The 115343-nt window shown below is 43.3% G+C and carries 90 protein-coding genes, 1 tRNA gene, 2 pseudogenes and 1 riboswitch (1 of these 94 running past the window's edge); of the genes and pseudogenes, 32 read left to right on the top strand and 61 right to left on the bottom strand.

The window, feature by feature from the left end; genetic code table 11:
- From JMX96_RS08770 to pilG, 3 genes are all read right to left on the bottom strand, one after another.
- Nucleotides 1–114, bottom strand: the 5' end (the start) of a protein-coding gene (locus JMX96_RS08770) for a chemotaxis protein CheW (protein WP_160022438.1). 417 nt of this gene lie to the left of the window's left edge; the window shows 114 of its 531 coding nt (coding positions 1–114); the start codon lies at nucleotides 112–114; the stop codon falls past the left edge of the window.
- A gap of 3 nt (nucleotides 115–117) precedes the next feature.
- Entirely contained in the window at nucleotides 118–480 is a 363-nt protein-coding gene (locus JMX96_RS08765; RefSeq protein ID WP_057761573.1) for a response regulator, read from the bottom strand.
- 179 nt (nucleotides 481–659) lie between these two features.
- Nucleotides 660–1037, bottom strand: coding sequence for a twitching motility response regulator PilG (pilG, locus tag JMX96_RS08760; RefSeq protein WP_102091826.1), 378 nt, complete (start codon nucleotides 1035–1037; stop codon nucleotides 660–662).
- A gap of 684 nt (nucleotides 1038–1721) precedes the next feature.
- Here pilG and JMX96_RS08755 point away from each other — a divergent pair.
- The 7 genes from JMX96_RS08755 (at nucleotide 1722) to JMX96_RS08725 (ending at nucleotide 10218) form a co-directional block, all read left to right on the top strand.
- Nucleotides 1722–2945, top strand: coding sequence for an efflux RND transporter periplasmic adaptor subunit (locus JMX96_RS08755; protein WP_201568702.1), 1224 nt, complete (start codon nucleotides 1722–1724; stop codon nucleotides 2943–2945).
- A 260-nt stretch (nucleotides 2946–3205) separates the two neighbouring features.
- The gene (locus JMX96_RS08750; protein ID WP_057761578.1) at nucleotides 3206–3928 is read left to right on the top strand and encodes a response regulator transcription factor; all 723 of its coding nucleotides are present in this window, start codon (nucleotides 3206–3208) and stop codon (nucleotides 3926–3928) included.
- Between the two features lie 85 nt (nucleotides 3929–4013).
- Nucleotides 4014–6161, top strand: a complete 2148-nt coding sequence (locus JMX96_RS08745; protein ID WP_201568701.1) for a sensor histidine kinase — start codon at nucleotides 4014–4016, stop codon at nucleotides 6159–6161.
- A gap of 256 nt (nucleotides 6162–6417) precedes the next feature.
- Nucleotides 6418–7188: a methionine ABC transporter ATP-binding protein gene (locus tag JMX96_RS08740; protein ID WP_201568700.1), complete on the top strand. Its 771-nt coding sequence runs from the start codon at nucleotides 6418–6420 to the stop codon at nucleotides 7186–7188.
- 49 nt (nucleotides 7189–7237) lie between these two features.
- Entirely contained in the window at nucleotides 7238–7894 is a 657-nt protein-coding gene (locus tag JMX96_RS08735; RefSeq protein ID WP_370587210.1) for a methionine ABC transporter permease, read from the top strand.
- Nucleotides 7895–8064: 170 nt separating this feature from the next.
- Nucleotides 8065–9042 carry a MetQ/NlpA family ABC transporter substrate-binding protein gene (locus tag JMX96_RS08730; protein ID WP_201568699.1) on the top strand — a complete coding sequence of 326 codons (978 nt, stop codon included), beginning with the start codon at nucleotides 8065–8067 and terminating at the stop codon, nucleotides 9040–9042.
- Nucleotides 9043–9369: 327 nt separating this feature from the next.
- The gene (locus tag JMX96_RS08725; protein WP_102091823.1) at nucleotides 9370–10218 is read left to right on the top strand and encodes an aldo/keto reductase; all 849 of its coding nucleotides are present in this window, start codon (nucleotides 9370–9372) and stop codon (nucleotides 10216–10218) included.
- 100 nt (nucleotides 10219–10318) lie between these two features.
- On the opposite strand, the gene ccmE is transcribed toward JMX96_RS08725, so the two are convergent.
- The 5 genes from ccmE to ccmA form a co-directional block, all read right to left on the bottom strand.
- Nucleotides 10319–10819 (bottom strand): cytochrome c maturation protein CcmE, encoded by a 501-nt coding sequence (gene ccmE / locus JMX96_RS08720; protein ID WP_101206027.1) that lies wholly within the window; start codon nucleotides 10817–10819, stop codon nucleotides 10319–10321.
- A 243-nt stretch (nucleotides 10820–11062) separates the two neighbouring features.
- Nucleotides 11063–11284: a heme exporter protein CcmD gene (ccmD, locus tag JMX96_RS08715; RefSeq protein WP_057761592.1), complete on the bottom strand. Its 222-nt coding sequence runs from the start codon at nucleotides 11282–11284 to the stop codon at nucleotides 11063–11065.
- Between the two features lie 16 nt (nucleotides 11285–11300).
- Nucleotides 11301–12089 carry a heme ABC transporter permease CcmC gene (gene ccmC / locus JMX96_RS08710; RefSeq protein ID WP_057761594.1) on the bottom strand — a complete coding sequence of 263 codons (789 nt, stop codon included), beginning with the start codon at nucleotides 12087–12089 and terminating at the stop codon, nucleotides 11301–11303.
- Nucleotides 12090–12361: 272 nt separating this feature from the next.
- Nucleotides 12362–13069: a heme exporter protein CcmB gene (locus tag JMX96_RS08705; RefSeq protein ID WP_227677017.1), complete on the bottom strand. Its 708-nt coding sequence runs from the start codon at nucleotides 13067–13069 to the stop codon at nucleotides 12362–12364.
- Between the two features lie 84 nt (nucleotides 13070–13153).
- Nucleotides 13154–13783 (bottom strand): heme ABC exporter ATP-binding protein CcmA, encoded by a 630-nt coding sequence (ccmA, locus tag JMX96_RS08700; RefSeq protein ID WP_201568698.1) that lies wholly within the window; start codon nucleotides 13781–13783, stop codon nucleotides 13154–13156.
- Nucleotides 13784–13945: 162 nt separating this feature from the next.
- Here ccmA and JMX96_RS08695 point away from each other — a divergent pair, with 162 nt between their 5' ends.
- The 3 genes from JMX96_RS08695 (at nucleotide 13946) to JMX96_RS08685 (ending at nucleotide 16976) form a co-directional block, all read left to right on the top strand.
- The gene (locus tag JMX96_RS08695; RefSeq protein ID WP_201568697.1) at nucleotides 13946–15055 is read left to right on the top strand and encodes a hypothetical protein; all 1110 of its coding nucleotides are present in this window, start codon (nucleotides 13946–13948) and stop codon (nucleotides 15053–15055) included.
- Between the two features lie 30 nt (nucleotides 15056–15085).
- Nucleotides 15086–15916 carry a YbjN domain-containing protein gene (locus tag JMX96_RS08690; protein ID WP_201568696.1) on the top strand — a complete coding sequence of 277 codons (831 nt, stop codon included), beginning with the start codon at nucleotides 15086–15088 and terminating at the stop codon, nucleotides 15914–15916.
- Between the two features lie 145 nt (nucleotides 15917–16061).
- The gene (locus JMX96_RS08685; RefSeq protein WP_201568695.1) at nucleotides 16062–16976 is read left to right on the top strand and encodes a histone deacetylase; all 915 of its coding nucleotides are present in this window, start codon (nucleotides 16062–16064) and stop codon (nucleotides 16974–16976) included.
- A gap of 204 nt (nucleotides 16977–17180) precedes the next feature.
- Here the strand turns inward: JMX96_RS08685 and JMX96_RS08680 are convergent, their stop codons facing one another.
- Nucleotides 17181–17963 carry a sulfite exporter TauE/SafE family protein gene (locus tag JMX96_RS08680; protein ID WP_201568694.1) on the bottom strand — a complete coding sequence of 261 codons (783 nt, stop codon included), beginning with the start codon at nucleotides 17961–17963 and terminating at the stop codon, nucleotides 17181–17183.
- Nucleotides 17964–18020: 57 nt separating this feature from the next.
- Entirely contained in the window at nucleotides 18021–19400 is a 1380-nt protein-coding gene (coaBC, locus tag JMX96_RS08675) for a bifunctional phosphopantothenoylcysteine decarboxylase/phosphopantothenate--cysteine ligase CoaBC (protein WP_201568693.1), read from the bottom strand.
- 128 nt (nucleotides 19401–19528) lie between these two features.
- On the opposite strand from coaBC, the gene radC reads away from it, so the two are divergent.
- From radC to JMX96_RS08660, 3 genes are all read left to right on the top strand, one after another.
- Nucleotides 19529–20212, top strand: coding sequence for a RadC family protein (radC, locus tag JMX96_RS08670; protein WP_102094064.1), 684 nt, complete (start codon nucleotides 19529–19531; stop codon nucleotides 20210–20212).
- A gap of 349 nt (nucleotides 20213–20561) precedes the next feature.
- Nucleotides 20562–23492, top strand: coding sequence for an acyl-CoA dehydrogenase (locus tag JMX96_RS08665; RefSeq protein WP_201568692.1), 2931 nt, complete (start codon nucleotides 20562–20564; stop codon nucleotides 23490–23492).
- A 525-nt stretch (nucleotides 23493–24017) separates the two neighbouring features.
- The gene (locus JMX96_RS08660; protein ID WP_201568691.1) at nucleotides 24018–25394 is read left to right on the top strand and encodes a dicarboxylate/amino acid:cation symporter; all 1377 of its coding nucleotides are present in this window, start codon (nucleotides 24018–24020) and stop codon (nucleotides 25392–25394) included.
- 118 nt (nucleotides 25395–25512) lie between these two features.
- Here JMX96_RS08660 and JMX96_RS08655 read toward each other — a convergent pair whose 3' ends face one another.
- A complete protein-coding gene (locus tag JMX96_RS08655) occupies nucleotides 25513–26268 on the bottom strand; it encodes a TSUP family transporter (protein ID WP_057761611.1) in 756 nt (251 codons plus the stop codon).
- 464 nt (nucleotides 26269–26732) lie between these two features.
- Here JMX96_RS08655 and nhaA point away from each other — a divergent pair, with 464 nt between their 5' ends.
- The 3 genes from nhaA (at nucleotide 26733) to JMX96_RS08640 (ending at nucleotide 30214) form a co-directional block, all read left to right on the top strand.
- A complete protein-coding gene (gene nhaA, locus JMX96_RS08650) occupies nucleotides 26733–27935 on the top strand; it encodes a Na+/H+ antiporter NhaA (RefSeq protein ID WP_102091810.1) in 1203 nt (400 codons plus the stop codon).
- A gap of 225 nt (nucleotides 27936–28160) precedes the next feature.
- Nucleotides 28161–28763, top strand: a complete 603-nt coding sequence (locus JMX96_RS08645; protein ID WP_201568690.1) for a DUF2799 domain-containing protein — start codon at nucleotides 28161–28163, stop codon at nucleotides 28761–28763.
- Between the two features lie 77 nt (nucleotides 28764–28840).
- On the top strand, nucleotides 28841–30214 hold the full coding sequence (locus tag JMX96_RS08640) for an oxygenase MpaB family protein (protein WP_201568689.1): 1374 nt from the start codon (nucleotides 28841–28843) through the stop codon (nucleotides 30212–30214).
- A gap of 132 nt (nucleotides 30215–30346) precedes the next feature.
- On the opposite strand, the gene JMX96_RS08635 is transcribed toward JMX96_RS08640, so the two are convergent.
- Nucleotides 30347–31081 carry an NUDIX hydrolase gene (locus JMX96_RS08635; protein ID WP_201568688.1) on the bottom strand — a complete coding sequence of 245 codons (735 nt, stop codon included), beginning with the start codon at nucleotides 31079–31081 and terminating at the stop codon, nucleotides 30347–30349.
- A 543-nt stretch (nucleotides 31082–31624) separates the two neighbouring features.
- On the opposite strand from JMX96_RS08635, the gene JMX96_RS08630 reads away from it, so the two are divergent.
- Nucleotides 31625–32188 (top strand): NUDIX hydrolase, encoded by a 564-nt coding sequence (locus tag JMX96_RS08630; RefSeq protein ID WP_102091805.1) that lies wholly within the window; start codon nucleotides 31625–31627, stop codon nucleotides 32186–32188.
- A gap of 82 nt (nucleotides 32189–32270) precedes the next feature.
- Here JMX96_RS08630 and JMX96_RS08625 read toward each other — a convergent pair whose 3' ends face one another.
- Nucleotides 32271–35351 carry an insulinase family protein gene (locus tag JMX96_RS08625; protein ID WP_201568687.1) on the bottom strand — a complete coding sequence of 1027 codons (3081 nt, stop codon included), beginning with the start codon at nucleotides 35349–35351 and terminating at the stop codon, nucleotides 32271–32273.
- Between the two features lie 291 nt (nucleotides 35352–35642).
- On the opposite strand from JMX96_RS08625, the gene JMX96_RS08620 reads away from it, so the two are divergent.
- On the top strand, nucleotides 35643–36104 hold the full coding sequence (locus JMX96_RS08620; protein WP_201568686.1) for a universal stress protein: 462 nt from the start codon (nucleotides 35643–35645) through the stop codon (nucleotides 36102–36104).
- Nucleotides 36105–36203: 99 nt separating this feature from the next.
- Entirely contained in the window at nucleotides 36204–36665 is a 462-nt protein-coding gene (locus JMX96_RS08615; protein ID WP_057761630.1) for a universal stress protein, read from the top strand.
- 120 nt (nucleotides 36666–36785) lie between these two features.
- Here the strand turns inward: JMX96_RS08615 and JMX96_RS08610 are convergent, their stop codons facing one another.
- A complete protein-coding gene (locus JMX96_RS08610) occupies nucleotides 36786–37721 on the bottom strand; it encodes a LysR substrate-binding domain-containing protein (protein ID WP_201568685.1) in 936 nt (311 codons plus the stop codon).
- Between the two features lie 220 nt (nucleotides 37722–37941).
- On the opposite strand from JMX96_RS08610, the gene JMX96_RS08605 reads away from it, so the two are divergent.
- Nucleotides 37942–39066 carry a YeiH family protein gene (locus JMX96_RS08605; RefSeq protein ID WP_201568684.1) on the top strand — a complete coding sequence of 375 codons (1125 nt, stop codon included), beginning with the start codon at nucleotides 37942–37944 and terminating at the stop codon, nucleotides 39064–39066.
- A gap of 240 nt (nucleotides 39067–39306) precedes the next feature.
- Here the strand turns inward: JMX96_RS08605 and JMX96_RS08600 are convergent, their stop codons facing one another.
- Together JMX96_RS08600 and JMX96_RS08595 are read right to left on the bottom strand one after the other, a co-directional pair.
- Nucleotides 39307–39516, bottom strand: a complete 210-nt coding sequence (locus JMX96_RS08600; RefSeq protein ID WP_045453470.1) for a cold-shock protein — start codon at nucleotides 39514–39516, stop codon at nucleotides 39307–39309.
- A 243-nt stretch (nucleotides 39517–39759) separates the two neighbouring features.
- Complete coding sequence (locus JMX96_RS08595) at nucleotides 39760–40182, bottom strand: YbaN family protein (protein WP_201568683.1); 423 nt, start codon at nucleotides 40180–40182, stop codon at nucleotides 39760–39762.
- A 421-nt stretch (nucleotides 40183–40603) separates the two neighbouring features.
- Nucleotides 40604–40720, top strand: a riboswitch (TPP riboswitch).
- A 176-nt stretch (nucleotides 40721–40896) separates the two neighbouring features.
- On the opposite strand from JMX96_RS08595, the gene JMX96_RS08590 reads away from it, so the two are divergent.
- On the top strand, nucleotides 40897–41793 hold the full coding sequence (locus JMX96_RS08590; protein WP_201568682.1) for an ABC transporter substrate-binding protein: 897 nt from the start codon (nucleotides 40897–40899) through the stop codon (nucleotides 41791–41793).
- Between the two features lie 92 nt (nucleotides 41794–41885).
- On the opposite strand, the gene JMX96_RS08585 is transcribed toward JMX96_RS08590, so the two are convergent.
- From JMX96_RS08585 to JMX96_RS08565, 5 genes and pseudogenes are all read right to left on the bottom strand, one after another.
- Nucleotides 41886–43181 carry a VWA domain-containing protein gene (locus JMX96_RS08585; protein ID WP_201568681.1) on the bottom strand — a complete coding sequence of 432 codons (1296 nt, stop codon included), beginning with the start codon at nucleotides 43179–43181 and terminating at the stop codon, nucleotides 41886–41888.
- A 123-nt stretch (nucleotides 43182–43304) separates the two neighbouring features.
- Entirely contained in the window at nucleotides 43305–43760 is a 456-nt protein-coding gene (locus tag JMX96_RS08580) for a hypothetical protein (RefSeq protein ID WP_201568680.1), read from the bottom strand.
- A 103-nt stretch (nucleotides 43761–43863) separates the two neighbouring features.
- Nucleotides 43864–43986 (bottom strand): annotated as a pseudogene (locus tag JMX96_RS08575) (hypothetical protein); the annotation flags it as partial.
- Between the two features lie 43 nt (nucleotides 43987–44029).
- A complete protein-coding gene (locus JMX96_RS08570; RefSeq protein ID WP_201568678.1) occupies nucleotides 44030–44704 on the bottom strand; it encodes an NYN domain-containing protein in 675 nt (224 codons plus the stop codon).
- Between the two features lie 189 nt (nucleotides 44705–44893).
- Nucleotides 44894–47863, bottom strand: coding sequence for a valine--tRNA ligase (locus tag JMX96_RS08565; protein ID WP_201568677.1), 2970 nt, complete (start codon nucleotides 47861–47863; stop codon nucleotides 44894–44896).
- Nucleotides 47864–48123: 260 nt separating this feature from the next.
- Here JMX96_RS08565 and JMX96_RS08560 point away from each other — a divergent pair, with 260 nt between their 5' ends.
- Entirely contained in the window at nucleotides 48124–49266 is a 1143-nt protein-coding gene (locus tag JMX96_RS08560; protein ID WP_227676993.1) for a formate/nitrite transporter family protein, read from the top strand.
- Between the two features lie 189 nt (nucleotides 49267–49455).
- Here the strand turns inward: JMX96_RS08560 and JMX96_RS08555 are convergent, their stop codons facing one another.
- From JMX96_RS08555 to JMX96_RS08530, 6 genes are all read right to left on the bottom strand, one after another.
- A complete protein-coding gene (locus JMX96_RS08555; RefSeq protein WP_201568676.1) occupies nucleotides 49456–50379 on the bottom strand; it encodes a bile acid:sodium symporter family protein in 924 nt (307 codons plus the stop codon).
- 306 nt (nucleotides 50380–50685) lie between these two features.
- Complete coding sequence (locus JMX96_RS08550) at nucleotides 50686–51192, bottom strand: YbjQ family protein (RefSeq protein WP_201568675.1); 507 nt, start codon at nucleotides 51190–51192, stop codon at nucleotides 50686–50688.
- A gap of 93 nt (nucleotides 51193–51285) precedes the next feature.
- The gene (locus tag JMX96_RS08545; RefSeq protein WP_227676992.1) at nucleotides 51286–51726 is read right to left on the bottom strand and encodes a YbjQ family protein; all 441 of its coding nucleotides are present in this window, start codon (nucleotides 51724–51726) and stop codon (nucleotides 51286–51288) included.
- A 108-nt stretch (nucleotides 51727–51834) separates the two neighbouring features.
- The gene (locus JMX96_RS08540; RefSeq protein WP_201568674.1) at nucleotides 51835–52392 is read right to left on the bottom strand and encodes a YecA family protein; all 558 of its coding nucleotides are present in this window, start codon (nucleotides 52390–52392) and stop codon (nucleotides 51835–51837) included.
- A 271-nt stretch (nucleotides 52393–52663) separates the two neighbouring features.
- Entirely contained in the window at nucleotides 52664–52900 is a 237-nt protein-coding gene (locus JMX96_RS08535) for a PA3496 family putative envelope integrity protein (RefSeq protein WP_057761656.1), read from the bottom strand.
- A 186-nt stretch (nucleotides 52901–53086) separates the two neighbouring features.
- On the bottom strand, nucleotides 53087–54550 hold the full coding sequence (locus tag JMX96_RS08530; protein WP_201568673.1) for a hypothetical protein: 1464 nt from the start codon (nucleotides 54548–54550) through the stop codon (nucleotides 53087–53089).
- A 448-nt stretch (nucleotides 54551–54998) separates the two neighbouring features.
- Between JMX96_RS08530 and serB the strand changes: the two genes are divergently transcribed.
- The 6 genes from serB to hemJ all read left to right on the top strand — a co-directional run bounded on the left by serB (nucleotide 54999) and on the right by hemJ (nucleotide 60773).
- Nucleotides 54999–56189: a phosphoserine phosphatase SerB gene (gene serB / locus JMX96_RS08525; protein WP_201568672.1), complete on the top strand. Its 1191-nt coding sequence runs from the start codon at nucleotides 54999–55001 to the stop codon at nucleotides 56187–56189.
- A gap of 316 nt (nucleotides 56190–56505) precedes the next feature.
- Entirely contained in the window at nucleotides 56506–57501 is a 996-nt protein-coding gene (locus tag JMX96_RS08520; RefSeq protein WP_201568671.1) for a DUF368 domain-containing protein, read from the top strand.
- Nucleotides 57502–57783: 282 nt separating this feature from the next.
- Nucleotides 57784–58176 carry an AciT family ciprofloxacin tolerance protein gene (gene aciT / locus JMX96_RS08515; protein WP_227676991.1) on the top strand — a complete coding sequence of 131 codons (393 nt, stop codon included), beginning with the start codon at nucleotides 57784–57786 and terminating at the stop codon, nucleotides 58174–58176.
- Nucleotides 58177–58382: 206 nt separating this feature from the next.
- Nucleotides 58383–58889, top strand: a complete 507-nt coding sequence (locus JMX96_RS08510) for an SCP2 sterol-binding domain-containing protein (RefSeq protein WP_165597886.1) — start codon at nucleotides 58383–58385, stop codon at nucleotides 58887–58889.
- 245 nt (nucleotides 58890–59134) lie between these two features.
- The gene (gene bioB, locus JMX96_RS08505) at nucleotides 59135–60298 is read left to right on the top strand and encodes a biotin synthase BioB (RefSeq protein WP_201568670.1); all 1164 of its coding nucleotides are present in this window, start codon (nucleotides 59135–59137) and stop codon (nucleotides 60296–60298) included.
- A gap of 40 nt (nucleotides 60299–60338) precedes the next feature.
- Entirely contained in the window at nucleotides 60339–60773 is a 435-nt protein-coding gene (hemJ, locus tag JMX96_RS08500; RefSeq protein WP_057762639.1) for a protoporphyrinogen oxidase HemJ, read from the top strand.
- A 112-nt stretch (nucleotides 60774–60885) separates the two neighbouring features.
- Here the strand turns inward: hemJ and JMX96_RS08495 are convergent, their stop codons facing one another.
- The 6 genes from JMX96_RS08495 to JMX96_RS08470 form a co-directional block, all read right to left on the bottom strand.
- Nucleotides 60886–61524: a hypothetical protein gene (locus JMX96_RS08495; protein WP_201568669.1), complete on the bottom strand. Its 639-nt coding sequence runs from the start codon at nucleotides 61522–61524 to the stop codon at nucleotides 60886–60888.
- A 263-nt stretch (nucleotides 61525–61787) separates the two neighbouring features.
- Nucleotides 61788–62279 (bottom strand): hypothetical protein, encoded by a 492-nt coding sequence (locus JMX96_RS08490; protein ID WP_201568668.1) that lies wholly within the window; start codon nucleotides 62277–62279, stop codon nucleotides 61788–61790.
- Nucleotides 62280–62397: 118 nt separating this feature from the next.
- The gene (gene rph, locus JMX96_RS08485; RefSeq protein WP_201568667.1) at nucleotides 62398–63114 is read right to left on the bottom strand and encodes a ribonuclease PH; all 717 of its coding nucleotides are present in this window, start codon (nucleotides 63112–63114) and stop codon (nucleotides 62398–62400) included.
- A gap of 181 nt (nucleotides 63115–63295) precedes the next feature.
- The gene (locus JMX96_RS08480; RefSeq protein ID WP_201568666.1) at nucleotides 63296–65095 is read right to left on the bottom strand and encodes an AMP-binding protein; all 1800 of its coding nucleotides are present in this window, start codon (nucleotides 65093–65095) and stop codon (nucleotides 63296–63298) included.
- A 509-nt stretch (nucleotides 65096–65604) separates the two neighbouring features.
- Nucleotides 65605–67332 (bottom strand): AMP-binding protein, encoded by a 1728-nt coding sequence (locus JMX96_RS08475; RefSeq protein WP_201568665.1) that lies wholly within the window; start codon nucleotides 67330–67332, stop codon nucleotides 65605–65607.
- A 353-nt stretch (nucleotides 67333–67685) separates the two neighbouring features.
- A complete protein-coding gene (locus JMX96_RS08470) occupies nucleotides 67686–69473 on the bottom strand; it encodes a vWA domain-containing protein (protein WP_201568664.1) in 1788 nt (595 codons plus the stop codon).
- Between the two features lie 457 nt (nucleotides 69474–69930).
- Between JMX96_RS08470 and parC the strand changes: the two genes are divergently transcribed.
- Nucleotides 69931–72237, top strand: coding sequence for a DNA topoisomerase IV subunit A (gene parC, locus JMX96_RS08465; RefSeq protein WP_201568663.1), 2307 nt, complete (start codon nucleotides 69931–69933; stop codon nucleotides 72235–72237).
- A gap of 147 nt (nucleotides 72238–72384) precedes the next feature.
- On the opposite strand, the gene JMX96_RS08460 is transcribed toward parC, so the two are convergent.
- The 4 genes from JMX96_RS08460 to JMX96_RS08445 all read right to left on the bottom strand — a co-directional run bounded on the left by JMX96_RS08460 (nucleotide 72385) and on the right by JMX96_RS08445 (nucleotide 75255).
- Nucleotides 72385–72864: a BLUF domain-containing protein gene (locus JMX96_RS08460; RefSeq protein WP_201568662.1), complete on the bottom strand. Its 480-nt coding sequence runs from the start codon at nucleotides 72862–72864 to the stop codon at nucleotides 72385–72387.
- A 107-nt stretch (nucleotides 72865–72971) separates the two neighbouring features.
- Nucleotides 72972–73451: a BLUF domain-containing protein gene (locus JMX96_RS08455; protein WP_201568661.1), complete on the bottom strand. Its 480-nt coding sequence runs from the start codon at nucleotides 73449–73451 to the stop codon at nucleotides 72972–72974.
- A gap of 371 nt (nucleotides 73452–73822) precedes the next feature.
- On the bottom strand, nucleotides 73823–74296 hold the full coding sequence (locus JMX96_RS08450) for a BLUF domain-containing protein (RefSeq protein ID WP_201568660.1): 474 nt from the start codon (nucleotides 74294–74296) through the stop codon (nucleotides 73823–73825).
- Nucleotides 74297–74748: 452 nt separating this feature from the next.
- The gene (locus JMX96_RS08445) at nucleotides 74749–75255 is read right to left on the bottom strand and encodes a hypothetical protein (RefSeq protein ID WP_201568659.1); all 507 of its coding nucleotides are present in this window, start codon (nucleotides 75253–75255) and stop codon (nucleotides 74749–74751) included.
- A 299-nt stretch (nucleotides 75256–75554) separates the two neighbouring features.
- Here JMX96_RS08445 and JMX96_RS08440 point away from each other — a divergent pair, with 299 nt between their 5' ends.
- Nucleotides 75555–76385, top strand: a complete 831-nt coding sequence (locus JMX96_RS08440; protein ID WP_082624645.1) for an HAD family hydrolase — start codon at nucleotides 75555–75557, stop codon at nucleotides 76383–76385.
- A gap of 119 nt (nucleotides 76386–76504) precedes the next feature.
- Here the strand turns inward: JMX96_RS08440 and JMX96_RS08435 are convergent, their stop codons facing one another.
- Together JMX96_RS08435 and JMX96_RS08430 are read right to left on the bottom strand one after the other, a co-directional pair.
- Complete coding sequence (locus JMX96_RS08435) at nucleotides 76505–78124, bottom strand: AbgT family transporter (protein WP_201568658.1); 1620 nt, start codon at nucleotides 78122–78124, stop codon at nucleotides 76505–76507.
- 455 nt (nucleotides 78125–78579) lie between these two features.
- The gene (locus JMX96_RS08430; RefSeq protein ID WP_201568657.1) at nucleotides 78580–79407 is read right to left on the bottom strand and encodes a 3-oxoacyl-ACP reductase; all 828 of its coding nucleotides are present in this window, start codon (nucleotides 79405–79407) and stop codon (nucleotides 78580–78582) included.
- 375 nt (nucleotides 79408–79782) lie between these two features.
- On the opposite strand from JMX96_RS08430, the gene JMX96_RS08425 reads away from it, so the two are divergent.
- Nucleotides 79783–80916, top strand: coding sequence for an ABC transporter substrate-binding protein (locus JMX96_RS08425; protein ID WP_201568656.1), 1134 nt, complete (start codon nucleotides 79783–79785; stop codon nucleotides 80914–80916).
- Between the two features lie 80 nt (nucleotides 80917–80996).
- On the opposite strand, the gene JMX96_RS08420 is transcribed toward JMX96_RS08425, so the two are convergent.
- From JMX96_RS08420 to pilM, 11 genes are all read right to left on the bottom strand, one after another.
- Nucleotides 80997–82208 (bottom strand): FUSC family protein, encoded by a 1212-nt coding sequence (locus JMX96_RS08420; RefSeq protein ID WP_201568655.1) that lies wholly within the window; start codon nucleotides 82206–82208, stop codon nucleotides 80997–80999.
- Between the two features lie 289 nt (nucleotides 82209–82497).
- Nucleotides 82498–83919 carry a glutamate synthase subunit beta gene (locus JMX96_RS08415; RefSeq protein WP_201568654.1) on the bottom strand — a complete coding sequence of 474 codons (1422 nt, stop codon included), beginning with the start codon at nucleotides 83917–83919 and terminating at the stop codon, nucleotides 82498–82500.
- 231 nt (nucleotides 83920–84150) lie between these two features.
- Entirely contained in the window at nucleotides 84151–88614 is a 4464-nt protein-coding gene (gene gltB, locus JMX96_RS08410; RefSeq protein ID WP_201568653.1) for a glutamate synthase large subunit, read from the bottom strand.
- Between the two features lie 864 nt (nucleotides 88615–89478).
- Nucleotides 89479–90567, bottom strand: coding sequence for a hypothetical protein (locus JMX96_RS08405; RefSeq protein WP_201568652.1), 1089 nt, complete (start codon nucleotides 90565–90567; stop codon nucleotides 89479–89481).
- 130 nt (nucleotides 90568–90697) lie between these two features.
- Nucleotides 90698–91804 carry a 3-dehydroquinate synthase gene (gene aroB / locus JMX96_RS08400; protein WP_201568651.1) on the bottom strand — a complete coding sequence of 369 codons (1107 nt, stop codon included), beginning with the start codon at nucleotides 91802–91804 and terminating at the stop codon, nucleotides 90698–90700.
- A gap of 75 nt (nucleotides 91805–91879) precedes the next feature.
- On the bottom strand, nucleotides 91880–92440 hold the full coding sequence (aroK, locus tag JMX96_RS08395; protein WP_201549312.1) for a shikimate kinase AroK: 561 nt from the start codon (nucleotides 92438–92440) through the stop codon (nucleotides 91880–91882).
- 205 nt (nucleotides 92441–92645) lie between these two features.
- Nucleotides 92646–94997, bottom strand: a complete 2352-nt coding sequence (gene pilQ, locus JMX96_RS08390) for a type IV pilus secretin PilQ (RefSeq protein ID WP_201568650.1) — start codon at nucleotides 94995–94997, stop codon at nucleotides 92646–92648.
- A 27-nt stretch (nucleotides 94998–95024) separates the two neighbouring features.
- Entirely contained in the window at nucleotides 95025–95558 is a 534-nt protein-coding gene (locus tag JMX96_RS08385; protein ID WP_102090382.1) for a pilus assembly protein PilP, read from the bottom strand.
- Nucleotides 95558–96277, bottom strand: coding sequence for a type 4a pilus biogenesis protein PilO (locus tag JMX96_RS08380; protein WP_201568649.1), 720 nt, complete (start codon nucleotides 96275–96277; stop codon nucleotides 95558–95560). The genes JMX96_RS08385 and JMX96_RS08380 overlap by 1 nt, the downstream gene beginning before the upstream one ends.
- Complete coding sequence (locus JMX96_RS08375; RefSeq protein ID WP_201568648.1) at nucleotides 96274–96927, bottom strand: PilN domain-containing protein; 654 nt, start codon at nucleotides 96925–96927, stop codon at nucleotides 96274–96276. The genes JMX96_RS08380 and JMX96_RS08375 overlap by 4 nt, the downstream gene beginning before the upstream one ends.
- On the bottom strand, nucleotides 96927–97982 hold the full coding sequence (gene pilM / locus JMX96_RS08370; protein ID WP_101204296.1) for a type IV pilus assembly protein PilM: 1056 nt from the start codon (nucleotides 97980–97982) through the stop codon (nucleotides 96927–96929). The genes JMX96_RS08375 and pilM overlap by 1 nt, the downstream gene beginning before the upstream one ends.
- A gap of 193 nt (nucleotides 97983–98175) precedes the next feature.
- On the opposite strand from pilM, the gene JMX96_RS08365 reads away from it, so the two are divergent.
- Entirely contained in the window at nucleotides 98176–100812 is a 2637-nt protein-coding gene (locus tag JMX96_RS08365) for a penicillin-binding protein 1A (protein ID WP_201568647.1), read from the top strand.
- A gap of 159 nt (nucleotides 100813–100971) precedes the next feature.
- Here the strand turns inward: JMX96_RS08365 and JMX96_RS08360 are convergent, their stop codons facing one another.
- The 11 genes and pseudogenes from JMX96_RS08360 to tuf all read right to left on the bottom strand — a co-directional run.
- A complete protein-coding gene (locus JMX96_RS08360; protein ID WP_201568646.1) occupies nucleotides 100972–101496 on the bottom strand; it encodes a DUF6586 family protein in 525 nt (174 codons plus the stop codon).
- Nucleotides 101497–101662: 166 nt separating this feature from the next.
- Nucleotides 101663–105880, bottom strand: coding sequence for a DNA-directed RNA polymerase subunit beta' (gene rpoC, locus JMX96_RS08355; protein WP_201568645.1), 4218 nt, complete (start codon nucleotides 105878–105880; stop codon nucleotides 101663–101665).
- A 151-nt stretch (nucleotides 105881–106031) separates the two neighbouring features.
- Nucleotides 106032–110150, bottom strand: coding sequence for a DNA-directed RNA polymerase subunit beta (gene rpoB / locus JMX96_RS08350; protein WP_201568644.1), 4119 nt, complete (start codon nucleotides 110148–110150; stop codon nucleotides 106032–106034).
- 764 nt (nucleotides 110151–110914) lie between these two features.
- Nucleotides 110915–111286 carry a 50S ribosomal protein L7/L12 gene (gene rplL, locus JMX96_RS08345; RefSeq protein WP_057761722.1) on the bottom strand — a complete coding sequence of 124 codons (372 nt, stop codon included), beginning with the start codon at nucleotides 111284–111286 and terminating at the stop codon, nucleotides 110915–110917.
- 120 nt (nucleotides 111287–111406) lie between these two features.
- Entirely contained in the window at nucleotides 111407–111934 is a 528-nt protein-coding gene (gene rplJ, locus JMX96_RS08340; protein WP_057761724.1) for a 50S ribosomal protein L10, read from the bottom strand.
- A 457-nt stretch (nucleotides 111935–112391) separates the two neighbouring features.
- On the bottom strand, nucleotides 112392–113093 hold the full coding sequence (gene rplA / locus JMX96_RS08335) for a 50S ribosomal protein L1 (RefSeq protein ID WP_057761725.1): 702 nt from the start codon (nucleotides 113091–113093) through the stop codon (nucleotides 112392–112394).
- Nucleotides 113093–113524 carry a 50S ribosomal protein L11 gene (gene rplK, locus JMX96_RS08330; protein WP_057761727.1) on the bottom strand — a complete coding sequence of 144 codons (432 nt, stop codon included), beginning with the start codon at nucleotides 113522–113524 and terminating at the stop codon, nucleotides 113093–113095. The genes rplA and rplK overlap by 1 nt, the downstream gene beginning before the upstream one ends.
- 90 nt (nucleotides 113525–113614) lie before the next feature.
- The gene (nusG, locus tag JMX96_RS08325; RefSeq protein ID WP_057761729.1) at nucleotides 113615–114145 is read right to left on the bottom strand and encodes a transcription termination/antitermination protein NusG; all 531 of its coding nucleotides are present in this window, start codon (nucleotides 114143–114145) and stop codon (nucleotides 113615–113617) included.
- Between the two features lie 71 nt (nucleotides 114146–114216).
- Entirely contained in the window at nucleotides 114217–114702 is a 486-nt protein-coding gene (gene secE / locus JMX96_RS08320) for a preprotein translocase subunit SecE (RefSeq protein WP_201568637.1), read from the bottom strand.
- Between the two features lie 51 nt (nucleotides 114703–114753).
- Nucleotides 114754–114829, bottom strand: a tRNA-Trp gene (locus JMX96_RS08315).
- Nucleotides 114830–115158: 329 nt separating this feature from the next.
- Nucleotides 115159–115343: pseudogene (gene tuf, locus JMX96_RS08310) on the bottom strand (elongation factor Tu); the annotation flags it as partial.

Genomic DNA, 115343 nt, shown 5'->3' with positions numbered 1-115343 from the left:
AATTTCAAATACCACACCTTGCCAATCAAACTCTTGGCCACCGCGGCGACCGCTTTTGCGCGCGCGTGCCAAATCTGCTAAACGCAGAAGCTCGATAAATCCTCTAGAAGCCACAAGTTACTCCATCACTTTGCGAATCATATTGACCAATCCACTTTCATCAACTGGCTTGTTCATATATTCTTTGGCGCCTTGACGCTTGCCCCAAACTCTATCTGTCTCTTGGTTTTTAGTACTAATCATAATGACAGGGATATGAGCAGTGGTTTTACCGCGGGTGATCTTACGCGTGGCTTGAAAACCATTCATTTCAGGCATGACCACATCCATCAAAATCACATCTGGTAAATGTTCAGCTGCCATCTGGCAACCCTGCTCACCATTGGTCGCTTCCAACACTTGGAAGTTGTTTTTGGCAAGCATATCGCGAAATTTCGCCATTTCTGATGGCGAGTCGTCAATGACTAAAACGGTAGTCATAGGAGGTTCCTTTATGTTCTAAAATATCTGTGAAGATATATTGATATATGGTTCAGATAAAACGATTAAAAATAGCACTTGTAAATCGACTGGTAGCCATTCTTTAATCATGATTACTCAGTATTAAATAATCTGGAGCGATAATATCAATCACTCCCTGTAAGTCTATATTTATTCGATTAACGGTACTGATTAATAGCATCAAAAAGCTCATCTTTACTAAATGGCTTAGTCAGATACTCATCAGAGCCCACAATACGACCACGTGCCTTATCAAATAGACCATCTTTAGATGACAACATGATTACAGGTTTATCAGCATAATCGGGGTTGTTTTTTATCAGCGCACAAGTCTGATATCCATCTAGACGTGGCATCATAATGTCAACAAAAATAATATCTGGATTGTTATCTACAATCTTTGCTAACGCATCAAAACCATCGATAGCGGTCACTACTTCACAGCCCGCTTTTTGTAATAAAGTTTCTGCAGTACGGCGAATGGTTTTTGAATCATCAATTACCATTACTTTTAAACCTTCAAAATTATTTTCCATTCTCATTGTCCTGTAAACGACTATTTGTTCGTAACGCTATCTAACAATACAAAATTTGCTTGGCTATTTTAAACTTTTATATCATCTATTGTCAGATCGATATAAGTACCTACATTTGCATTGTCTGCGTTGAAATTTGTGATAACAGCGAATCTTCTACAATTGATGCCTACTGATTAATCGCAGTATCAATATAGCGTACTATACGCACTTTATTATTAATCTTACAAAATCCAGCGTTATTTAAGTACCTTAGATAAAATAACTTACCCTTCAAATATCTAATAAGAAAGTCAAATTTAAAAATTATTCTAATTAACAATAAATCCACTTTTTGATATATAAATAAATCGGAGTTTAGATAGCAGGCATCGTTATTATAATTTTGTATTGTATATAACTGGCAATGATATTACTGGATAATTTTCATTTGTAATAAAAATGTATCAATGCAATTTATAGTGTTTGTTTTAGCACAGTTGTTATGGCTTTTCCAGTAATTAGTAAAATTATGTTCGAACTCATTGGTATCACAAATAGCTGTTCTTATTTATTAAAGGTATAACTTCAACTTTTCCTAGGTATTTTAATTATCAGCTTTCTAAGTTTAGTAAATATCTTACAGTCGTTCCACCACATTGCAATTCACTATATAATGATATGACGATTACAATGGTGACTGCTATGACAGCTTCTAGATATTTAAGAAAAAGCCTCTATTTATTCAGCGTACTATTTATCGCTGCTTGTCAGCCGTCACCTATAAATGAATCAGCTGTTACTGACACTGAAGAAGAGACCGCTGACACGCCACTTATCATCACAAGTGACAGTGTCACAATGACACCAGAACATATCTTGAGTATCAAACCTTCAAGATATCAGCCCAGTCTCGGACTACAAGGTAATATCGAACCTATCAAGCAGACCACATTTGTTGCAGTACATCCGATTCGTATAGAAAAAATACTGGTTAATGAAGGTCAATGGGTTGAAAAAGGCACGCCATTGCTTGTCTTTAGGCGTGTGGGTACGGCTAGCAAAACTGAAGATTTAAAGAAGCCTGAACAAGGTAATGTAGAATCAAACGATGTTAACAAAACCAATCCAGAAAATACGAAAAACTCTGATGCTAACTCCGCACAAGCTGCGCCAGACACAGACATTGCTGTTGTAAGAAAAACTGATAGTGACAAAACGTTAGAAGCAAACTCTGCGATAGATACTGATAGCAAGAATTCTATTAATCAAAATGCAAACGTTAATACTTCTAAACAAGATACGCAGTATAATTCGATTACCATTCATGCCAGCTTTTCAGGGCGGGTAGAAAACTTGTCTGCTAGTGCAGGACAACAGCTAGCGGCGCGCGCGTCTCTACTACAGATCAGTGACGAGACCAAGCTGCATTTTATGGCTACTCTACCTATACAAGCAAAACCACAGCTCTCAGTTGGCCAAACGGTCAATTTTACCGCCGAAGGTATCTCAGACAAGTTTACGGGACAGGTCAGCAAACTGGTATCGACCAGTCAGCCCAAAAAGCTCTTGGTCTATGTTAATGTCATCGACAACGAAGTAAGTCGTGATAAGTTACTGCCAAATATGAAAGTCACAGGGCGCGTCAATTATGGTCAAATAGATGTTGGCACTATCGTACCTAAGCGCGCTCTACATGACGTCGACCTAACAGAGTTGCAAACTTCTCCTTATATGCCGCTACAACCATTGACTGCAAATGTTTGGATAATCGGACAAGATCAGCGTTTAACGCGCCAACCTATTGAAGTAGTTGAATACGATCCTACTACGCAGCAGTATTTGATAGCAGGTGTGAGCAATGATAGCTTGATTTGTTTGGCTGACTTACCTGTTGATTCTAAAGGTAAAAAAGTCATTGTGTCATAATAGCTTATGCTGACAGTTACATTGCGTAGAAACATTAACAAAGCTTCTCTTGTTTTGTAACAGCATAATTAGGCAATATGGCCCTATTATATATAGCATTATCCGAGTATTAAAATACGACTCACATTTAATTATGCGCTATTCTGTATATTTGAAAACGTAGAGGCTTAATAGTTTAACTATTTATCATTACCAACAACTTATTATTACCAGAAACGTTATACTTTTTATAAATCACAATAACAATTAGAGGACATCCTATGAGTAAGCAGATTTTATTGATTGAAGACGATCCAGATTTAGCTGAGCTGATCAGCGATTATTTGACCATGAACTATTATGATGTGCATCATGCTGGACTTGGTCAAGAAGGTCTCGACTTATTAGACACCAAAGAGCGCGATATTGACTTGGTTGTATTGGATCTTATGCTACCTGATATGGACGGTATGCAAGTGTGTCAAAAGATTCGTGGCAACAAAAACAACATGACCAATAAAGTACCTATTATCATGCTGACCGCAAAAGGCGATACAACCGATCGCGTGTTGGGATTGGAGATGGGTGCTGACGATTATATCGCCAAGCCTTTTGAGCCACGTGAGCTTTTAGCTCGTATCCGTGCGGTTATTCGTCGTCATGAGCAACCAAATCAAGCCGATAGCCAATCAGACAGCCTCACCTTTGGCCGTTTGAGTGTGTTCCCTGATAGTCATGAAGTCACTATCGATGACCAACCAGTACGTCTAACCACGCATCAGTTTCAGTTGTTACACTACTTTGCCACTCATTCTGGCAAGGTGTTAAATCGTGAGCAACTCTGGCAAGCGATGCCAAATGATGACAGCTCAGACAATATTGACCGTGCGATTGATGTACATATCTCGCGCCTACGTGCTTTGATTGAAGACAATCCACGCCAGCCAAAACGTATTATTACCGTACGCGGCGTCGGCTATCAATTTGCCACTGATCAGGTGTAATTGTAAAGGATACCTAATTAGCTGACTCATGGTGTAAACTCTATACCATGAGTCAGTACAAGCGTTTAATAACAGAGATCGTTTAATGCAGCAATTGGGTTTTCGTTCCGTATTTGCCAAACTATTTGCCAGCGTTATGCTGGCACTTACTTTATTTGCTGTGGCAATGGTGCTGTTGACCCAACTTGTTCATGACAAAGACGCTGGTATTCGCTCAGAGATATTAGCCACACAGATTCTGGGGCAAATCGATCCATTCTTGCATGAATTGAATATTTCTATCAGCAAAGACAATCGTTTGCAGTCGCGTTTCATGCTGGCTGTCGTTAAGAAAAGCTTTGATATTTTTGATGAATCACTGCAAGCAAAAATGGGATTGTATGACAGCGAAGGTCGGCTACTCATGCAAACCGATAACAGTGACCTACCCCTAGAGCTTCCCCCTACCCCGTCTTTGTTCTCGCGCGTTTTTCCATCACTTGCAGACACGTCACCTACCAAGCAAGCTCAAGTGTATAGCAGTACGGGTTATACCTTACTGTACGAATCACGTCTAACACCTAAAAAACCTGTCCTTTCTGCAGCCTTGAACTTATTCACTGGTACGTTACTACTGCTACTCATTATGGCAGGTGTACTATGGTTGATTGCCCGGACGATGACATGGCGGATTGACCAGTTGAGCCAACAAATGACTCAATTGGGTGATGGTGATTTTACGGTGCGAGTGAATGCACGTGGTAATGACGAAATCGCTGCACTAGCACGCGGATTCAACCAAGCGGCACAAAAAATTGAACACTTAATTGATGCCAATAACTTGCTATTAGCACATGCCTCTCATGAGCTACGTACACCGATTACGCGTATCCGTCTACAGATTGAAATGATGGATATGTTGGCTGGTGCGCTACCAACTGATACCAAAGCAAAATTCGATAAACGGGCACAAGCGATCAATAGAGACTTGTCAGGTCTTAATGACTTAGTAGAAAGTATCTTATTGGTTAGCCGTCTGGATGCGGGACATGCTTTACAGCAAGTTGAAAACCTCGATTTATACGATTTGGTAAATCAAGAACGTCAGCACTATCCTGAAGCCACGCTGATTGGTGAGCACATCGTGATAGATGGTCAATCATCAATGTTGACTCATTTGATTCGTAACTTACTTACCAACGCTATGCTACATGGCAAGCCACCCGTTACGGTATTGCTATACGGTGTTCAGAGCATAGAAGAAGCCGGAACTGTGCCCGACTATCTATTACAAACAGTGCTATGCAGCAGCTTTGTCGATTACAACAGTTTAGACTTTGACGATTATGAAGAAAACGCTGATGCCAAGGTAATTGAACACCAAACCGCTAAACACGAAGCTACTAGTTCGATTGATAAAAATAAATCCGAAACGACTGACTCAGTAGCAGAGCTACCAACGCCGACTATCTACAAAAACGGTGAGGATATAGCTGCTCGCAATGAGAACAACGAGAGCAACGAGAGCAATGATGAAGTCAGTATTGATAACGGCCTTTCAGATGAAAGCTTGATAGACAGTGCTAGCAAACCCCAACCTACTACTAGTGAATCATCACTACTTGCTGACTATTACAGCTTTACCAGTGAGTTAACTGACAGAATTAAGAAAGTTATTTGGAAAGCTGTCCCAGATTCTACTGAACCTGCTAGCGATGCTAATAGTATTAATAATACTGACAACGCTGGCTTGATTGAAGTAGCTAAAACAAACTCTATAAGCAACGTAGAAAGCGAGAATACTGACACTCTCATCGAGAATAGTGCTCAAAAATCAGATAAATCTACTACTGATACCGCTACTAAAAATAACGGCTCAAATAATACGAAAGATGACGCCAAATCTAATAGCTCAAACAATGAGAGCTCAGGTGCAGTCGTGCGTAAAGAGGGCTTATTTGCTAAGCATATGAAAAAAGCCAAAACTGAACCCGAACGTCCTTTGCCGAAATATGCCGTGCTGGCTGTAATCGACGAAGGCACTGGTATCCCTGAAGGCAAGCGAGAAGAAGTCTTTAGCCCATTTGTACGTTTACAGCAGAAAAACAAAGGCTCTGGATTAGGGTTATCGTTAGTCTCACAAATCGTTACCGCTCATCAAGGACGAATTATTACAGATACCCTAAATGGTCATACTAGATTTTTGGTGACTATCCCCATTCATCATGACCCTCATTACAACTATCACGAGTAATCAATCCCCATCGTTATATAGATAGCTATCACGCTGTCGCCTTCACACTTGCCATTTTAACTGCTTATTCTTAATAGCTATTAATCATAAGCCGGACACGTATGTGCATATCCAAAGTGCCTGATAATATGCTATATTACCGCCCCTTATTATACGGTTATTGACTTTTGTCGTTTTGACAAGCTTCTTACATATTAAAAGAGGCCTGATGACGTGTTTTTAACCATTAAAAAATTTATTAAATTTTGAGCCCTCCATGAATGACATGATTGTCTTAAACGATGTGACCAAAAGTTTTTTAAGCGACCGATCAATCAAAGACAAAGACGGCAAACCACATTGGTTTACCGCTGTTGAGCCGACATCTCTGACTATCAAACAAGGCGAAATCTTTGGTCTAATGGGTTATTCAGGTGCAGGTAAATCTACCTTATTGCGCCTAATCAACATGCTTGAGCGTCCAGATTCGGGGCAAGTCATGATAGATGGTACTGACCTGACCACGCTGTCTGCCAGTGAGCTGCGTATTGCTCGTCATAATATCGGCATGATTTTTCAGCAGTTTAATCTGATGTCTAATCAAACGGTTTTTGACAACGTGGCATTTAACTTAAAAATCTCGGGTTATCCAAGTCGCGACATTCATAAGCGCGTTATGGATTGTCTTGCGATTGTCGATCTAACCGATCGTGCTGGTCACTATCCTGCGCAGCTATCAGGCGGACAAAAACAGCGTGTGGGTATTGCCCGCGCGATTGCCCCTAGTCCAAAAGTATTGTTGGCCGATGAGCCAACCAGTGCGCTTGACCCTGCAACGACCCGTAGTTTGCTGACTTGTCTGCGCGATATCAATGAGCAGCTTGGCGTGACTATCGTCATCGTGACCCATGAGATGAGTGTTATTCGTAGACTTTGTGATCGCGCAGCGTTATTGCATCAAGGACAACTATTAGAAGTTGCGGATGTGCGAGACGGTCTGATTCAAGCAACCACCCCGATTGGCAAAGGCCTAGTCGTCGAGGACTAATGAGGCAGGAGAAATAGATATGTTAACTGGTACTGAATTATCCGCCTCTATAGACAAATTACTTGTGTTACGCAAAGAGATCGTGAGCGCGTTTATTGATACGTTTGTGATGCTCGGTATTTCAACCACGGTCGCAATCGTCATCGGTGGACTGTTTGGCGTATTCTTGTTTTTGTCTAGTGATCGACAGTTTTTGCAAAACAAGACATTGTACGGTGTGCTTGGCGGGATTACCAACTTTATGCGTGCTTTCCCTTTCGTGATTTTGATGATTGCGATGAGTCCGTTTACCAAGGCCATCGTTGGTACGGGTATCGGACCGATCGCTGCATCACTGGTACTTGCTATCGCTGGTTCGTTTTATTTTGCGCGCTTGGTCGAGCAAAATTTACGCGAAGTGCCGCGCGGTATTATCGAAGCAACTGAATCGATGGGGGCCAGGCCTTTTACCATTATTAAAGTATTACTTAACGAAGCCCGCTCAGGTTTAGTATTGTCAGTCACTATTCTTTGTATCAGCTTGCTCTCTTATTCAGCAGCCGCTGGTATGATTGGTGGTGGCGGTTTGGGTGATTTGGCCATTCGTTATGGCTATTATCGCTATCAAACCGAGGTAATGATTTTTATCGTGATCGTACTATCTATCATGGTCGTCTCGATTCAAGCCTCTGGTAACTGGCTCGCCAATCGTTTAGACAAACGTTAAACCGCTTTAGAGAATACTTGACTTTACGAGCGACTAGGTTTATTTTTGGCAACACTCAACCCTTATCTCAGCTCTTACAACAAAAGCAGCATTACTATTTATAATGTTGCTTTTTTAATGTTCAGACGATAAACGTTTTACTCAATCCCATTCATTATTAAGGACATATTATGAAATTAACAGATATTAGCCGTCAGTTAGCTACCGCATTTGCCGCTGTTGGTGTATCAGGCCTAGTCTTAGTCGGTTGCAGCAACTCATCAGCGCCAGAAGCGACTAAAGAGCCAGTAACCGAAGGTGCCACTGCAGAAACTGCCGCTAGCGATATCGATCCTGACCATACCAAAATCGTTATCGGTACGACTGAAGGCGATTTTGCTGATATGGTTCGTAACCAAGTAAAGAGCACGCTTGAAGCTCAAGGTTATGAAGTTGAGTTGATTGCTTTTACTGACTATGTCCGTCCTAACCTTGCATTGGCTGAAGGCGATTTGGATATCAACATCTTCCAGCACAAGCCTTATCTTGATAATTTCAAAAAAGAAAACAATCTTGATCTAGTAGAAGCATTCCAAGTACCAACGGCTCCGCTTGGTATCTACTCAGGTAAAAAGACTAGCCTTGATGATGCATTTAAAGGTATGAGTGTCTCTGCACCAAACGATCCTAGTAACTTTGCACGTGCTTTGGTTATGATGAACGACCTTGGCTGGATCAAATTGAAAGACAACATTGATCCATTGACAGCATCAAAAGCAGATATCGCTGATAACAGCAAGTACGATATCGAAATCGTTGAACTAGAAGCTGCTCAATTACCACGCGCACGTGATGAAGTTGACTTCGCAGTTATCAACGGTAACTACGCTACTGACTCTGGTATCAAATTGACCGAAGCATTGTTCCAAGAGCCAAGCTTTGCTTATGTAAACTGGTCAGCGATCAAATCTGCTGATACTGGTAAGAAATGGGTTGAAGATGTGACCAACGCTTATAACTCAGAAGCTTTCAAAAAGTATGCTCATGAAACGTTCCCTGGCTACAAGTACCCAAAAATCTGGGGTACTGATCATAGCGCACATACGGACACTGCTGCTAAAACTGAAAGCGCTGACGCTCCAGAAACTGCAGAAGCTGCTGCTCAATAAGACTTTAAATCAAAAGTACCTAGTTTTTTAGGTGTTATGATTAATAGAAACGCCCATTGCTTACAGTGATGGGCGTTTTTTTGTCTTTAATTTTGGGAGTGCTGTCTTCCAATACAGTTATCAAAAGACTAACTGTGCATTAAATAACTATCAAAAATCACGTTACAGCCTGTTTGCCCTTTGTAGGAAACCGTCACTCACTCTTCCACTTGTCCTTGGTTTTTCCTATAGTGGACAGGCTCAATAGTGATTTACTCGTTAGACCATACTATTGATGACATTTGAAACTAATGAAAATTATAAGATACACATAACAAGGATAATAATATGAGCGCTAAAAACTATAATATTCGTACCGCTGGCCAAGCAAATATCCCAATCCTAGGCCTAGGTACTTGGCAGTCAACTGGGCAAGATTGCGTAGATGTGGTCAAAAAAGCGTTAGAAATGGGTTATGAGCATATCGATACCGCTCAAGCTTATGGTAACGAAAAAGAAGTTGGCGAAGGCATCAGGCAATCAGGCGTGGCTCGTGATAAGTTCTTTTTGACTACCAAGATTTTTCCAGATGATATGAAGTTTGAACCGGAAAAACTGGTCGCAGCAGCCAAGCGTTCTTTGGAAGATTTGGGTACAGATTATGTCGATCTGTTGCTGTTGCACTGGCCTGATGACCGCGTGCCGTTATCTGAGACCATTCCTGCGCTGTGTGAACTCCAAAAGCAAGGCTTAACGCGTCATATTGGTGTTTCAAACTTCAATATTGCTAATATCATCGAAGCCAAGAAATATGCTGATGTGCCTATCGTCGTCAACCAAGTAGAGTTTCATCCGTTCATTAAACAAAACACATTGCAGACCTTCTTAAATAATCATCATATTCTACTAGAAGCCTACTCGCCATTAGCGCGTGGTGATGTATTTGATAACGAAGTAATTAAAGAGATTGCAGATAAGCACAATGTAACGCCAGCGCAGATTTCATTGGCATGGATCTTATCAGACAAGCATCGTGTGGCCATTCCAAAAACGTCTAATCCTGATCACTTGCAAGGCAATCTAGATGCCATTAAAGTTGAGTTAAGTGCAGATGAGTTAGAAAAAATCGGTAACCTAGCCAGCTCTGACGGTCGTAAAATTGAACATCCTGACTATAGCCCAGTATGGGATGACTAACAGGGTTAATAAGTACGATTAGCTGATTAGCTAAACCAAGCTCAATAAAAAGCCACCGATAATCGGTGGCTTTTTTATATGGTATGAAAGCTCAAAATCATTACTGTTGTAGCGTTTCGGTCTCATGAATCTTCTCAGCAGGATTATACTGTTCAGAAGAAGGTATCGCTCCACTGCGATTATTTTCTTTCATAGATTTGGCAACTTCTGGTGGCATATAGTTTTCGTCATGCTTGGCCAATACTTCCCCAGCGACGAAAGTATCGCCTTGCATTTTACCCGTGGCCACGACACCTGAGTTTTCAGCAAATAAATCTGGCAGAATACCTTGGTAAGTTACTGGCACGGTTGACTGAAAATCAGTAATCGCAAACTCAACATTTAATGGATTGTCTGCTGCACGCTGCACACTACCGGCAACCACCATACCACCAGCACGAATACGTTTGTCTTGAGGCGCTTCACCTTGGGCAATCGCAGTTGCATCAAAGTAGTAGTCAGTTTGCTGCCCGATGGCATAGATAACCAACATAACTGCTACTGCCGCACCTGCCAGCGTAAACATAACCCACGTCAGTTTTTTCCGACGAACTGCATTCATACCACTACCTCATTAATGAGTCACTGTTTTATAAATCATAATCAATCTATAAAGCAGAAAAATTTGAAGAAACCACCATTAGAAAAACGTTCTAAAAATGTCTTTCTAATCGTACTCTTCTAATCGCTATATGGTAGCATTTTTCGGCCGAATCAATAAGCCTCATCATTGCCTATAAGGTCATATTTTTGTCAGTGTAAGGATACGGCTTCTTACGCTAAAACCCTGATATTAAGATGATTTTTATTCCGCCTGTTTGGTTACAGGCGTTGAGGTTTTGGTGGTTCGCTGTGCTTGACGCGCTTGCTGGATAGTCAGCTGTTTGATAAGTGACTGTCGTTGTTTGCGGCTATAGATAATAAACGCCAACATCACGCCAATCGTTATCGCCCAGCACGACCACACAAAAACCCCATGCTTACCCATGGCGAAAAACTCAGATACGCTATAAAAGTAAGGCTGCATAGTATTTTCCTAGCCGTTATTTGTGTTGACCACGAATGTATTCTTTAACCCACGCTTTGCCTTGATCACGGTATAGAATCAGCGTGTTAGTACGATAAATCGCTAATGTCGCAACCAGTAAATAACTGCCGATAATCATCAGTAGCAAGGGCATCCACATATCTGCCGACATCTTCGGTGCGGCGGTCAAGCTAAAGGTCGCGCCTTGATGCAAGGTATTCCACCACTCTACTGAGTACTTGATAATAGGCAGGTTCACTGCGCCCACGATAGATAAAATAGCAGCCGCTTTACCGCGATTGGCTGTATGTTCAAACGCAGCAAACAGTGCCATCACGCCCGCGTACAAAAACGCCAATATCAACATTGACGTAAGGCGTGCGTCCCACACCCAGTAAGTACCCCATGTTGGCTTTGCCCAGATAGAGCCTGTAAGCAAACTGATGACACACAGCAAAAACCCCATTGGGGCAAGTGCCTGCGCGACCAGACTGGCTGTTTTAATTTTCCATACCAAATAAATTACCCCCAAGACCGCAAGGGAAAAGTAGATAGAAATGGCAAGACTGGCAGCAGGAACATGGATAAAAATAATGCGATAGCTATTCCCTTGAAGATAATCAGGCGGCGCAAATGCAAGGCCCCATACGCTACCAATGAGCAAACAGAGACTGGCCAATATCGCTAACCACTTAACCCAAGGGCTAAAGATACGAAAAAACTGCTTGGTACCCACAGTGGTCAAGAAACCCTGCCAAATGCGCTGCCACAAGCTAGGGGATGAGACGTTATTCAGGTTGGGCATGGGAAGAAACCTATTACACAGCTTACTGGCGATAAAGGATGCGGTCTACCAAAGCACCACTATCAACTCACCTGCTGGCGTTAAACACTGGATAGAATCTACAAAGAGCTGTTTACGTATTCAATTGACTATTATAGCAAAATTGCCAGTTTTCACCACGATGTTAATACATGTGATGCAGATAGCTAAATTTCGATGACTGGATTTAGATGGCTAGGGTTAGATAACCAAATTTCGACAACTGGACTTTAGGATTACAACAAGCAAATCGTTTAATTGAGCCATGACATTCTTAAAGTTGTAGCAATCACCCAAGGCATAACTAAGACAGAAACAATACTTCCTGCTAGTAATAAGGCTAGAATAGGCAAACCATTCAGCCCAGAGGCAAATAAATCAACCGCACCTGTAGCAAAAATCAATACTGGCAACTGCATCGGTAAAGCAATCAAAGGCACCAATACTGCCCCATTCTTTAGTGACAAGGTCAAGCTACTGGCAATCGCGGATAGCATCAAAAGCATTGGGCTACCTGTCACGATAGAAGCCATCAATATCCATGCTTCAAACCAACTGAGCTGAAACAACGGCACGGCAAGCAAGCTAAGCGCTGCCACAATACCACTGCTAAAAATCCAATGAATGACTAGTCTAATCAATACCCATAGCGGTAATGACGCTTTGGCCACGACCAATTGCGCAAGCGTACCATTATCAAGCGCAGGCTTGAATAATCCATCAACGCCCATTACCAGTGACAGCAATGCAGCAATCCACACTGCTGATACACCCAGACGCTGCAATAGCGCAGGCTCACTACCGACTGCCAACGGAAACAAAGTAATAATCACTAAGAACAGTACTAACGGATACAACCATTGTACCGCTCCTTGCTGCTTGACTTGCCATTCACGTCGCCATAGCTGCAGGAAGCCGATACTGCGAGGCACTGCGACAATAGCATTTGTACTTTTATTCATGGCTGCTACTGATCCTACTTGTATTGGACTGTCTGTCATTATTTGTCCTTGCACGTATACTGATGGTACTGATAGCAATCAAACTTATACCATATAATCTGACAAATCGAGCACCTGATTGGCGACACCGACTGCCTGATGACTGGTCATTAGTATCGACCCACCAGCCTGTGCAAATTCGCATAACCGCTCTTCCATACGTGCCACCATATCAACATCCAGCGCCGTGAAAGGCTCATCAAGTAACCAGAGCGGTGTCACGTCAGGAGTTAACAAGTACAATCGTGCCAGCGTGATGCGCCGCGTTTGCCCAGCGGACAGGTGACTTGAGCTGATCGTTTCAAACCCTTGTAGACCAACCCATGTGAGCGCATCATCAATATCAGTAGCGCTTGGCGTAATGCCATATAAGTTCAGTAGAAACGTCAGGTTTTGTGCTACTGTCAAATTCGGATGAATGCCCAACTGGTGCGAGACATATAAAGGCTGAACTGGCAGACTCGATTGGCCTTGATAAGTAACTTCACCTGACAAAACAGGTAGCAATCCAGCTAACTGCATGAGTAACGTGGTCTTTCCCGTCCCATTTGCCCCGATTAGATGGCAAATACTGCCCGCAGATAGCTGCAACGCAACGCCTTCGCACAGCGGTATCTCACCGCGCTGAACCGTCAGCTCCTCAAGTGCAAGTAAAGGCGTATCCAAAACCGTCATCAAAACCTCTGGTTATTTATCAAGCAGCAGTCAATATTCATCACAAACACAGGCAATGTTCGTGGCATAATACCCTATGCTCGCTACAAACACACAGTATAACAAATTGTCGATTACTCTGACTTCAAAAAGTACGACCTCAAAAAAATACGACTTTAAAATATGACTTCAAAACCTATGCCGACTTCACAAGATAGCCAAAAACCTAATACTGCTGCAGAAACTAAAAATGACAACGCAGACACTAACTTGTCAAAACAGCCATCAGCCAGCCACTTGACAGTAGATAATTTGATCGATGCTCAAGTTAACTTTATGCAGCAGTGGTTGCACAATCAAGCTGAGCCGCTAGCGATGGAAGCTTGGCAGTGGTTTGGCGCGCAGACTTTAAGCAAATATATCACCTGTGACCATTTACAGCAGCTGATGAAAGACTGGCTGTTAAATCAGCAGATGACTGAGGTAATGCGTACCGATATCCGTGATATTTTGCACACCATCATTTATCACCCAGTCAATGACAACGTGCCTTTGTCTGAGCTGGTCGATGATACCCAAGTTGAAACGCTGGCCAACTATATCGGTAGTCACGAGCAGCAGCGTAACATGTTGATTCATACGCTGGTCGGTAACGAAACCTTTGCAGATTTATTGACCCAAACACTCTATCACGCTATCAACGACTTTATGGAAAGCACGCTCGATAAAGCAGGTGGCGTTGGTAAATTGATGAAGCTTGGGCGCAGCTCTTTCGAAAAGGCGACCAACAGAAACCTCGATGAAAAACTGCAAACGTACCTGCATCGCAATATCAAAGATTTGACGCGCAAAGCCGAAGCCAATGCCCAAGAACACTTGTCAAACGAAGAGGTAGCACGTCTGATGGTTATGGGCTGGGATCGTATCAAAGACCAACCGATCAGTGAGCTACAAACCTATTTAAGCGACGAGCCCGGTAATAGTAGCATTGACCATATCGAAGCCAGTATCCAACAAAGCTATAATCGCCTGCGACTGTCACCATATCTGCACAGCTTAGTCTCGGCAAGCATTGACACTTGGTATGCCAATCATCAGTCTGACACGATGGCGACCATTGCGGCGAGTTTGCACATTGACGAAGCGGCCATGAAGCAATGTAGCACTACACTACTGCCTATCGTGTACGATGCTCTTGAGACGCCTTGGTTGACGGCCCATATTCGTGAAATGCTAGCAGCGTTCTATGCACAGCCTGCTATCAAAGAAGGCTTGGCATTCACTCACGATTAATTTATAACTCTTACTTGTCAGCATACTATTATGAGTCAACGCAATAAACTCAGCTTATGGCAAAAGATCAAACGGTTACTGACTGCTGCCGCACCGCAGTCAGTCGTCGATGCTGCAAGCGAGCAAAGGCCTGCATCACTTGCTGACAGCGAGGTTAATAATACAAAAAATATATCAGCTGATATTTCTGATATCTCTCATGAGTTAGAGGCGAAACAGGGCAGCGAACAGGATAGCAATCAAGCGAAAGCACAAGCACAAGCACATACATCTCAACTCAAAACCGATAACTTAAAAGCCAATAGCGCAAATGCAGAACCTGAAGACCAGAGTGACACGCCTATCGTCGACTGTCTAAAGCAATACTTCAATGACAAACAGTGGCACTACACGCATTATCGACCCAAAACCAACGATAGCCAAAAGTCGCATCATTTATCCTTGAGAATGCGTCATAAGCAAATAAATTGTGGCTATCTGTTCCGGGTGCAAGAAAAAAACAAACTGTTGGCCATCTACGGCATCTTGCCATTTTTGATACCAGAAAGTCATCAAAGTGCTGCGATGCTACTTATCACCCAAATTAACTATGACATGCTAGTCGGTAATCTAGAGATGGATGTCAATGATGGTGAGATACGCTACAAAAATGCTATCGATGTCGAAGCGGTTGGTATAGATAATGAGATTATTGAGCATTTATTACAAAGCGTGGTTGCGATGACTACGGTCGCCAACGAGCTATTTGGCAACTTGGTTAATAATCAAGACCCTGCTGAAGACATGCAAACGCTACTTGTCGAGCTACGTCAACAGTCAGACGCGCGCACGTTCTTTTTACCGACTCAGTTTGTTCAATAGCTCAGTTCATTCGATAACTCAGTTTGTTCAACAGCTCAGTTCATTCGATAAACTGGTTTTTCAATCAAGCCATAATCTACGATAGCTGATACTTATCCCTTTATTCTTCTATCCAAACAACCATCCATACTAAGCTAGAAACCTTATGCTAAAAATTGCCTACTCTGACGTCTTTCGCTATTCCGTGCCCGAAAAGCACCGCTTCCCCATGCAAAAGTATATTATGATTCCTGAGCGTCTACTGACAGAAGGAACGATCAGCCAAGATAATTTCTTTGCCCCTGCTCGCTTAAGCGAAGATGAAATTTTGACCACACATACCGCAGAATACTGGTATCAGCTTAAAACTCAAACACTGCCGCGCAAGGCTGCTCGTGCGATCGGATTTGAGATGACGCCGCAGTTGGTGGAGCGCGGTCGTTATATTGCCCATGCAACGTATGAGTGCGCGCTATATGCTCAGCAATATGGCGTGGCTATGAATGTTGCAGGCGGCACCCATCACTCTTTTGCTGGTCATGGAGAAGGGTTTTGCGTATTTAATGATGTTTGTATCGCTAGCAATTTACTACTAAATCGTGGACAGGCAAAGAAAATTTTAGTGATCGATTTGGATGTTCATCAAGGCAATGGCAACGCCAGCATCATGGCAGATGAGCCACGCGTTTTTGTCTTTAGCATGCATGGTGCAAAGAACTACCCGTTTCGTAAGCAAGTATCAGACTTAGATATTGAGCTAGACAATGATACTGGCGATGCTGAGTATTTACAGATATTAGAAGATACGCTGCCACGCTTAATCGCTGAGGTTGCGCCCGATATGATTTTTTATCAGTCTGCAGTCGACGTGCTCGCTACCGATAAGCTCGGCAAACTTGGTTTGACACAAGCAGGATGTAAGGCGCGTGATGAATACGTTCTGCAGCAAGCAAAAACCGCCAATATCCCTGTCGCTATCGTGATGGGTGGCGGCTACTCAGAAGATATCGAAGACGTGGTCGAAGCTCATTGTAATACCTTTCGTTTGGCACAGCAGATATTTTTTGAAGCATTGGTCTAGGACGTGTCCTCAATTCGAACGAGTGTCCTTTAAATGGGCCAAAAATAGCTAAATCTTGTCAAACAGCGTCAAATAGTTGGGCAATATCTCGATATTATCTGCACTATTTTCCTTGTTTGACAGCAATTTATCTTATTTTTCTCACCATTTTTGAAATGAGGACACGCCCTAATAAGATATCGCTGAAAAGGCTTATATCTTTAGCTATAACAAAGCGGTAATACCTTGCCAACCGACACGTATTCCAAGCACGATTAAGATTAATAAAATAAGCTGACGAAAACGCGCTTGCGGCAAATAGCGACGCAAACGGATTCCAACTAGCAGTGTGACTATAGACAGCACACTCAAAAAAGTAATCAGCTGCCATTCACCACTGCTCAGTGCCATGATAGGCTCACGCAACACGATAATTTGGGCAATCTTTCCTAAGAAATAGCACATGTTACCGACTTTGGCGATGGTGTTTTTATCGTCACTAGCAGACAATAAATACATCATCAGTATGGTCGACATCGCATTGGTCGAGCCGCCGATGACGCCTGCACCAAAGCCAACGGCAATCAATATAGGCTTGGTGTTTGGTAAACGGATTTGTTTGCCGAGTAAACTACTCACAACGTAGAAGGCAATGACCGCGGCCAACAATAAGAGAATATAAGCGCTATCGACCCATAGCAAGAGTTTCGCACCTAAAATGCTGCCTAGTAAGCTGGTAAGCGCAAGCAACCAATAGCGTCTGCCGTAGTAGATAAAGTTTTGCCAAATAGTGCGTTCACCGCCTACTAGCCAGGTCATCACATTAACGACTAGCGAGGGGAAAATCACTAACACAATGGCGTGTTGCAATGGGTACATACTAGCAAGCGCAGTGGTCGTTACTAGCGTTGCGCCAAGTCCGCTAATACCATGTAACAGTGAAGCAAGCGCAAAAATGATCGTCAGCACTAGCATCTGAGTGCTATCGTTACCAGCTATATTCATCATATCGGTCACACCATTTTAGGCTCAGCATCCATATCTACACGCTTTGAAACTGTGGCTTTAGCCATTTTGACGTTGATTGATTACTTGACCGATAATACCTGCTAACTGCTCAGCAATTTTATCTTTACTGGTCTTCTCAAGTGTTACCGCGTCACGCTCATAGCGCTCAGAGAAAAACACCTGCATGGCATTGTCATCACTAGCAAAACCGATATCTGTACGTGAGACATCATTGCAAGCAATCATATCTAAATCTTTTGCGACCAACTTACCACGGGCATAACGCTCAACATCTTGCGTCTCTGCTGCAAAACCAACGACAAATAGCTCTGGATGCGCAAGAGAAATCGTCGCTAAAATATCAGGGTTTTTAACCAAACTGAGCGTCATGGCATCTTGTGTCTTTTTAATTTTTTGCGGTGCAGCTTCTTCCGTACGATAATCTGCCACGGCTGCCGTCGCGATAAAGATATCTGCTTTTATGAATTGGTGTTCAGTATAAGCCTGCGGTAGTTCATGCTCATCACCGCAACCACAATCGCCATGATGGTGTTCGTGAGAATGGTTATGAGAGTGATCGTGCTCATGAGAATGGTCATGCTCATCTTCAAAATCTAGTTGAAGCTCGCTATGCGTACCTTCCACACATTGCTGCGACGCTATTAGCATATCTTCGGCAGACAGCACATCGATTCGTGTGACATTAAGCGGCGTGGCCAATGCCACTTTACCACCAGCGATTAAGACAACGTCTGCACCAGCAGCCACGCAGGCGCGCGCCAATGCAAAGCCCATTTTTCCTGAAGAGTGATTAGACAAATAACGCACAGGGTCAATCGCTTCTACCGTTGGACCTGCGGTAATGACTACTCTTTTGCCTGCTAGCAATTGCGGCGTTGTATTCATTGCTATGAACAGCAATACCTCATCTAATAATTGCTCAGGCTCAGGCAATCGTCCTGCTCCGACATCACCGCACGCTTGCTCACCACTAGCTGGCTGGATAATCTGATAATTCATATCGCGCAATGTTTGCACGTTTAAGTTGACTGCTGGATGCGCCCACATCTGCTGATTCATGGCAGGCGCAATAATGACAGGCGCAGTAGTGGCCAGACACACTGTAGTCAATAGATCATCAGCCATACCCATGGCCAGACGCGCAAGAGTATTGGCTGAAGCAGGTGCAATCACGATTAAGTCGGCCCACTTAGCCAGCTCAATATGTCCCATGCCTGCCTCGGCTTGCTCATCGAGCAACGAGACATGCACCTCGTTACCCGTCAACGCTTGTAGCGTCAGCGGTGTGATAAATGCTTGTGCGCCTGTCGTCATAATAACGCGCACATCAAAGCCTGCCTTAACTAACAAGCGGGCAAATATAGCAGATTTATAAGCGGCGATACCGCCAGTAATAGCGAGCACAATATTGGACATAAGCGTGGCATCAACAAAAAAGTGAAAAGATAAAATTGCGCTTATAGTAACAATTATGAGATAAATTAGGTAAGATTTTCCGTATCTATCTCAGATAACGAGTATCAACCCATTTTCAAGGAGTGACAATGGCGATCAAAGACTGGCATGAGGATGACAGGCCACGCGAAAAACTTTTAAAATTTGGTGCAGCTCATTTGTCTGATGCCGAGATACTGGCCATATTTTTGCGCACGGGTACTCAGTCTCAATCAGCGATTGAATTAGCGCGGCATTTGATTGATCAGTTTGGTAGCTTAGCCGAGCTATTAGCCGCCCCTCAAAAGACGGTTCTTGCCTGCCATGGTATTGGCCCTGCAAAGTACGCTCAAATATTAGCCTCACTTGAGATGGGTACGCGCTATCTGGATAGTCAGCTCAAAACTGGGCAAGCACTTGGCCGCTCACAAGCAGTCAAAGACTATATCAGTACCCAGTTACGCGGCGAGCACCGTGAAGTATTTGCAGTACTCTGTCTGGATAATGCCCTCAACCTTTTAAACTTTGAGATATTATTTACTGGTGGTATCTCATCATGTTCCGTCTGCATCAAGCACGTACTGCGGCATGCACTAAGCCACGCTGCTAGCCAACTTATCATCGCTCACAATCATCCTCATACCGATGCCAAGCCATCGACCGCTGATAACTTACTGACCTATGAGCTAAAAAAAGCCTGTGACCTGTTAGATATCTCGCTTGTCGATCATATTATCGTCGGACGTAACGACACTTTGTCTTATGCCGAGAGTTGCCTTGCCCCTTTCGGTTAGCTCTTTGGCTAATTTTCGATAATGGCTAGCTATGTAATCCATGTGTCTGTTTGGAAAACCTGCAGACAATTATGTTTGATACATATCATCGACAGAGCGTAGCATTTTGGCTCTTGATAGTTATCGACAACTGTTTCATATTAGTAGCCATTCTTGTCATTTATTTGTCAATTACTTACTAGACCGTTAATACTAGTACTTAAGAGACTTAGAACCGAGCATTTAAAGATTAACAAATCATTCGACATATTTATAAGACAGTAAGTGGCAAGACGAAAAATAATTATAGTTAGCTTATTCACTTACGTACTTTTCGCATTTCTTATTCAGCGCTTTAAAGGAGATAGTCATGGCAATTGGCTTGTTTATTTTGGCAGTCATCATTCAGTTAGCCGTGGTCTTGGCCATCTTTTTGTTGTCCTTATCACGGGTCACCGGTAGCATCGTCGCCCTGATTACGGTTATCATTACCGCAATTATCAGCCCATGGTCGCTCATTTTGGGTATACCAATGGCACTACTGTGCTTGGTCTTACTCGTTGCACCGCTTCGCCAATCGTTAATCACTAAGCCTGTCTATAAGGCGCTGGGCGGTGCGATGCCGAGTATGAGTGATACAGAGCGTGAAGCGCTTGATGCGGGTACTAGCTGGTGGGAAAAAGAGCTGTTCATGGGTGCGCCGAACTGGGATACCTTTGCCAATTATCCTTATCCTCAGCTTTCAGAAGCAGAGCAGAGTTTCATCGATAATGAAGTAGAAACCTTATGTGCCATGCTTGATGAATGGCAAATCCAGCATAAAGATAAAGATTTATCTCCTGAGGCATGGCAATTCATCAAAAGTAATGGCTTCTTAGGTTTAATCATTCCAAAAGAATTTGGTGGCTTAGAATTTAGCTCTTATGCCCAAAGTCGTGTAATGAGTAAAATCGCTTCGCGCTCGCCGACTGCCGCTGTGACTTGTATGGTTCCCAACTCGCTCGGCCCTGGTGAGCTATTGATGCACTATGGTACAGACGAGCAAAAGCAGCGCTGGTTGCCAGGTCTTGCAAAAGGTGACGAAGTACCTTGCTTTGGTTTAACGGGACCCGAAGCTGGCTCTGATGCAGGCGCGATTCCTGATACAGGTGTGGTCTGTTACGGTATGCACGAAGGCGAGCAAGTGCTTGGCTTACGCATGAACTTCTCTAAGCGCTGGATTACCCTAGCACCTGTCGCCACTGTCGTTGGGTTAGCATTTAAAATGCATGATCCTGAAGGTCTGCTTGGTAATCCTGAAAAAACCGATTACGGTATTACTTGTGCCCTCGTACCAGCTAATCACGAAGGTGTGGTAACAGGACCACGTCATAATCCAATCGGCTCACCATTTATGAATGGTACAGTCGATGGCAAAGACGTCTTTATCCCATTAGATTACATCATCGGTGGTGTCGAGAACGCTGGTCGTGGCTGGCGTATGCTGATGGAATGCTTAGGCGTTGGACGTGGTATCTCTTTACCTGCTTTGTCGACATCAGCCAGTGAAATGACGTATCTGTCTGTTGGTGCGTTCGCAAAAGTTCGCGAACAGTTCAAGATATCAGTAGGTAAATTTGAAGGTGTACAAGACGCCACTAGCCGTATGGCGAGTAACACTTATATGTTAGAAGCATTCCGTCACTTAGTTACTTGCGGATTAAACCAAGGTGGCACGCCATCTGTCATGACTGCCATGGCCAAATACTATGCGACTGAAACCATGCGTAGCGTCGTCAACGACGGTATGGATGTGGTCGGTGGTCGTGCTGTGCAAATGGGTCCGCGTAACTTCTTAGCGACACCTTATCAGGCGATTCCTGTCTCCATCACTGTCGAAGGCGCCAACATTCTAACGCGCTCGCTCATGATTTTTGGTCAAGGTGCGATGCGTTGCCATCCTTATTTATTCGATGAGCTTCAGTTACTACAAAGCGAAGACAAAGCTGCTGCTACTGAAAAATTTGATACCCTTTTCTTCAAACATTTAGGTTATACGTTTAACCGTGGTGCAAAAGCTTTTGTCGCAGGTTATATCGGTGGCAGCGATAAGGCCCCGAGTTTTGCCGATAGCTTTACCCGTCCCTATTACAAACATATTAACCGCTTAAGTGCGAGCTTTGCCTTGACTGCTGATATGGCGTTAGGACTACTAGCAGGGGATTTAAAACGTAAAGAGATGCTCTCTGGTCGTTTAGCAGACACCCATAGTCATTTATTTATTGCGACTGCTATTTTGCAGTTCTATGAGCATGGTAGTAAATCAGAGTCTGAGCGCTTACATGCTGAAGTTGCGCTACAAAACAGTTTGTACACGATTCAAGAAGCCTTTGTGTCTTTCTTTGCCAACTTCCCGAATCGTATGGCAGCCAATGTGGTTAGCTTTGTGACTTTCCCAAGTGGACGTATCTTTACCCCAGCAAGCGATGAGCTAAAACGCCAGTTGGGTGATACTTTCATGGATGATTTCGCAGCCAACCCGTTCCGCGATTATCTGAAAACCATGGTTTATTACAACACAGATGCAGACGATGTGACTGGTCGTATGGAGCATGCTTATCAGACGTTGGTCGAAATCGAACCATTGTGGCAGAAGTTCAAAAAGGCAGAGCATCAAGACAGCTTTGAAGGTCTAACCTTTGAAGACCATGTGGTACACGCCAGTCAAAATGGCGGCATTACCGAAGAAGAAGCCGAAGTGCTGATTCAATATAACGCCATGCGTTTTGATTCGTTATTGACCGATACGTTTGACGAGCATCTATCGGAAGCGCTAGAACGTGACAATCCGCATGCGCTTGAAAATGCAGTTCATCAACTGACTGATTACGCACAGCTAAAAAGACAAGCTCAGAGTAAAAACGGTATCGCTGTGGATACCGATGCAGCTGCCGTTGATGAGCTAGCCACTAACGAACCAGCTATTAAAGATCTAGACAGTACTGCAAATACAGACAATCATACTGGTGATGCCAATCCTAATCATGGTTATGAAAGTGATGGCGATGTAGAGTTGGTCAGTGAGCAAGATACTATCAAAGAAGTAAATGCGCAGACAGATTTTGAAGAGTCAGAGCCTGAAGTAGAAGCACTCGATCATCGCCATCGTGATGCTGAATCACATCTTAACGAGCGTATGGGCAATAATCACAATCGTCATATTGCACCACCTGATGAGATAAATACGGAAGCAAGTGATGATGATCTCAAACCTTTAGAACGCCAATCACCCTTATCACGTGAAGAAGACGATAAGGTTTAATGGTCTATGCTGTTTTTAATATTGCTATTAGAAACTGAGTATTATTAGATTTTATAGTAAAACTTTCACTTTTTATTAGCCAGACTATCTATAAACGATAGTCTGGCTTTTTTTTGGTCTATTGGAAATTCTGAGCTTAATTAATCATATGAGTCTTATTCTTTTCTTTGCATTTCGATAACTTGAAATCAATGGTTCAATATCAATAGTTTGACATATTCGCTTACCCTAAAAACTCTTTCATGAATATTTTGTTTCATATGGGAAACAAACCGTTTAGAATAAATATTGACTATATTACGGGCACATAGTTGTAACGAGGAATGTACATTTAGAATAAAATCAGAAAAAAATCTTGCAGTGCCCTTAGCTATTCTTTTATATTGTCCACGAAAATGTGACATCGAGCGACAATCACGGGAACTTAATAGTCATAACAAGCTTTGTAGTAAGGCTGATAAGTACAATTATGTTGGCTAATGAACACTTACTATAAAGCTGTTATGCACACAAAGGATATGAATTATGTGGAAGAATTTGGGACTGACGGGCAAGATCATTGTTGCCATGGTGCTCGGTATTGGACTGGGCCTATTTCTAAACTACTCAGGATTGAACGGCGAAGGTAGCTTTGTTAATACTTACATCACCAATGGCTTCCTTGCCATTGTTGGTAAACTATTTGTCAACTCGCTAAAAATGTTGGTCGTACCTTTGGTGCTTATCTCACTGATTTGCGGTGTATGCGGTATTGGTGATATTCGCCTACTTGGACGTATTGGTACCAAAACGTTCATTATTTATATGATAACCACTGCACTCGCTATTGCGACGGCAATTGGTCTTGGCTCGCTATTCGGTATCGGTAAAGGCATGAATATCGCATCCGAAGCCGAGTTTGAAGCTGCGTCAGCGCCACCTCTACTTGATGTGTTCTCTAACATTATCCCATCGAACCCCATCAGCGCGATGGCAAATGGCGATATGTTATCGATCATCTTCTTTGCTATTTTGATCGGTGTCAGTATCTTGATGGTAGGTAAACCTGCCAAAGGCTTAGTGCAGAGCCTAGAGCTGATCAACGAAGTTATCTTAAAGATGGTCACGATCATCATGAACCTTGCACCATATGGTGTATTTGCGCTATTGACCAAAGCAATGGCAGAGCTAGGTTTAGACTTGATTTGGTCACTACTGGGTTATGTCGCGGTATTGGTCGGTTCATTGGCCTTCCATTTCTTTATCACCATGATGATTGTACTAAAAGTGTCTTCAGGCTTGTCTATCAAGACGTTCTTGGCAAAAATGCGTGAAGTACAGATCTTTGCTTTTAGTACCTCAAGCTCAAACGCGACGATTCCTATTACCTTGCGTACGGTTACCAAGCGTATGGGTGTAAACAACTCAGTTGCCTCGTTCACTGTTCCTTTTGGTGCTACCATCAATATGGATGGTACGGCCATTATGCAGGGTACTGCGACCATCTTTATTGCCAACATTTACGGCATTGATTTGGGCGTGACCGAATATTTAACCGTCATCTTGATGTCAGTACTGGCGTCTGTTGGTACGGCTGGTGTGCCTGGTGTTGGTCTAATCATGCTGTCTATGGTATTTGCTCAAGTGGGTCTACCAATCGAAGGTATCGGCCTAATCTTGGGTGTGGATCGTATCCTTGATATGTTACGTACTGCTGTAAACGTAGGTGGTGATGCTGCTGTTACTACTATCGTGGCAAAATCAGAAGGCAAAATGGATCTGGCTATTTACAACGATCCTAACGCTGGTGCAAAAGATGTATTTGATGGTCATATTGATGAAGACAATGAGCGTGAATTCTCTGAAGTCTTTAGTGATGGCATCATGGGTAGTGAATACGATGATGTTGATCGTCGCCGCTAACCCATGCTTGCTAGATAGAAGTGCATAAAATAAAAAACCTCAGTCAAGTTGGCTGAGGTTTTTTTATGATCAATAACCAGTAAATAATAATGATTGATACGGTTCTATCAACAACTAATTAGCCAAACACATACTTGGTCAACATCGCCAGACAGACCAATACAATTACTGGACGAATCAATTTGCTACCGCCTTTAACCACCATATGTGAGCCGAAATAGGCACCGATGGTTTGTCCAACCATCATCGCTAGCCCCACTTTCCACAGTACGTTACCACCCAAAATAAAGAAGATTAACGAGCCAATATTGGTCGATAAGTTCAATACTTTTGCCGCACCTGTTGCTTCGATAATTTGACGACCACGTAATGCCACATTGCCAAGCGCAAAAAACATACCAGTACCTGGACCAATATAACCATCATAAAAACCAATCAACGGTGCCACGACTTTTTGCCATTTGCCCTCTGAGATACGCGGTGCAGCCTCTACCTCACCCAACCTAGGGGCAAATAACGTATAGATACCGATAGCCGCGATCAAAAATGGAATGACCTTTTCAAGCAAGTCAGGTGGTGACATCTGTACAGCGATGGTACCGATAACGGAACCAATAAAAGCGGCGATGATAGCTACTTTAATGCGTTGCGGTTTGACCACCCCTTTTCTAATCATAGTAATAGACGCCGCTAGTGCGCCTGATGCCGCTTGCAGTTTATTGGTACCGAGCGTTAATACTGGTGGGATGTTGGCCAGTAGCATGGCAGGGATAGTCAATAACCCGCCGCCGCCAGCGATAGCATCAATAAATCCTGCCAATGCGGCCACCGCAGTAAGCATTAAAATAATCTCTAACGAGAAAGTTAAGTCCATGACACTGACCTGCAAAATATGATAAGAAGAGAAAAGGAGTTTTGAGATAAGGCTAAAATGTCGTTATCGATAAGCTGACAGCTTACCAGTGCTAGCAAAAGAAATAATGACACATCGCACAGCGCTGCTCATTATAAAGATAAAACCGTAAAAAAAGCCAAAAACGTAACAAAGTCTGCTAAATTTGTCTAATAACGTTCCGAATATGCTCAGTCAAATAGCGACTTATTAAAAAGATGTAACGACTTACAACTATTGTGCTCGTCAAATCCTCTTTATAATATTGCTATTGTGAATATAAAAAAGTAGACCGTTGGCACTGGCTCAACGTATTTTGTTGTCTATATTGATAAGAGTATGAGAAACTGTTTCTGTCTATTTGCTACCTCAAAATTATAGGTAGCGCAGACATTGATGGATATTTGAGGTTATTTAGTAAATTGTATTTAGCGAATGAGGATGATATGGCAATACGAAGGATTAAAGCATTTTTTGAATTTGAGGCAGCAGGCGGTATCGTCTTAGCATTGGCTGCCATTGCTGCAATGATCATTGCCAACTCCCCTCTTAATGTTTGGTATGAAGGTTTTATTCATGCACCAGTCGCCATTCAGATTGGTGAGTTTGCGATTGCAAAAGATGCTCATCATTGGATCAACGATGGTCTGATGGCGGTTTTCTTTTTCTTGGTTGGATTAGAGCTTAAGCGTGAAGTACTCATCGGTGAGCTGTCCAACGTCAAGCAGATAATACTGCCAGCAGGGGCTGCACTTGGCGGTATGATTATGCCAGCGATTGTCTATCTGCTTTTTAACTACAATGAGCCTGAGTTTTGGAAAGGTTGGGCCATTCCTGCTGCGACAGATATTGCTTTTGCACTCGGTATTTTGAGTCTCTTAGGTAATCGTGTACCTAACTCTTTAAAGGTCTTTTTGGTCTCTATTGCTATCTTTGATGACATTGGTGCGATTCTGATTATCGCTTTGTTTTATACCAGTGAGCTGTCGTTAGAATCATTGGCAGTAGCTGGTTTATGTTTGCCGTTCTTATATGTTCTTAATCGCCGTAACGTCACTAACATTACTCCCTATCTACTCATCGGTCTGATCATGTGGATTGCCGTACTCAAGTCTGGTATCCATGCAACATTGGCAGGTGTGGTATTAGCACTGTTCATCCCGATGTTCGACCGCACTGATCCTGAGCACTCTCCACTTGAAGAGCTAGAACATGATCTGCACAATACCGTCGCCTTTGGTATTTTGCCAATCTTTGCTTTTGCCAACTCAGGCATCTCGCTCGAAGGCGCAGGTTTTGCTGAGCTATTCCACTCAGTGCCGCTAGGTATTGCCGCTGGTTTGTTTATTGGTAAGCAATTAGGCGTCATGTTCATGTGCTGGTTAATCTTTAAACTTGGTATCTCAACCATGCCAAAAGGTATGGACTATAAGCAAATCTACGGTGCAGCTCTATTGTGCGGTGTTGGTTTTACCATGAGTTTATTCATCGGTGGCTTGGCGTTCGCTGGCGACACCACTATGTTTGATGAACGCTTAGGTATTATTATGGGTTCAATCGTCTCTGGTATTGCCGGTTATATCATGCTGAAAATGAGCTTGAAAGACAATGCTAGCGGTACATCGGTCGACTTGACTCGCCCGCATTAATGATTGATGAATGCTGTGAGATGTAGAGCAGTTTATAGTGGTACCGCTTAATATTAATGCCACTTATAAACTGCTCTATTTTATTTGTATGTACGTTATCGAGATATTTACAAGTGACTTAGCAATTAATGACAAGTCTGCATAATGTAGTTGATTGCTAGCATCATTTATTTGTGTTCATAGTTATTATCGTTATGATAGTTATCACAGCTATCGGAGCTAACCATGTACCGACCTATACACCGCGTTGTACGTCAACTGGCATTAGGGTTATCTGTGTTCGGTAGTATTTATCTGCTAGCAGGCTGTGCAACACTCTCTAAGCAAGAATGTCTCGTAGGTGACTGGCAAGCTATCGGCTATAACGATGGCGTGGCAGGTTATCATTCAGACCGCTTAGCATCTCATACAAAAGCCTGTGCCAAAGCCAGCGTCGTACCTGACTACCAGGCATGGGAGCGCGGTCGTAAACTTGGTCTGCAACAGTACTGCACCATCAATAACGCCTATAACATTGGCAGACGTGGTCGTCAATTAAACAACGTTTGCCCGATCACTATGGCCAACACATTGCAAGTGGCTAATCAAAAAGGGCTAGATTATTACGCCTTAGACAGTCAGTTGGACAAAGACAATCGCCTCTTAGATACTTATCAATCAGAATTCAATAAGCTAGAAAATGGTGACATGCTCGACTTTGCTAATGAAAAAGAAGCCCGTGCACGGCTGCTATCTCTATCTGATGAGATTCGTGATACCAAACGCCGTATCCGAACAACACAGCAGCAATTAGATTCATTGAACCAATCCAGTAATTTTTACGAATGACTGGGATGCGAAGCTATTGCAACGCAAGTTTTACGTTCTAAGGCATGTCCTCACTCTGAAAATGGTACTTGATAACTATGGATAAGAAAATCATCAATACGGCAAGTACACCAACTGACAAACCTGACTTTCAGTCATCGAATGCTCAATCATCGAACACTTATCAGCGTCATGGACGTACCACTGCTATCGATGACCATAGTGATTTGCAGGTTTTAAAACGCATTAAACGTTATTTATTACCAAAAGACTTTACGATCTCGCCTGCTCTACTTGATGAGATCGTGGCAGGTTACGATATTGGCGATCCGCTTGCAGACGCGTTAGCTGCACAGAGCATAAAGTTTGCGAAGCCCTTACAGCATACTATTCTTGGCGATAGTCCAAACAATAAACTTACGAACAACGACCTTGTAAACAATCCATCATTTAGCGCGCTTACTGAACAATTTAGCAGCCATCCTGACTGGTTCGACCCAAAGCTTGCCCAGATAGGTGCGGTTGCCTATCGGCGCTATCCACTAATGCTCATTTGGCTATTGCGTAACGTTGCTCTAATGGCAGGCTATAGCATTCCTGCCTTATCACTGCCGCTCATTCAGACAGGTGCACTGATGCACGATGCGCTACCTCGATTGATGCGTACTTATGCTTATATCTTGGCCGTGTCTGAACACCCCTCATCTAATATGAGCACACGCAATCAAAACAAACCTATTGATCAAGTATTGGCCATTGGCTCTGAGGGCTGGCGACAATCGATCCAAGTACGTCAAATACATACTTTGGTACGGCAAAACTTACTCAAAGGTAAAGGCTATGCGGCTACAGGCGTGATACCAAACGCTGAGCAACATCATAACCCTGACGGCAGTTGGAATACCGACTATTGGGGCATCCCTATCAATCAAACCGATATGATTGCCACCCATTTGCAGTTCTCGTTACTAATTATGCGCGGTCTAAGATTGCTAGGCGCACGTATTAGTACGGAAGAAGCCGAAGGTATCCTGCATCTATGGAATCTTGCCAGTTATTGGATGGGGGTTGATCTAGATCGTTTACCAAAAGATGAGGCCGCGTGTTGGGAATGGCTCTATACCTATCTATCGATACAGCAGCTAGACTTTAAGATGGGACAGCCACTGGCAAAAGCATTGCATGATTTACCGCGTCAGCTGATGGGTGAAGATAATCGCCGTGGACGTTTTGTTGAAATGGTCAACGCGAGTGTCACTCGGACTTTGGTCGGTGATGATATAGGCGATGGGCTGGACTTACCAAAATCGAAGATACGCTTTGGCGTGTTGTCTTCGGTACCGATTCTTTTTGCGCTCGATACTGCACGGCAGCATAACGCGTCCGTAGCTCATAAGTTAGAAGCATTCCGTGCCAAGCGCCAAGACAATATGAACTGGTGGCTTAAAAAGAACGATGATTATTATAAGTAGATGATTATAGTCATTCCACTATAAAAACATTACTGCGTTAACCTCGTTTGAAGTATCACATATACATCTACACTCGGTTGCCTTGTACTACTTTTAAATTGCATCGACTATATTATAAGTAGATGACATTTATCAGCGTTTGTTTTCTACGCGGTAATACCATTCGAGCTGTCGATCAAACCCTGTTTCTAATAGGTTGGCAATTACCCGTCCTGTTAGCCCCCACACTGTCTCACCATCGACCTGCCAGCTCGGCGTCAGTATGGTAGCCATTTGCTCTTGCATTTTATACTCAATTTCATACTCTACCGTTGGTTGAGTGACTAACGACTCTAAGTCTGCCCAAAAGATACGTGATATTTCACCCGCTTCAGGTACGAGCACCAAGCCAGGAGCAATGAGTGCCACGATTGGGCGTACGCTCATACCACTTTTTGAAGTTTGGATCGGTAGCTGACCAAGCAACTGGACTTTATTAGGTGGTAGTGCTGTTTCTTCGCAGGCTTCACGCAATGCGGTAACGACATTATTGCCATCGCCTCGATCATGTTTACCACCCACACAAGACACTTCACCCGCATGACTGTTCATGTGGGCGGCGCGGCGTGTTAATAATAGTTTAGGTCTGCGCTCATGAGTAATAGCGACCAGTATTGATGCATCGGCAATCGGTGTCTGATATAAGCTGTCTAACACACGGCTACTATGAGAGGCGTTATGTGCCTCGTACATTGCCGGACTTGTCAGCGCATTTAAAGTCTCATGTTGCACTCGTTCGGCTAATTGACGAAGCGTCGGATGACGAATAAAAGTAGGTACAGCAACTGACAGGTTATCGAAGCTTACAGCCTCCGGTGGGAGTAACATTATAATTGCCCTATATTTTTATCGTTGCTAAGCGGTATCAACAGCATCTTTCTTATTTTCTATTATTAAAATCGCGACTAATAAATAAAACCAACAATCTTTTTATTTGTCTCGGTCACTCTTTTTGTTAGCGGCTTTGATATCAATAATTACTGAACACTCACTAGACTAGCGCAATATAATAGTGGCTGCATGCTATTTATGTGACTGATTCATTGCTTATCAATGCTCAATAACAGCCCTATTAACTAATAATAGTCAGCCTATCTGTGAAATGATGCGTTACTGTTATCGTGATTCTGTCCGTCGATAATATGTGCTATCTTAAGACGATAGCTGCTCTTTAGAATAATATCTTATATAAGTCAGGTACGTTTAAGTTAGGTTTATCGTCAGGTTCACTCAGTTTACTGCTTGTGGTACTTGTCTCACCGTCCTTGTATCTAACTTATCTCGAAACGATGACAGCAGCACTTCAAAATGTAGGTCTTATAACCTATAAAAAACATCATACACAATAACTTTTATAACAAGGTAGTTGATATGCGCTATTGCCTCCAATGCGGTCATGAAGCAGAACGAAAAATCCCACCTACGGACAATATGCCGCGTTTGGTATGCCCCAATTGCCACTATATCCACTACGAAAACCCAAAAGTTATCTGTGGCTCGCTGGTGGTACATGAAAATAGAGTACTACTCTGCCGCCGTGCCATTGAGCCACAATATGGGCTATGGACGATACCTGCAGGTTTTATGGAAAATGGCGAGACCATGGCTGAAGGCGCAGCACGCGAGAGCTACGAAGAAGCTGATGCCATCGTACTGAATCCGCATCTATACTGCATTTATGACTTACCAGATATTGGACAGATCTACTCTATCTATCTGGCCGATCTAAAAGATGGCGCGTATGGTATTGGCTCAGAAAGTCTCGACTGTGCACTGTTTAGCGAAGAAGATATCCCATGGGATACACTGGCGTTTGAAGCCATTCGCCGTACTTTAAAAAGCTACTTTGCTGATCGTAAGCAGTATAACGAGTTGTCAGAATTTCCGATTCATCAAGATAAAATTGGCAAAGATTTGAGTATCAAGCGATATTAGTCGATTACCTAACCGCAAAAAGCCAAGCATGATGCTTGGCTTTTTTGTGCTTAACTTTTAATCAAGAACAAACCTAATTGTCTTAGCTCTTTATTCTACAAACCTCAAAGCCAAGACCTTTGACTGCCTCTTCTTTATCGTAAGGCGCTAGCACTGCACGTACATGCTTTTGCCCTTGCAGATATTGCTTGGCAACGCGCTGCAAGTCAGCGACCGTCACGGCCAATATTGACGCACGCATTTTGCGCTGCCAGTCAACACCACGATGATGCAGATTTGCAAAGCAGGCTTTGATTGCTTCGCCTGCAGGAGAGCCCGGCTTATCCATACCTGAGATAATACCTAAGATAGCTTCTTCCAATTGCTCATCGGTCTGTGGCTCGTCCAATAACCACTCGATACTGGCGTCGAAGTGAGCAAAGGTCTCAGCACATTGCGGATCACGATAGCTAAAGAATTTAAAGGCACAAGCGTTGGCATCGTAACCTGCGCCGCCGCCATAGGCACCGCCGCGCTCACGAATAGCACTGTGCAAATAGCCGTTACGTAAGTAAGGCGCTAATACCATTAGTGCAGCGGTATCAGGGTGGTCAGCAGCAGGTACAGTATAAGCACTGGCATTGTGATAGACGTTGGTTGGTACTAGCCATGCTAAATCTGCAACATCTAACACGTCGTTTTTAACATCGTCGCCATTCTCTAACGTCTTACCCGCATCAGTCGCACCATTTAACGCAGTATCTAGTTGCAGGTTTGCAAATTCGCTTGGGATATTTGCTACTGCGTTCGTTAAATCATTAGAAGCGGTCGTCGCTTGGCTGTCTTTCCAGCTATCAACGATTAAGCTACTCAAGCGTTCGGTTTGCTCTGCTTCACAGATAATAACGGCATGCTTAGGCAAGCTGATGAGACGTTGATGTAAATCCATCAAGCTGGTAGCCAATTGATCCCACTGGGCATCATCTGTACTAGCATGTGCTAAGAAATCTTTAAGCGCGTTCAATGCTGGTAGACCGCTGCGCACATATTCCAACTGCGCTTGGCGACTCATACCGCGACTGGCTGTTTGCATGGCATAAGAGTGACCAGATCCTGCTAGATTTGACTGCCAACCTGCTTGACGCTGCTGCAAGATTTCTTTGATACGGTCATGCTCAGAGAAGATACTGTGCTCCATGACTTCTTTGAGCAAATCAATCGCTTCAGGCTTACGGTTAAGCGCACGCGTTGCCACGACAAAGTAGCTGCTAATCGCTTGGCTATCATCGACGTTGGTACGCTGACTAATACGAGCGGTCACACCAGAAGAGTGCGCGGCCTGCTTGGCCTGCATCTCATGAGCGCTGAGCGAGTCCGTACCTAGCTCAGACAATAGACTTAAATAGATAGGCAGCAATGGATGATTGATTACATCATTGACTGGTAGCTCATCTGCGCTCGCATTACCAATTGCTTCAGTTAGTGGGACAATCACTTGATAGTAATAAATACCATTAGTGCCCGCTTCATACTCAAATAGCGTGCTGTCTTGCCCGCTCAAACGTACCTGCTTTTGCGTGCCTTGTTTAAAGCTGATATCCGTTGGTACGTCTTCTAGACCTACTTTTGGTAATAAGCTTAAATCATCTGGCGCAGCTTGACGTGCAGCCAAATCTAAGGCTTGTTGCTTCAAAATAGCCTTATCATCAGCAGTCAAATCCATCGCGATAGTATCTAAACGAGTCTGTTCAGCTGCGGCAAGACGGGCGGTCTTTTCACTATCCGGTGTCAGGGTAACGCGGACACGATGCTGATTGTCCAATAGATGCGTCTTGATTAAATTCGGTAGCCACTGCGGATCGACGACTTGCTCACGTAGCCACTGCAAATGTTCGTCTACTTCCCAAACATCGATAGGGTTGCCGTCATGAATAGCGGTACTAAAGCCCTCCAGCATGAGGTTCAGACCATAAGGGATGCTATCGCCGCCGATATGGCGCTGATCAATCTCGATTTGGTGCAAAATAGTTTCGATCGTCTCGTCGTCGACTGGTGAATTGGCCACTTCGGTCAGCAAGTCGATAATACCCTGCTCTACCGCTTCGGCGTGCTCAGGGTTGGAGCCGCGCAGTCCCGTATAAAAGACCATTTCGTAATGACTGTCATCAAGTCCCAATAGCGGACTTGGTGCTTTACCCAGTGGATGGCTATCAAGATAAGCGCGCAATGGCGAGCCTGCATGCTCAATCAGCACACCCTCTAACAGACGTAATGCCAAGCGCTGCTTGGGATCAGTAATCGATGGTAGCAACCAAGCAACCACATGATGCGTCTGATCTGGGCCGGCTTCGTCAGCAGTATAAGTATCAACCGCGCTAACGGGTGCAGACAAACGCTGCTCAGGACGCGATACATGCTTTTTACCTGCTTCAAACTGAATCAAGGCATCTTCGTGTATCTTCGCTTGCGTCTCAGCAACAGGGATATTACCAAAACTCATAATGACACTGTTTGACGGATGATAATGGCTCTGGTGAAACTCGGTCAACTCAGTGTGCGTCAAGTCAGGAATATCGGCAGGATCGCCGCCTGAATTATAATGATAGGTCGTCGTTGGGAACAGATGATGAGCAACCGTATGATATAGCTGATCAATCTCGCCACTCATCGCACCTTTCATTTCATTAAAAACGATACCCTTAAACTGCGGCTTATCATTTTCGTCAAGCTCCACGCGAATGCCTTCTTGGGCAAAATCGAGCGGATGGATATTTGGGAAAAACGACGCATCCAGATACACAGCAAGCAAGTTAAAGTAGTCGTTTTTGTTTTGAGTCGCGTACGGATAGGCCGTCCAATCGGCTGCAGTCATCGCATTCATAAACGTATTTAACGAGCGTTTAATCATTGAAAAGAACGGATCACGTACTGGGAACTTGTTCGAGCCACATAACGCCACGTGCTCTAAGACATGCGCCTCGCCTTTTGAGTCCATTGGCTGGGTGCGAAAACCGACCAAAAACGCATTTTCATCACTTGGGTGTGCCAGATGATAATGCATCGCTCCTGTTTTTACATGCTGACTGATCAGCACATCCATCGATAGCGCCTCAATATGGCGATGCTCAATCAGCTCAAATGCTGGATGCAGCGTTAAATCAGCAGTAAATGGCGTGTCCGTCATAGTTATCCTTATCGCTTATTATGCGTATAGTGCCCTGACTGTCAGGGAAAATAGAGTAATAAATTGGCTAAAAAAGAGTTGGCTTAGCGCTATTAGTGGGGCTGCGACATGGATAAGTCAAGGCAGCAGCTATGCAATAATCCACCACATAATCTACGCGACTATCAACTTTAGCCATTGAAGCCTTATAGTTACAAATCAATCAATATCCACAATTTTATTATGGATTTATCACTTAACAAAGATGATTTGCACTGCTACTATAAAGTTAACTATTAATAGGAGTACCTTATGAGCTACCAACACGTTTTATTGGTCACTGACTTACTATCCGATGCGGACAAAGTGGCGCTAAAAACCAAGCGTATCCTCGCAGGCTCTCCTGAAGCCCGACTGTCCGTTTTGCATATAGTCAAAGATGACATGGTGCGCTTCGGTTATGAGCTGATGCCTTCCTCTAGCCTATCAGGTGATGTCGATAGTGAAAAGTGGCAAGAAGCTCGAGCGAAATTAGCGCAATTTTTGGCACGTAATGAGCTAGAAGCGATCAACTCTGAGGTCACCGCAGCCATCTCTAATAGCAAAGGTATCATTAATTACTGCCGTGAAAAAGACGTCGACTTACTTATCATTGGACGCCATGAGCGTCATGGTATCGCTGCTTGGTTAGTAGGAGCAACTGCCGATAGTATCTTGCCAAATGTCCCTTGCGACAGCTTAGTGGTGAAGCTTGATCAGCCTGTCTTGGAATAATTGGCATTGCTCCAATCCGCTGCTAAAGACGACAAGCTTTACTTAACAGCGCCCTAGAGTAGTGCTATAGTAAATACTATCTGACATGAGGAAGACGCTATGAGTTACGAACATATTTTACTGGTCACCGACTTACTCTCTGATGCAGATATAGTCGCCCAAAAGGCCAAGCGCATCGTTGAAAACCGTCCAGGCTCTAAGCTATCTGTTTTGCATATTGTCAAAGACACCATGGTTGGCTTTGGCTATGAGCTGGTGCCTGCCTCTAGCCTATACGATGAGATTGATGATGAACGCTGCCAAGAAGCGCGCGCAAAACTGGCGCAATTCCTTGAACGCAATCAGCTAAATGCAGCAACGTCGGAAGTCACAACTGCCATCTCTAGCAGTGAAGGTATCGTCAGCTACTGTCATAAACACGATGTCGATCTATTGGTCATCGGTCGTCATAAGCGTACTGGTATCGCTGCATGGATCAGTGGCGCGACAGCAGATAATATCTTGCCTAATGTACCTTGCGATAGCTTTGTGGTGCGACTGGACAAGCCTGTTTCAGCATAAAAATATGCTTCGATTGTCTTATATTATCTATGGCATATCCTAAACAAAAAAGCGCAGCGTAACTTTTAACGCTGCGCTTTTTTATGGCTAATAGATTTTAGGTTCATCCAGACTCATCGTTTAACCTTGTTGAATAATATCAATAAAGGTTTGCCAAATAGGACTTTGGTGTCGAGCTTTGTGCCAGACTAGCCACCATGTCCTTGATAAATCAATTCCCGCCACGTTCACTTGTACCAACTCCCCTGTCGAGAGTTCCGTCTCAATCACATGCTGCGATAGACAACCAAGACCAATATCTGCACTCACCATGTGCTTAATGGCCTCAGACTGATGTATCGCCTTGACCACTTCTGCATTGGGTAGATACTTAAGCAGTTGCTCATCGATAATTTGCCGTGTGCCTGACCCTGCTTCACGTACCAGTAGCGGCAACTGCGCTAACTGATTAATACTCAGCTGATAACAGTCCTCATCTTGGCTATAGGTAGCCACATTCTTTAACCACTTGCTATCACGCTTGGCAAATATCATCAGCGTATCAGTACGCCATTCACGCTGCTCAATAACTTTCATATCTACCGGACGCGGCACCCCTTCTACCAGCGCGATATCGATATTTAGTTGCTCAACCTCGCTAACTACCTCTTGAGTATTGGCAATATACATATCGACGTTGGCATCGGGTAGCGCTTCATATAGCTTGCCAAGCAATGACGGCAGCACGTAGTTGCCGATAGTAGTACTGGCACCGATATGAATCTGTCCTGCTTGATATTGATGATAATGCTCAAGCGTGAGCGACTGACCCAAAATCGCCTGTGCCTGTATATAAATAGGATGGGCATTAGGGTGTTGATTGAGCCGACGACCGACGCGCTCAAATAGCGGCATCTGTAGTCTAGACTCCAGCTCTGTAAGCGCGCTACTGACTGCTGATTGCGATAAGTGCAGCTCCTCACTAGCGCGACTGGTGCTACCTGTCTGATAAATACTGACAAAAACAGCAAGCTGCTTAAGCGTAATCTTTGGCACTGTCTGCACAGATTTTTTCATGTTATCGATGTTGCCTTATGTCAGTTTTTGCGCTGTTTTATCCGTGACGTTTGTCTTTTTTGATGCTTATGCGCGGTATACCTATTTCTAACATAAGCTTTAACCTAAAAAATCGATAGCTTATATCTTATTAATCTGTTTTTATTATAAATTCAGCGGGCATATACTGTCTATTCATAAGCTTATGCTTATCTTAATATAAGTAATAGGATGCCGCGTCATGCACACACTCGTCCAATCAGTCAGCAACTCCGTTCATAACTATACCCCTAATCACCGTCACTTGGCGGGATTGGTAGTCGTTCTGATTGGTAGTTTGTTTTGCTTATGGTTGGACAGCAGTTTAGATGTATGGTCAAACGGACGTATCATTGGTTTGTCATCTTTAACGCTAGCGATATTGCTAGGCATGATCTTGGGCAATACTATCTATCCCAAATTCACTGAACGTTTAAACGGCGGTGTTTGCTTTGCAAAGGGTCAGATACTGCGACTTGCGATTATGTTTTATGGGTTTAAGCTAACCATGACACAAGTTGCGAGCGTCGGTATGCCAGCGATTATGACTGACGCACTGGTACTGACGTCAACCTTTTTGCTGACCTATTGGTTAGGTACTAGATGGCTAAAAGTCGATAAAGAAACGGTTATTTTGATTGGCTCAGGCGCGAGTATTTGCGGTGCTGCTGCCGTCATTGCTGCAGAGCCAGTCGTCAACGCGCAAGCTCACAAGGTCACTATCGCCGTGGCAACCGTGGTAGTTTTTGGCACTATCGCGATGCTACTATATCCTTTTTTATATCATCTCGGTTGGTTACAACCTTGGTTAAGCGCCCAGCAGTACGGCATGTACACTGGCTCAACCGTTCATGAAGTGGCGCAAGTCGTAGTCGCGGGCAATGCAATCAATACCAAGATTGGTGACACCGCAGTCGTGACCAAGATGATACGCGTTATGATGCTCGCGCCTTTCCTGCTTGTGTTATCGTTTGCGCTAACCAAAGATCGCACCGTAGATAATGACACTATAGAAGATAAAAGCAGTAAAAACGAGACAGCGTCATTTATGACTCGTGTTAAACAAGTCAAAGTGCCATGGTTCGCATTTATCTTTATCGGTATTGTGTTGATACATACATGGGTGCCGATGTCTGAGAGCATCGTACGCAGTATGGTGATGCTAGATGATGTGTTACTGACGATGGCCATGTTTGCATTAGGTTTGACTACGCATCTAAGCGCGATCAAGCAAGCTGGCGTTAGACCGCTTATCTTGGGTGCTATTATGTTTGGTTGGTTAATACTGGGCGGTGGTCTGATCAATATCGGCATTAGCTTTATATAATAAGCTAAATGTCCATTCTTAACTGCTGATGTGATTGCATAATATAAAAGGCCTCCGACTACAAATAGTCGGAGGCCTTTTTGCATTGGTCGCGGTCTAATATGATTAATTAAAACCTTTCAAATAAAACTTCTACTCGCTTAAGTACTCATATCTTAAATATTAAATCGCAGACGAAAAAAAACGAACCCGAAGGTTCGCTTTTCTACATCTATTCATCTATCTGTCTATAAAGACAAATTAGATAGCAACGATGTTATGTGCTTGTGGGCCTTTTTGGCCTTGAGTTACAGTGAACTCAACTTCTTGGCCTTCAGCCAAAGTTTTGAAACCTGAACCAGTGATTTCGCTGTAATGAGCAAAAACGTCTGCGCCAGTTTCTGGAGCGATAAAACCAAAGCCTTTAGCTTCGTTGAACCACTTAACTGTACCTTTTTGAACGTCTGACATAGTATAATCCTACTTTTAAATTTATTAATGGTCTAGTGACCGGTAACGCTTGCAAATAGCTACTGAACGATAAATATTAAAACGAAGGATTATAACTAATACTACGAGGTAATGATTTGGTGCAGAACTGCTCTTAAGCTTGGGCGTATTATAAGGGGTACATCCCAGTATCGCAAGTCTTATCTCATGTTTCGTGTAACCAGAGCCGTTTATTGACCGATTTTGGCGCAAATTGCAACGGATTTAAGCATTTGGTAAACGGAACAAATATATCGCTACCCCACTACAGACAGCGGCTACCGCCCATGCCATCCACATCATATCGGCAGGCAAACGATAAAATAACATAATTGTTGATGCTGCCATCATAACCGTCGCTAAACACTTGGCATAAAGCGGAACGGCATGATTCTCCTCCCAGTCACGGACGAATTTGCCAAAGTATTTATGATTGATCAGCCAAAAATGAAAACGTCGAGAACTGCGCGCCCAGCAACCTGCTGCTAGCAAGATAAAGGGCGCGGTGGGCATCACCGGCAACAATATACCGATAATACCTAAGATAAAAAACAGCCAACCAAGCGTCACAAAGGTCCAACGCAGCATTGGGCTGTTGGATTGATCCGTCTTGGGTCGGTAATAGAACGCTTTTTTATTCTCGGTCATATAAATTGTCGGTCGTGTAAGTTGTCAGTTATGCCAAATGTCGATTGTCTAGAGTAGCGCCTATTATGTAAGCAGCGGCATAGAAGGCTAATCATGCAATATCGCCCGTCTGCGCACAAGACTATTTATATAAGGTTTTTGCTATTGATAGGTATGTTTGGTTAGTAATTGGGTAAATACCAATAATAAATGCTGCACTCTTTTATTAATACGTCGATTGAAAGCGCTTATAAAAAGCCGTCACAAATGAAAACTGTTATAAAGAGCGATTATCGAACATCAGTCATCACCTACCATCCTCATTCCCGATACGCTTGCATCACGTCTTGTAAGTCGTCTATGATGACGCAGTAGCTATCGATAATAGCCATTCACAGTACGGATTCATTAGCAGTACTGATCAAAAATAATGCAATACCAATCAATCTTGTCGGGGTGCTTTGATTTAACGCTGTACACACAGCCCACATCATCGCTGAGACATACCCGTGAACCTGAAGCAGTTAGCACTGACGTAGGAAACAAGCGTGACACGCCCTCAGAGGTCTATAAATAAGAGCAGTCTATAGATATGATGTACTGGTAATGATAACCATATCAAACGCCGAGCATCTGACAGTTAGCATCGAGGCTTCACTTTTCTTATTTGGCCTTTCTTGTTTTACTTTAATCGTATCAGTCTGATTGTTTTCCATAATCAAAAAGGAAACAACCATGCAGCCGACCACCAAACTTACTCTGACCCTCGAATGGTTCTTAAACCCTGATCACATGCCCTTTATCGCTGGTGTGACCACGGGCGCATATGAGCAAGCAGGGCTTGATATCACCATTATCGAGCCAGACGACCACTATGATGGCTTTGCCGAATTACAAAACCAAAGCATCGATCTGCATGTCAATGAGCCTATCCATCTGTTTGAACATTACGCGCCTAACCTACTCGCGCTGGGCTGCTTTTTTGAGACCGATGGCGGTATATTGATGCAGCGCGCTAGCATGGATAAATTAAAAAACAATCAGCCTATTCGCATTTGCACCCCTGCTGCTGAAGAAAAGACCAATCGTATTGGCTTTGAGATATTGGCTCGCTATGCCAAGAAAAATGGCTTTAGTATCAGCCGTGATAATGTGAGCTTTGTACAAAAAGACTTTTATCATATAAAGAACCTGCAAGAAGACTCAAGCCTAGATGGCGCATGGCTATGCTTTTATAATTTTGAAGGCGTTGAAGCGACTCATGAAGGGTTGAACTTTGAATTTATCGATCAGCATTTGTCACCTTATCCGAACTTTTCGGCTTTAGAGATTCTGACGACGGATGAGATCTATAGCGCGAAAAAAGACGCAATAGATACCTTTATCCAAGTGACCAATCAAATGACCGAACTGTGTAAAAATGAGCCAGCCACTGCCCACCGTATGTATTACGACTATAGTAAAACCGAAGTCGATGCGCTGATGGATGCCATCATTGATAATACGCTGGGCAGATTGCTCACGCCTATCAAGCCTGATGCAAGTAAGTGGGAAGAACTGCGCGAGATGCTAGCCGAAATCGATATCGTAACCTTGACTGATGAGCAGTACCAATCGCTGTGGGCGCTATAGAGATTTTAGAAATTAAGATATTTTGAGCCATAAAAAACCGCCATAGTATTTGCTGTGGCGGTTTTTTATTTAGCTGTAATCGAATCATAAAATTATTGCTGCACGATACCAAGTTGCTTGGCTTCTTTAAGCCACATTGGGAACTCTTCTAGCATATTCTCATACAAGGCTTCTTCGCTGATATCATCCAAGTCATCTAATTCAAAAAAGTCGCAATTATCAATCACGCGCCCTGTCATATCGTCTAGTTTTTTTAGGATGCCATAACCACGACCACCCAAGCCTACAAATTGCCAAAATATCGGCAGTTTCGCCGCTTCCGTCATGACTCTCGTGATACCGCGATTGTCATTTACCCCGCCATCACTGATAAATAGCACGTAGACAGGCACATCCAAGCCGTCTTTTTGGTAAAACTCCGTCACGGCTTTCATGACCTCTGCTTCATTGTTGATGCGTGGGCCAAGTGCCCATTTGCGCCAGCCGCCATGAGCGTTGTTGATAAAACCGTCATAATTGCTCAGTCCAATCTCGCCCAAATACTGCGGATCTCGGGCAAACGCCCAGCAGTCTAGTGCTTGGTCGTCATCGAAGTTCACTGCCAATGGCAATATGCGATTGACCACCTCTTGCACGCGGCCTTTTTTGTACTGTCTGTTCATTGAGCCTGAGGCATCTAACACCAACGCCACCTTTGCGGTTAATTGCTGCAACTGGCGTTTCTCAAGTGATATGGTGGCTTTTTTGGCCAGATTGACCAGTTTTGGCGCTTTGTCTAGCATCACCTTTTCTAACGACGGTTTTGTTTGAACTGGCGTTGCGGTCGTCTCTGCTGCTGTAGAGCTGCCCTCTTCTACGTCACCACCGAAATGCTGCACAATAGCGGCAAGCCCACCATTAAAGCCTTGCGCGACGTTGGATACTCGCCAAACGCCACCCTTACGATACAGCTGCATCAACATACTGGCTTGCTGCTGGGCAAAGTCTGCTGCTTGATATTCCGCCTGCGCCTTTTGCGACTGCTGCCAAATGCCAATCTCTAACGATTGAATTTGATTCAGCGGCGTGTCGGCTGATAACACAAAAAACAAGCTGTCTATATTAGTCGCCAGTTTGGATAAATTAACTTCAAACTCGGCTTGGATGCCTTTATTTGCCGTTGTTTGTGACTCGTAATGGGTGAGCTTGATTTGCCCGCATGGAGAGGTTGGCTGATTATAGAACACCATGTAATCATCATTGATCAGTTTGCCCGCTGCGTCTAGCGCAAAGCAGCTGATGTCCATCTCTATTGGGCTTTGGCGAGTGAATTTGAGCGTGATAGGTGCGCTGTCGTCAATAGTAAGATTGCTTAAAGGTGTGCGTTGTCCGACAGTGAGATGGTTCATGGTGTTCCTTACGTTAGATTTTTATTCCTTTAAAGATAATAGACTAATTACTGACATTAAAAAACCGCTAAAGCATGAGCTGGAGCGGTTTTTAGAAAATTTAACTTAGGTTTAAAAAGCCTGTTAAGTGCTCTTTTTTCTAAAATTAATTCGCTCACCATTCGAGAAAACTTTTCGTACGATGGAGTTTTTTCTAGCATTATATTCATAGTTATACCTAATAGGATTCGACGCACCTTTTTTACGATAATCACTAGAAATACGCTTACCCATGTAAAGGTCAATAATCTCTTTAGGAGCATCTCTGCCAACAAAACCAAATCTACCTTCTGCTGCAACATTAGGATACTCTGGAAAATTCTCTAAAGTAGCTACTTTCCATTTATCCGCAATAAAAACCCCAACAATTTTTCCATGGGCAACTGCTAGTACATACTCAGCTTGACTAACTGTCTTGGGATTTACTTTCCAAGCATATCGTACTGCATGATATGCAGACCTATCTTCAATTGATGCATTTATATTAATCATAACTACATTGTGCTCAAAGATCGCATCTTCAGTTAAATCATTATTCATATTATCTTCCTTAAATTATATTAATAAATGACAAAATAAAAATGCACTCTAAAAAGTACCTTTTCATCATTTTAATTCTTACAATACTGTTCATTGACAACAATTAAAACGCCTTCAACTCTTCCATCTGCGCCGTCAACTGCCCTTCTAACTCAGCTAGTTTCGCTTTTTCAGCATCGACCACTTCCGCAGGTGCTTTACTCATAAAGCCTTCATTGCCTAACTTAAATTTTTTTTAATTATGAAATGGCTGGTAAAAAATACAAAATCTACCAATACTTAGGCTTTAGAATTGGTTTTTTTGCGGTAGGAACTTTATCAGGTAGATGACTGCCTGCTAGCTCATCATCGGTAATATACGAGCGCGTCCAATCTGCATATTTGCTTAGTCTCTCATTCTGTGGGCGACGGCTATTAGAGCGTATAGGGATAATAATGCCAATGACAATAGCATCTCCCATATCTTCTCGTAGTGCTTTAAGCGCTGGCTCAATATCGGTATCATTGGTGACAAAAACCACTTGCTGTGCTTTGTTTTGTATCGCGTCTCGGTAAGCGGTCAATGTAATGTTAACGTCGGTTTGCTTTTCTTCTAGACGCCATACTTCAACACGGTCACTTTTATCAGGTGGTTGTTTGTACCTGAGTAAGTTGCCCTTCTCCAGCGCATAATACCCTTTTATAATTTTCATGTTATTAGGATACATTTTTTGCAATGCTCTATGATAGGACTGCTGAGCGTTTTGGGCGGCTTCTCCTTGCGTTGATATTTTTGACTTAATATCTGCGGTAAAAAAGTAGACAGTCTCAATTACCGCATTTGGATCTTGTGCGTGAATAATACGATTTGCAAATAGGTGATATAAGTCCAACCATTTATCATTACTGTGTTTTAGACAGCCATAAAACAGGTTATAACCATCAATATATACATTGGTTTTCAAGTTTATCCACCCAGTTATTTTATTGACATAAAAAAACCGCTACAGCATATCACTGTAACGGTTTTTTTGCCCTAGGCAATCTAAAAATTTAATTTTAGTTACTAAGGGTGAGTTGTAGATTTATTATAGCTACCCCAAAGGTATTATGCAAATATATTTAGTCAGTTTATTTGCAATAAAATTACCAACCTACAACGCTTTCAACTGCTCCATCTGCGCTGTCATCGCGGTCAACTGCCCTTCTAGCTCAGCCAATTTCGCTTTCTCAGCATCGACCACTTCTACAGGTGCTTTACTGACAAAGCCTTCATTGCCTAGCTTACGCGCGATACCATCGGCTTGCTTTTGTAGTTTCTCATGCGCTTTGCCCAGACGTGCCAGCTCAGCCGTTGGATCAATCAGACCTTTCATCGGTACGAGCACACGCAGCTGACCGACCATGCTTGATGATGACAACGGTACTTCATCGCCTTCTTTCACTATCTCTAAGCTCTCGACCTTGGCAAGCGCTTTGAACTGGTTTTTGATACGTGACAGACGCGCATCTTCATCGGCAGAGACGTTTTGTAGTAGCACTGGCAGACGTACCGCATTGCCCAGTTTCATCTCACCGCGGATGTTACGGACGCTCGCGATTAGCTCTTGTAGCCATGCCATATCCGCTTCAGTCTGCTCACTGATTTGGCTGGCATCGGTCTGTGGATAGTCAGCGACCACGATGCTGTCGGTATTCTTGCGACCCAGTAGCGGCGCGATAGTCTGCCAGATTTGCTCAGTCAGATACGGCATGATTGGATGAGTGAAACGTAGCGCAGTCTCTAGTACGTGCAGTAGTACATAGCGGATTTGCGCTTTGCGCTCGTCCGATACCGAGTCATCATTTAGGCTGGCTTTGGCAAGCTCAACGTACCAATCACAGTACTCATTCCAGATAAACTCATAGATATCTTGGCTGACCATATCGAGACGATACTGAGCAAAATGCTGATGGATATCGGCAACGGTAGAGTTCAGACGACTCATGATCCATTTTTCTGGCAATTCCCATACGTCAGGATTCGCCGTTTGGTCGATAGGCTTAGCACTGCCTTCGCCATCGACACAGTTCATGAGTACAAAACGGCTGGCGTTCCAGATTTTATTACAGAAGTTACGATAGCCCTCAACACGCTTTAGATCAAAGTTGATATCGCGACCAGTACTGGCTAGTGAGGTAAAGGTAAAGCGCAGTGCATCCGTACCATACGCTGGGATGCCTTCTGGGAACTCTTTACGCGTTTGCTTCTCAATCTTGGCTGCGTCTTTTGGATTCATCATGTTGCTAGTGCGTTTTTCGACCAACGCTTCTAGCTCAATACCGTCGATTAGATCGATCGGATCTAAGACATTACCTTTTGATTTTGACATTTTTTGACCATTGCCATCACGTACCAGACCATGCACATAGACGGTCTTAAACGGTACTTGCGGCGTGCCGTCTTCGTTTTTCACGAAATGCATAGTCATCATGATCATGCGCGCAACCCAAAAGAAGATAATGTCAAAACCTGTCACGAGCACGCTGGTCGGGTGGAAAGTGTCCATCACGCGTGGATCAGCGTTGACGTCTGCCCAGTCAAGCGTACTGAACGTCCATAGACCAGAGCTAAACCACGTATCGAGCACATCATCATCTTGGCGCAGTTTTACATCATCACTTAAGTTGTATTTGCTACGTACTTCCGCTTCATCACGGGCGACATATATTTCACCTGTCGCATCGTCATACCATGCAGGGATACGATGTCCCCACCACAACTGACGGCTGATGCACCAATCTTGTAGATCGGTCATCCACGCCATATACATGTTTTTGTACTGCGCAGGAACGAACTCAATGCTGCCGTCTTCTACCGCGTCAATCGCAGGCTTGGCCAGCTCTTTAACTGCGACATACCATTGATCGGTCAACCACGGCTCAACGATCGTACCACCACGCTCAGCACGCGGGGCTTTTAGCGCATAGTCTTCGATATCTTCTAGCCAGCCCTGCTCGCCTGCTTGCTCTACAAGAAACTTACGCGCGGCAAAACGCTCAAGTCCTGCGTATTCGCTCGGCGTAGTCTCTAATGTTGGCTCACGTGTTTGCAGATCAGGATAAACTTCCATCGCTGGCAAAATATTGGCGCGCTCATCAAGGATATTAATCAATGGCAAGCTATGGCGACGACCCAGCTCGTAATCGTTAAAATCATGCGCTGGCGTGATTTTGACACAACCCGTACCAAAGTTTTTTTCGACATAATCATCAGCAACGATAGGCACGATACGACCCGTGATTGGCAAGGTAATGGTTTTGCCGACTAAATGTGCATAACGCTCATCGCTCGGATTGACAGCGACAGCGGTATCACCGAGTAATGTTTCAGGACGTGTGGTGGCTACGACGAGGTAGTTTTTACCATCTTGAGTTAATAGTTCTGTATCCGTGAAGTGATAGCGGAAATGCCACAAGCTGCCTTTTTCATCATGGTTTTCTACTTCTAAATCAGATAATGCGGTTTGGAACTTTGGATCCCAGTTAACTAAACGCTTACCACGATAAATAAGTCCATCGTCAAACAGGCGTACGAACACTTCTTTTACTGCATTGGACAAACCATCATCCATGGTAAAGCGCTCACGCGACCAGTCAACCGAGCTGCCCAAACGGCGAATCTGGCTAGTGATATTGCCGCCCGACTCTTCTTTCCATTCCCATACTTTATCGATGAAATCTGCACGCGTCATATCACGGCGCTTGATACCTTGCGCCTCTAGGCGACGTTCAACGACCATCTGGGTTGCGATACCCGCATGATCCGTACCTGGTTGCCACAGCGTATTGTCGCCATCCATGCGGTGATAACGCGTGAGCGCATCCATAATAGCATTGTTAAAACCATGACCCATGTGTAGCGAGCCCGTGACGTTTGGCGGTGGCAGCGCAATAGAAAACGACTCGTCTTTGTCAAAAGTCGGCTGAAAATAGCCGCTTTCTTCCCAGCCTTGATACATACCTGCTTCAACTTCCGCAGGATTATAGGCGCTCTCTAATTGGCTTAGCGCCGCTTGGATCGACTGGGTCAGATTGGTTTTCGCATTGCTATCAATGCTGGTATCGGTATTAGGATTGCTCATAATAGGGTAATCTTATTGTTGATAATGAATGTGGTCAAAATGAGATAGCGCAAAACGCTATAAAAACAGGAAAAATAGTTGATAGTGTGATTTTAACGCAGATAGGCAGATTTTGTTAGATGGTAAGGCAATTTATAAAGCCTGAAGGCGATTTATTACTCAAATTGTTAATCAATTAACAACAACAATCAGAAGAATGGGAAATATAATAGAGATTACTTATGCAGCAAAATCATTAGCCTATAACCAGCGAGCCAACCGTGTCCCAAGATACCGAGCATGACCATGATTCTCAGGCTAATCGACCAAACGATGAGCGTACAAATGCGAGTACCACTACTCCTGTGCCTGAAGGTGACGGTACGCTAGAAGAAAGCGGCAGCCCTTCCAAAGATGATGAGGTAAATAAGGACGCCGACGACACTACAGATAGTGACGTAGATGAAACTACAGACAACGATGCAGACGAACCTATCAAAGCCACCGAAGACTTAGAAAATGACGACCTGCCAGAAGAAATCAGCGACGAAGACAAAGAAACCATCAAAAAGGTTGCCAGTGACGACAATCTAAGCCAAGCGAAAAGCTACGCCAGTATCTTAGTCGAGCAAGTTATCCACGCAAAAGAAACTTTTGAGCGTTCACTTGGCTCGCTATTTACCAGCGCCTTTACGGCTGGGCTAGAGATTGGCATCAGCTTTTTTATGATTTTATCAGCGTTTGCCCTACTTAATGACGCAATACCAAGTCGCTATGCCATGGTGCTGTCGTCACTGCTGTATCCAATCGGCTTTATTATCGTAGTGATTGGTCAATCGTTATTATTTACAGAGCAGACTTCCCTCTTGAGCCTGCCTGTCTTAAATAAAATTGAACCGCTGCACAAGCTCCTGCGGCTATGGGGTATCGTCATCGCTGGTAATATCGTTGGCGGTTGTATCTTTGCAGCGTTAATGATTGGTCTAGGGCTGCATATGCACCTGTTTACAGACCATGCTATCGATGTCTATGCCGAGCATATCTTAGGTTTTGAGTGGTGGGTTATCTTTGGCAGCGCCGTGCTGGCAGGCTGGATGATGGGCGTGGCCGCATGGCTAGTGACCTCTGCACGGGACACACTTAGCCGTATCGTACTGGTGACGCTTATCACTGGTAGTATTGGGTTTTTAGGTTTGCATCATAGTATCGTGGGCAATATCGAGGTATTTTCAGCATTACTATATGGCAATACCGTCAGTCTCTGGCGCTACTTGGTATTTTTAGTCGTGGTACTGGTAGGCAATACGGTAGGCGGTGTGGTATTCGTCGCGGTACTCAAAAACCGTACGTTCTTATTTGAAATTGAAAAAGTAAAAGAGCAAGCCGCCGAGGCAAGAGCGAAAATGGACAGACGAAGATTTTAGACTTGAGATAAAACTGGTTTGAGCTAAACTAATTTGAGTTAAAACGAGCACTAAACACAAAAACCCATAACCAGCTTCATTATACGAAGCGGATTATGGGCTTATTTTATTGCACTATACACTGTTGATTTTTGCCAAGTACTGTCTCAACGGGCGCAACAATGCGTTACTAAGGTTATCTTAAACCTCTTACATTCTACGTGCTGCCAACACGCTGTTTTCTATCTCGGTTCTTTTGGCTTTATTGTGCTGGGCAGTAAATACTCTGACCATGATACCAGCGGTCAAGAACATAATTAGCGTATAAATGGCTGGCGTCATCGACATCTTATAGTTAGCCAACAGCGTCAGTGCCATAAACATTGAAAGCGTACTGTTTTGTAGGCCGACTTCCATAGTAATCGAGCGTCTTTGTGCAGGATTTAGACCGAACCATTTGCTGGTGTAATAACCAAGCGCCATCGTCGATACGTTCAGTATCAATGCCACAGGGCCAGTAGCAATTAACGCTTCAACGATGATATCTCGTTGCACATAGCTTAAGAAAAGTACCAAGAAGCTCAAAAATATCACGCCAAAACGAGACACCATCACCTGTCCCTTGTCTGCCGCGTTAGGGGCATAGCGTTTGATCAACATACCAATACTGACGGGTAAGATAGTCAGAGCAATTAGGCTGACCATGGTCTTGACCACTGGCAACTGAAACTCACTACCCGCTCCCATGAAATATACGAGCGAAAAACTAAGGACGATAGGAATAGTAAATACGGTAATGACACTGGCAATAGCGGTCATGGTGACCGAAAGTGCAACATCACCTTTGGCTAAATAGGTAAATAGATTCGATGTCGTGCCACCAGGACACAATACCAGCAACATAACCCCAACGGCATACTCTGGCTCGAGAGACATAGAGGTTGCCAAGACAAAACCTACGAGCGGTAAAAATATTAGCTGATTGGTCAAGCCTATGGCGACTGCTTTAGGGTATTTGACGACTCTCTTAAAATCATTGGTAACTAAGGACAATCCCATTCCCATCATAATCAAAAAGATACTAATGGGAATGACTTTTGCATTTATAAACGTGACTAACTCAACACCTTCCATAACTACATCCTTGTAGATAGAGCCCTTACACGGGCAGGTTTATGACAACCTCGTCATGCTCAATCAGCCAATCCTGCTGATATCTTGGGTAAAAGCCACCGACGTTGTCAGCTCTTTATATGACTCTTTTCCATACAGTCGTGTTTTTTAAACCGACAATTTTTGATAAAACTGGTTACTACGAACCGAAATAATAACGGAACGGCAAAATTCAGTATATCGTTGTAAAAGTGTATGGTTTTGATTTTTCTGACTACTCGTCAGTCAATTATAGGTTTTTACACTTGAAAATAAACTAGAAATGATTTAAGCGGAGGTTTTGTGATTTATAGCAGATGTGGGTTTAATATGGTCGATACTGATAACAGCTGTACCGTAGGCGATGGCTTCGACCATACTGCCTAATTGGTTAACATTGGTGACTTCAAGGCGTAACCCATAGATATGCGTGTAGCCTTTGGCTTTTGCCTCAGTCCGCATACGAACGATGGCCTCGCGACGGGCACGATCTAGCAAAGTCTCATAGGTGGTTAAGTTTTTGCCAAAGACACTTAATACGCGAGCGATAATCATTTTGAAATAATCTTGAGCGATGACGACACTACCAAGCACTAGCTCACCTTCACTACCCGCTGCTAACTTGGGACGGTATAGACGTTCGCTTGAGACAGTGATATCGCCCAATGCTTGCTCTGCTACTGTTAGCTGTGCCAAATGCTGACGCTCATGGCGTGACCCGAAGAACCAGCCAGCCGCGAATAAGAAGACAAACGGCCCATAATTGATGAGCACTTGCGTGAGTGAATCATTCATAGCACGTTTCTCATCGTAAAAAGCATCGGTGCTTTTAGCATTGTAGGATTTGGTATTGTAGTCTTTAGCATTGTAGCTTTTAGTATTATAGGATTAACCAAAAGGATTGAAACGCGGTAAATCATCGGGTGCGACTTGGGTCTGAGTGTTCGTATTTTGACTAGAATGGTTGTAACCATCGCTTGGCGGGGTTTGATACTGTTGTTGTGATATCGGCGCAACCTTAACCGCAGTACCATAGACAAACAGCTCTGACGCACCTTGGGCGATGCTAGAAGTCGAAAAACGCAGACCGACCACCGCATCAGCACCGAGCGCCTCTGCTTTAACAATCATGCGATCGATTGCTTCTTGGCGTGACTCTTCCAATAGCTCGGTATAAGCCGTCAGCTCACCGCCAACGATGTTTTTTAAACCAGCAAACAGATCTTTACCGACGTGCTTTGAACGCACGGTACTACCGTACACCACGTCTAGGCGTTCAGTGATTTGATAGTTAGGTAGGTGCTCAAGATTGGAGAGTTGCACAGTCATAGGATGACCTTATCGGTGACTTATAAAATATATAGTAAATCAAAGCGCTGCGATACAGCATAGACAAGACAGAAACAGCACTACTAATAGCGCTGCTTCTTAGCATCATTAATCGTTGGTATGAAACAACAAAAACAATTCAGTCAAATTACCTTCGATGCTATTGGCCATCTGTACCATTTTGTCTTCGTCTTTACGCATCTCAGACAGCTCTGGATCTTCATCATCGATACCGCTAAGTACGATCATTGGTAAGGTCAATACTGCTACGTCTTCTGCCGTCTCTTCGTCTTCGAACCAGTCGCTTGCTTCATCACCATACATGGCATCGACAAAACCGATTGACCAAGCAACGATGTCTGACTCGTCAGAGAAATCAACCGCCACTTCTTCGTTACCAGCATCTTCACCAAATGGTAATTCGATCGGCGTCTCGTTTTTTAGCTCAGCCATGATCGAATCACGCCAGCGTTTGATGCCATCGATGACGTTTTCTGGAATCTCACTTACATGACCTTCGAACAGGGCATCCATCCAGTTAGGCAATGGACGACCGATGACCGTCGCCGTCAAAAAACCATGCGCTGCGACACTATCTAGCACGAACTGGCTTTCTTGATTGTCCAAATAGTCTAGTAATTCATCAAAACTTAGTTGGTTACTCATAATTTGGTTTTCCTTAACAGATAGATGTCATCAATCGCAGTGGGCGATCGGTTAAATAAAAGAGGACGAGTACTTAAGTAGAGACTAAAGGCTGCTTAGTTAATCAAACTCAAGCAACCTCTATCGGGTAAGTATTATCGAGATGAACGGGTTGCGAGCAACCTAGAAAATTAGAAAACAGCAGGCAACCAGTTTGATTGGTTAAATGATTTTAGTCATTAAAATAGCCATTAGAGCACTTTAGTCCACTGAAACGACTGATGCCGACAAATTAAAAATCGTCATCATCCCAATCATCGCCGTCTTCATCGAAGTTGTCTATGTCGTCTAGATCGTCTTTTAACTCTTTAGCCAAACGCTTTTCTTCTAGCAAATTATCGATTAGCCGACGTTTTTCAAGACTACTTAAACGTGTACGCACGCTCGTCTCAGCTTCTTCAACCATCTTTGCATCATCATCGTCGACAAAATCATCATCAAAATCGTCGTCAATATCAGCGTCACTCATGACAAACTCCTATCATTTTTAGGCAAGGGTATTAAGAATACATCAATATATATATGCCTTATAAAGTCTCTATTGAATGTTGTCAATCCTTTTTCGCAATATGGTACATTTCAACCCTACGATTAAGATAGTCCAGTAGGCTATATAACAGACAATTGTAATATAAATGACCAAATACAGTTGGCATTAAATGTGTAGCTCGTCCTCGTCCTCGTCTTCAATCATCAGAACCGCGTTGCGCACATCAGCCAAACGCTGAATCAATGAGTCATTAGCACCATCAAATATCGCACACTCGCGCTCATAGACAGTGGTTGGACGCATGATGTTATGTACTTGTATATGATTGCTGATTTGCTTGAGACCGGCATTTGGCAATAGTATTAATAGCTGCTCTTTTTTGCCTATACTCTGGAGCAAATGGGTCATTGGCTCTGACTGCGCATCATCACTCACGCCCGCTTTCGCTGGCAAGGCAAAACGCGACAGCTCAATATGCTTGTCGTGGATAATTTTGTTGAGCATTAAGTATAGCTTGGCAAGCATCACACCTGCGAGTGCCACTTTTGCATGACTATTATCAGCCTTTAGTACCACACTTGCGCCATTGTCTTCGAAGTGCGCTTCATTCATCGCACTCACGCCCAGTAGCAATGGTTGTCTTAGCAGCTCGGTCACGGCTTGATTGAGCAGCTGCGTGCAGAGTGCTAGATAAGGCAGGCGCTGCGCAGGTGCAAGGCGTTCAAGCATATTGAACTCATCATGGAATACGACTTGAACTTTGACGCTATCAACAGACCGTGTGGCAGATAACTTAGACGTATGGCTGGCAACTTGAGAAGCAACACCGTCTGTATCTGCTATCTCGCTTTCGCTACCTTCACTCGCACTCGCTAGATTGTCAGTATCGCTACCTGCCTCTTGGTTTTGCTGGGTTCTAAGATACTCATTCACTTCATTATGTACATTGAATTTGCGGGCATTAGTCACTTCGTCATCTGTAGCATTAGCCGTATTATCAGTCGCTACTTGACTGTCTGCTAAATGAGACGCTGATTGACCCATTGACTGTCGCTCAAGTTCACGGTCGTAGCCGCGCTGATCGACTGGTCTGTATTGGTCACGATACAGCTCTTGGATATCTCGACTTAACGCATTGATTTGCTCTTTGGTCGGACGAGCAAGGTAACCGTAAATCAGCCAAAGCAGTAAATGTAACAGCATGGTGCCGATGACAAACGGCCATTGCATGGCGATAATCTCGCCTTTGCTGACGTCTTTTAGGGTCAGTGCAACGCTACCGATGACTGCATCGCCATTGGTGGCGATTTGACGAATGGTGTCACCTTGCTGCATCGGCGCATTGCCTACTGGCACCAAGATATCGTCGTTGTTGTCCTTAATCAGTATCCGTGTGACGTCTTGCTCGCTGGTATAGCGGTTGGCAATAACGCTTAAACTCACACGGTCTTTATTTTCTAAAGACAACCTTGCTTCATCAATCAGCTGGGCGACCATCTGCTCGCCTTTTAACGCACGACTATTGCTCAGCTGTTGGTCAGTACTAATGACCAATAACAGCGTCTGCAAACAAAAACTAACCAGAAGAATAATGGCAAACAACCCTTGCCGCGGCGCTAAATACGTCATGATATGTTAAACTTTTTTGGAGAGAAGAAATTAAAAAACGAGGCTATTGCTCATTTTTTGGCTAATTTTTAAACAATTGTGATGTGCGCTAACTATAGTGCGCACATAGTGATAAAGCGATATTGATTATTAACGACTATCAACACCATCAATATTGTTGCCAGCTTCGCTATCTTTTGCCTTGCAATCTTTTGCGAGGCATCGTTAATAACAAAGCACCGTCGATAAACAGCCAACTTATCTCATCTACTATATCACCATAATAAGCCTTATAGCGTGAGCGCTTTATAAATTTATCATAATAACTTTATTGCATTTTCTATGGCTTCTTACGCCATAAAATCTGTTTTTTAGCATCATTGTTACTTTGCGCGTCATCTATAGGCGCTGCCCAGTAAAACTGTTATTATTCCTAATCTTATATGAGCATACAAGGGACAATTGAGCCATGCCAAAAAATACATCTTATTCGTTACCAAAAGACAGCAAAGCATGGCAACAAGCCGTTGATTCTATTGCGGCATTATTACCCGAAGATACCAATTTGCAAGACTTTGATGCGCTACAGTCGCTACCTGTTTTTGCGCTCATCGTAGTACTGCCGACTCAGGTATCTGCATTAGATATTCATCAATACGTTCAGTCGTGGGTCGACGAACAGCCAAGTTGGCATTTAGTGACCGTTGCCGAAGATACTGACGCTAGCTTCGTCAATATCACGGTATCTGATACAGAGCCTACAGCAGCAGACGCACAGCGCCTACCCTTTACCCATACTCAAGTCTACCGTTATCTGCTAGTACCAGTCACTGACACGCTGATGCACCCTGGCAAAAAAACCGCAGCCGCTCACATTATTGATGATCAGCTGACCACTCGCTTGCGTCATGACCTAACTGAAGAATATAACAATACACGCAGTGCAGATAGCACAGGCAACATAAACGTCGTGGACTGTCATATCCTATCTGTCGGTCATATGCTACGGACACACAAGCTTGCCTGCTTTGATATGGACTCAACCTTGATCGAGCAAGAAGTCATCGTGGAGCTGGCAAAAACGGCTGGGATTGGCGAAGAAGTTGAAGCCATCACTGAAGCCGCAATGCGCGGTGAGATTGACTTTGATGAATCATTTGCTCAGCGTGTGGCCTTACTAAAAGGCACTTCTACTGATGTGCTTGATGATATCTGTAGCCGTCTAACGTTATCGACTGGTGCGCGCACTACGATCAGTGCGCTAAAAGCACTGGGTTATCATACGGTGCTAGTATCAGGCGGCTTTACTTATTTTGCTCGTTACATCGCTGAGCAGCTAGGTATCGATGAAGTACATGCCAATGCTTTAGATATCGAGGAAGGTGAAGTCACTGGTCATGTACAGTGGCCTATTGTCAACGGTGCCAAAAAAGCTGCTATCGTCGAGCATACTGCTGAGCGCTTAGGCATTGAGATGTCACAAGTGGTCTGTGTCGGTGACGGTGCTAACGACTTACCGATGATGGCACTGGCTGATCTGGGTGTGGCCTATCATGCTAAACCAATCGTTCAAGCACGTGCTGATGCCGCTATCAACGTGACAGGACTTGAAGGTACTCTGTACGCTCTTGGCTACCCAGCACTAGCGCCTACTGAGTAATTGCAGAACGCTTTATGCCATTTCATAAGCTAGGTTAATGTTTTGTCATTAATCTGGCTTTTATGCTTTAGAGCGTGGCTTAAACAAGAAAATAGCGTAGATAGTACCGATATATTAACCAGCTATTTGACGATGTCTGACAAGATTTATCCATTTTTAGTTCAGTTAAATGACTATCAAATGAATGGAAGACAAGCCTTAGTACGTGATGATAATTAATAAAATCTGCTATGCACACTGATGTTTAGCTCACGCCTGTTTTTAGCCAATGCTTACTTTTAGATAACACTTATTTTTAAATGATAAAGGAATACCCATGACGGCACCACAATCTCCACGGCCAACTCAGCCGTCAGCGCCAACGCCACTAGAACCAGATACGGTACCTGTACGTACCGATGGCCCAAAACAGCTGGTAGGTATTTATGTCAGAGGTATGGCCATGGGATCAGCTGATATCGTACCTGGCGTCTCTGGCGGCACTATTGCGCTGATTGCAGGGATTTACGAGCGTTTGATTAACGCGCTTGGTAGTATTGGCCCCAATCTTTGGACGATATTTCGTCAGGAAGGTGGCATCAAAGGATTCGCTGCAATTTGGCGACAAGTAGACGCGACATTTTTATTGTGTTTGCTACTGGGTATTGCCACTAGCTTTGCGACGTTGGCCGGTATCATTAAGCATTTATTGGACAACCAACCATTGCTTATTTGGTCGTTCTTTTTTGGACTGGTTGTCGCAACGGTATTTATCTTACTTAGTGAGATAAAGCGCTGGAATATAGGACGTGTCGCGCTGTTCGCGACTGGGCTTATTGTCGCCGTAGTCATCAGTAGTATGCCGTTGCTTACGACCACGCCTAGCTTACCGTATCTGTTTTTTGCAGGGGCAATTGCTATTTGTGCCATGATCCTACCGGGCATATCAGGGTCGTTTATTTTGCTATTGCTAGGCGCCTACGATGCAGTATTAGAAGCGGTCGATACGATGAATTTGAGTGCCATTTTCACAGTCATTGCGGGTATGGCGACTGGGCTATTATTATTCACGCGCGCACTTAAGTGGCTACTCTCGCATTATTACCAAGCTACCTTAGCATTGCTGACAGGCTTTATCGCAGGCTCTCTAATAAAAGTCTGGCCATGGAAAGTAGATGCGCTAGGATCACTAAATACTGAAGCTGTCCATAACGTAATGCCGTGGCAATACCCTACTGGCGCACAGTGGTCAACGACAGTAGGACTTATGCTACTCGGTGCTATTCTAGTTTCGCTATTATCGTGGTGGGGTAATCGTACCAATCGAGGCTAAGTATTTAGCAAACTAACAATCCTGTTTGCTAGTTTGGATTGGTTTGCTAGCTAATAAATATATTCCTAGACTAGCAAAACCATTTACGTATTCCTCAAAATAAGCGCCACTCCTCACGGCGCTTAGCCTAACATCTAGCAATCAAATATCGCAAAACAAGCCAAAAAACCAAACGTCAACGGTTGTCGCAAAGTCGCCTATACCCTCTTCAGCTTTACTCAATAACCTCTCATAATAGTCTCATTGGAATTCACCTTATGAATAGCGAGATGAATGATGTTAATGACTATATTTTCTTTTATCGGTATAGAGGCATGGAGCGGCGCGGCATGGCTGGGTTATGGACTACTAGCCAGTTTAGTAGTGGTGCTCGCCTTGTCGTCATATCGTTGGCTACTGCTATATCTGTTTGGCGGGATGGCCTATTGGTTCACCGTTGAGTTGATTCAAAATATATTAGCCGGTCGTCCTATGTTGATGGAGCTATCATCATGGCATCGCTATATCATCGCTATGGGCATCAGTTGGTTACCGTTGGCAGCTTGGGTACTGTATCGGGCATTACGATATGATGACGTGAGCCAAACAGTTAGTCAGCAACGTGAGCTAGAAGCCGCACGCTATATCGAACACACTCCTGTCTACGATGATAACTATCAGCCACGTTTCCGTTAAAACTGTCCTATTTATACCTCTGTTTGTCTATATCAACACCTTACTTACGTCAGTGACATCGAATGTTACAAGATACTTAACGCTCTCTACTTAACTCCTAAAGAGTTGACGCCCTGTGATAGTTTATAATCCAGTTATATATTTGTCATAAAAACTGGTATAAAGTACGCTTTATTTTTATGCCTCATTTCTTTAGGAGTTCTGCTATGTTTACTGTTCCTGTATTAGATATCAAATCTGATCCATTAGATGCTTTATTGGCTGTCGTTGGCTATCGTTTGTCTATGTTAGCTGATAGCGATAACGAAGATGTCAAAGCGTTATTCGCTGATCGCCAAGTTACGATTGAGTTTGCTAGTACTGAGTCAGATATCGCCCGTTCTTTTAGCTTTGACAATGGACAGTTCAGTCAACAAAGCGGCCATGCAAAAGAAGCCGATTTGACCATCACTTTCAAAGACTCTATGACTGGCGTGAGACTGCTAACCAAAGGTAGCTTACCTGCCTTTATGACTGCTGTACAAGAAGGTAACTTGAGCATCGAAGGCGACTATAGCCTAATGATGTGGTTCAACAAACTTGCTAAGCATATCGTCCCAGCCATCCCAGAAGAGTGCAAACCGTATATCCAAAAAGCCAAACCTTACGCTTATAAAGCACAGAAACTTGCTGAGCATTGGGTTGGTATCGCCAAGCACAAACTTGGTAAATAAAAAGAATGGTGCACTGAGTGATAGTCATTGGTAGAATGGATGATATAGAACTAAATAGCCAAACGTATAGTTACTATTTATGTGCGCTACTGTGACAATTACACATACTGTCTAGCAGTGTTCTGATTTTCTAAAAAGGTTGCGGTATACTATACGGCAACCTTTTTTGTTACCTTATAAATGACAATAGATAAAAACATTGGTTTTATTTAATACCCTCTAATTCTTATAAAAGGACTTACCTTATGGCAGGATTGCTTAGCATCTCCGAACCTGACGCCACCCAGCCAACGGACGCATCCACTCAGCCAGATACGACCAACAGTGATTTTTTGGCCAATCTAGCCACAGACGCGACTCAAACTGATAGTAAAGTAGCCACTGCATACAGCCGTGAAGAAATCGCGCAACTGTTTGACTTACCTCTAATGGACTTGCTGTTACAAGCGCAGACCATTCATAGAAAGCATTTTACTGCCAATGAAGTACAGATCAGCACGCTACTCTCTATCAAAACGGGCAACTGCCCCGAAGATTGCGGCTACTGCTCACAGTCGGGCCACCATCGCGACACCACCAAACTACAAGCAGAAAAACGCATAGAAGTTGACAAAGTCATCGCAGCGGCCAAACGTGCCAAAAACAGTGGCTCATCGCGCTTCTGCATGGGTGCCGCGTGGAAACATCCAAGTGCCAAAGACATGCCTTATGTGGTTGAGCTAATCAAGGAAGTAAAAGCATTGGGACTTGAAACTTGCATGACACTGGGTATGCTCGATACCAATCAAGCAACACAGTTGGCCGATGCAGGGTTGGATTACTACAACCATAACCTAGATACTTCGCGCAGCTACTATGAACAAGTCGTCAGCACGCGTAGCTATGATGAGCGCTTAGACACGATAGAAAACGTGCGTAACTCTGGCATCAACGTCTGTAGTGGTAATATCGTTGGTATGGGTGAAAGCCGTGATGACCGTATCGATTGGGTACTTGAGCTGCTAAAAATGCCAAAAGCGCCTGAATCAATTCCAGTCAACTTACTGGTGCCTATTGCAGGTACACCGATTGGTGACAAAGTATTAGCCGAAGGTCAGCTGTCTGTACTTGAGTGGATTCGTACTATTGCGGTCGCCCGTATTTGCTGCCCGACTAGCTACGTGCGTCTATCTGCTGGTCGCGAAAGCCTGTCAGATTCTGAGCAAGCCTTGGCCTTTATGGCAGGTGCTAACTCATTCTTTTATGGTGACAAGCTTCTTACCACCGGTAATGCGAGCCAATCAGGCGACGATAGACTCATGCGTGAGCTTGGCCTCACCAAACAGTTTGCCGCACCAAGAGCGCCTAAAGTACTGCCTGTAATGGATGCTATGAGTGGTCATCAAACACAAGTTGTGTTGGCAGATTAAGATAAAGCTAGAAAATACAAGTTAAGCAAGAGAAACTATGATGGCAGATTATTTTAACTGGATTAAAGCGGCGCACATTATCTCGATGGTCTGCTGGTTTGCGGCGATATTCTATTTGCCGCGCCTGTTTGTCTATCATGCGATGAGTGACGATAGCATCAGCCATGAGCGCTTTGCCATTATGGAGCGCAAGCTATATCGCGGTATCATGACCCCATCGATGATAGCGACATGGATTTTTGGTCTATGGATGTTAGGACTGGGCTGGGATGTCTATAAAACCCAAGGTTGGCTCCACGTCAAATTACTATTAGTAGTGCTGCTGTCAGGCTATCATGGCGCTTGCGGTTTCTATCGTAAAAAGCTGATAGATAATCCACATTATAAAACGCATAAATTCTGGCGCTGGTTTAACGAAGTGCCTGTCTTCGCCTTAGTGATTATCGTCATTCTAGTCGTGGTAAAACCATTTTAAGTTCAGAAAAACCAATTAAACATGCAAAATAAAAGCGTCCGTAACTTTAATGAGTTGCGGACGCTTTTTTATTCACTTATAAAACATGTTGTCAAACTGAAGATATAGAGCACTAAACGCTCGGACGCATAATTTGATAAACATTGCTTAAGTCATAAACGCGATAACGAGCCGGTTCACGGCGATTTTCGCCAGCATAGCTCAGTATTAATGCTTGCTTGGCACGCTCATCGACCCAACCGACAAACAGTCCACTATGCTCGACGCCATTGTAACCATGATTGATATAATAGAGCCAGTCGCCTGCTTCAATCTCACTGCTACTAGCATAGGGCCCTTGCGCATAAGTGCCTTTGTGTATGGTATTACGCGATACCCCTGCCCGATTGAATACAGCATTTAAATAGTCCCAGCAGCCACCTTGAATAATCGTGCGCTCGTTAAGTGCCATTTTGCGGGCGGTACTGACTACCTCACGGGCTGCCATACTACTCTGCGTCTCTGCATTACTCAGCAGCGGTAGATACTCGCTATCGACATTGTCATAGTTGCCTGATAAAAACGCTGGTAAGACTGTAGGTGCTGAACGCTGTACCTCAGGATAACGATAGGACGTATTCATCGTTGGTTGAATAGATTTTTGGGCGATAAGCATACTCATACTATCTGCATGGGCTTGTCCTACCATGCCGCAGGTAAATAGTAAAAAACCGCACGACGTGGCGACTGACGGTATAGACAAACGCAGCATGACTAACTCCTTGTCAACTAGATCTCAATGACAGTATCGATAATAAGAAGGGTAAATTTTATAATCCTACTTATAAACCATTTGCGCACAAATCTGCAAGCACTATTCGCCTGCGATAGGTGATAGACGGTATAAATATACTGATAGATGACAATATTGGAGAGACACGTCGAATGAAATTTAAAATGACACTTGAGTTAGAAGTTTAGATAATACCAAGATAATAGCTATGCTTTCGTAAAGTATGAAACTGAAAAATGATACTAATTACTCTTCATTTTGATATTTACATGGCGTTTTGTTAGCGCTTGCCCTTCTAAGATAGCTTTCGCAGCTTTTGCTTCTTGAGCACTCTCAAAACCAGTAATATGATATTTGCGGACGTCACTACTATCGACAATCTGTAATTGCTCGCCAATCAACGTTATCTTATCGCCATCCGTTAAATGAATATGCTCACGCTTACCTAGATTGTCATGGACCAACTCGCCAGCCCTTACCCACAATGTACCGCTACTAATCATACCGCTCATAGCCTTTTTATGCTGTTGGCGCTTTTTATTGAAAATAAAGCTACCAATGATAAGCAGTGCAAGCGCACCGATGGCTAGACGCTCAGGTAACAAGCTCATCGCCATGGCGACTGCGACGGCCCCTACCAATAATGCAGAACCAAACCAAAACATGCCATTATCAGCAACATTCGCTTGCCCTTGTAAGGTTATTTTGGCGCCATCATCAGTCAGCTTTAGCATGTGTTGTTACCTATTACGTAATGTACGAATATTTTCTATTAAAAAACTGCCTATTAGCAGCTAACAGGCAGTTATTGACACTAAAAACAAAGACAGTATGTTGAATCTAAACGCTAGTCTACCAACCAAGCGCCGTCTGTTGCATTTTAATCAATTCAGCGATGCCTTTTTCAGCTAATGACAGCATAGCATCTGCTTGAGCACGAGTGAACGGCTTTTCTTCAGCAGTACCTTGCAGCTCAATGTACTCGCCTTTCTGGGTCATCACAACGTTCAAGTCGGTATCACAGCTAGAGTCTTCTTCGTAGTTCAGATCAAGATATGCTTCGCCATCTTTCATACCAACGGAAACCGCAGCAACCAATCCGATTAGCGGATCTGTTTTAAGTTTCTTGGCCTTTTGGATACTCTCTAGCGCATCGATAAGCGCAATTGCAGCACCAGTGATACTGGCCGTGCGAGTACCACCATCCGCTTGCAATACATCGCAATCAAGATAGATGGTGTTTTCACCAAGTTTACTCAGATCAATCATGGCACGTAAGCTACGACCGATCAAACGCTGAATCTCTTGCGTACGACCTGACTGCTTACCGCGAGCCGCTTCACGCTGATTGCGCGTGTTGGTCGCACGTGGCAACATACCATACTCAGCTGTTATCCAACCTTTGCCTTTACCTTTGAGCCAGCGCGGCACACCAGATTCTACACTGGCAGTACATAGTACCTTGGTATCGCCAAAACTTACCAGTACTGACCCTTCAGCATGCTTCGTATAATGGCGCTCAAAGCTGATCGAGCGAAGTTGGTCAAGCCCACGATTGTCAATACGCATAAAAATTCCTAGTACAATGTTATAAAAGCAGTGTCATAAAAATACCTATCAGTCGTTAGCAAACACATTGATAGGTATGTAGTCGACTAAAATCTTAAGATATCCTAACGTGACAACGGCGCAATAGCAAGATTCACACCTGCCATTACGCCACCGTTATCAACAGAATCTCAGATATAAACTATTCTAACCCTTCCATCTTACGCAATTCCTTACGTAGGATTTTGCCAACGTTCGACTTTGGTAATTCGTCAACGAACTGTATATGACGTGGGCGCTTATAGCCAGTCAGTTGTTTTTTGCCGTATTCCAATAGTTCTTTTTCAGTCACGTCGCCTTTTTTGACCACAAACAGCTTTGGCTCTTCGCCGCGATCATCGTTCGGAACACCAATAGCACCGCATTCTACGACTGCTGGATGTTCACTCATCGCCTCTTCGATTTCGTTTGGATAGACGTTGAAACCAGACACCAAAATCATATCTTTTTTGCGATCGACAATTTTGATAAAGCCTTTTTCGTCCATGATTCCAATATCGCCAGTTTTTAAGTAGCCACTAGCTGTAAAGGATTCAGCAGTTTCTTTCGGACGATTCTGATAACCAATCATGACCTGTGGACCTTTGACGCAGATTTCACCGCGATCGCCCATGGCTACTATATTTTCGTCATCATCAATGAGTACGATATCGGTACTAGGCGCAGGAATACCGATTTTTCCGGTAAACTCTGCAATAGTCATCGGATTAAATGCTACGACAGGTGAAGTCTCTGACAAGCCATAGCCTTCAACGATAGGCAGGCCAGTGATTTTGTGCCACTCTTTCGCTACGCTAGGCAATACTGACATACCGCCGCCGATAGACGCTTTTAGATTAGAAAAGTCTAAATCAGCAAAGTTATCTTTGTGCACTAAGCCGTTAAACAAAGTATTCACGGCAGGGATAAACGCTGGCTTGTATTTAGCCATCTCTTTGATAAGCCCATCAAGATCGCGCGGATTCGGAATGAGTAGCGAGGCATAGCCTTGATACATACTACACATACCGCAGACCATAAATGAGAATACGTGATATAGCGGCAGTGCGGTCAAAATTACATCTCTACCATCTATATCATCATCAAATGCACTGTTCATCAGTGCGCTGACCTGTAACATGTTGGCGACTAGATTGCCGTGAGACAGCATCGCGCCTTTCGCTACTCCTGTCGTACCACCGGTATATTGCAGCAAAGCCACATCGCTTAAGTTTAACTCAGGGCGCTGGTACTTACTGGCTGACTCAGCATTTAAGGCATGCTTGAAGCTCACGCTATTCGGTATGCTATAAACAGGAATCATCTTTTTAACATGACGAGCCACAAGATTAACCACGGCTCCTTTAATCGTACCTAGCATATCACCAATGGTACACACGACTACATGCTCTACCTGACCTTTATCTTCTGCATCTTGATACGTCTTAGCAAAGTTTTCAACGATAAATAGCGCTTTCGCACCACTGTCATGCAACTGATGTGACAGCTCACGGCTAGTGTATAGAGGGTTTACATTGACCAAGACCATCCCTGCACGAATGATACCCAAAGCAACCACTGGGTACTGCAAGACGTTGGGCATCATTACCCCAACTTTATCGCCTGCGACCAGTCCTATTGACTGCAAATAGCTAGCAATCTGTCGGCTATATAGATCTAATTGCTTAAAAGTAATCGATGATCCCATGCAGATATAGGCAGGTTTTTGGCCATAACGGCTAAAATTACGCTCGAACACATCCAGTAAAGAGGTATTGTCTTCTGGCATCTCGATAGTAGCATCGATGCTATAGCGCTCATAAGCGCTCAGCCACGGACTATCACTGTCGATGGTCGGTATAGTAGGAAACGCGTTGCTTTGATAAATATCGTTAGTAGTATTGGCTTTATCATCAGTCGCAGCGCTATTATCTGTCGTTTTTTTATTAATATTATCCGTCATAATTTTCCCTAAATGTTACTGTTAAAAACATTGAATATGCTAATGGAAACACCATTTTTTGTGATTATTGCTGACAGCAGAAGCTTATGAATAAGAAATAGATAAGTATGATCGGGTTTGTCATTCATAAGCTTTGCGAATTAAAGTGTGTTACTGGGGCTATGATAAATAATACTACCACTGAACATGACCAAGTCGAGAACAATATTTACTACCATGATTTCGCCTGTTACCTTGAGCAAAACCAGTACGATTTTTTGGACAAAAACAAAAATACGTCGATGGGCACTATAGCAGTTTTAATAGATATTCTCTATTAATAGTAGCTGTCATCCACAAATGTCAAAAGCGATAAAGACAAAAAAATGATAAGACAGCATGGTTGCAGCCTTATCATTTTTGGTTACTACTTTAGTTACTACAGTATTTAATCGAGCGATACTTTCACATGTACTTTTAGTTAATACACGCATCTATCAAACAAATATATAGGTGCGTGTATCAGCAAATTAACCGTGGTTTTTTTCTTCAAGTACGCGTAGATCTTTGCGCAAAATCTTACCAACGTTCGATTTTGGTAGCTCGTCAATAAACTCAACACGACGAGGACGCTTATAACCTGTTAGGTTCTCTTTGCCGTACTCAAGAACTTCTTCGGTAGTCAGACTAGGATCGTTACGGACAACATAGATCTTAGGAATCTCACCACTTTTCTCATCTTCGATACCGATGACGCCACATTCTAAAATCTTAGGATGGCCAGCCATGACTTCTTCGACTTCGTTCGGATAGACGTTAAAACCAGACACCAAAATCATGTCTTTTTTGCGATCAACGATGGTCACATATCCGTTGTCAGCCATGATACCGATATCACCAGTACGGAAAAACCCATCTGCTGTCATGACTTCGGCAGTAGCATCTTCACGGTTCCAGTAACCTTTCATTACCTGTGGACCACGAACACTAATCTCACCGCGCTCACCAAGTGCTACTTCATTACCTGCATCATCCAAAATTGCCACATCTGTTGCTGGCATCGGTACACCAATGGTACCTGTGAATGTCTTGCTGTTGCTAGGATTAGAGGTCGCTACTGGTGCTGTTTCAGACAGGCCGTAACCTTGAATGATAATATTACCAGTGACTTGACGCCATTTTTCCGCCGTTGGACTCAATACTGCCATGCCGCCGCCCATCGATTGACGCAGCTTGCTATGATCCATCGCGATAAATTCTTCGTTATTAGCAAGCGCGTTGAACAACGTGTTTACCGCTGGGAAGAACGCTGGTGGATTGGCTTTATATGCTTTTAACAAGCTATCAAGATCGCGTGGGTTTGGTACTAATAATACAACACAACCGCGATACAGACCGAACATGCCACATACGGTGAATGAGAAAATATGATACATCGGCAATGCTGTCATAATCACAGGTTGCTCACCTCTTTGATCGAAATCATCAAAAGCGGTGCCCAAAAAGGTATTAGACTGAATTAAGTTTGCCACCAAGTTTTTGTGCGTTAGCATCGCACCTTTCGCCACGCCTGTCGTACCACCGGTATACTGTAGGACAGCGATATCATCAAGGGTGATATTGGTTGGGCGCTTATATTTGCTAGCAGTGACTTGCTTTAGTGCAGTTTTGAAGCTGATGCTATTAGAAATGCTATAGTCTGGCACCATTTTTTTGACATGGCGGACGACCGTATTGACCATAAAGCCTTTGAGCGTACCCATCAAATCGCCCATACCCGTAATCACGACTTTATCGACCACATTGCGACCGATGTCTTGATAGGTTTTGGCAAAATTTTCGACCATGATCAGCACTTTGGCTTCTGAATCAGTCAATTGATGCTCAAGCTCTCTGGTAGTATACAGAGGGTTGACGTTAACTAAGGTAAAGCCTGCACGTAGTACAGCGATGACAGAGATTGGTAACTGCAAAATGTTGGGCATCATGACCGCAACTTTATCGCCTTTGACCAATCCTAATGACTGTAGATAAGCGGCCATTTGACGGCTGTATAAATCTACTTCTTGGAAGCTTAACGATGAACCCATGCAGATATAGGCAGTTTTATCAGCATTTTCAGCGAAGCTTTTTTCGAAAATATCGATAAGTGACGTATTGTCGGCTGGCAACTCAATGTCATACTCCAGACCAAGTTCTTCATACGTTTTTAGCCAAACTTTATCGTCACGACGGGTTAAGTTTCCTTGATTTTCCATAATCTTTTCTCTCCTAGTAATAATACATTACCGTCAACTCACGCCAATCACAGTGTGATAAATATACAAAACGTCAGAGTCTTGCCTATCGTTATGATAAAAAGCAAGGCTGCGACATATTTGTATAGTGCTGAGCGAACAATATAGCGGTAAATAGCCCTTTGTTCATTAACATACACACTTTATACATAGTACTCAATACAAAAGATTGCTACACCAGTTCTCAAATAGGCTTGACGCTCGATATCTCCATACATATCAATACATTAGATTAAAAATACCAGTCATACCATTAGAAAATATGACCCTTGAATTCTGCTTCCTAATGACCATCCCGACACGATATCTGTTCACTATCGGCTGTTTTTTAGCGCACTCGCCAGCTCAGTCAACGTCACTAAATTGCGACGAGTACCATCAGTATCGCTACTTGGTCTATCTGCGATACTACTTTTTGCAAGTTTAGTGCTATCACTGTACTGCCAGTCATTAATATAATCGCTTTGAGTCAAGCGTTGACCGAATCCTGCTACTGCCATCGCAAACTGAGTATCGATACTGGCTTTGTTTAAAGCGTGGCTGGCTTTATTAATCGGTTGGCTAATCAGTTTGGAGCTATCACCTGTCGGTGCTTTATAACGAATTTTTAGATAGCCAAGCTCATTAGAGTTCTGTTTATTATCTGAACTAGTATTGCTATTAGCATAACGGCGATCGCTATATAACCCTTTTTGACCTTTTGGTGTCACTTCAAACAAAGCGATAACTGCTTTACCTGCCCCAAGCTCACCTGCATCAATTTTGTCATTATTGAAGTCTTCTTCAGCCAGTACGCGATTTTCATAACCAATCAAGCGCCACTCACTCACCACATCAGGATTAAATTCAACTTGGACTTTTACGTCTTTAGCGACGGTGTTAAATGTCGCGGCTAATTCATCACCAAAGACTTTTTTTGCTTCAGTTAAGCTGTCAATATAGCTGTAATTACCATTGCCGTTGTCCGCCATCTGTTCCATCATGTGATCATTCAGATTACCACGACCGAAGCCAACGGTAGACAAAGAGATACCGCGATCGCGATTGGCTTTGACCAAATCAAGCATCTCATCGACATCACTAATACCAACGTTAAAATCGCCATCCGTTAACATCATGATTCGATTGATACCGTTCTTTTTTAGTCCTTGTTCAGCTTGCCTGTAGGCCAATTTCAGAGCGTCTTCCCCATTGGTTGAGCCTGAGGCATTCAACTCCTCGATAGCAGCCAATATTTTTGCTTTTTGGTCACCATTGGTCGCAGGCAACGCCACATTAGTACTACCTGAATAGGTCACGATGCTGATGCTGTCTTGGGCACGCATTTGCTCTGTCAGCAGCTTAAGCGACGACTGTGCCAATGGCAACTTATCGCGTGACGACATAGACCCTGACACGTCTACTAAAAACACAAGGTTGGCAGGTGGCATAGATTGCTTATCCGTTTTTTGCGACCAGCTACTATCAACGGCTTTGATACCGACTTTGACGATTTTATTATCCTGATCTGCTCTATCCCAAGGTGAGTCTACTACCTCAGTTGACACAATAAACGGGGCACTACCTAAGCGTTTGCCATCATCAAATTGATAGTTAAAATAATTAATCAATTCCTCGACCCGTACGGCATTAACAGGTGGTAGTTGTCCCTCGTTTAAATAGCGGCGCACATTGGCGTAGCTGCCCGTATCGGTATCGATAGACAAGGTTGATACCGCCATATCCGTAGTGCGATGTACAGGATTGGCTGCGTTTTTTTGATAGTTGTCTTTTGCCTCTGGCGTGACTATGATGCTCGGTGATGGACGTACGATACCTGTCTGCGCCGCAGAACGTACCATCATCTGTTGGCTGATGACTGATGGCTTAACACTGGGTGACGCCATGATAGACTCTGACACCACTGCTGCATCTTGATTGACTGTGCTGATTGTCTCGGCTGGTAGCGTTTTGCTCATTTGTGAAGGGCTACAGGCTGTCAATCCTAGACTGGCTATAGCAGTAATCAACAGCACATTTCTAGTAGCGTTTTTCCCTAGGTGCTTATTTTCATTTCTTAGTATGGTAGAGGCTGAAGTTTTAGATAAAGAGTCAAATGACATAACAGAAATTCCTTATTGTAAGATAATTCAGTAGCGACTTGTCCGTGTCAATATATGGTTAACGCTATTTAAATAGGCAAATCAGTCGCCTTATTTAGTCTATTAGCTGTCATACTTTCAACCATTAATTTTGAAGTAAAACTATTTTGAACCTACTGTTTTTAGACTAATGACAGACAAGATATCCTAAATAAAAATGATTCAATCTTAAGACATTTATTAACCATATAAAAAACAAATATTAGATTTACTATACTTAATTTAATCTATAAAAGCTATGAATCACCACAGTAGAAAAAACTCCTATAAGCGCTTGTTTTAAGCACGTCACGAGATGTCGTATATTCTGACATACGTCTTTTTAATTGGTGCAATATCCTTTACGATAGCACTATCCTATTTGTATGCTTGAACCAATTATCTATACCTATTAAAACTGATAAGTGAATCCTATTTTATGTCTGATGTTATTGATCATACGATCGCCCCAATTATTCCCAATGAGCCGATGGATACTCGTTCAGTCGCAGAGTTCACTGAACAAGCCTATCTCAACTATGCCATGTACGTCATCATGGATCGGGCGTTGCCAAATATCGCTGACGGTCTAAAACCTGTCCAGCGTCGCATCGTCTATGCCATGAGCGAGCTTGGGCTAAAGTCATCTGCTAAGGCAAAAAAGTCTGCACGTACGGTCGGTGACGTATTGGGTAAATATCATCCGCATGGTGATAGTGCATGTTATGAAGCGATGGTACTGATGGCTCAGCCGTTCAGCTATCGCTATCCACTCATCACTGGTCAAGGTAACTGGGGTAGCCCAGATGATCCGAAATCTTTTGCCGCGATGCGTTATACCGAAGCCAAAATGTCAGCTTATGCCAATACGTTGCTGGCAGAATTGGGTCAAGGTACAGTCGATTGGCAAGATAACTTCGATGGTACGATGCAAGAGCCAACTACCCTACCTGCCCGCCTGCCTAATATTTTATTAAACGGTACGACAGGTATCGCGGTTGGTATGGCAACGGATATTCCGCCGCATAACCTTAATGAAGTGGTACGCGCGGCTATTCGATTGCTTAAAAATCCTGAACTATCGATCAAGCAGCTTACCCAATCGATACCCGCACCTGACCTACCGACACCAGCGGAAATCATCACCAGCAAAAAAGATTTGCAAGCGATGTACGAGACTGGACGCGGCAGTTATAAGATGCGCGCCACCTTTCATGTTGACTCTAAAGAAAAGAATCTCGTCATCATTGATGCGCTTCCTTACCAAGTTTCAGGCAACAAAATCCAAGAGCAAATTGCTAAGCTTATGACTGATAAGAAGCTGCCTTGGGTGACCGACATTCACGATGAATCAGATCACGAAAACGCTTGTCGTATCGTCCTTGAGTTGCGCTCAACGCGAGTCGATGTCGATCGTGTCATGAGTCATCTATTTGCCAGTACTGACCTAGAAAGCAATTACCGCGTCAATATGAATGTGATTGGCTTAAATGGTAAGCCGCAGGTGAAAAACTTAAAAGAAGTTTTGGAAGAATGGTTAGTCTGTCGCCGCTCGGTGGTCACGCGCCGTTTGCAATATCGCCTAGATAAAATCGATAAACGCTTGCATATCTTGGCAGGTTTACTGATTGCTTATCTGAATATTGATGAAGTGATTCGCATCATTCGTGAAGAGGATGATCCGAAAGCAACCTTGATGCAGGACTATGACCTGACTGACATTCAGGCCAATGCTATCTTGGATATTCGTTTGCGTCAGTTGGCAAAATTAGAAGAGATTGAGCTGCGCCGTGAGCAAGACGAATTGGCTGCCGAGCGCGCTATTATTCAAGAGTACTTAGATAATCCAGACAGTCTAACCAACCTAATGATTGACGAGCTTACTGCCGATATGAAAGAACATGGCAATGAGCGTGTGTCGCCATTAGCAGAGCGCGAAGAAGCGCAAGCACTGAAAGAGTCAGACCTCGTACCGAGTGAGCCGGTCACTGCCATCTTATCAAAAGCAGGTTGGATTCGTGCTGCCAAGGGTCATGATGTCGATGCCGCTGGTATGAGTTATCGCTCAGGTGACAGCTATCAAGCGCACGTGCGCGGCAAATCTAACGAAAGAATTTACGTACTCGACAGTACGGGACGCAGCTATAGTATCGATGCGCACAACTTAGCTTCGGCGCGTGGTCAAGGTGATCCATTAACCAGTGTATTAAAGCCGCCAGCAGGCGCTAGCTTTGAGCAGCTACTCACGGGTGATAACGATCAACGCATTATCCTTGCTAGTTCAGCAGGTTATGGTTTTATCAATACCATTGGTAATCTCGATAGCAATCAGAAAGCTGGTAAAAACGTTATTAACCTAGCAACTGATAGTCGCTTGCTCCCTATTGCACGTATCGACGTACCAGTAGAGTCGGCCGCTAATACCGAAGGTGAAAGTAGCAATATACGTGTGACACCTGATCATGTTGCTGTCGCGACCAATGCAGGATACCTACTGATATTTGCCCTTGAAGATTTGCCTGAACAGGCTCGCGGTAAAGGGAACAAACTTATTAAGTTGAAAGACGGTGAAGAGGTACTCGCTATCACACCACTTAGTCAGCAAGACAGCCTTGTCATCACTGCTGGCAAACGCCATGTGACACTCAAGCCGAATGATTTGGCTAACTATACGGGTGTTCGCGGTAATCGTGGTGGACAGTTACCAAGAGGCTTTCAGAACGTGACGAGTGTTGAGATTGGCTAGTTTGACTAGTTTGACTAGTTTGACTAGTTAAATTTTGGAAACCCTAGTTCAAAATATAGCTAATAAAATTAAATAACTCCTATCAAAAAGCCGCCCATACACAATGTATAGGCGGCTTTTCTACACTACTCAAAATAGAGAAATTATTTAAGACTTATTAGATACAGCATCTTCAAAGATCGTTCTCAGGAAGCTTGTAATCTGAGTGCTTTTCATTAGATACGGATTAAAGTCAGCACCTGCCGAGAAGCTTTTTAGGGTATATGCTTCGTCTTCTTCACTTGATGTTAAATATTTTATTAAAAACCCATCCCACCTACGTTCTTCTATTTCCTCAATCTCACTGAGGTGGGGTGCTAGGTAAGAGTACTCACTAATTAATTTTACTAGTATTTCATTGATAAGAGGTCTTGGACCTTCAATATTTTGAATAAAGTAATTGTCATTCACGACAAGCGCTGAGGTTACACCACTTTTTTCATTATTCCTTCGCCATTGCTCAAGCAGACGAGCCAACCCTATTCCATTATTACTGTCACTATTTCTGCCAATATACGTTAGGCTGAGAGTAATATGCTCACCATGTCTTTTTCTATCTTCTAAAGGTTGGCTGGTAGTAATATGCATAAGAAACCTTATTTATAAAAAACTATCTAAATCAAAAGACACTTTATAGACGGCTTTTTTACGCCAATTAAAATAGATGACTCTTATGATATGTAAATGCTACTTACTTAAAACCTATCGGATTCAGCACCTTCAAATATCGCTGTCAAAAAGCTTTCAATCTGAGTACTTTTCATCAGGTAAGGATTGAAGTCAAAACCTGCTGAGAAACTTTTTAAGGCATACTCTTCATCTTCGACACTTTCCGTCAGGTGTTTGGTTACAAACCCATCCCATCGAAGCGCTTCTATCTCTTCCACCTTGACAACATTAGGAATAATCTTGAAATGCTCATCAATTATCTTCGCTAGAGCAGCGTTGACCGCCGGTCTTGAGCCTTGAATGTTTTGAACAAAGTAACCGTCATTGATCACAAGCGCTGCAACTAACCCACTTTCCTCAAAGTATCTTCGCCACTGTTCAAGAGCACGAGTCAACTCTATACCTGTTTTCATTTCGATGTTTTTACCGATATACGTTAGGCTAATCAGCAGATGCTCGCCATGTCTTTTCCTATTTTCTGAAGTTTGACTGGTCGTTATTTGCATAAGAAAATCCATTTATATAATAGGTATATAAATTAATATACACTTTATCATAAAGTATAATCAATAAAACTCTTGAGAATTGACCAGCTTCTTATCATCCATAGCTTAAAATAACATGGCAAAAACAGGTATCACTAAGGTATTTTTAGTAGTTAAGTCCTGCAAAAGTCAGGTATGAATAGTCACTTATGGACATTCGCCAATATTCTGTCTAATTGCTAAGAAAAAACCCTGTACCGATACTGCTAACTTGCTTTCAAAAAAAGCCGCCTATACAAACGTATGGACGGCTTTTCTATTCTAGCTAGGGCAAGTGCTACTAACAACTATAAGAGACAAATATTCAAGAAATAAATGCCACTCATTTAAAATTAATTAGATTCAACATCTTCAAATATCGCTTTCAAAAAGCTTTCAATCTGAGAGCTTTTCATTAGATAAGGATTGTAGTCCGAGCCTGCTGAAAAGTTCTTTAGAGCATGCTCTTCATCTTCAACGCTTGAGGTTAGATGTTTAACTAAAAACCCTTTCCATTGGCGCGATTCGATTTCCTCTATATTCACAATATTAGGGACAATAGTGGAATGCTCGTCAAGTATCTTTTCCAAGGCAGTATTGATAGCAGGTCTTGTTCCTTGAAAACTTTGAACGAAATAACCTTCGCTAATGACTAAAGCTGAAACGATATCGTTCTCTTCAAAATATCTGCGCCAGTACTCAAGTGCGCGAGTCAGCTCAATCCCAGAATCTAGATCGACATTTTTGGCGATATATGTCATGTGGATAAGAATATGCTCGCCATGCCTTTTTCTATCTTCTGAAGGTTGGCTTGTCGTTATGTTCATAAGAAACCTTATTTATAAAATAATTCATTCAAATCAAGGTATACTTTAAGATAAAGTATAATTAATAACATTTTTATCATTTGCTATGATTTTTTTAGATTTATAACATAGAAGTTTCAATGATATAGCATACCGATATCTATAGTAGTAAAATTATACTACAAAGTTGTCACGTTCAGTATCTTGGCATTATTCAAATAGTTAACAAGCCTAATCTATATTCTCCTATAGCCCTGCCGCAACGCACTTATATGACTAAGTCATGTTTACTTATAGACTAAACTCTACAAGCATTTATCAGGGTCTGTCATGTTTATTAAGTTAACGTACTTATAGGTATATAAAACACAACTTACCTTCAATAAAAAGCCGTCTACGCTATGTATAAATAGTGTTGTATAGACGGCTTTGTTGCATACTAACTGTTGCATATTAATTGAATAGCTAACGTATCAATACCGACCCATCTCAACTGTTGTCTCAGCAAGTACCGAGTCGCCTTGCCATGCTTGTACATCTACCGTATACAGATGGTTTTTGCCGCCAGAACAAGGCGGCTTATATGCACCGCCTGCCTCGCCTTTACGGCTGCGGTATTCTGCGACCATCTCAATACCTACTGGTACTTCGTAAGTATGACCAAATACTCGTGGCACTTCTGCGCTCGTAGCACCCTCCGGTAATGCGAACTCCACGATACCATGTCCACCATGTTGCATACGTTTGTTGCTTACATCGTTGTAGACGAACACCAAGCTTTTCGCGCCTGCCGGAATGTTTGAAACAGTCATGCTAGGCGTGGCTGGACTTTTGCCATCATAATTTAGACATTGCTGCCCCTCAGGTATTTTTTTGCCATCCCAAACAGCATCATTAAATTTAACATTCATTGCAAAAGCATTGGCAGATAAAGCCACTGTTGCCAAAACTGTAATCGATTTTAAGGCAAAGAATTTCATACTTGTTCCTCTAGGTAGCTGCTATATTAATAATGATAGTCCATCTTATTACGGAGATTAATTTTGATAATTGAATATAACTTTATAATAAATAGACACGGTTAAGTTAATCATATCGTTTAGCATTTTTGTTAATCCTTTGGACAATCAATGAGCGGTTCTACAGGCTACATCCAAATACTCTCTCAATAAGCATATTTGCAGCATCATAGGTTACTCGATAGGTATTTATCTGATTGGGTATGTTGTAGTAGTATCTGAATCATTGTAACTACACGACTAAGAATAATAGGATCATCATGTTTATCGAAGATAAGATTGCCAAAGAAAGTATGACTACTAAGATTTCGACCCCAAAAATCATCTTTTTTGACATTGATGATACCTTAAGCCGTAACGGCATCATCGCTGAACACAATAAAGCGACGCTTGAGCAGCTTGCAGATACCGATATTAAACTAGTAATTTCGACTGGTCGTTCTAAAGCCATACTGCCTGAAGATATTCTAGCGTTGCTTGATGCAGATATATTGGACGCCATTATTTGTATGAATGGACAATATAGTTTTGATAAAAGCGGCCGAATCAGCCACTACCCATTAACTGCTGAACAGACAGATAAAATCGTACGCCTATGCCAGCAGAGTGATTTGATTCATAAGTTTGACTCTGCCACTCATATCGCTTGGTCAGGTGAAAATGAACGTTTACGCGAGTTCAATGCGGTCACGCCCAATTCGATCCTTGACCCTGAGTACTACAAAACAAATACCGTCTATCAATGCTCGGTATTCTTTAATAATCAGCAAGAAAAGATGCAAGACATCGATTTTGCCCAGTATGATTTAAAGCTGGTACATTGGCATCAGATTGGTGCCGATATATTGCCAGCAGAGGCATCAAAAGCTCGCGGTATCAAAGATATGTGCGAGTACTATGCGGTAGATGCAAGCGAATGTATGGCATTCGGTGATGGTATGAATGACTTAGAAATGTTCGACTTGGTTGGGTTTGCTGTGGCCATGGGAGATGCGCAGCCAGCTTTAATAGAACGCGCTGACTTTGTCACTGGGACAATCGAAGAGTATGGTATTCAAACCGTGCTTAATCAGTTAGCAATGAAGTCATAAGACTGTTAAGGCACATAAAGCCATTAATGTTCATCTAATTAACGTTCATTTAAAAAAAGCCCTTACTAACCGATTAGTAAGGGCTTTTTATTGTCAGTATATTTTCTATAATTCTCTAATTATTGTGCTGGGTAAAACGTCTCTGAACCTGGACCAACTGGCAAACCAAGTACAAACACCCAAATGCAGAATAGAATAATCCAACCAACTAAGAACGCAATAGAATAAGGCAACATCATTGCCATCAATGTACCGACACCCGTATTTTTCTTATAGCGAATCGCAACTGCCATAATTAAGCCAAAATAGCTCATCATGGGCGTAATAATATTGGTGGTCGAATCACCAATACGATACGCTGCCTGTATCATCTCGGGCGCATAACCCGTCAGCATCAGCATCGGTACAAATATCGGTGCTGTCACTGCCCACTGTGCAGACGCCGAACCTAGCATCAAGTTGACTACCGCACATATCAAGATAAAACCCACTAACAAGAATGGTCCAGTCAGACCGATATCATTTAGGAAAGTCGCACCAGATACAGCCATCACAGAGCCAAGGTTTGACCAGTTAAAGAATGCGGTGAACTGTGCGGCAAAGAACACCAAGACGATATAAATACTGAGCGAACTCATCGCATGACTCATCGCATCAACGACATCTTGATTGTTTTTCATGCTACCAGTAATTTTGCCGTAGATGTAACCTGGTATGGCAAAGAAAACAAAGATAAAAACGACAATCCCTTTTAAAAATGGCGAGCCTGATATTAGGCCTGTCTCAGTATTACGTAAGATACCATCTGCTGGCACTACCGTCCAAGCAAGTAATAAGCAAAATATCAACATGCTAATACCTGCCCACATAAGTCCTTTTTTCTCAATCGCAGACACGTGCTCAGCTTTGGTATCTAGCACCGAAGGATCATCAGCATCAGTCGGGTTATACTTACCCAAACTTGGCTCAACGATTTTTTCGGTCACAAAATAACCCAAGCCACTAATCAAAAAAGTGCTGACCACCATAAAATACCAGTTCGCTTCTGCTCCAACGGTATAAGCTGGATCGATGATGCGTGCCGCTTCTTGGGTAATCCCTGATAACAGAGGATCAACCGTGCCGAGTAATAAGTTGGCACTATAACCACCAGACACACCAGCAAATGCTGCTGCAATACCAGCCAAAGGATGTCGACCAAGTGAGTGAAAGATGACTGCTGCAAGCGGTATCAACACTACATAGCCAAGCTCAGCGGCTGTATTCGACATAATACCTGCGAACACAATGGTAAAGGTCACCATCTTCTTTGGTGCATTCAGTACCAGTCCGCGTAGTGCAGCAGATATCATGCCAGAACGCTCAGCGATGCCGACACCGAGCAGAGCGACTAGCACCGTCCCGAGTGGTACAAAGCCCGTAAAATTAGTCACTAAGTTTTCAACAATACGTGCTAAACCTTCACCGTTTAACAGGTTGACAACTTCGATCATACCATCGACGCTACGCCCTTTAGCACCTTCTGGCCGTGGATCAATTACCGATACACCAAAGTAAGACAATACGGACGACAGCACTAGTAAAAATACTGACATCCATACGAATAAAATCACAGGGTGTGGTAATAGATTACCGAGCCATTCCACCCCTTTCAAAAATCGCTGCATGCGAGAGTTTTTTTCTGCTGCATCAAAATTATTGTGTGGCGGACTGCCATTTGGCGAATTACTTCCTTGCATAGCCCATTACTCCAATCAAAATTTAAGCACAGTGGATGTACTTAAGGTATATAAGAAATTGATAAAAGAATGAGATTGAAACATAGTTGGGAAATAGAAACAAATATTTTTCCATTACCAAACAAAAAGTTTGTAACTATATGCAACACATAAACTATAAGCATCCAAAAATGGTTCAGCAAGAATAAAAAACGATAGATCGAGATACACCCAACCTATCGCTAATAAGTAATATGTAGACATTAGACAAGCCTTGAGGCTACATCATCGACTATAAAATCATGAACAATTTACACTAACATTTTGGCACCTAAGACTTACCTGCTACTAACCCATAAACCCAGCGGACAATTATATAAAAACAACTATGATCAGAGTAACGATTACGACTCCAACACCTTGACGAGTATTCACTTTATCCTTCCTATATACCTAATTGAAAGTTAAAACGTCAATTAAGGCATAGTCAGTCCACCATCGACAGCGATAGATTGTCCAGTAATAGCCATGCTCAAATCAGACGCCATGAGCAATACTGAATTGGCAAAATCAGCTACCGAAGTCGCTTGGCGCAGCGGCGTCGTAGTCGCGATATAGTCAAATACCTCTTCAGTGGTTAAGCTACTTGCGTCGGTAGTTTTTAATAATCCACCTGCCAGCAAATTAACCCGAATACCATACTGTCCAAGCTCGCTCGCTAAGTTACGGGTAAGTCCGATTAATGCTGATTTAGCCGTGGTGTAATCATAATAGGTCACCACTGGGTTGTAGACAAGATTGGTCGATATATTAATGATTTTGCCTACTTGCTGCGCTTTCATCTGTGGCAATACCGCTTGCACCGTATTGACTGCGCCTTTAACAATACCATCCATTTGTTGTGAAAAGTGCGACCACTTTACTGTTTCAATACTGGTGTACGCAGCGCTTGGATTGAACTGATAATTCGGCAAGGCATTATTGACCAATATATCGATACGACCATGACGAGCGGTGACTTCAGCTGCCATGGCTTGTACTTGCTCAAGATCGGTCACATCCGCCTGATAAGCAAATGCTTGGCCACCTGTCGCAATGATATCAGCCACTACTGCCTCAGCAGCCTGTTTACTATTGAGGTAGTTGACGCAAACGATAGCACCTGCTGCTGCCATTTGCTGTGCAATCTGTGCACCAAGTCCACGACTGGCACCAGTGACTATGGCGACTTTATCCATAAGCAATGCTGGTATAACTGAGTGGCTTTTATTCAAAGCGTTTTGAGTTGAGGTACTTTCAGTCATTGCGCTGTATCCTTTATTATTATGGTATGGTTGGTGTCTTAGAGCCAAAGGCTGATATCTGCTTAGATGATGTTCGTCATACTTCGGCCTGTGCCAATCATAGCATGGTTATATACTATCTTTTTTCGATTCGACGTTAGCAGCTCGCTAGCAATTCTACTCAGAATTACCTGTCATTAAGTTAGTTTTGCTACTCATCTCATTAGACCAACTGGCTATTTTTATTAGTATTGTTAAGCATTACCTTAATAGTAACCCTTTAAATTATATAAATTAATGACCATAATAGTTTTATTGACCATATCAGGCTTTTATCTTGTTGGCTTTTTTATTGAATTTTTCTGATTTGCATTATCTTTATTTAGGAGAGATATTTTGACCCATTTATCATCGTCCCATCCAACTACTCACACCTCGGCTAGTGTCGGTCGTATAGTGCCAAAAGCATTGTTAGCAGCGGCTGTCGGCTTGATGCTTGCCAGCTGTAGCAACTCTGACAATGCAGCGGATGGCAGTGCTGCGGCGAGCAATGAGACGCTGAACCTTTACAACTGGTCAGAATATATGCCGCAAGAGATTTTAGATGGTTTTGAAGAAGAAACTGGCATCTCAGTTAATTACACCACATTTGACTCCAACGAAGCGATGTATGCCAAGCTCAAACTATTGGATGATTCGAGCCAGTATGACTTAGCGATTCCATCGACTTATTATGTTGAAAAGATGGCGAAAGAAGGGCTGTTGCAAGAGCTAGACAAATCAAAACTGAGCAATTTCAAGAACCTTGATACCTCATTTACCAATACCAAAGTTGATCCTGATAACAAATACTCTATCCCCTATATGTGGGGCAGCACAGGTCTAGCCATTAACGGTGACAGTGTCGATCCGAAAACTGTCAATAGCTGGAATGACCTATGGGATCCTAAGTATAAGGGTCAGGTGATGCTGACCAATGACGTGCGTGAAGTCTTTGGTATGGCACTGCTGACCCTTGGCTACTCAGGTAATAGTAGCAATCCTGACGAAATCGAAGCCGCTTATGATAAGCTCACCACGTTGATGCCAAACGTCAAAACTTTTAACTCTGATGCGACACGTATGCCATATATCGAAGGTGAGACTGCGCTTGGTATGACATGGAATGGTGAGGCAGTCATGGCCAATGACGAAGGTTTGACTAGCTTAGTTTATAAGTATCCAACCGAAGGCGCTATCTTATGGATGGACAACTTTGTCATTCCAAAAAATGCCAAGCAAGTTGATGCAGCACATAAATTTATTGATTATTTATTACGTCCTGAAAATGCAAAAATCGTCAGCGAAGAGATTGGCTACGCATCACCAAACATAGCAGCACGTGAGCTGATGGATGAGAGTGTCCAAAACAATCCAACGATTTATCCCTCTAAAGAAGTATTAGCAAAAGCTGAGTTCCAAGAAGATGTAGGCGATGAGGCGTTGCAAGTGTATCAACAGTACTGGGATAAGCTAAAGACTGGTCGTTAATAGTTTTAATTTAGCATTTTAGAATAAAGTAATCTTTTAAAATAAAAACGCTGATCCTAAATGGTCAGCGTTTTTTTAGGTTATAAATGTAAATCCGTCTCGCCGCCCTGCTCTTTCATTCGGCGCTGCTCGCGGCGCTGATAGCCCAGACCAGATGCAGCAAACCAATGCGGCTTCGATGTTTGTAGTAAATCACTCAGCTGCTGCAACTGAGTCTGCAAGGTTTGTGTCAACCAAAAATAGCCCTGCCACTCAAATGCTAGGTGCTGTACGCTTGGATACTCTGAGACAGCAATACGAGTAATGGGCCGGAATACTTCATCGCTTGGACTACGTAGTACCGCTGCCATATGCTGCATCGCTTGGGTTAGCTCATGCTGATAATGTACCAATAAAACATGGTTTTCTTCATCAATTTCGATATTTGCCAAGCGCGGAGCCGCACTTAACAATAAATCAATCGTCCCGATAATATTACGGTGGGTACGTTGAATCGTCTCTAGCGTTTCTTTTTCGATTCCTGACTCACTGGCTGTCGCCGCGATATGTGGTCGCACAGCCAGCAGACGTTTATTGATCTGCTGTAACGCTGTGACCAACGCTCTATCAACGGGTACTTCCTTAACAGGAAAAGCTACTGGGTTTAACTTTTGAACAGAGTCGTCCACCACTCCATCCGTTGCGTCAATATGATGACCTACGCCTGCATAGAGACTACTACAAGCGTCAAGGTTACTACTCAATAAGAACCGCCACATCAACGTTGATTTGAGCGGCAAAATTAGCGTCACTGCTACCGAAACGCCTGTCCCCAGTAAGATATTTAGCGCGCGGTAGATACCATCTTGACCAATGCTATTATTGCCTAAATCAGAGACAATCATCAACATAGTGATGCCCGTTAGCAGCCCTGTATACCCGAGCTGTCTGACGGCTAGATAGCCGATAATACCACTGAGCAGACCAATAAGCGCATAGTCCACCCATAGCCATGCACCCGCATTTTGATTAAACCATAACACCCCAAGCGCAGTACCAATACCCAATAAAGTACCGATTACGCGCTCTTTCGCCTTAGTATAAATAGCGCCTTGGTATTGCAATAACCCTAGAATAATAAATACTGTAATGGTCGTCCATTCACCGTGCGGAAGATTGGTGATTTTATTTACCAATAAAGCCAGTATCACAGCCGTACCTAGTCGGGTGGCATGTAGGATATCTGCATGTTGGTAGCGAACATAAGGTTCGACAAATGGAGCAGTAATACGCTGATAAAGGGTGGGTTTCACGCAAGGCTACTCTTTTTGGGTGGAATATTTAAGTGAGACATTTTAATAAAGTATTATTAAAATATCTCAATAACTAGCGGTAAGTATAAGTTGATATTCTATCAGCAAAATGACGGGCAAAAAATAACGCCTTTTACCTATTATTCACAGGTAAAAGGCGTTATAAAAAATATCCTAGCACACTATATTGAAATCTACGCTATTGAAGATTATTCACCAAATGACTCATCGAATTACTTATCAAGATCTGCGTCAGTATTAATGAATAATAGTCTATTGCGCTAGCGTATTATACTTGTAGGTAGTCTAAAATACCTTCCGCAGCTTCACGACCTTCCCAAATCGCTGTCACAACCAAGTCAGAACCACGCACCATATCGCCACCAGCGAAGATTTTAGGATTTTGAGTCTGGAATTTGAAGGTTTGCTTTTCGGCTGCTAGTACGCGACCAGAGCTGTCCATCCCCACTTGCTGAGACTCAAACCAATCAGCAGGACTTGGTCTAAAACCAAAGGCCATGATGACTGCATCACATGGGATAATCTCTTCAGAATTAGGGATTGGCTCAGGGCGTTGACGACCACGGTTGTCTGGTGCGCCTAACTGAGTAGTAACAACTTTTACGCCGTTAACTTTACCGTTTAAGCCGATGATTTCGGTTGGCTGTCGGTTGAATAGGAACTCAACACCTTCCTCACGAGCATTGACCACTTCACGGCGTGAACCCGGCATGTTTTCTTCGTCACGGCGATAAGCACAAACCACTTTTTCGGCGCCTTGACGGATACTGGTACGGTTACAGTCCATTGCTGTATCGCCGCCACCAAGTACCACCACCTTTTTACCTTTAAAGTCGATGTACTCTTCAGCGTCTTTTTCCCAATCATTGCAACGGTTCACGTTGGCAATCAGGTAATCTAGTGCATCATAGACGCCTGTCAGCTCTTCACCAGCAAAGCCGCCGCGCATATAGGTGTAAGTACCCATACCCATAAATACCGCGTCATACTCAGCCAATAGCTCATCAATGGTGACGTCTGTACCAATCTCTGTCTCTAAACGGAATTCGATACCCATGTCTTCAAAGATCACACGGCGATTGCGCATGACGTCTTTTTCCATTTTGAACTCAGGAATACCAAATGTCAGTAAGCCGCCAATTTCAGGGCGCTTATCAAAGACCACTGGTTTGACACCATTTCTGACCAAAATATCTGCGCAACCTAGACCTGCTGGTCCTGCGCCAATGATAGCGACTTTTTTATCTGTCCAAACGACTTCAGACATATCTGGACGCCAGCCAAGTGCAAACGCAGTATCGTTAATGTACTTTTCGACATTACCAATGGTCACTGCGCCAAAACCATCATTTAACGTACAAGCGCCTTCACACAGACGATCTTGCGGGCAAACTCGTCCGCATACTTCAGGCAAGGTATTGGTACGGTGGCACAATTCAGCTGCCTGAAATATCTGCCCTTCTGTCGCCAACTTTAGCCAGTTAGGGATATAGTTATGTACTGGACATTTCCACTCGCAGTACGGGTTACCACACTCAAGACAACGATGCGCTTGCTGAGCAACAGCTTCGTTTTCGAAAGGCTTATAAATTTCAACAAACTCTGTTGAACGCGTTGCAATGTCTTTTTTGGTTGGATCAAATCTTGGTACATCTAAAAACTGGAAGTTGTTTTCTAAGCGTTTTGCCATGGTGCTATCTCTTTTATATAAGGCTCTTTTGCAGTGGGTGGCGACAGTCAGCGATGTTTGGTTTGTCTAAAATCTGAGACATATATCGCTGCTGTCACGTACCTGCTGAAAACCTGTGAGTTAAAACGTCTCTAAAAACGGAACGCTGGCTAACCTGATTAAAGCGACTGCCGATCCATCAATACAATCCATCAATGCACTCCATTGATACGATAGACAGTCATGTATCGGCTATTGTGGGTCGGCCATGGTAGTTTTAAGAAGGCTTGCGATGTTCGCCGCTTTTGGCTTAACCAAATAGAACTTACGAACATAGTGCTCAAAGTCGTTCAGAATTGTCTGACCCCATGTACTGCCTGTTTTATCTACATGAGCTTCAATCACTTGTTGCAAATGAATGCGATGCTCTTCTGTCTGCTCGCTTGAAATACGGTTTAGATCGATTAGCTCATGGTTGCAACGGTCAAAGAAGTCGCCTTCCATATCGAGTACATAAGCAAAACCACCCGTCATACCAGCACCGAAGTTAAGTCCAGTACGGCCAAGAATCGTGACGATACCGCCCGTCATATATTCACAGCAATGGTCGCCTGTGCCTTCGATGACTGCATGTGCGCCAGAGTTACGGACGCCAAAACGCTCACCTGCTGTACCGGCAGCATATAGCTTACCGCCAGTTGCACCATAGAGACAGGTATTACCGATGATGGCCGTTTCTTGTGCTATAAAGTTTGAGTCTTTCGGCGGATAAATAACAATCTCACCGCCTGCCATACCTTTACCCACATAGTCATTGGCGTCGCCTTCAAGCTCGATATTTAAACCGCCAGCATTCCACACGCCCAAACTTTGCCCTGCAGTACCAGTTAAACGAAGTTTGATTGGCATATCGCTCATTCCAAGGTTACCCCAGACTAGCGCAATCTCACCAGAAATACGAGCACCGATAGAGCGGTCACAGTTACCAACGAAATAGCTATAGTCGCCGCCCGCCCCTTTGCGAATGTTCACAAGCATATCGCTAATCATCTGCTCAGCAAGCAAGCCTTTATCAAACGGCTCATTACGCTCAACCTGACAAGTTTGTGCTTTGCCCACACTGGCTGGGTGACTAAATAGCAATGGCGTTAAATCAAGATGACGCTGCTTGTCCGTATTACCTTCTAAGATATCAAGCAAGTCAGTACGACCGACCAGCTCTTCCATACTACGAACACCTAGCGCCGCCAACCATTCACGCGTCTCGGTTGCGACAAACTTAAAGAAGTTAATCAACATTTCTGCTTCGCCAATGAAATGTTCATCACGCAGCTTGGCTTTTTGAGTAGCAACACCTGTCGGACAGTTGTTTAAATGACAGATACGTAGGTACTTACAACCAACTGCAATCATCGGCGTGGTACCAAAGCCAAAGCTCTCTGCACCCAAGATAGCAGCTTTTACTACATCTAGCCCTGTTTTTAGACCACCGTCAGTCTGGACACGCACCTTATCACGTAACCCATTCACTCGTAGAGACTGATGAGTCTCAGCCAAACCGAGCTCCCATGGTGAGCCTGCATGATGGATAGACGATAGCGGAGACGCTGCCGTACCACCGTCATAGCCCGAGATAGTAATCAGATCGGCGTAGGCTTTTGCAACGCCTGTCGCGATCGTACCAACACCTGGACGTGAGACCAATTTAACCGATACCAATGCATCTGGATTGACTTGTTTTAAATCAAAAATCAGCTGTGCCAAATCTTCGATAGAATAAATATCATGATGCGGCGGCGGTGAAATCAAAGTTACACCTGGCACCGAATAACGTAAGCGTGCAATCAGCGCGTTGACTTTACCACCAGGTAGCTGCCCACCTTCACCAGGCTTGGCACCTTGGGCTACTTTAATCTGCATGACTTCAGCGGAACGAAGGTAGGCAGGTGTGACCCCAAAACGACCAGAGGCAACTTGCTTAATTTTTGAGTTGCGCAATGTGCCATAACGCGCAGGATCTTCACCGCCCTCACCAGAGTTTGAACGACCACCGATGGTATTCATAGCCATCGCAATCGACTCATGCGCTTCAGGAGATAGCGCCCCTAGCGACATACCAGCTGAGTCAAAACGCGTCAAGATTTCAGAGATATCTTCTACTTCATTGACATCGATACTGCTATCGGTTTTCAGTTGCAACAAATCACGTAAAGTCGCGACCGGACGGCTATTAACAAGATCAGCATAATTACGGTAATTATCGTAATCACCTGTACGCACCGCAGTATGCAGGCTGTTAATCACATCAGGGTTAAAAGCATGGTACTCTTTGTTGAAAACAAACTTGAGCAGACCACCCTGATCTAGAGGAGCGCGGCGCTTAAACGCATTGGCAGCCAATTGTGCTTGATCAGCGGCAAGGTCTGCAAAGGTAGCGCCTTTGATACGACTTTGTACGCCTTTAAAGCATAAATTGACGACTTCTTCTGAGAGGCCAACCGCTTCAAACAACTGTGCACCGCGATAAGAAACAATGGTAGAGATACCCATTTTTGATAAGATTTTTAGCAAGCCTTTGTCTAAGCCTTTGCGGAAATTAACACGGGCTTGAATTGGGTCACCAAGTAGCTCACCAGTAGCGACCAAATCATCAATGACATCATATGCCAGATATGGATATACACAAGTTGCACCAAAGCCAATCAATACTGCTATTTGATGCGAATCACGTGCCAGACCCGTCTCAATGATTAAGTTAGCGTCGGTACGGATACCTTGCGCGATTAGATAATGATGCACAGCGCCAGTAACCATAATAGCGTTGGCTGGTACTTTGTCTGCATCGATATCTTTATCAGATAAGACAATCAACGTATTACCTGAGCGAATGTTATCTGCCACTTGCTCACAAATAGCGACGATAGCATCAGATAGCTCTAGAGTACGGTCATAATTCAGATCAATGCGAGCCATTTTAAACGCTGGATCATCCAAATTTTCAAGCTGCTGCATCTTGCTAGCTGACAATACTGGTGATGACAAAATAATACGATGAGCATCTCTCGCAGATGGCGCAAATACGTTAGTCTCAGCGCCTAAACAGGTCTGCAACGACATTACGATTGATTCACGTAATGGATCGATTGGCGGATTGGTCACCTGTGCAAACTGCTGACGGAAGAAGTCACCGACATGGCGAATTTGCTGCGACAATACAGCCATTGGCGTATCGTCACCCATTGAGCCGACTGGTTCTTGACCATTTTCAGCATTAGGACGAATGATTTCTGTACGCTCTTCATTGGTGATGTGATACATCTTTTGTAGCGCTTTTAGCTTATCACCGCGGCACGCTTGCGTTGCCAACGTCTCTTCTAGACGTTCATCATCACGAACACGCGTTGCTTCTTCACGCAACCATTTACGATATGGATGCGCCGTTTTTAGTAAAGTTGCAATAGCGGTCGTATCTAGAATTTGACCAGTCAACGTATCAATGACCAGCATTTGACCAGGTCCAACGCGACCTTTTGCCAGTACATCTTTTGGCTCATAATCCCAAACGCCCACTTCTGATGCAACAGTGATATAGCCGTTCTTAGTGGTTACCCAACGTGACGGGCGCAGACCGTTTCTATCGAGCATACAGACCGCATAGCGGCCATCTTGAATGACTAGACCTGCTGGACCGTCCCACGCTTCCATATGCTGTGAGTAAAACTCATAAAACGCACGCAGATCCATATCCATGCTATCAACATTCTGCCACGCTGGTGGTACCAAGATAGACATCGCATGGAACAGGTTCATACCACCAGACATAAGCACTTCAAGCATGTTATCTAGGCTAGATGAATCAGAACCAGTACTATTTACAAGTGGTGTCAGCTCATTCAAGTTAGGCAGTTTGTCTGATTTTAGCTTTGGCGTACGAGCTTTAGACCAGTTGCGGTTACCTGTAATGGTATTTAACTCACCATTGTGCGCAAGATAACGAAATGGCTGTGCCAGTGGCCAGCGCGGTAAGGTATTGGTTGAGAAACGCTGATGGAAGACTACGATATGTGATGCCAAACGCTCATCTTGCAAATCCAAGAAAAACGCTGGTAAGTCTGAAGGCATTACCAAGCCTTTGTAAATAATGGTCTGACAACTCAATGAACAAACGTAGAATAGCTCATCATCCGTCAAACGCTGCTCTGCTTTTTTACGTGCAACAAACAGCTTACGGTTGAAATCATCAGCTGCCAAGTCATCTGGCGCATTAACGAACACTTGCTTAAAGTCTGGCAATGTCTCACGACCAATCTCACCAACAATACTCAAGTCCAGTGGTACATCACGCCAGCCAGCCACTTCTAATCCTTGGGCTGCAATCTCATCGCTTAATACTTGTTGGCTATGCTTGGCTTTATCGCTATCTAAATTAACGAACACCATACCGACAGCAAAGTTGTCCGTAATGGCAAATTGCTGCTCGTAAGCAATCTGTTTAAAGAAATCGGTAGGCGTGGCCAACAGTAAGCCACAACCATCACCAGTTCTACCGTCAGCAGCAACACCACCGCGATGTGTCATACAACTTAAACTATGAATGGCAGTTTTTACCAAATCATGGCTCGCTTCACCCTCAATATGGGCAATTAGGCCAAAACCGCAATTATCAGAAAAATCATCTGGCGTGGCCAGGTGTGTTTGTGAGGAAATCATTGACATAGCTTGTCCTTTTAAGTAGACGGGCAACTTACATTTCCAATGCGGAGTATAAGTTGGTACCCGTAAGCAGAACGGGCTGATAGTGGATATTCGTGTGTTCGAATTGGCAAATAGTGCAATGCTCGATAGACATCATACTCTAAGAGAAAGTAAAACCCTTGACCCTCCTGGTCATTAGCTGATGTCTTGACATGTGGTCCGTGTATCAAAAGATAGTAAGTAGCAGCCCTTGGCAACGGGAGAATCTACGCCCTTAAATGCCAGTTACTCAATCAGTGATATCTAATGCCATTCATTTAAGCATCATTTGTTATGTTGTCATGTCTAGCATTTAGCGCTAAGCATACAATAACTTAATAACGGTGCACTTGTTTATCTTGAATATCTGACGCTCTGTATTCAAGCACTTTGTTTATCCTAAAAAGAGTGACAATAAGAGAGGTTGCGTCACTTACGATAACCTTATTATGGATAGTAAGTAGCCGCGCTTGAGACAATAATATTTAGTAAAGAACTCTAAAAACTAAGAAAAAACCACTAAATAGTTGTTAAATAGACATTTTTTACGATAACTATACAGAACGTCGCCCACAGTTATATTAGTTAATGATTGTCGAAAAATCTAGTCTTTTCTATCGATTCATCAGCCATAAATTGTAAGAGGACTTATTACTATTAGTTATGAGACAAATAAAACTGCTATTAAAATTTTAATGCAAACCATATAAATGACAGTTAGTAAAAGGCTTTGATAATACTTAACGATAGTAGTTTGCCGCTTATTATGACGATAAAACTTTTTTGTATAGTGCTAAAAAAACCCACTAACCAGATAGCTAGTGGGTTTAATTAATCAGACAAAAACTAATTACTCTTGTCTTCTATTAGCGCTTTTATACTATCGCTATTATTTTTGGGAGGGTTAGCATTAGCACTTTTGCCATTAGCATTTGAATTGTTGTTTGTGCTACTAGGAGGCTTAGGTGTTGGCACGACTGGTGGCTTCTTACTAGTAGAATTCTCCGCCGGTGCCGCAGACTTTTTGTTTTCTGGCGCGGGCTTACTTGCGTTGTTTTCGTTTTTTGGCGATGCTTCAGATATTGTCTGCGTCTCACCACCAACCGTACGCTCTTCACTAACAGACAGCGTGGCAGAGGTATCTACCGACTGACGAATACTCTCTTGAGTACTGCTACTATTAGCGCTTTCTTGGTTACCTCGATTATTATTAGCACTGGCTGCTTGAGCAGCGGCGTCATTTGCTTCTTCTTGCAAACGAGCTGGCACTTCGCGCTTAGTAGGTTTCAAATCGACGGCACGCGTACGTTTCGTACTCAAATCTTTTACTGGATCAGGACGCTCATAATTATCAATGATACTGACATACCGATTAATCTCTTCTGGCAGTACACGTACGTTTGTAGGTAACTTAAAGTCTATTAGCTTTGCAGCCCCTACCGCTTCTTGCGGGCTACTCATAATCCCATAAGTCAGCATATAACGGACTTGTTTTTCATCATCAAGATAACGGAAATAAGCAAATTTATCGCGATCTTTACGACCTTCTAAGTAACTAACAATCACATCGTTTTCAGCGACATTCATTACTTGAACAGTCCACTTGCCTTTATTAGCTAGCAGATAACGCTTATCTTTGAACTCATCAGGGTAATCGCGCAAATCTCGAATCGTTGCATCAAAGTTAATCGGTTGCACATCCGTATCTAACTCATGTAGCGATTCAACTTTTAATGGTTGCTCAAACTCTTCATTCAAAATTTCTGGCGCTGATATTGGTGCATTCTCAATTTTGGCACCCATGGCTGGCGTTTGACTAAACATCCATACTAACGCTGTGACCACCCCTAAGAGCAAGGTCACTATTAGCCAAATCAGTGCTTGACGACTGTATGATTGGCTAGCAGTACGCGTTTTTGTTTTTGATGTTGCCATGAGGCGGTCCTTGGTAAACACATGTTTTACAGCATGATATAGATGCTTATTTAAACAGAGGTACAGCTAACCAGTCGGCTATAAGTACGAGATTTTAGTATAAATATATAAACGATAAGTTCTTGAGACGTTACGCGCTATGTTTCGACAAAACTTCATGCAATAGTTCGCCGTCAAACTCATTAGTCATTACCGCATCGCCTATTGATTTTAACAAAATTAGGCGGATTTGTCCGTGTTTCACTTTTTTATCGTGTCCCATTAAATCTAAAGCAGTGTCTACATCGATAGCTGGTGGCGTAATAGGTAAGTTTGCCAATTCTAAAACACGCTTAATACGTATAACTTCATCATCCGTTAGCCAGCCAATTTTTTGCGATAGCTCGGCTGCTTGTACCATGCCAGCCGCTACTGCTTCGCCATGTAACCAGTTGCCATAGCCTTCATGCGTTTCAATCACATGACCAAAAGTATGACCAAAGTTCAATAGCGCGCGCACACCTGACTCTCTTTCGTCTTGTGCCACTACATCGGCTTTGTACTGACAGCAGCGCTTTACAGCTTCACCAAGTACTGCCAAATCAAGCGCCATCATTGCAGGCAAGTTTGCCTCAAGCCACGTTAAAAAGGCCTCATCCATGATAAGGGCATATTTAATAATCTCAGCTACTCCAGCCGATAGCTCACGTGCAGGTAGTGTCTTAAGCGTACTCATATCAGCAACCACCATTTGCGGCTGCCAAAAAGCACCAATCATATTCTTACCTTGCGGATGATTGATACCTGTTTTACCACCAACACTAGAATCCACTTGTGACAATAGCGTCGTTGGAATTTGAATAAAATTGACACCGCGCATAAAACTGGCAGCAGCAAAGCCAGTCATATCTCCGATTACACCACCGCCAAGGGCAATAAGTGTCACATCACGATTGAAGTGTTCTGTCATTAGCGCATCATAAATCTGATCAATACTTGCCTGATTTTTGTATTGTTCGCCATCTGGCAGTACGCACACCTTTACCACAAACTGCTCTGCTAGCTCATCTTCTAATGCTTTTAAGTATAAAGGTGCCACAGTATCATTAGTGACGATTAAAACCTGACGGCCACTGATATAAGGCGTGATTTGCTTCGCCATACTACTATGTTCAGTCGCAGATTGTTCAGTAATGACAATAGGATAATCATGACTTTGCGTATGAACTATTAGGCCATCATGAAACGGCATTACCATGTGATACTCCTAAAGCATTTTCGATGAGGTAAAAGTAATTCAGTCTGGATATCAATCGTAGTTGCCAGTCTATTACTAGTCTTCTTGGTGCGCCGATGAGTCCGTAGTGCAATCGACGAATGATTCTAGCTGCTGCATCAATTGATTGACCATATGGCGTGGGTACGTGTGACCAGTAGGCATAATAATATGGGCGACTTGGCGATAGAGTGGATCGCGCGCACTGTATAACTCTTGCAATATTTTTCTAGGATTAGGCTGCTGTAATAATGGTCGAGACTTGTCTTTAGAGGTACGTGCCAGCTGCACCTCGACAGGTGCATTAAGATAAACGACGATGCCACGCTGTTTTAGGAACTCTCGGTTTTCAGCACACATGACTGCACCGCCACCGGTCGCCAATACGATTTGAGAGTTTTGGGTCAATTCATCAATGGCACGCGTTTCACGCTCACGGAAACCTGCTTCGCCTTCTTTGGCAAATATCCAAGCAATGTCGGCACCTGTCTGCGATTCAATATACCAGTCGCTGTCTACAAACGTGCGACCTAACTGCTTGGCAAGCAGTTTTCCGATTGTCGTCTTCCCTGCTCCCATCGGACCCACTAAAAACACCGACGGTAATTCCTGCCCCATAATACTTACTCAGCTAAATTAGGTATGATACAACGTCATTGTTATTCTGGCTAGTAATGAGCTGTGATTATTGTGAGTAAAATTTAGAGCACACCATTCATCGGTACATACATAGGTATTGCAACGCTAAAACCACTAATCTCGCGCATAAAAAAAGCAAGCACTATGGCTTACTTTTTTTAGCAATTAGCTAACTGCTTTATGACTAGTTCAGACGGCTCGTACCATCATTAATAAGCTTCGGAGTTACGAAAATCAATAGCTCTTCCTTACTATTACTACGTACATCACGACGGAATGCACGACCGATATAAGGCAAGTCTCCTAAGAAAGGTACTTTATCTACGCCATTACTAGTGCGATTTTTAAAAACACCGCCCAGTACGACTGTCTGACCATCTTCAATAATAACATTGGTTGATATAGAGTCTTCAGAGATAGCAACCTGATTATTGATGATTGTCGGCGTGCCGTTAGTAATGACCAATTGCAGACCAATTTTACCATCAGGCGTGATATTTGGTGTAGCCTCTAAACTTAATGCGGCCTCTTTAAAGCTGGTTGTCGTCGCACCACTGGCTGATGCTTCTTGATACGGAATCTGAGTACCAGAAGAGACTTTTGCAGTTTGCTTATCCGCGGTCAAAATCTTTGGTGTAGAAATAACTTCACCACGGTTATCTGCTTGCAATGCCGATAGCTCAAGATCTAGCATTACATCAGACATACTGAGCAAACCAAAGGCGATACTACCCGCTGGGTTAGAAACGCCTAAATCAACGTTTAGGTTATCAGGACGACTAATGTCATAAGAAGGATAAGAAACGGTTTGACCATTTACCGTCGTCGTCTCTACATCAAAATCTTTTAAATCCCATAAAGTTTGATCGCTACCGCCAACCAATAAGCTGCGATTGTTGGCCGCACCATTTGACAAGATACCCCAACGAACACCAATCTCTTTACTAAAGCTATCAGTTGCACTGACGATACGTGCTTCAATCATGACTTGGCGAACAGGTATATCAATTTTGCTGATTAATTTATGGATATTTTCGATACTATCAGCCACGTCTTTGATAATCAAAGTATTGGTACGTTCGTCAACCGTTACCGTACCACGGTTGGATAACAACGTATTATTATCATCGCTATTTGCTAGGCCACTACTATTACCAGTCGCGCCGCTACCTTGCGAGATAAGCGTTAAGACATCTTGTGCTTTTGCATAACTTAAACGAATGTATTCAGTACGCAGAGGTGCATAAGATTGAACAGCTTGCTGCGCTTCTAGTTCACGTGCTTCTTGCTCAGCGAGCTCAGTAGAAGGTGCGACCAAAATCACATTACCGTTTTCACGCTTGCCTAAGTTTTTGCTCTTAAGAATGATATCGAGGGCCTGATCCCAAGGAACGTTAATCAAACGCAAGGTAATGTTACCAGCAACAGAGTCACTTGCCACGATATTCATCTCAGTAAACTGCGCCAAAATATCTAAGACACTACGAACCTCAACATCTTGGAACTCCATAGATAGCGGTTCACCACTATAGACTCTTTCTTCCAGCGTCGGCTCACGTAACAGCTCAGGCTTTTTAATACCAATATTTAACTGGTTACCTGATTGGTAAGCTTGATACTCATAATCGTCATTCATGTTAATGGTAATGACGCCATTCTGTCCTTGGTTTTTGGTATCAATACTACCAACAAGACCACTATTAATATCCAATCGGCGTAGTAAGTTTCTCGGAACCGTACTACCAGTCAAACGTACGACAAGTTTATTGCCTTGACGCTGCACATCTACTGGAATAGCTTCGTTGGCAAGTACCATACTGACATTACCGCCACCATCGTTACCTGCTGAAAAATTGACTGCGCTTAGCCCATCATAGCTATACTGCTTACTTACTTGTGAAGCAGCCAACTGCGGGTTCAAAAGTGGATTGACTCTGACCACCATCGTATCAGCTGGTACTTCGTTCTTCACGACAACCTTGCTCGTGGTACGTACAGGTGCCACTGGTACGGTAGAACTCTCAACGATAGGCGTAACGACCGCGGTCGTTGTCATACTATTATTGTTATTAAGTACATCTTGAATCGGGTCGCTAGTAATGACGGGACGATTAGGATCAGTGATGGTTAGCAATAAATCATTGCCTTCAATCGCTGTCGTATAGTTTCCCGATTCTTTTAAACCAACGATGAGGCGCGTGGTACTGTCACTACTTAGCGTAGTAACTTCATTAATCGCACCGATGTTGTATTCGTTAAAACGGCTAGCAAGCCCATTCTGTACTTGTTCGAAATCTAGAACTAAGCGACTAGGATCATCAAGCTGATAGGCTGCAGGCAATACTGGCAATCCTGTAAACCCCAAACGCATTTGCGTCACTGCAGGTGCGGTCTGTACTACAGAGACATTATCGATGCGCTGTGCAGCATGAGCACTATTAGTCACAGCCACCATACTGACTGCCAGTGCTGAAATGGCAAAAGCAGAAGACATGCGGTTGCTCATCATCATTACCTTGTTATTGCGTACTGTCATTATTTATTCCTCAAAAAATCTGCCGACTTAGCTTATAGGGGATACCAGCGACTGGGGTTTTTCTACAAACCCTGCGCGGCTATCTGGCACAATTTCAATCAAGTTAACCTGGGTCGGCGTGATTTCAACAATACGGCCGTCATTCAATCCAAGATAATCGCCTACTTTAACACTGGCCACTGAACCATCAGGACGTTGTATCAATGCATATCGCTGACCTTCGGGCGAAATCACCACACCTCGGAAGACCAATTGCGATAGTTCATACTGCTCAAGCGGTTCTTTGATTCTGTTGATATCTGGTCGCACACCATCTATAGGAGTGGTCGGGCCTTGTACATTGACTAAACTCGGTGGTAAAAATGGACTACGCTGCGAGCTAGCACTATATACAAAATCCTCTACCAGCTCGGCTTTAGGCGGCGGCTCAATAGGCTGTGCAGGCTGGTTGCGGATATCGGTCATTGCCTGCTCTGCCATACCTATACGGTCACTACACCCTGTCATAGATAAAACAGCGACACTTAAAACCAATAGCATGGGCATTTTTTGAATACTCATTAGTTGCCTCCTGCATTTGTATCAGTAGCAGCGGCTGCATCACCTTCAGGAGCCGCTTCTTTAGAGCGATAGGTCTTAGTTTGCAAGACTAAGTTAAGCTCTGGCAAAACATCCAACGTAGGCTGTGGATTGCTGACTTCAAAATCATGCATCGTAATAATTCGAGGCAGTGCAGCAAGACCACTGATAAAGCTACCAAACTGATGGTATTCACCCAAAGCCGCAATACGTATTGGCTGCTCAATAAAGAATTCGTTTTCAATTTCAGGCTCTACTGAAATATCTTGGAAGCGGATATTGCTACCAACGCCTGTCATGTTTATGCCTTCTACCAATTCTGACACACGCGTATCTTTCGGCAACTGATCTAATAAAGTATTAAATTCAGTTTCCATTTGGACAACTTGCGCTTGATACGCTTTTAAATGACGTGCGCGAGATTCTTTTTCACGGTAGCTATCAAGCAAGGTCTGCTGCTGGCTTTCAGCCGCATTGATCTCATCGATTTTGCTACTGATGGGTAATGCCCATGACAATGCTGCGATAAAAGTGATGATAAGACCAATCACTGTCACCTTTACAGGTAATGGCCAACTGCCATAGTTTTCTGAATCTAGCGACTCAAAACTACGGCGAAACTCATTTAAATCGAATTGCTTTTTTGGCTTTAAAGCAGATTTCTTGGTTTTAGAGAGGCTCTTTTTGCGGATAAGCTTCATAACGCACCTCCTAGACCAGTATCGGTATCAGCAGCAGTCGGAGTTTCCGATTGTACTCTAGTCGTTACTACAAACTGTACGTAACTGTCTTCAGGATAAACGGGGCGCACCTGCTCACCAGTATTAACCGTATTATTGAGGGCTGGAGCAGCCTCATAAGCGCTAATATTCTGTTGAATGTTACTTACTGCTGAGTTGCCCATCCATTTACTGTTATCAAGGTTACGAATCAGGCTGGACACAATATTTGGATTGTCCGCTAAGCCTGTCAAAGTTAGCGTATCGCCTTCACGTTTGAGGTTATTTAGATAAAGTGCTGGTGGAATAGCTTTAGCGAGATCATCCCATAAACGTACAGGCACAGGACGTCGTCCCTGCAAATCTTGAATGACTTGCATGCGTGAAATAATGTCTTCACGGCGCTGTTCTAAACTGTCAATTTCGGTCAATGCGGTGTCTAAGCGAGTGTTTTCTTGTTCGATCAATGCATTGGCATCAAGCTGTTCATCAAGTTCATTGTTGAAATAACTCCATGAAGCAAAGGCTGCTAATAGGGTCAGTAATGTCACCGCTACTATTAGAGTCACAAACTCTTTGTTACGACGTTCACGCTCTTCTTGTCGCCAAGGTAAAAGGTTAATACGAGCCATTAGTCAAAGCTCCTTAACGCAAGACCGCATGCAGCCATTAAGCTTGGCGCATCGACCGCCAATTGCTCATTATCGATATTTGGTGCAATAGTCATATTGGTAAAAGGGTTAGCAACACTGACAGTTACACCCAGCTTTTGTTGTGCCATACCAGCGAGACCTGCAATAGAACTGCTGCCCCCTGCAAGCACCACATGATCGATACTGCTATATTGACTTGATGAAAAATAAAACTGTAAAGAGCGAGTGATCTGTTGAATGGTATTTTCTATAAAAGGGGTTAGTACTTCAGGATAATAGTCATCAGGTAAGGTACGTTCACGTTTGCTTAGTGTCGCTTCTTCTGCTGACAGGCCATAGCGATTTTGTATTGCCTCGGTCAGCTGAGCACCACCAAATAACTGCTCACGACTATAAATAAACTCACCATTCTTAGCGATGTATAATGTGGTTTGATTGTGGCCAATATCTACCAATGCTACTAGTTCGGGTACATTTGGCAGACTATCTACCATCAATCCAAACGCACGCTCGATTGCATGAGATTCGATATCCATGACTTTCGTTTGTAGGCCACCGAAGGCTAAAGCATCGACACGCTGGTCAACGTTCTCTGAACGAGAAGCAGCAAGCAATACCTGAACCATATCTTCACTAACCAAAGACGGTCCTAATACTTCAAAATCTAGATTGACGTCTTCTAATGGATAAGGCACATACTGGTCGGCATCTAAACGTATTTGCGCCTCACGTTCTACATCGCTAAGTGTCATATCCATATCAATGATTTTAGTAATCACTGCAGAGCCAGAAACCGCTGTCGCAGCATTGCTACCTGCTACTTGGCAGCGTCTTGCCAAGCTCGTTATAATATTGCCGGCAGCTTCTGTATCTACTAAAATCTTATCAACCACGATACCTTCCGGTAGTCTTTCAATACCATAAGATTTTAGGTGAAACATGCCTTGCTGACGCTGTATGTCAACCAACTTTACTGAAGTGGCACAAATATCCACGCCAATCAAATGTCGACTTTTGGAAGTAAATAGCCTCACTAGCTCTATACCTTATATTAAGTGTACAATCTGGTAGTTATTTGTAATAATTCAATACAATACTTTACTTAATTGATAGATTCAAGCATTTAAAAATATATTAAGGCCAACTTACACATTTATTATGACCTGCCTATTTTGTTCAATGTATAATAATATTGTCTGCTACAAATTCTAACTAATAAGTCTTATTATGGCCAAAACAAATGCTACCGCTCGTCTCATTCGCTTTTTGGTGGGACTCTTTATCGCTTGCCTAGCATTGGCAGTTGTTCTAGCACTTGCTGTACCTATTGGTTTTTATGGGATGGCCATGTATCTATCGCCGACCCTGCCTAGTACGCAAGAAATTAAAACAGCCAAACTAGAAATGCCATTACAGATTTATAGTAGTGATGATAAATTAATTGGCCAATACGGCAATCGTTTATCGTTACCAGTTAGTTTTGAAGAAATTCCTGAAGATTTAACTCATGCTTTTTTAGCAGCCGAAGATGCTTCTTTCTTTCAGCATAGCGGAATTAGCATTAAAGGTCTTGGTCGCGCTGTCACCGAAGCAGTCACTGACGACGATGGTCAAACAGGTGGCTCTACTATTACGATGCAAGTTGCTAAAAACTATTTCTTAAGTCCAGAACGTACTTTAAACCGCAAACTAACAGAGTTATTTTTGGCGCGGAAGATCGAAGACGAACTGAGCAAAAATGACATTTTGACACTATATGTCAATAAAATTTATCTGGGCGAAGGTGCCTACGGCATTCGTGCTGCGGCCAAAAAATACTATAGTAAGTCATTAGACAATCTAACCATTGCTGAAATGGCGATGCTAGCCGGTCTACCAAAAGCCCCTTCTAAATATAATCCTGTTGCCAATCCTAGCCGCGCATTGACTCGCCGTAACTGGATCGTTGGACGCATGCACGAGCTTGGCTATATTACCAAAGCTCAGTATGATGAAGCGGTTAACTCCCCTATAGGTATCAACCTATATAAAGAAAAGCTCGATGTAAATATGCCTTATTTGGCAGAAATGACGCGTGCTTCTTTAGTCGAACGTTATGGCGATCAAGTCATGCACGGTGGCTGGCGCGTACGTCTCACAGTAGATAGTAAAGCGCAAACAGATGCAGAAGCAGCAGTAGTAACAGGATTGATTGCTTACGAGCATCGCCATGGTTGGCGCGGGGCTGAAGCAAATGATGAGCCTCTCGAAAACTTCCGACGTTACAGCAATATGTCTCCTGCCAAGGTGACTAAAGTCAATTCTCGTAGTTTTGATGCAGTCTTACAATCTGGTGAAGAAGTGACCGTTAATTGGTCTGGTATGAAATGGGCGCGTAAATATATTTCTGCTGACCGTATTGGTTATTACCCTAGCAATGCCAGTCAAGTTGTTAAGAAAAATGATATCGTTCGTGTGATACCTACTTCAAATGGCAACTGGCAATTAGGTCAAATACCTAAAATCCAAGGTAGTTTGGTTTCGTTGAATCCAGAGACTGGTGCTGTAAATGCATTGGTTGGTGGCTTTGATTTTAACCACAGTAAATTCAACCGCGCTCTACAAGGCTGGCGTCAACCTGGCTCTATCATTAAGCCACTTGTTTATACCGCTGCTTTAGAAAAAGGTTATCGCCCAGATACCATAGTGTCTGATAAAGCTATCCAAGTAGGTGACTGGAAGCCTAAAAACTCTGATGAACGTTTCTTAGGTGATATCACTTTACGTCGTGGTTTATATTTATCCCGTAACCTCGTATCTATTCGCTTGTTACAAGCTATCGGTATCTCAAGTACGCGCAACCTATTAGATGAATTCGGTCTTGATAAAGAAAAGCTACCAACAACCTTGTCATTAGCACTTGGAGCAGGACAAGCCACACCATTACAAATGGCCACGGCTTACTCAACCTTCGCGAATGGTGGTCATCGTGTCCAACCTTACTTTATTGAACAAATTTACAATTATAAAAACGAGCTGTTGTTTCAGGCAAATCCACGTCAAGCATGTGCACTATGCTTTAACGAAAAACTTGAAAAGGTTAATAGCAGCTTAGTTGAAGAGTATGAGAAGTCAATTGAAGCGCTTGATGATGGCACTAATGAAATAACTGCCGATAATTCATCATCGAAAAGTAATGATGATAGCGAAACAACAGATAAAGAGCTTGATTTAAAGGTATATAACGCAGGTCCACAATCAGACCGCCTAAAAGCACCTGCCGTACAATATGTAAGAGCCAAACAAGCACCGCGTATACTGCAACCTAGAGTGGCTTTTGAGATGGCAGATATATTACAAGATGTTGTACAGCTTGGGACTGCGCGGAGAGCAAAAGCGTTGGGTCGTGATGATATTGGCGGAAAAACTGGTACAACCAATAAAGCTAAAGATGCTTGGTTTGCAGGCTTTCACCCTACCAATGCAACAGTAGTATGGATGGGCTTTGATCAACCAGCGACTATGGGTCGCCGTGAATATGGGGGTGTGGCAGCGCTGCCAGTCTGGATGGACTTTATGAAAGCTCAGCTTAAAGACACGCCAAGCCAGTGGGTATCTATCAATAACCGCTCAAAATCCAGAAAGCAACAGCAAAGTATCATAGAGATGACTGATGGTGGCATCCTAGTTGATGATGACGCCAAGAAAACAGCCAAGCCAGTTAAGACTCAAACTCAGCAGCGTAAGCCTTCGGCTCCAGAGCCTACTGAAAATACCCGTACTCCACCATCAACGAAACCAAGCAACAATCGTAGTGATGATAGCGTACCGGAAAATCCATTGACAGTGACGCCCGTTGAAAGTATGCCACTGATGCCAGAGTGATAAACAAGACTATTCTTAATCAATAAAAAAAGGCTTATTCAGTAATGACTGAATAAGCCTTTTTTATGCGCTGTAAACTATGACCTACCCTACTTTATTATACTTTCAAATGGTTCAATAAATAGCGATCAAAGAATAAATCGTCTGGTGAACTTCCTATTAGAACTCGACCATACCTGCACGCAGTTGTTCAATCAGCTCTAAAAGCTGATTGCGCCATTCTCGTATTGTGGTCTCATCAGGCAGCCATTGGTTAGATAAAGTGACAACATTGACAATCAAGTCTGGCGACGCTGAATGACTGCTTAGCGCTTCATCGACGATAGTATCTGGCGGTACTGCATAAAGACAACGCTGATAAGCACGTTCTATATTGGCGATAAAACCTTGCTGCTGTAATTGCTGCAAACGCTGAATCTCAGGAGATACTTGGGTACGCTCGCTCAGTGCTTGCTCAATATCGAGCAAAGTTGGCGCCGTCATACTTAGGCTATAGAAATGACCGAGCTCCTGAATAAATGCTAGCAAAGCACCATGCAAGTGAAAAATAGCAGTCTCACAATGTGCTTGGTATAACTGCTTATCATTGGTACTTCCTGCAGATTGGCAAGATAAACGACAGAAATATAACTTTTGATTGGTTCGATCTGCTTGATATTTGGCGACGCGAGTTTTACCTGCCATTTGCTAACTATCCTTCTATGAGTAGTGAATTAGAGCGTATTTCCAGTGTACTATTTTTTTAGATAATAGCACCATGCCTTTCTCAGTTTTTTATACGCACAAAAAAGCCAGCAACTTAGGCTGGCTTTTTTATCAAATTAAGAATGAATCAAAATACTTAATACGATTAATTATCTTGATTTAACTCTTGAGCAAATGCTTCGTCGAAGCTTGCAAAGTCTTTGCTATCAGTGCTTGCAGTCATATCAAACGCTGCATTCAAATCTTTATCTTGTAGTTTCTGATCTGCTTTTTCTTTACGTGCTTTATGATAAGCAAGACCAGTACCTGCAGGAATCAAGCGACCAACAACCACGTTTTCTTTCAGACCACGTAGCTCATCTACTTTACCAGTCACAGCAGCCGCAGTTAGTACACGAGTTGTTTCCTGGAAAGAAGCTGCTGAGATAAAGCTTTCAGTTGCCAGACTTGCTTTAGTGATACCTAGTAATTGACGCTCAAACTGTACTGGGAATTTATCTTCCGCCTCTAGCTTCGCATTCAATGCTTTGATATCTGCATACTCGACCTGATCACCTTTGAAGTGACTTGAATCGCCGCCGTCAGTGATTTCAACTTTACGCAACATCTGACGAATGATAACTTCGATGTGCTTGTCGTTGATTTTTACACCCTGTAAACGATAAACGTCCTGTACTTCGTTGACGATGTAATCAGCAAGTGCAGTCTGACCTTTCAAACGCAAGATATCATGTGGGTTTTGTGGACCATCAGCGATCACTTCACCACGTGCTACCGTCTCGTTTTCGAAGACGTTAATTTGACGCCATTTCGGGATTAGCTCTTCATGTACTTCACCATCTTCATTAGTAATAATGAAGCGGTTCTTACCTTTGGTCTCTTTACCAAAGCTTACCACACCAGTCATTTCTGCCATGATAGCGTGATCTTTTGGACGACGTGCTTCGAACAAGTCAGCAACACGTGGTAGACCACCGGTAATATCTTTCGTACCAGAAGAAGCTTGTGGTACACGGCCTAGAATCGAACCTGCTGCTACTTTTTCACCATCGCTCACGCGGATGATAGTTTCAGCTGGTAAGAAGTAAACCACTTCTTTGCCTTCGTCAGTGTTCAAGATAATCGCAGGACGTAAGTCTTTTGCCGAGCTTGAACGGTCACGAGTAGCTAGAATCTCAAATGAGCTCATACCAGTCGCATCATCAACTTTTACTGTTGCAGTCATACCATCAGTGATGTCACTGAAGCGTGCTGTACCAGCAAATTCTGTGATGATTGGATGCGTATGCGGATCCCACTTGGCGATAGTTTGACCGCCTTCAACCTGCTCTTCGTCTTTCACAAGTACGCTTGAACCATATGGTACTTTATAGCGCTCACGCTCACGGCCAAGCTCATCGGTCAATGCGATTTCAGCTGAACGCGATACGATGACTAAGTGACCATCGGTGTGCTGTACTGTTTTCATGTTTTCAAAGTGCGCTTGACCAGCATTACGTACAGAGATGCTGTTGTCTACAGAGGCTGAGCTCGCTGCCCCGCCCACGTGGAACGTACGCATGGTTAACTGAGTACCCGGCTCACCAATAGACTGAGCTGCCATAACACCGACTGATTCGCCAATATTCACTTTATGACCACGTGCAAGGTCACGACCATAACACTGTGAACATACGCCATGTTCGATATCACAAGTAATTACTGAACGTACCCAGATATCATCGATTGCGTTGTTATCAAGGACGTTAACCCAATACTCATCGATCAATGTACCAGCTGGAATCAATACTTTATCAGCATCATCATTGTAAGTAACGTCACGAGCAGTCACACGACCCAGTACTAGCTCACCGAGCTTCTCAATGATTTCACCACCTTGGATATGTGGTTTCATGAGTAGGCCTTCTTCAGTACCACAATCATCGCTAGTGATAACCAAATCTTGTGCCACATCAACCAGACGACGAGTTAGGTAACCCGAGTTAGCCGTTTTCAGTGCCGTATCCGCTAGACCTTTACGTGCACCGTGAGTTGAGATGAAGTACTGTAGTACGGTCAAACCTTCACGGAAGTTAGCTTTAATCGGTGTCTCAATGATTGAGCCATCCGGCTTAGCCATCAAACCACGCATACCTGCCAACTGACGAATCTGTGCCGCACTACCACGAGCACCAGAATCTGACATGATAAAGATAGAGTTGAATGATTTCTGCTCGTCTTCTTCACCTTTTGCGTTGATAACTTTATCTGTTGCCAAGTTGTCCATCATCGCCTTAGCGACTTTGTCATTGGTACGTGACCAGATATCAACTACTTTGTTATAGCGCTCACCAGCAGTTACGAAACCTTGCTCGAACTGATCTTCGATTTCGCGAACTTCGCCTTCTGCCACTTCGATGATTTGCTTTTTAAGTGGTGGAATGACCATGTCGTCGATACCGATAGACACGCCAGATAGTGTTGCTTGAGCAAAACCAAGATACATCAATTGGTCAGCAAACATAACACTTTCTTTTACGCCAACTTTACGGTAGCAAGAGTTGATCAAACGAGAGATGTTTTTCTTCGTCATCTCTTGGTTACACTCATCAAACGTCATACCTTTAGGCATGATGTTCCAGATAAGTAGACGACCAGCAACCGTATCTTTGATACTGATTTCTTTGGTCTCGTTACCATCTTCGTCAATGTGCGTCTCAGTAACACGTACTTTGATCTTAGCGTTTACATGTAGATCATTTGAACCAATTGCACGCAATGCTTCATTAACGGTAGCAAAAATCATGCTCTCGCCTTTGGCATTAATAGACGAGCGACTGATGTAATATAGACCTAGTACAACATCCTGAGATGGTACGATGATCGGATCACCGTTCGCAGGTGACAAGATGTTGTTGGTAGACATCATCAAGGCACGTGATTCAAGCTGCGCTTCTAGCGTCAATGGCACGTGAACAGCCATTTGGTCACCATCGAAATCGGCGTTGAATGCAGTACAAACAAGCGGATGCAACTGGATTGCTTTACCTTCGATCAGTACTGGCTCAAATGCCTGTAGACCCAAACGGTGAAGTGTTGGCGCACGGTTAAGAAGTACTGGATGCTCACGGATAACCATGGCCAGCATATCCCACACTTGTGGCTCTTCACGCTCTACCATCTTTTTGGCAGCTTTAATCGTAGTCGCTAAACCATGAGACAATAGTTTGTTATAAGTAAATGGCTTGAATAGTTCTAGTGCCATTTTTTTAGGTAGACCACACTGATGTAGACGTAGTGTTGGACCTACAACGATAACCGAACGACCAGAGTAATCGACACGCTTACCAAGTAAGTTCTGACGGAAACGACCTTGCTTACCTTTGATCATATCTGCCAAAGATTTCAATGGACGCTTATTACTACCAGTGATGGCACGACCGCGACGACCGTTATCAAGCAACGCATCTACTGACTCTTGCAACATACGCTTTTCGTTACGTACGATGATGTCAGGTGCGCTTAGCTCAAGCAGACGCTTAAGACGGTTGTTACGGTTGATCACACGGCGATATAGATCGTTTAGATCTGACGTCGCAAAACGGCCGCCTTCTAGCGGTACTAGAGGACGCAAATCTGGTGGTAGTACTGGCAAGATGTTCATTACCATCCACTCAGGCTTGTTATTAGAATCACGGAATGCTTCTAATAATTTGAGACGCTTAGACATCTTCTTAAGCTTAGTCTCAGAACCAGTTTGTGGAATCGCTTCACGAAGCTCATCAATTTCAAGATCGATATCGATATCTTTTAATAGGTCTTGAACGGCTTCAGCACCCATCTTAGCTGTGAATTCATCACCAAACTCTTCAAGCGCTTTGTAATAATCTTCATCATCAAGCAACTGGTACTTTTCTAAGCTGGTTAGACCAGGCTCAGTAACGATGTAGCTTTCAAAATATAAAACGCGCTCGATATCACGTAGCGTCATGTCTAGCAATAGACCGATGCGGCTTGGTAATGATTTTAGGAACCAAATATGCGCCACAGGACTGGCTAGGTCGATATGACCCATGCGATCACGACGGACTTTAGCAGTGGTAACTTCAACACCACATTTTTCACAGATAACGCCTTGGAACTTACGGCGCTTATATTTACCACATAAACATTCGAAGTCTTTTACTGGGCCAAAGATTTTGGCACAAAAAAGACCATCACGCTCAGGCTTGAACGTACGATAGTTGATGGTTTCAGGCTTTTTTACTTCGCCGTGCGACCATGACTTAATAACGTCAGGTGAGGCTAAAGTAATTTGAATGCTATCAAACTCTTGGTTACCGTTGCCGGTAGGGCTTTGCATGATATCGAGTAAATCTTTCAAGTTGCTTCTCCGTTATCTTTATAATCATCTGACAGCGTACCATTGACGCAGATAAGATGAATGAAGGCAATGAATAGGGTTGAGACAAATCACTAAAAGCAGCAGCAATAAAGCAGACTGCCTTTAGTGGACAACTAAGTTAAACAACGGGCTAGTTGCTTTGTTTTAACTCAATATTAATACCCAGTGATTTGATTTCTTTGGTCAGTACGTTAAACGACTCAGGCATGCCTGGATCCATATACTGCTCACCATCAACGATGTTTTTGTACATACGAGTACGGCCTTCAACGTCATCCGACTTCACCGTTAGCATTTCTTGCAACGTGTAAGTCGCGCCGTATGCTTCTAGTGCCCATACTTCCATCTCACCGAAGCGCTGACCACCAAACTGAGCTTTACCGCCGAGTGGCTGCTGCGTCACTAGAGAATAAGAACCCGTTGAACGCGCATGCATTTTGTCATCAACCAAATGGTTAAGCTTGAGCATGTACATGTAACCAACGGTTACTTTACGGTCAAACTTCTGACCTGTACGACCATCATATAACGTCTGCTGACCATCGCGATCCATACCAGCAAGCTCGAGCAAGTCTTTAACCTGGCTTTCTCTTGCGCCGTCAAATACTGCTGTGCCCATCGGTACACCGCCACGTAAGTTGTCTGCTAGCGCCATGATGTCATCATCACTCAAGCTATCAAGATCAACTTGCTCACCGCCTACTTGGTTATAGATTTTGTCTAAGAAATCACGTAGCTCTTTGATTGCTGCTTGAGATTTGAGCATACCGTCAATCTTCTCGCCCAATCCTTTCGCTGCCATACCCAAATGCGTCTCTAGAACCTGACCGATGTTCATACGAGATGGTACACCAAGTGGGTTCAATACGATGTCAACGGTATTACCATTTTCATCATAAGGCATGTCTTCAACTGGCATGATACGCGATACAACACCTTTGTTACCATGACGACCAGCCATCTTATCACCAGGCTGAATACGACGCTTAACCGCTAGATATACTTTAACGATTTTTTGTACGCCATGTTGTAAGTCATCACCAGCAGTCAATTTGCGTTTTTTCTCAGCAAACTTCACATCGATGTCTTTTTGCTTATCAACCAAGTAATCAGCGATTTGCGTTAGACGCTCAGAGATTTCTTCTTCTACTGGTTGGATATCAAGCAACGTCTCAAGGCTCATATCTTTCATATCAGCCAAGGCCATAACCGTACCAGCTTTTAGACCAGCACCGCCACTGACTTTTTGACCATCTAACAGATTACCAATACGACCACGTGCTGCTTCTTCAAAGATACGTAGCTCTTCTTTTAAATCTTTGCGATAGCTATCAAGCTGCGATTTTTCAATCGCTCTTGCGCGTGCGTCTTTTTCAACGCCATCACGGGTGAAGACCTGTACATCAATAACCGTACCTTTACTTGAAGTCGGTACGCGTAGTGACGTGTCTTTCACGTCAGCCGCTTTTTCGCCAAAGATAGCCCGTAGTAGTTTCTCTTCTGGCGTTAGTTGCGTTTCACCTTTTGGCGTCACTTTACCAACTAGAATATCACCAGCGTCAACTTCAGCACCGATATAGACGATACCTGCTTCATCAAGACTTGATAATGCTGCTTCACCAACGTTTGGAATATCAGCAGTGATCTCTTCTGTACCTAGCTTGGTATCACGAGCCACACAAGTCAATTCTTGGATATGAATAGTAGTGAAACGATCTTCTTTAACTACTTTTTCAGATAACAAGATTGAATCTTCGAAGTTGTAACCATTCCACGGCATAAATGCAATGCGGATATTCTGACCTAATGCTAGCTCACCAAGATCCGTTGAAGGACCATCAGCCAAGATATCACCCAAAGCAATCTCGTCACCTTGGTTAACAATGATACGTTGGTTGATACAAGTGTTTTGGTTAGAGCGCGTGTATTTGATCAAGTTATAGATATCGATACCCGCTTCACCAGCAGTCATCTCGTCTTCGTTTACACGAACAACGATACGTGATGCATCAACATCTTCAATCACACCGCCACGCTTAGCGATAACACAAACACCAGAGTCACGAGCAACGTGACGCTCCATACCCGTACCTACTAACGGCTTATCAGCACGTAGCGTAGGAACAGCCTGACGCTGCATGTTCGAGCCCATCAAGGCACGGTTAGCATCATCATGCTCTAGGAACGGAATCAGACCTGCTGCAACCGATACTACCTGACTTGGTGATACATCCATATGCGTCACTTTTTCTGGCGGCATACGAACAAATTCACCATAGCTACGTACACTGACCATCTCGTCAGATAACGCGCCATCTTCAGTCATCGGAGAATCAGCCTGTGCAATGACAGTACCTACTTCTTCGATTGCTGATAGATACTCAATAACATCAGTAACTTTACCATCAACCACACGGCGATAAGGCGTTTCTAAGAAGCCAAAGCTGTTGGTTTTAGCAAATGTTGCTAGTGAGTTGATCAGACCAATGTTTGGACCTTCAGGAGTCTCAATAGGACATACACGGCCATAATGGGTATCATGTACGTCACGTACTTCAAAGCCTGCACGTTCACGAGTTAGACCACCAGGTCCTAACGCTGATACACGGCGCTTATGGGTAACTTCAGACAACGGGTTGTTCTGATCCATAAACTGTGACAACTGGCTTGAACCAAAGAATTCTTTAACCGCAGCCGCTACTGGCTTAGAGTTAATCAAATCTTGTGGTGACAAGTTGTCTGATTCTGCTGAGCTTAAACGCTCTTTTACGGCACGCTCAACACGTACTAAACCAACACGGAATTGGTTTTCTGCCATCTCACCTACTGAACGAATACGACGGTTACCAAGATGGTCAATATCATCGACATCGCCGCGACCATTACGAATCTCGATAAGTTCTTTTAGAACGTTAACGATATCATCGTTGGTCAATACACTGCGTTCGCGCTGGATATCAGGATCATCAGTATTGTCAAATTCAAGACCAAGACGACGGTTGAACTTCATACGACCGACATTTGATAAGTCATAACGATCTGCGTTAAAGAACATGCTCTCAAACAGTTTCTCAGCAGTCTCAACCGTTGGTGGCTCACCTGGACGCATTACTTTATAAATTTCGATCAACGCTTCTTCACGGCTTGACGTACTATCAGCACGTAGCGTATCGGCAATATAACTACCTTGGTCGATATCATTCGTGAACAGAATGCTGAATTCTTTGATAGATTCACTGGCTTCAAACGCGCTCAATTTAACCAATAATTCATGGTCGATTGGCGTGTTTGCTTTAGCAATGATTTCGTCATTAACAACGATGTCTTCTGCTAAGATACGCTCGTATAGATACTCATCAGGCACAGCAATCTTCGTCATACCTGCTTCTTCAAGCTGACGGATACGACGTGCGTTAATGCGTTTGCCCTGCTCTACGATAACGTCACCTTCAGGTGATACGATATCAAACTGAGCCATTTCGCCACGTAGACGATCAGCAACTAAATCAATCTCAAACTGCTCTTCGCCTTTATAAACAGCAACTTTATCAAAGAATAAATCTAGAATTTCAGAAGTTGTTAGACCAAGTGCGCGTAGAATGATTGACGCAAGTAGTTTACGGCGACGGTCAATACGAGCAAATACTAAATCTTTTGCATCAAATTCAAAGTCTAACCATGAACCACGGTAAGGGATAATACGTGCGTTATAAAGCACTTTACCACTTGAATGCGACTTACCTTTATCATGGTCAAAGAACACACCAGGTGAACGATGTAGCTGAGATACGATAACACGCTCAGTACCATTGATAATGAAAGTACCGTTAGCCGTCATCAAAGGCATCTCACCCATATAGACGCTTTGCTCACGGATATCTTTGATAGCAGCTTTGCTATCTTTGTCTTTGCTGTCTTTGTCTTTGATGATCAAACGGATTTTGACACGCATAGGCGCAGCAAACGTTGAACCACGTAAGATACACTCACGCTCATCAAATTCAGGCGTGCCTAAATAGTACTCAACAAATTGTAGCTCTGCGTTACCAGAGTGACTCTCAATTGGGAAAATAGAGGAATACGCAGCTTGCAAACCAGTATTCTCACGAGCTTTCGGCTTTTTGTGCTCTTGCAAAAATTGCTCGTAAGAATCTACTTGAATAGACAGTAAATAGGGAATGTCCATTACAGTGGGCAATTCAGCAAAACTTTTGCGAATACGCTTTTTTTCAGTATAAGAATATGCCATCGAGAGTCCTTACAGTAAACGTGGAAACAAATTAAAAGCGTGGCCAGTATGCATAAATACGATGCAAACGTGGCGACGTAAACGATAATATAAAACGGGTCTTCGTGTTCAGTTCATGTCTTTTCTGTCAATTACTACTTTACTCTTCAGTGCTTACCTAGCACACTTCACTTAATCTCGTCGTTGCTTGCTAGATTCATGGTAAGTGAATCAGTCTATATGACTGTTGCAACCAAAAAATTCAATATTATATAATCTATAACACATTGCCTATCAGGCTTACTTTACAAATACATTGCTGGGGAATAATGTCTATTAAGATTGCATCCATACCACTTGCCATCTAGACTACTTATTACCGAACTATGTTCCCTACACATACAAACTGTCTGTGAGACTGAATATCGACAGTCATGCCACACCAAATAGGCAACTTATGATCAACAGCTTTTTTAAGAATACCGCTTTTTTCAGGATTAATAATCGGGGTAACTATAACTTTTAGAATCAGTATAAACTATAGTGTTGATAGGAAAGCATGCAGACACAAAAAAATGCCAAACATCTACAGACGTTTAGCTCATATTAACTGATTTCAAAAACTGGCATGTGTGCTTGCATGTATATCGTCTGTCCTTTTGATGGGTATCCACCGTGATGTTGCATACGTATGTTGGCAGACACAAAAGGTCAAGCTACGAATTATAGTAAAAAAAAGCTGGCAATGCAAGGCATTACCAGCTTTTTTTCGTACAGTGTTAAACTTATTTTAGTTCAACAGTTGCACCAGCTTCTTCAAGTTTCTTTTTCAACTCTTCAGCTTCAGCTTTAGATGCGCCTTCTTTGATTGGAGCTGGAGCGCTTTCAACCAAATCTTTCGCTTCTTTTAGGCCAAGACCAGTAGCTTCACGTACGGCTTTAATTACGCCAACTTTCTTCTCGCCAAAGCTGGCAAGAACTACGTCAAACTCGTCTTTTTCTTCAGCAGCAGCAGCAGCAGGACCAGCAGCAGCAGGTGCAGCAGCAACAGCAGCTGTTACGCCGAATTTTTCTTCCATGTCGCTGATTAACTCAACGATATCCATTACTGACATTTCAGCGATTGCATTTAACACGTCATCTTTAGATAGTGCCATGAGAACTCTCCGTTATCTGATAAAAATTAATTGATTCTAATATCGCTTTGATTGCTTGCCTAATGTGACAATAAAATTCAACCAAAATTAGCGATGTTAAAGTTACGTTAAAACAAGCAATTAAGCAGCTTCTTTTGCGTCTTTGATTGCCGCTACAGTGCGAACGAACTTGCCAGGAACAGCGTTCATAGTCTGGACAAGCTTGGTCACTGGTGCATTCATAGTAGCCATCAAGATAGAGATTGCTTCGTCGCGAGTTGGTAGCTTCGATACGCGCTCTAGCTCTTCTGGACCATAAACTTCACCACCGACTGATACTAATTTGGTCTCTAAAGCTTTGTTATCTTTGCTGAAGTCGAAAACGACTCGAGCAGCAGATCCCAAATCTTCCATAGAGAAAGCCAAAAGTAGTGGACCAGTCATACGGTCTGACATGCTCTCAAACTTAGTGCCTTCAAAAGCGCGTTTTGCTAGTGTATTTTTTACCACTTTTAAAACAACACCTTTATCACGAGCTTGTTCACGCAGCTTAGTAAGCTGTGCAACACCAATACCGTGATATTCGGCAGCTACTGCTGAGTAAGCATTAGCAGCAACTTCAGACACTTCAGCCACAACTTGTTGTTTTTGTTCTAGCGTTAATGCCATAAGTTGACTCCTTTAATCTTATCAATCGACTTATAATAAAAGTGCCAAAAACAAGGTTTTTATGCGCTCAAACTGTAAGCTAAGACTGACTTGATACGACACATTACCAGTGGATTCAATTAATAAAAAAAGCATCTACTGGTAACGACTGATTACGGCACCGTTATCAGAATGACGTTGAGTAATAGTTTGAAGGTTATAAATAACCTTATCGCCCTATTCGCTCGTGTCTTAAACTGTGTGGGCCACCGTCTGCGTAGGACAACTAAGATTTTCATCTGTCGTCGATTAACAAAAGTGACTTATTATCATAAGCAACTATCCGAAGATCGCTAACTATGACTCTAAACTACTCTCTACCTACGGTCTTAGACAGCGTAGCAAATACTACGCTGACCTAATTCTTTAAAAACTGTTTGTGTTTATCACTCAAAATATTTGAAGATAAAAACTTTAATTATTTAGCAGTACGATAAGGAACAGCGTCGATCGTTAGACCTGGACCCATCGTGCTAGACAAGGTAATTTTCTTAATGAAAGTACCTTTAGAAGTAGCAGGCTTAGCACGCTTTAGATCAGAAAGAATCGCTTGCGCGTTTTGCTCAATTTGATCAGCAGTGAAACCAACTTGGCCGATAGTTGCATGGATGATACCAGCTTTATCAACACGGTACTGAGCCTGACCAGCTTTCGCATTAGTCACAGCTTCAGCAACGTTTGGCGTTACCGTACCAACTTTAGGGTTAGGCATTAGACCACGTGGGCCTAGGATAGTACCTAACTGACCAACAACACGCATAGCATCTGGAGCTGCGATCACAACATCAAAGTCCATGTTACCGGCTTTGATTTGCTCTGCTAGGTCTTCAAAACCAACGATGTCTGCACCAGCTTCTTTAGCGGCTTCAGCAGCAGCGCCTTGAGCGAATACAGCAACGCGTTTGGTTTTACCAGTACCCGCAGGTAGGTTGGTTGCACCACGAACTACTTGATCAGATTTACGTGGGTCAACGCCCAAGTTTACTGCGATATCGATAGACTCTTTGAACTTTAGCGCTGGCAAATCGTTTAGGATTTGAACCGCTTCTTCAATAGTGTACTGTTTTTCGTTATCAATACGGCTTTGAATTTCTTTTTGACGTTTGGTTAGCTTAGACATTATACACCCTCCACGGTAATACCCATTGAACGTGCAGTACCAGCGATGGTACGGACAGCAGCGTCAAGATCAGCAGCAGTTAAGTCTGCATTCTTAGTCTTAACGATGTCTTCTAGTTGTGCACGGTCAACTTTACCAACTTTAGCAGTGTTCGGTGTACCTGAACCTTTAGCAATACCAGCAGCCTTACGTAGTAAGTATGCAGCTGGTGGTGACTTCATGATGAAGGTAAAAGATTTGTCGCTGTATACTGTGATCTCAGTTGGGATCGGTAGACCTGGCTCTTGGCCTGAGGTCGCAGCGTTAAATTCTTTACAGAACGCCATGATGTTCACGCCTTTTTGACCCAAAGCTGGACCAATAGGTGGTGAAGGATTTGCTTTTCCTGCAGGCACTTGCAGTTTGATGTAACCATCAATCTTCTTAGCCATGATACTCTCCTAAATGGGTAATAGCGCCAAATCAACGTGGTATATACCTAATTGACTAACAGCTCCCCGGTTGATGAATTTTTTGCTAATTTAGTCTAGTTTTTCGACTTTACTAAATTCAAGCTCAACCTGTGTAGGTCGATTAAATACGTTTACTGTTAGATGTAGCTTAGACTTCTCATAATCCACTTTTTCTACCAACCCTTTAAAGTCAGTAAATGGACCATCGATAACCAACAGCTCTTCGCCTGGCTCAAATAGAGTCTTAGGACGTGGGTCAGTTTCAGTCTGGTTCAAACGGTTTAAAATGCGATCAGCTTCTACTTGCGTAATCGGTGCAGGCATCTCAGGCGTACCACCGATGAAACCCATAATACGAGGACAGTCTTTTACGATGTGCCAAGTATTGTCGTTCATTTCCATTTGGATCAATACATATCCAGGAAAGAACTTGCGCTCACTCTTACGTTTTTTGCCGTCTTTCATTTCGACGACTTCTTCAGTAGGAACCAATACATCACCGAATGACTCAGCGAAGTCACTACGGTTAATACGATCAGTTAATGAACGTTGTACTTGTTTTTCATATCCTGAAAACGCTTGGACAATATACCAACGCATATCACGCTCCTGATCATTATAAATAAGTCGTTATGAGTAAATGTCTCGCTAATAGTCACTAATACGTGCTATTAACCGATAAAGATACCAACGAACCAATTAAAAAAGTTATCCAATAACCAAATAAAGAAACCAGCAATCGCAATCACAACAATTACTTGCCATGTATATTGAAAGGTTTCGTCCTTACCTGGCCATGTCACTCGGCGAAGCTCAACGGCAGCGTCTTTTAATAATATTTTAAAAGCACGACCTTGATGCGTTAACGCCAAACAGACTAATGCAAATACAACAAGTGCGACAATAATACCAATACGTACCCAGACGTCGTTGGCAGGTTGCCAATAGCCTGGTAAATATTGATTTACTAGAGTCGCACCGATTAATACAGCTGCGGCAAGTAGCCACAAAATCAAATCTTTTATTGAGCCAGTCTTAGCCACTTCAACAGCAGTAGTACCACTAGCTGAAACAGGCTTATTTTTAGACAGCATTCCACCAGCAACCGCCTTGGCATCAGATAACTTAGTCTCGAGGTTATCTTGATCATTGCTCATAAAGAACTCGCTTCGGAGATGGTGGGGTACAACAAAGATGTGATAAGAAGATGGCAGGCGATGTAGGACTCGAACCTACAACCCTCGGTTTTGGAGACCGATGCTCTACCAATTGAGCCAATCGCCTATGGGTGTAAAGGACAGCATTATACAATATTTAGCATAGAATGCAAGCCCTTGACGGTAAAATTATTAATTTTACCTGATTTTGCACTGCCGCAATCTAAAATAACTGTTAGCGTTAAGTGCAGCGATAATATAACAAGCTATGCCGTAGATTACAATATGCTATCTAACAAATAATTATCTCTATCTCACATATCGTGAGTTATTATTTCGCTAAAGCTCTTATTCTATTTTTAGTAATGTTTCACTTCCCTCCACAAAAAAAGGCCACCCTAGATAGGATGGCCTTTTCTATGACTAATTCATAAGCTCATTGCTGAGACTTAAGTCTTAGTTCAATACGTTAGCAACAACACCAGCGCCTACAGTACGGCCGCCTTCACGAATAGCGAAGCGAAGACCTTTGTCCATAGCGATTGGGTGGATAAGCTCTACGCCCATCTCAACGTTATCACCAGGCATTACCATTTCAGTACCGTCTTGTAATTGGATTGCGCCAGTTACGTCAGTAGTAC

The organism is Psychrobacter sp. JCM 18900 (assembly GCF_904846625.1).
GTDB lineage: Bacteria > Pseudomonadota > Gammaproteobacteria > Pseudomonadales > Moraxellaceae > Psychrobacter.
Note: the sequence above shows the minus strand (reverse complement) of the source record. Positions and strands in the feature narration are given on the sequence as shown.

What these genes read in the sequence shown, in the direction of transcription:
- JMX96_RS08705 (WP_227677017.1), bottom strand. Translation starts at nt 13,069, where the DNA reads ATGAATAAAAGTACAAATGCTATTGTCGCAGTGCCTCGCAGTATCGGC.
- radC (WP_102094064.1), top strand. Translation starts at nt 19,529, where the DNA reads ATGGCGATCAAAGACTGGCATGAGGATGACAGGCCACGCGAAAAACTT.
- JMX96_RS08475 (WP_201568665.1), bottom strand. Translation starts at nt 67,332, where the DNA reads ATGGAAAATCAAGGAAACTTAACCCGTCGTGACGATAAAGTTTGGCTA.
- aroB (WP_201568651.1), bottom strand. Translation starts at nt 91,804, where the DNA reads ATGGTAATGCCGTTTCATGATGGCCTAATAGTTCATACGCAAAGTCAT.
- rplA (WP_057761725.1), bottom strand. Translation starts at nt 113,093, where the DNA reads ATGTCTAAGCTAACCAAACGTCAAAAAGAAATTCAAAGCCGTATTGAT.
- JMX96_RS08610 (WP_201568685.1), bottom strand. Translation starts at nt 37,721, where the DNA reads ATGAAAAAATCTGTGCAGACAGTGCCAAAGATTACGCTTAAGCAGCTT.
- JMX96_RS08385 (WP_102090382.1), bottom strand. Translation starts at nt 95,558, where the DNA reads ATGAGTATTCAAAAAATGCCCATGCTATTGGTTTTAAGTGTCGCTGTT.
- JMX96_RS08655 (WP_057761611.1), bottom strand. Translation starts at nt 26,268, where the DNA reads ATGGACTTAACTTTCTCGTTAGAGATTATTTTAATGCTTACTGCGGTG.
- JMX96_RS08450 (WP_201568660.1), bottom strand. Translation starts at nt 74,296, where the DNA reads ATGAACATAACGACAAGCCAACCTTCAGAAGATAGAAAAAGGCATGGC.
- JMX96_RS08690 (WP_201568696.1), top strand. Translation starts at nt 15,086, where the DNA reads ATGAGTCAACGCAATAAACTCAGCTTATGGCAAAAGATCAAACGGTTA.
- JMX96_RS08510 (WP_165597886.1), top strand. Translation starts at nt 58,383, where the DNA reads ATGTTTACTGTTCCTGTATTAGATATCAAATCTGATCCATTAGATGCT.
- JMX96_RS08535 (WP_057761656.1), bottom strand. Translation starts at nt 52,900, where the DNA reads ATGAGTGACGCTGATATTGACGACGATTTTGATGATGATTTTGTCGAC.
- JMX96_RS08620 (WP_201568686.1), top strand. Translation starts at nt 35,643, where the DNA reads ATGAGCTACCAACACGTTTTATTGGTCACTGACTTACTATCCGATGCG.
- JMX96_RS08585 (WP_201568681.1), bottom strand. Translation starts at nt 43,181, where the DNA reads ATGAACCATCTCACTGTCGGACAACGCACACCTTTAAGCAATCTTACT.
- JMX96_RS08460 (WP_201568662.1), bottom strand. Translation starts at nt 72,864, where the DNA reads ATGCATATTACTACCAGCCAACCTTTAGAAGATAGAAAAAGACATGGT.
- JMX96_RS08520 (WP_201568671.1), top strand. Translation starts at nt 56,506, where the DNA reads ATGACGGCACCACAATCTCCACGGCCAACTCAGCCGTCAGCGCCAACG.
- JMX96_RS08625 (WP_201568687.1), bottom strand. Translation starts at nt 35,351, where the DNA reads ATGACGGACACGCCATTTACTGCTGATTTAACGCTGCATCCAGCATTT.
- ccmE (WP_101206027.1), bottom strand. Translation starts at nt 10,819, where the DNA reads ATGAATGCAGTTCGTCGGAAAAAACTGACGTGGGTTATGTTTACGCTG.
- nusG (WP_057761729.1), bottom strand. Translation starts at nt 114,145, where the DNA reads ATGCGTTGGTATATTGTCCAAGCGTTTTCAGGATATGAAAAACAAGTA.
- ccmA (WP_201568698.1), bottom strand. Translation starts at nt 13,783, where the DNA reads ATGACGGTTTTGGATACGCCTTTACTTGCACTTGAGGAGCTGACGGTT.
- JMX96_RS08765 (WP_057761573.1), bottom strand. Translation starts at nt 480, where the DNA reads ATGACTACCGTTTTAGTCATTGACGACTCGCCATCAGAAATGGCGAAA.
- JMX96_RS08405 (WP_201568652.1), bottom strand. Translation starts at nt 90,567, where the DNA reads ATGGCAACATCAAAAACAAAAACGCGTACTGCTAGCCAATCATACAGT.
- secE (WP_201568637.1), bottom strand. Translation starts at nt 114,702, where the DNA reads ATGAGCAATGATCAAGATAACCTCGAGACTAAGTTATCTGATGCCAAG.
- rplL (WP_057761722.1), bottom strand. Translation starts at nt 111,286, where the DNA reads ATGGCACTATCTAAAGATGACGTGTTAAATGCAATCGCTGAAATGTCA.
- nhaA (WP_102091810.1), top strand. Translation starts at nt 26,733, where the DNA reads ATGGCAATACGAAGGATTAAAGCATTTTTTGAATTTGAGGCAGCAGGC.
- parC (WP_201568663.1), top strand. Translation starts at nt 69,931, where the DNA reads ATGTCTGATGTTATTGATCATACGATCGCCCCAATTATTCCCAATGAG.
- coaBC (WP_201568693.1), bottom strand. Translation starts at nt 19,400, where the DNA reads ATGTCCAATATTGTGCTCGCTATTACTGGCGGTATCGCCGCTTATAAA.
- JMX96_RS08595 (WP_201568683.1), bottom strand. Translation starts at nt 40,182, where the DNA reads ATGACCGAGAATAAAAAAGCGTTCTATTACCGACCCAAGACGGATCAA.
- hemJ (WP_057762639.1), top strand. Translation starts at nt 60,339, where the DNA reads ATGGCAGATTATTTTAACTGGATTAAAGCGGCGCACATTATCTCGATG.
- JMX96_RS08580 (WP_201568680.1), bottom strand. Translation starts at nt 43,760, where the DNA reads ATGAATAATGATTTAACTGAAGATGCGATCTTTGAGCACAATGTAGTT.
- JMX96_RS08495 (WP_201568669.1), bottom strand. Translation starts at nt 61,524, where the DNA reads ATGCTGCGTTTGTCTATACCGTCAGTCGCCACGTCGTGCGGTTTTTTA.
- rplK (WP_057761727.1), bottom strand. Translation starts at nt 113,524, where the DNA reads ATGGCTAAGAAGATTGATGGTTACATCAAACTGCAAGTGCCTGCAGGA.
- ccmD (WP_057761592.1), bottom strand. Translation starts at nt 11,284, where the DNA reads ATGCAGCCTTACTTTTATAGCGTATCTGAGTTTTTCGCCATGGGTAAG.
- JMX96_RS08430 (WP_201568657.1), bottom strand. Translation starts at nt 79,407, where the DNA reads ATGACTGAAAGTACCTCAACTCAAAACGCTTTGAATAAAAGCCACTCA.
- aroK (WP_201549312.1), bottom strand. Translation starts at nt 92,440, where the DNA reads ATGGGGCAGGAATTACCGTCGGTGTTTTTAGTGGGTCCGATGGGAGCA.
- JMX96_RS08360 (WP_201568646.1), bottom strand. Translation starts at nt 101,496, where the DNA reads ATGGCAGGTAAAACTCGCGTCGCCAAATATCAAGCAGATCGAACCAAT.
- rpoB (WP_201568644.1), bottom strand. Translation starts at nt 110,150, where the DNA reads ATGGCATATTCTTATACTGAAAAAAAGCGTATTCGCAAAAGTTTTGCT.
- JMX96_RS08555 (WP_201568676.1), bottom strand. Translation starts at nt 50,379, where the DNA reads ATGGAAGGTGTTGAGTTAGTCACGTTTATAAATGCAAAAGTCATTCCC.
- JMX96_RS08645 (WP_201568690.1), top strand. Translation starts at nt 28,161, where the DNA reads ATGTACCGACCTATACACCGCGTTGTACGTCAACTGGCATTAGGGTTA.
- JMX96_RS08590 (WP_201568682.1), top strand. Translation starts at nt 40,897, where the DNA reads ATGCAGCCGACCACCAAACTTACTCTGACCCTCGAATGGTTCTTAAAC.
- JMX96_RS08600 (WP_045453470.1), bottom strand. Translation starts at nt 39,516, where the DNA reads ATGTCAGACGTTCAAAAAGGTACAGTTAAGTGGTTCAACGAAGCTAAA.
- JMX96_RS08415 (WP_201568654.1), bottom strand. Translation starts at nt 83,919, where the DNA reads ATGGCAAAACGCTTAGAAAACAACTTCCAGTTTTTAGATGTACCAAGA.
- JMX96_RS08565 (WP_201568677.1), bottom strand. Translation starts at nt 47,863, where the DNA reads ATGAGCAATCCTAATACCGATACCAGCATTGATAGCAATGCGAAAACC.
- JMX96_RS08490 (WP_201568668.1), bottom strand. Translation starts at nt 62,279, where the DNA reads ATGCTAAAGCTGACTGATGATGGCGCCAAAATAACCTTACAAGGGCAA.
- JMX96_RS08745 (WP_201568701.1), top strand. Translation starts at nt 4,014, where the DNA reads ATGCAGCAATTGGGTTTTCGTTCCGTATTTGCCAAACTATTTGCCAGC.
- JMX96_RS08545 (WP_227676992.1), bottom strand. Translation starts at nt 51,726, where the DNA reads ATGACTGTGCAACTCTCCAATCTTGAGCACCTACCTAACTATCAAATC.
- JMX96_RS08445 (WP_201568659.1), bottom strand. Translation starts at nt 75,255, where the DNA reads ATGAAATTCTTTGCCTTAAAATCGATTACAGTTTTGGCAACAGTGGCT.
- JMX96_RS08755 (WP_201568702.1), top strand. Translation starts at nt 1,722, where the DNA reads ATGACAGCTTCTAGATATTTAAGAAAAAGCCTCTATTTATTCAGCGTA.
- JMX96_RS08730 (WP_201568699.1), top strand. Translation starts at nt 8,065, where the DNA reads ATGAAATTAACAGATATTAGCCGTCAGTTAGCTACCGCATTTGCCGCT.
- JMX96_RS08480 (WP_201568666.1), bottom strand. Translation starts at nt 65,095, where the DNA reads ATGACGGATAATATTAATAAAAAAACGACAGATAATAGCGCTGCGACT.
- JMX96_RS08750 (WP_057761578.1), top strand. Translation starts at nt 3,206, where the DNA reads ATGAGTAAGCAGATTTTATTGATTGAAGACGATCCAGATTTAGCTGAG.
- JMX96_RS08375 (WP_201568648.1), bottom strand. Translation starts at nt 96,927, where the DNA reads ATGGCTCGTATTAACCTTTTACCTTGGCGACAAGAAGAGCGTGAACGT.
- aciT (WP_227676991.1), top strand. Translation starts at nt 57,784, where the DNA reads ATGACTATATTTTCTTTTATCGGTATAGAGGCATGGAGCGGCGCGGCA.
- JMX96_RS08455 (WP_201568661.1), bottom strand. Translation starts at nt 73,451, where the DNA reads ATGCAAATAACGACCAGTCAAACTTCAGAAAATAGGAAAAGACATGGC.
- JMX96_RS08680 (WP_201568694.1), bottom strand. Translation starts at nt 17,963, where the DNA reads ATGATGAATATAGCTGGTAACGATAGCACTCAGATGCTAGTGCTGACG.
- rplJ (WP_057761724.1), bottom strand. Translation starts at nt 111,934, where the DNA reads ATGGCATTAACGCTAGAACAAAAACAACAAGTTGTGGCTGAAGTGTCT.
- JMX96_RS08550 (WP_201568675.1), bottom strand. Translation starts at nt 51,192, where the DNA reads ATGAATGATTCACTCACGCAAGTGCTCATCAATTATGGGCCGTTTGTC.
- rph (WP_201568667.1), bottom strand. Translation starts at nt 63,114, where the DNA reads ATGCGTATTGACAATCGTGGGCTTGACCAACTTCGCTCGATCAGCTTT.
- JMX96_RS08695 (WP_201568697.1), top strand. Translation starts at nt 13,946, where the DNA reads ATGACTTCAAAACCTATGCCGACTTCACAAGATAGCCAAAAACCTAAT.
- pilG (WP_102091826.1), bottom strand. Translation starts at nt 1,037, where the DNA reads ATGGAAAATAATTTTGAAGGTTTAAAAGTAATGGTAATTGATGATTCA.
- JMX96_RS08435 (WP_201568658.1), bottom strand. Translation starts at nt 78,124, where the DNA reads ATGCAAGGAAGTAATTCGCCAAATGGCAGTCCGCCACACAATAATTTT.
- JMX96_RS08365 (WP_201568647.1), top strand. Translation starts at nt 98,176, where the DNA reads ATGGCCAAAACAAATGCTACCGCTCGTCTCATTCGCTTTTTGGTGGGA.
- JMX96_RS08615 (WP_057761630.1), top strand. Translation starts at nt 36,204, where the DNA reads ATGAGTTACGAACATATTTTACTGGTCACCGACTTACTCTCTGATGCA.
- bioB (WP_201568670.1), top strand. Translation starts at nt 59,135, where the DNA reads ATGGCAGGATTGCTTAGCATCTCCGAACCTGACGCCACCCAGCCAACG.
- gltB (WP_201568653.1), bottom strand. Translation starts at nt 88,614, where the DNA reads ATGTCAATGATTTCCTCACAAACACACCTGGCCACGCCAGATGATTTT.
- serB (WP_201568672.1), top strand. Translation starts at nt 54,999, where the DNA reads ATGCCAAAAAATACATCTTATTCGTTACCAAAAGACAGCAAAGCATGG.
- JMX96_RS08470 (WP_201568664.1), bottom strand. Translation starts at nt 69,473, where the DNA reads ATGTCATTTGACTCTTTATCTAAAACTTCAGCCTCTACCATACTAAGA.
- JMX96_RS08640 (WP_201568689.1), top strand. Translation starts at nt 28,841, where the DNA reads ATGGATAAGAAAATCATCAATACGGCAAGTACACCAACTGACAAACCT.
- ccmC (WP_057761594.1), bottom strand. Translation starts at nt 12,089, where the DNA reads ATGCCCAACCTGAATAACGTCTCATCCCCTAGCTTGTGGCAGCGCATT.
- JMX96_RS08380 (WP_201568649.1), bottom strand. Translation starts at nt 96,277, where the DNA reads ATGAAGCTTATCCGCAAAAAGAGCCTCTCTAAAACCAAGAAATCTGCT.
- JMX96_RS08660 (WP_201568691.1), top strand. Translation starts at nt 24,018, where the DNA reads ATGTGGAAGAATTTGGGACTGACGGGCAAGATCATTGTTGCCATGGTG.
- JMX96_RS08440 (WP_082624645.1), top strand. Translation starts at nt 75,555, where the DNA reads ATGTTTATCGAAGATAAGATTGCCAAAGAAAGTATGACTACTAAGATT.
- JMX96_RS08630 (WP_102091805.1), top strand. Translation starts at nt 31,625, where the DNA reads ATGCGCTATTGCCTCCAATGCGGTCATGAAGCAGAACGAAAAATCCCA.
- JMX96_RS08635 (WP_201568688.1), bottom strand. Translation starts at nt 31,081, where the DNA reads ATGTTACTCCCACCGGAGGCTGTAAGCTTCGATAACCTGTCAGTTGCT.
- JMX96_RS08530 (WP_201568673.1), bottom strand. Translation starts at nt 54,550, where the DNA reads ATGACGTATTTAGCGCCGCGGCAAGGGTTGTTTGCCATTATTCTTCTG.
- JMX96_RS08685 (WP_201568695.1), top strand. Translation starts at nt 16,062, where the DNA reads ATGCTAAAAATTGCCTACTCTGACGTCTTTCGCTATTCCGTGCCCGAA.
- JMX96_RS08725 (WP_102091823.1), top strand. Translation starts at nt 9,370, where the DNA reads ATGAGCGCTAAAAACTATAATATTCGTACCGCTGGCCAAGCAAATATC.
- pilQ (WP_201568650.1), bottom strand. Translation starts at nt 94,997, where the DNA reads ATGACAGTACGCAATAACAAGGTAATGATGATGAGCAACCGCATGTCT.
- JMX96_RS08540 (WP_201568674.1), bottom strand. Translation starts at nt 52,392, where the DNA reads ATGAGTAACCAACTAAGTTTTGATGAATTACTAGACTATTTGGACAAT.
- JMX96_RS08605 (WP_201568684.1), top strand. Translation starts at nt 37,942, where the DNA reads ATGCACACACTCGTCCAATCAGTCAGCAACTCCGTTCATAACTATACC.
- JMX96_RS08740 (WP_201568700.1), top strand. Translation starts at nt 6,418, where the DNA reads ATGAATGACATGATTGTCTTAAACGATGTGACCAAAAGTTTTTTAAGC.
- JMX96_RS08665 (WP_201568692.1), top strand. Translation starts at nt 20,562, where the DNA reads ATGGCAATTGGCTTGTTTATTTTGGCAGTCATCATTCAGTTAGCCGTG.